Below are 115,343 nucleotides of genomic sequence, written 5' to 3'. Positions count from 1 at the left end.
ACGCTGGAAATTACAATCGTCTATATCTACTAAAAAGTTAGCAGGACCTGTTACAGGTTGTCCACAACCGTTAAGACCTGCAATACTTGGGTCATTAGATATTACATTACTGTTTAGAATACCCTGGTAAGTAGCATAAGCACTGTTCTGAATTATATTAGAACACGCATCCTTAAGATCGTTACAACTTTCTGCTACCCTAACCCTAAGTCTTATTTCATAAGCAGGATCATCTTCTTCTACAAGTCCGTCAGGAATTGTAAAAGTTACCTGTTCTGTTCCCGGGTTGTAAACATAAGTTACTCCGGGTGCACCGGAAATATCAACCTGATTAAAATAAGTATTATCAGGTAAAAGGTCAGTAATTGTAAATGAAGTAGCATCATCATTACCTATGTTCTGAAAACTTATAACATATTCCAGATAGTCTCCTAAGTTAACATCTGCTCCTCCAATGTCATTACCGGCTAAATCTTCAACTGTTTTTATAAGCTGAATTTCCGGTTCAATAATATCAACCGCAAGTGAGTTAAAGAATAAATAATAAGTATCCTGAGTGGATGTAATTCTTAAGGTTGCCCCTGTAGAACTGTTAGCAATTAATCCCTGATTGATATTTATAATGTCGGCATCATACCCTAATGTGTTAGAACTGTTAGGTACCCTGTTGGTAAAAGACTGTTCTACGTTACCTGCATCCAGATAAGTAATACTACCATTAAAAAAGTTGGTAGCCGGATTTAAACTGTTTGAAAGTTGGGTAAATGTTGCTACAGAAGCATCTTTAAGTAATAACTGGTCTCCCTGAATACCTTTATCTCCTTCCAGTGCACAAGCCATAAGCTTTGCCCTTACCGGAAGTGGAGCCGGTACTGTAGTAAAACCTGTATAGTTTACGTCAATAGAACCCAAACTCGATTTTACACCCGCAAAACCATCATATGAGGTAACATATTTACCCGGCATATTGGGGTTTTCATAAACAATAAAAATCGTCCATCCTCCGGATACACCACCACTAATATTGTCAGCTTCCGAAGCTCGTATGTTTGCAGCGGTATAGGTACCATTAGGGTTTGCCAATCCTGCAACGAGCGATGTAATATCTGCATAACATACATAAGGGCTGTTACTGTTAAAATCAGTAGTACCAAAACCGTCAAAAATAGTAGTACCGTTTATATCTGTATAAGTTGTTGACCCGGGTAGCTTTAATTTTATCTGATTAAAATCGGTCGCCCTGCCACTACTACTGTTACCTGTATTGTATTTATAAATAGCGGACCAATATAAACCTGCATATACTACTCTACTACAACTTACATCTGTTATAGCCGATAAGGTAGCGCTGCTCGAACTAAAAGTAGTCGCATCACTATCAATATCAATGTAGCGCATATTAAGATCATCGTTTGCACTATCACCTCCATACGGGTCTTCAGGGTCTCTGTTATTACTATCCCTGTTAACAATACCATTGGAGATTTGAGTTATATCTCCCTTAATATTATCCTGATACCTTATCGTAAAAGGTACAGCTACCTGTGCCTGCATGGCAAAACACGCCAGTAAAAATCCAAACAGGATCTTTATCCTTAAATTGTGTATTCGTATATGCATTTGTGTTTGTATTGGTGTTTTTTAGTTGGTTTTATTGTAATTAGTCAGTTGGTTTATCGGTTTAGTTCACATTGATGCTCATTAGCCATACTGTATCAAAGTAGGTATTATTAACATTTGAATAGTATGAGATGAGTGCATCTCTCCAGCTTGTGTGTTTTTTAAGATATACATATCTGAAATTGTTTTGAGGGTTTAGGAAAAAGTCTGCTTTTATTCCCCTATCCTTTAATTTATTAATAAACTTATCAGTATTTTCCTGTTCACTAAACACGTTTGCTATTACATAATAGCCCGGCTCAACATCTTTAATCATGAGGACATCGCCTCTTTTTGGTGCCTGTCTTACTAAATCAGTTTTGGCAGCATAATAATCCTTTATTTCCTGCTCTGTAGTAAGATCTTCTTCCTTTCTTATGTATTGTGCTGAAGGAGGTTTAGATCCTGTTTTCGCTTCCCGCGTTGCGTTTGGTACCTGTTCATTTGCTTTTGTTTTAGTATTATTAGTTAGTTGGTTATTATCCTTATTTGAACCGCTATTATTTGCATTGCTTACAGCTCCTGCTTGTGTAGGCCTGCCCGCTGTTGCGTTATTACTTTGCGGCAATACCTCTGCATTATTAGCTTTTACAATTTCATTTGCCATTTCGCTTTCCATAACACTCCCCTCTTCATTATTTCCATCTGTGCTGTTGGCATTTCCGCTGTTACCACTCTTTGCTGCAACCACTGCTCCTTCTGTTATTACAGCAGCGGGGCTCACTATATTCCCACCTCCTGAGCTATTACCTGATGAGCTGCCAGATCTTGACGCTGTTGGGTTACTGCCTCCTTGTTTTGGCTGGCTTGCTGTCGAGCTTTTTTGACCTCCTTTACCAGAACTTCTGCCCGAAACGCCATTTTCTCTTTCCCTTCTTCTTATGTTCTCTTCTTCTGCATCAGAGCTGTCTTCCACATGAATCAGGTAAGGGTTTTTTTCAATTTTCTCTTCCTTCTTCTTTTCTAAGGCCAGTGCTGCCTCAGTAAAATTGTCATAGCGTTCTATTATTACTTCGTCTTCGCTTTTAGCATTAGGAGGTGTTGACACCACATAATATCCGCTTCTTGCTTTTTTAAGATCTTCCACCGTTTGAGGCTCAATTGCTTCTTCTCCCGGGTCTTTCCTCTTCATGTTAAGCATTTCGGTTTTTGCCCTCTCCAGTTTTACTGCCTGTTCCCTTTTTGCATAGTCCTTAAGATTTTTAACCTTGTTATCAAACTCTGCCTTATTTATTTTGTTTATGGAGTCTTCTCTAATTAAGGCATCAAGTAAATACTGACTATCCTCATCAAGTTCCATTCTCAGTTTTTCAAGGTCGGCTCCTTTCTCTAAATATTCCTCTTCCTCCCCCTCATCTTCTGCAACCTCATCTTCCTTAAGTTTCTCCTCCAGTTGAGCCAGCGTATCGCCAGCCTTTTTATTTTGTTGCCTTATACTAAGTTTATCTTTTAGCTTAAACGACATGATAATTTCATGCGAGGGGCCCAGGTTTACTAATCCATCCTTCACAGTCCTCTCATAGGTATAACCTAAGGAAAGCCTTTTGGTTAAGTGGAAACCTGCACCTATTCCAACCCCATAATAATTATCTACCGAGGTTTGCAGCCATCCTAACCTTGGAAAGTTTACCAGTAAAAAACCATTAAGGCTAAAACCGTATAACTCGCTCATCTTACCTCGCAGGCCAAGATTAAAATCGCTATCCTTAAAAAGGTCTTTCATGGCAACCATCTTATGAGTATACATAAGGTGCATGGAATATGTTTTGTCAGTATACTTTTCTGACATCTCATCCGATTTAAAATCGTAATCCACAACATTCTCTGCATACACTCCCAGGTCAAAATCTTTATAATTAAAGTTTATCCCTGGCTTGATACTAACCAATGAGTTATTTCTAAGCTCCATTATCAGCGGGTCCGGCTCACCTGTTACAGTCCTTATTTTATTAACCCCGCTATTATAATAAGCGATGTTAAAACCAAGAGTAAGGTTCATTCTTTCCTGAAGCCTTATGTTGTAAGAGTAGTTTGCTACTCCCCCAAAACTGGTTATCACCCCAACGTTTTGCTGATAAAGACCAAAACCAAGTCCAGACTTATCTGAAAATCGTCCGGTATACGTTAGCATATATACCTTTGGCGAATCGTCAAACTGTACCCACTGGTTACGGTGATATAGCGAAACGTATGTGTTATCTTCCCTAACAAAAGAGAAAGCCGGATTGTATAAGAACCTGTTAAACTTTAAATTGTTCTGGTACGGAATATTAAAAGTAACTACAGGTGCATCCTGAGCACTTACCTTTGTAAAAGCGGCTATAAAAACTAATATGAAAAATAAGGAGTGGTAGTTTTTTATCATCCGTTATTCAACAATAGTTATAGAGCCTCTCTTTGTAATCTCATTATCTTCCATAATGGTGTAATAGTACACCAGACTTTTTGTGGAATATGTAAAATCACTCTCCGGCCAGTTATTCATATAATTTGAAGCCCTGAATACAATTGTACCACTTGGGGCATATATCACAATTTCTACATTGTCCTTGTTTACATATTTTGCAGGCAATGCCCACTTATCGTTTTTACCGTCGTTGTTTGGTGTGATTGTATTAGGTATGGCTATAACATTGTTTTCTACTACGCTTACCATTACTTCTCTTGTTTCTTCACATTCTCCAACAGTTGCCACTACGGTATATAAACCACCTTGTGAAACCTCAACACTTGGAGAATTTGAAACAACCACCCCGTTTAAATACCATGCGTAGCTTTCGGCTCCACTTGCAGTAATTGTTGATGTTGTTCCTTCCGGAAGATCAAATGTAGGTCCGGTACTTATCGCTACCTGAGACATATCATATGGTATTACTTCCAGTACATTAGAAGAAATGGTACAGTTCTCATAGCTTACCTCCATAAAATAGCTTCCGCCTTCGGTAACCGTAATAGAGTTACTGTTACCTATCACTGTGCTGCTTCCCACTTTATACCATCTGTAGGTATAAGCACTATCATTAACATTAGAAGTTATATTTATCGTGGTACCATCTGCACAAAATACATCGTTTGTAGCTATGGTAACATTATCAATAAATCCAAGATTTACAGTTATTGTATTTGAAGGAATAGGACCAAAATCAGGTATTGTAACCTCAAGGTAATATTCGCCGCTTTCGTTTACGGCAATACTTGTTCCTGTTGCTCCCGGTATAGGAGTACCATTGTTATACCACTGGTATCCGTAACCGTAGTTATTATCCAGTATATCTATGGTGCCACCCATAGGGCTCAAGGCATCAAATACAACTATATTTAGTGATGTGGCTGTATCGGCACATTCCACAAAATCCCCATCGGGAGCAATTTGTATATCAAATCCTAACGGATAAGTAAGTATAAAGGTAAGTTCCTTTACAATACTACAATCCTGTGTTTGCTTAACTTCTACTTTATATTCACCCTCTGTACTTACATAAATTGAAGATGTAGTCTCGGCTGGTATAAGAACACCATCTTTATACCATGTGAATATTGGTGATAAAGCATCTGTAGTAACAGACAGTAACTTATTCTCTCCCGGTATAATAACATCTTCCAGAGGAGTGTCCGGAGTTAAACTGAAATCACTCAATACCAAGTCAAGGATATTAGAAACAAATGAGCAGCTAGGAGTTGTTATTACCACATAATACTCACCTTCTGCTGTAGCTGTATATACAGGGTTATTACCTGTAGCAACAGAAACACCGTCTTTAAACCACTCATAACCATAAGAAGGAATAGTTACACTTGAAGTAAGATCTACCTGCGGATCATCCGGACAAAGCAAGCCACTTTGCGATATATCTACAGTACCTATACTCAATGTTATTGATACTGTGTTAGACAGTAAGGCAGAGAAACCAGGCATAATAACCTGTAGCCTGTAATTACCATTTTGACTGGCATCGTTTACAGTATAAGACGGTGATGTAGCTCCCGGTATGGCAACACCGTTAAGGAACCACTGGTATGCATATCCTAAATCAGTCATTGGGATATTACCTTCAGAAGTTATAGCAATAAAACTCGATATATCTAAATCTACCGATGTACTCGCACAAGGTGAATAAGATGTATCCGGAGCTATAGCTATTGTAAAGCCTGTAGGATAACCCAAAACAAATGTCATTTGCGTAGTTGTAGTACAACCCATAGTTTGGGTTATGGTCACAACATACTGTCCATCCTGAGTTGCGGTTAAGGTACCTGTTGTTTCAGGTAAAGCAACTCCGTTTCTTGTCCATGAGTACTGAGGTCCCATAGCATCGGTAGTAACAGTAATAAGTTTATTTTGTCCCGGCAGTATTATATCTACTACGGGGTTAGTACTGTTTACCGAAATAGTTTCTAAAGTAACTGTAATAGTATTAGACTGCATATTACAGGTACCGTTACCTACCGTAATATAGTAATCACCTACTGCATTTGCAGAGTATGTTGCTGAGTTGGCTCCCGGTATTGCAACACCATCCTTATACCACTGGAAGCTATAAGTTGGTGCTGTTAAACTTGATGAAAGTAAAGTTGTGCTTCCCGGACAAATTGTAGCTGTACCGCTTATGGTTACTGTTTGTACCGCAAGGTTTATGTTTACCGTATTTGACACAACCGGTGCAAAATCAGGAAGTGTTATCTGTAAATAATAGTTACCGTTTTGTGCAGCACTTGTTATGGTTAAACTTGGCGTAGTAGCACCTGCCACGGCAACACCATCCTTAAACCACTGATATGCATAACCTAAATCGGTCATTGGCACATTTCCGGATGGTGTAATAGCGATAAAGTTTGTTATATCCAGCGTAGCACTTGTACTGGTACAGGCAATGTAACCTGCCTGAGCAGCTATAGTAACATTAAAGCCTGTTGGGTATTCAAGCACAAAAGTGTACTGTGCTGTTGCAGCACAGCCTACTGTTTGTGTTACCGTTACAACATACTCACCATCCTGGGTAGCGTTGATTGTTGAAGTAGTGCCCGCAATAGCAACGCCATCCCTGGTCCATGAGTACTGAGGCCCATTGGCATCTGTAGTAACAGTTAATGTTTTTGTTTGTCCCGGTAGTATTAAATCCAGTGTTGGAGTACTACTGTTTATATTTACAACCGCAGTTGTTATAGTTAAAGTATTAGACTGCATGTTACAGGTACCGTTACCTACTGTTATGTAGTAATCACCTTCAGCATTTGCAGAATAAGTTGAAGAAGTAGCACCCGGTATCGCAACACCATCCTTATACCACTGGAAGCTATAAGTTGGTGCTGTTAAACTTGATGAAAGCACAGTAGAGCTTCCTGAACAAATTGTAGTAGTACCGCTTATAGTTACCGTTTGTACCGCAAGGTTTATATTAACCGTATTCGATACAACAGGTGCAAAGTCCGGAAGCGTAACCTGCAAATAGTAGTTGCCGTTTTGTGCAGCACTTGTTATGGTTAAACTTGGCGTAGTAGCACCTGCCACGGCAACGCCATCCTTAAACCACTGATATGCATAACCTAAATCGGTCATTGGCACATTTCCGGATGGTGTAATAGCAATAAAGTTTGTTATATCCAGCGTAGCACTTGTACTGGTACACGCTAAATAACCTGCCTGAGGAGCTATAGTAACATCAAAGCCTGTTGGGTATTCAAGTACAAAAGTATATTGTGCTGTTGCAGCACAGCCTACTGTTTGTGTTACCGTTACAACATACTCACCATCCTGGGTAGCGTTGATTGTTGAAGTAGTGCCTGCAATAGCAACGCCATCCCTGGTCCATGAATACTGAGGCCCGTTGGCATCTGTAGTAACAGTTAATGGTTTTGTTTCTCCCGGCAGTATTAAATCCAGTGTTGGAGTACTACTGTTTATTGTTACTGTTTCGGTGGTAACAACTAAGGTGTTCGACTGCATGTTACAGGTACCATTACCTACTGTTATGTAGTAGTTACCATTTGCATTTGCCGAATAAGTTGATGAAGTTGCCCCAAGTATAGAAACTCCGTCTTTATACCACTGGAAGCTATAAGTTGGTGCCGTTAAGCTGGATGATAGCAAAGTGTTTCCTCCCGAACAAATTGTAGTATTACCACTTATAGTTACTGATTGAACCGCAAGATTTATATTTACTGTATTAGATACAACAGGCGCAAAATCAGGCATTGTAATCTGTAAGTAGTAATTACCATTTTCAGCCGCACTGGTTATATTAAGTGTTGGTGTGGTAGCACCTGCTACTGCAACACCATTCTTAAACCATTGGTATGTATAACCCAAATCAGTCATAGGTACATTTCCTAATGATGTTGTGGCTATAAAACTTGTTATTTCAAGTGTTGCACTTGTGCTCGTACAGGCAAGGTAGCCTGCCTGAGGCGCTATAGTTACGTTAAATCCTGTCGGATATTCAAGCACAAAAGTATACTGTGCCGTTTCCGGACAACCTGCTGTTTGTGTTACCGTTACTACATACTCACCATCCTGTGTAGCATTAAGGGTTGCAGTAGTACCCGCAACAGGAACGCCATCTCTGGTCCATGAATATTGAGGCCCATTGGCATCAGTAGTAATAGTTAGTGGTTTTGTTTGTCCCGGTAGTATTAAATCCAATGCAGGAGTGCTACTGCTTATTGTTATTTCATCCTGAACTACACTAATTGTGTTTGACTGCTGTGTACAAGCACCTGCAGTTACAGCCATGTAATAATCACCTTCCGCATTTACAGTATAGCTATATGTAGTTGCTCCCGGAATAATAACAGCGTCTTTATACCATTGGTAAGTATAATTAGGAGAAGTTACATTAGAAGTTAGTGTTACCGTACCACTGTCACATAAAATTGAACTTCCTGAAATTACAGGCGTAGGCGCACTTAAATTAATAGTAATAGCATTAGATACAATAACACCGTAACCCGGCATTGTTATCCTTAATTCATAACTACCATTTAAAGCAGGATTATTTAGTGTTAAACCAGTTCCTGTACCTCCTGAGACAGCAACCCCATCTTTATACCACTGATAGGCATAACCATAGGAATTGCCTATAAGACTTGTTACGCCGCTTAAAAGTGTTGCATCAAACTGAGAAATCGAAAGATCTACAGTTGTACTGCTGCATGACACATACGCAGGAGATGTTTGTATCTGTAAATTAAAGTTAGAAGGATATTCAATACTTACTGTCGCCTCTTTAACAATATTACAAGGGGTAGGCTGTGTAACTACTACTTTATAATCACCAGACTGAGTAACATTTAAAGTAAGTCCGTTAGCTCCCGAAATCAATACGTTATCCTTATACCAAGCTATTGTTGGCGAAATCGCATCTGTTATAGCTGTCAAGGTCAGCGTTTCCCCTGGTATAATTGAAGTAGAAACGGCAGGATCTATATCTAAAGTAAAATCGGTAGTATTCAGTGTAATGGAATTAGAATCGAAGCTACATCCGTTACTTGTTAATACTAAATGATAAACACCGCCTTGTGTGGCAGCGTATGTAGCAGAGGTTGCTCCGGGTATTAAAACATTGTCTTTGTACCATTTATATGTATAGCCCGATTGCTGGAGGACACTGGTGAGCAAAATGTTACTGGCGGGACAAATTGTTGTTTGATTCCCGGCCGATTGTATTGTAGGGTTGAGTATTGATTGTGCGTTGACCTGAATTATATTAGAGTAGGAATTCATGACACAAGGCCCATAATCTACAATGGCATAATAAGAACCCGCCTGAGAAACTGTAATACTACTACCTGTCTCTCCCGGTATTTCAACATAATCTTTATACCAGATATAAGTTAATTGCGGATAATACAAGGGTGAAGCAGGAGTACCTGTATTATCTATCTGTAATACCTGACTACCTCCTCCGCATAAATTTACTGTACTTACGTTACCATTTACAGAAAATGGCTGGTTATGTACCGCATAGTAAGCCGAAAAGGCCACACTTGGCGCACTAATCTTAACCGGATCGGTACTTCTTACCCTTATCCTGTAACCATCTCCGTAGGTATTAGGAGGAAATACAAAATTGCTTGATACCGGTGATGTTGTATTTGTTAATGTTTTTACTATGGTAGGTGAAGAAAAATCTCCTGTTGGACTTGATAACTCCACTATAAACTGGTTAGTAGGCCCAAGGTTAGCCGGAGGGAAAAACGAAAATGAGAAATTAAATGCACCTGAACTGGCTGATGCACAGGCCTGAGTAAAGCCTACACCCGGTGTAGAGATTGTTATTTGCGAGTAACCGCAAGTAACAAACCCTACACAAACTACTAAATAGTAGAATAATAGATATTTTCTAACAAAAAGGTTGTGCATCCTATAGTTGATGTTTTGGCGAATTTCAACTTTCAAGAATAAACCTATGTAAACAAATTCTTATCAAAAAAACAAATCGACAAAACACTCATTAAATACGACAAAAAACACCTTTTGGTTTTATATGTGTTTTTTATCGATAAAAAATGCATCTTTTTTTTGACACTCAAAAGGCTAAAAAATAATTACAAAAAGAATATTTTCAATTTATTTTTTAACTGTTTTAACATTTTAGCGTTAACAATATTGTTAACAAATTTTTAACAGGATAAATTTTATACCCTCTTAATTTATTTAAAAAATAAATAAAAAAGCAGTGTTATTTAGGTAACAACACTGCTCTTTATCCCTATTTTTTTTTTGACATTATTCGTCTATAACTTCAGCATCAGGCGCGTTTTTCTTAACAGATTCAATACCATTATCTCTTCCCGATGTGCTTTCATACATCTGGCTACTACCTATCACTTGTCCGTTTCCGGCTTTAAGATTAAAGTAATGCTTACCATTAGCAGCTGTTTCCTTGACATATTTTTCATCTTTTGGGGCGTTTTCCTTTACAGAAGAAATTCCGTTATCACATGACGCTTTGCTTTTATACATTTCACTTGTTAAGATAATTTCACCGTTTCCTGCTTTCAGATTAAAATAAAAATCTCCGTTTTTGGCTTTCTTTCTTACAAATTTTCCCATAGTTAAATTGATTTTTAGATTATTCTCAAATTTAACAATACATTACAAAATAAAACTTAAATTATTGTTAACAGAATTTATATAAAAAACGACAAAACAGCTAATTAACAATAAAATTCTCAACATAGAACTAATAACACGCACCCCAATTAGTTAAAATTTTAATTTATTTATAAAAATATTAAATAAAAGACTTACTATTTATTTAAATATTAAATAAATAGTAACTTTGTAAAGTTAAAACCCCACACCCCATGAAAAATTTAACTTTATCTTTACTGATAGGGCTAGTAGCCTTATTTGTAAGCTCTTGCGAGACTGACGACATTAACCAATCTTCAAACGAAACCGAAGCTTCAGTAGTAAATCAGGCAGTCCCAATTCAGTTAAAAGGAGAATATACTCTCCATACTGGCGAACCAACAACAGGCAAAGAGCAGGTTGTTATTACCATATCAGACAATAAGGTATGGATAAAGGATATGTATAACCTTGATCTTATAGATTACAGGGTATTTGTAAACGGAGACTGTTGGATGATAATTTACCTTTCTGATACTACCGAACTAAGGTTTAGCGACTATATGAAGGAACAAAACTTTATACACCTTACACTTTGGGAAAATGGCATAATGACTCAGGAACTAGGAGTTTATGACAAAACATTACCTTTACAACAATAAAAAAAGGAAGCCACTCAAATGAGTGGCTTTCTTTTTTATCAATTATAAACAAGTATAAACAAAAAAGGCTTCACATATGTGAAGCCTTTTTACTTAGTAGACTACTCTAAGAGAATATCGAACCTAAACAAAGATTTAGAAGCTCTTTTAGAGTTTAGCTTATCATTATAACTCACCATCAACACAGCTTAAATACGACCTTATAACAGGCAAAATCCTCTCTGGTATAAAATCCCATCAAAACCGTAATACTCCCTCACCAGTTAGTGCTTTTGGTTTAATTGGTACTATACTACAAATAACCATTGCTTTGGTTGTAATGGTTTTGGCTGGGGTTATATGGGTTTTGAAAATGGTCTTAAAATAATAAAGCAACCCGCAGGTTGCCTTACTTTTTATTAATCATGTAGATTTTATTAATTTTTATGTCTTAACACAAAATGTAGTCAACGCATCTAAAAGTACTTATTTCAACACTAGCTATCTTTTACTTATTTTTGACTCCAAGCAATATCTAGCAAAAAGTAAAAAATATACATATCAGTATCACTGAAACACTACTGGACTAAACTATCAATAATATTATCTCCTGTTCTATAAGTAATATTATCTATTTTTATAGCCTTTTCATTAATAAAAACTATTTTATGCTGATTATTTTTATAAATAACTTTCATTAAAAATTTTGGACGAAATTTTATTATTTCTCTCCTATTATTATTTATTTTCTTCAAAATTTCTTGAATACTATCCGAATCTCGTATAATCAAAGGATTATTATTTTCTTCCTTTTCATATATTTTTATACACTTTATTTCTTTATTAGTGATTATGTCTTGTTTTTTTTCACAGCTTGTAAAGAATAAGAATAGTGCTATTAATATGTATCTCATCGTTAATTAACTTTTTTTTCACCTGTTTTTTGTTTCGCACCGCCACCGCTTACACCTTCAATAAATTTTTTCTCAACTTTTGTACCAGGATCTTTGATTATAGTTGCATTTGGTAATGAAGCCGTTGCTTTATACAATTGATTAGGTGTGACTACATTAGAATATTTTCCAATATTTTCTCTATAATTTGTTAGTGGGCTACCTGCTGCTGCTGCCATTCCTATACCGTCAGCTGCATAGGTAGAGCAATTACAATTTATACCGTTATAAGAATTATTGTTGTTACGGAATGCTTGTAATGTTTGAGTAACTAAATCGTCTCCTGAAGGAGTATTTTCAAGTTGTATTATACCATCAGCTGGTCTACCTTCACTTCCAGTGACATCACTGTTTTTCAGTTCATCTAATGTAGTAACAGCCTCTCCATAGCTTGATTCAACATCTTTGTCAAAATTACTTTTATCTGCTCCACTTCCTCCTGGCCATAAATCATAATAAGTTACAGTGCCATCTTTTACTCGCTCAGTAACGGGCTTTCCATTTTTATCCAAAATATCATTTCCTTTTTTATCTTTTTTATTAACCGTTTTATAGTTATCAACAGCAATTCCAGCATGACCTATTTCTCCATCGCTAGTTCCCCATATAATTAAATAAACATCCGCGCCATTCGGATCAACATATCTTACAGGATTATTTAAGACATAGTTGTAAGGACTCCAACCCGTGTAAGCCTCTGCTTTAGGATCCACATTAAACCATCTACCCAGCGCAGGGTCATAATTCCTAGCTCCATAGTCGTACATGTTAAGCCCCAACTCGTCTTGCAGTTCCTTGCCGTTATACTTACACTTATAGGGTTCTGTAAAATATTCTATAAGGGACAACCCCGAGCAAAAAATCCCTTATATAAGAACGTCCGGCAACATTATTCATAATTACGAATGTAGGATTAGTTGGGCTATTTTCCTAATAATTATTAATGAATATCGACAAAAAAAGCTCCCATAAATGGGAGCTAATTTGTATTGGTACTTTTAAATATTAAAGATCAATTTGGATTTTTACTTTCCCCCCTAGTCCCTTTTCTACAATATCATACAGGGTTTTAAGGGTAAGGTTGTTCCCGTTGTTTTCAATCCTTGAGATATACTCACGCTTCTTGTCAACCATTTCGGCAAGTTGCTCTTGGGTAAGGTGTTTATCTTCCCTTGCTTTTTTAAGCATCAGGCCAATTTTGAAACTTTCAAAATCCCTTTCAAGTTCATCACGTCTTTCAGTACCTTCTGCACCGTAAACGTTATTTTTTATTTCTTTCCAGCTTTTAGTTTCCATTTTCATCTTCTTTAGTTTGATAATATTCAGCCATTAATCTCTTAGCTTTGTCAATTTCATTTTTTGGTGTTTTCTGAGTTTTCTTCTGAAAACCATTAAGCAGTATGACCAGCTTATCATTATCGAAAAAACAAAATACCCTCCAAATATCTGAACCCAATTTTATCCTTGCTTCATAGAGCCCAGCCACACCGACAATAGATTTGAGGTAATTCGATGGAACTCTTTCAAGGGTTTCTATTGCCTCGATGATTTTGAATATCTTATCCTGAACCTTACGGGGCTGGCCTTGTAAAAAGCTTTCAAAATAGTTTTTAAATGCTATAACTTCCCTGACCTTCATAATGCAAATGTAATATAAAAGTTACTATTATTTGTCATTCTCCCTGATTAAATTTAAATGCTCGGGAAATACCGGTTAATCATTTCCCTTTGTTGCAGGCTGTTCATTTTAAAATACTTCTCTGTAGTCCCCGGCCATTTATGCCCGGCAAGTTCCTGTACTTTCTCCAAAGGCAGTTTCTTTTCATTAAGCCAGTTACATATTACGCTCATGCGGATGGTCTGCGGGTTCAGCTTACGGTCTGTAAACAGGCTTTTCAGCGGCTCAATCATGGCATGTACACTGTCCACCGATATGGGCTTGCCCAGCTTGGTAATAATCAGTTTATCACTTTGGCAGCGCAATAGCTTTTCCCTTGTTTCATTGATGTACTTAAAGAACAATATCATCTGCCTTGGCACTAAATCCATTGTGCGCTTGTTCAGGTTGGTAGAGCCTTTAATATAAATTGTCCCGTGCTCCAAATCCACATCCCGCACGTTAAGCCGGATAATTTCATCACTGGTAAGCCCTTGAAAAATAAGCAAGGATAACAACACGTTGTTCCTGACATCCAAATACTGGTAACGGTTCTCCCGTTGCAAAAGCAGTTGCAGTTCTGCGCTGCTGAACAAATCCTGTACCTGTATGGTCTGGTTGCCCTTTATTTTTACGTTCAGCCGCTTGCAGGGATGGTCGGAGCGGTAACCGCTCATGACCAGGTAATCGTAATACTTTTTGATGGCCGATAAAATCCTGACACGGTATTGCACATTAGAATGCTTATTGCTGACCTGCTCCATATAGGCAATGATATTTTTATACTGGTAGCGTTTTGCCTTGGGATTGGTCGCCAGAAAATGGTTGATGGTATACAGGTAGCTTTGTGCTGTGCTTGCCGATACCACCTGCTTTAAATACTGTTCTAAGGTTAATTTTGCCATGGTTTAAAATGTTACTGTTGGTTTACGGCTCTTGTTCTTAATCGCATAGATGTAGGTGGTATTGATTTCCGAATGACCAAGGAAGCCCCTAATGAAGTCAATGCCTGCATTGTTCTCTGCCAAGTGGTGGGCGATACTGTGCCGCAGGCAGTGCAATGAAATCTCCTTCAGTATGAGTTCCTGCTTCTGTGTCTGTGCTATCATCCGTTTTAAGGTATCGTTCAGGTATTCACCTGAGCAGCGCAGGCCTTTGCTGTTGAGAAAAAAAGCATCCTCCAAAGCACTCCTGCCAACAAGCCTTTGGCTGCGCCCCTCCTGAATATACTTTCTGAGGTAACCGATAACTGTATCACTTAAGGGCACTTCACGCCTTTTGCTGTTCTTGCCGCTCCTGACCACCAGCATACCCCGGGCTAACTGTACATCCCGCACATCAAGGGCGGTAATCTCCGACCTGCGCAACCCGCAGCCGTAAGCGATGGACAACAAAGCCTGTTCAAATTCATTCCCGCAATGCTGGTAAATGGTTTTGATTTCGTCAACGCTTAAAATATTCCGTGGCTTGCCAATGCCGCCATCATAGTACGGTATATAGTAGGCGTTCTGTATTTCCTTATTCTCCATCAGGTTTAAAAGGAACAAGCCCTGTACCCAAAGGTGGAAGCGTATGGTTTTACCGGATAGTGTACCCTCGCCACGCTGCTTAGGCCGGGCAATGAGGTATTCAAAATACTGTACCGATTCTTTGGTGGTTACATCGGTAATCCTGTTGATGCCTGCCTGTTCCAGCCATACCAAAAATTCTGCGAGTGCATTTTGGTACATCCTGCTGTTACCTGTCTTATAGTTCCTGACTTTTATAAAGCTTTCAAAGCTGTAAAGCAGCCGTAAAAACTCCGGTGTCTGTATCTTATTTGCCATCGTTATATATGTTTTTCTGTGTTATTTTTTATTGATTTAAAACCCCTTGCTTGCGCACCTTGCGGAATGTGGAACGCCAGCGGCACTTTGCCAGTGTTTACTGGAACTTCCAAGCATTCTGGCGTTCCACTGGTGTTCCAAAATTGTTTTTTGCTTTAGTTGAAAGCCCTGTTATAAGGCTTCCAGTTGCCTGTGCAGTTCCTGCCGTATCTTCTTTTTTATTTTGTCCATATCATCCCAGTAGGCAATAATGTATTTAAAGCCCCTGTTTACCGAACCCTCCACCACCTGTATGTATTCCAGTTCCTGTAGGGACAGCATGTAGCGGAATGCCGATGTCTTGCTGATATTGAGCCTTTGGCGTATCTCCCTGCTGGTAAAGCGGTGGGTCGTGCCGTTCTTCTGAGTTTTGATGTAGGCTTTAAGCTTCTCAAAGAACTGCCGTGTGCTTTTATCCAGTTCATCTACCTTGATGATGATGGAACTAAAGAATATCTCCACCGCTGCCTTTATATCGTCCTTTGTAGCAATGAGCCTGTCTTTGCTGTCGGTTTTCCTTTGGTACTGGTGCAATATGGTAACCTGTGAAACAAAATTTTGAAACTGGCTGTTAAGCCTGCGCAGCATCTTAGCCTCCAAGGGCAACAGTATCTTATCGGCAAAGGGGTTCACTACTTCATGGCTTTTCAATACACGCACGGCATTGCGCAGCAACTGCCTTGCCTGTTCCTGCGCCTCATGGTTGGTCTTGCCTGCAATATGGCTGTTCTGTACCTGTATGATACGCAGGGTCTGCTCCGGGCTTTCATCCACGCCAAGGATTACCGAACGGCTCATGTTATCAAAATACACTTCTGTTTTTGTGGTGGTAGTAAGGCTTGAAAAATGCGCCTGTACCTGCTTCATCCGGCCACGGTTGTTGCCAAAGATGTCTTTCACTACGGTGGAGCTGGTCAGGAACTTGGCCGACTGCATTTCACGGAACGCATATTGCGCCCCTTCGTCCAAGCCGTCAAAGTCCTGTATTACGATAAGCTTATTGGTAAGTTCTTTGTCCCTGTAGTGGTACAGGGATTTACTGGTAATACGGGTCATATTCATTACATCCTCCTGCGGCATGCACTGGGCAATGCCGTTGATAAGGTGGCTCTTTCCCTCGCCACTGGCACCCTGTACCAATCCATGCATCAGGTAGGGCATCTTGTAGCTGGAGGCCAGTACAAAAAGCAGCAGCCTGTTTTCTTCCTCGCCAACAATGCCGTTTTGTGAAAGCAGTTTATTGATGTTTTCCAGAAGGCCGGGCTTTGAGAGAAAAGCGATGGCTTTCTCGTGCGCCTGCGGGGTAAGTTCCTTTTCGGAATAATGGTCGGTTACCGGGTTTATCTCGGCCTCGAAAAGGGCTTCACGGTGCTGTTCCAGCAGATCCGTTAAGTCTGAAAAATCGGTTTCCAGTTGTTCGTAATCAAACCCCTGTTTTTCGGAGAGTTCCGTGCATTGGTGCTGTACGCTCCCAAAATCAAAAAGGTCAACTTTAAGGCGGTGCTTCTTTTGGGTACTGTTCGCCACGATTTGCAGCGATACCCGCAGGTTACCCAAATCCATTGGCAGGTTGCCCACTATAAAGAATGTCCCTGTAGCTCCCTCATAGCTTATTTTATAGCCGTTGTGGATTTTTAGAGCCTTGCCTGTGCTTTGTGTTTTGCCTTCCTTAAAAAGCTTTAAAATCCCGTCCGTCCCGTAGTTGACCCAAACATCATTAAGGCTGTGGCCTTTTGGGAGTTCCACTTCCGAAATGGGTACTTCAGGGCGGAGCTGCTGCATTTGTAACCGTATCTTTTCCATATCCTACCGCTTTATGATTAATATTGCTTCAAGCCCGTGCAGTGCCTTTATGGCCTCAATATGCTGCGGCAGCAGTTCCCTGTTATGCAGGGCGATTACCGCCTCCCGCTGGTCAAGTGCCCTGCTTTGCAGCAGGGTGGCACAGTCAATTACCGATGGCACGATGTACAGGCGTTTGGTCAGCGGGTGCGGCCAGCCGGGGTAAATGCCCTGGCTGTTGAGGTAGTCCTCCCGTGGGGTGTCAAGGTCAAAGCGCAGGGCAAAGAAGTTCACTATGGAATTGTCCCTGCCCAGTAACGGGAATATCAGCCCGTAACGCCCGAACACCGTGTAGGCGGTCATACTTTCATCCCGCACAGCCGCTTCGCTTTTAGTAAGCAATCCCAAACGCTCATAGGCATCTTTCATCTGCTGCGGCTTGCGGTGGTGGAACTGCCCGGAGTTAAAGCCAATCCTAAGCTCACTGTAATCCAGCCCAAGGCTTTTCAGGTAAGCTGTCGGCTTCAGGGCTTTGGCACTGCGGATCCCGGTCTCAAAAGAGCGGAACAGGCTTTCTAAGCTTTCCATAATTCATTAGGGATTGTAGCCACCCCGCAGCAATGCCGCAGGGCAAAATAAAACGCTGTAAAACAGCGTTCCCCGTTAGTGGTACGGGCGGGGATTACTTGTCTTAGGGTGGCTTGGTTTTCAATACAATATTTAAAGTCAGGGTTAAAAAATCCAGAGCCTAATTTTCATTAATTGCTAAACGCATATAACCTCTTTTGCATTTTGCCCTTACAGCAGGGCATGGTTTTTAATTTCGATATTTTTTATCTTCAATTTACATTCTGCTACGCAGGCCTCAAATATCTCATATACCCTTACTGCGATCTGTCCGGCTTTAGCGGTAGCGAAAGCTATCATTTCTTCTTTGAAATTTTCTTTGTACTTTTTTTTGTAGCGTACTACCCGAAATGAAGCATCAAGTTGTTTAATAGCATTTGATTCTTCTTCATTCTCGCCATCGAAGAAACATCCAAAATCAGGATAGAATTCAGACAGGTATGTTTGGTGCTCCTGTAAACTCTGGGAGGCATAATACTCTCCCATGAGTACCAACTCCACTTTCTGGAAAGTATATTTCAGGGCTTGGTGAAGGTGTAATGTTGCCTGTAGGTAATTCCCTGAATCCAGATACCATTTTGAATAAGTAAAGCAGCACTCCGCATAGTTGGCAAGTAGCTGATATTCTTTTTCGGTGCGCCTGAGGCGTCTTTTTGCCGTCTTAGTTTTATTCAGCCTGAATGTTTTATTAGCTTCCTTTGATGTATAAGCCAGTGTGTTCCCGTTAGCATGGTTCATTAGGAAAAGGCTTCCTTCATCCCATAGGTCTGTTGCCCACCAATGCTCGAAAAGTGTGTAACTGAATTGCGGGTAATTTTTGAACAGCCTGCTTACTAAAGGTTTAAGTTCCATAGCATCAATCTCACATTTCTTAGATAGGATAAGGGTTATTATTGTTTTAGGGCTTACGCTGTTATTATTAAAAGAAAGGTATATTGAATGAAGCGGCAGGAAGTCCAGTAACGCTTTGGTAACTTTTTTTAATTCCTTGCGTTCCGGTTGGTTTTCAGGGATCATTATATTGTATTCCATTATTTTTAGATTAAATGTTATTGTAACGCTCTGTGTCACTATTATTTTTCGGTTCTGTTTGTTCCAACCGTTCCAGTTCCCTGCTGCCTTCCACCAGTATTGCATCATAAAACTCCCTGTACTTTTTATACAGTCTGTTACTGTCTTCAATAGTTTCCTGCCCGGGATTTTTATGTTTCAGCATGTCAATGTTAGCGGATAAGAGTTGCCTGAGCCTGCGGTCTTCTTCTGAATTGCTAAATAGCTTTGGCAGTCCCGGGATGCAATCCAACAGCCTCAAAAGGTAATTTGTAGAATATATATTTGGGTGGTAGCCCATAAAGAGGTCAAGTAACCCTACAGCCATCTGCTGCACGGCTTCTTGCAGCAGGGCATTTATGAGAAGCGGCAGTTCATTTGGGTATTCATCCTGTACAAGTGTCAGGAACCCCTCTGCTATACGCATACGGTCGTTCCAATAGTTTTTTCTGAATTCAATATCCCTGCCAGCTCCTACAGATATACAATAGAAGGGACTGTATGAACTGTTATAGACTTCCAGGCCATTTGTGGCTACGGCATTGATAAAGTGCTTTTGGTTAGTGGTTTGTTTGCGCAGGTATTGCGCCCTGTGTTGCAGGATGGTAACGGTATACCTGCCCGCAAACTGCTTCTTGATGAGTGCCTGTAATTCAGGGACGAGATTATGCCTGTGCTGGCTGTTGAGTACCAGCAGGTAAAAATGATAATCCGGCAGCTTCCTGCCGAATGGCTTTCTTTTTTTCGTATCATCTTCAATAAGGAAATACCCAAAACAATATACCGCACGGACTTTTACAAACCCCTGTATAACCTGTGAAATCTCCCCAAGCGCACGTTCGACGAAGTAATTTGAGGTTAGCCTTTCCGTAAGTATTGATGCGCCTCCATACAGCGACTGGTTAAATACTGCTAATTTTGACTTTGCATCTGCGAAAAATCTATAGTAATAGTTTTCCAGTTCCGCCAGTAAGTGTTGGCACTTTGCTTCGGCTGCTTCAAGGTCGGCTTTTTCAATAGCTGCGATAGGATGTTTTTGAAGTTTACAGGTATAGGCGGTATACAGGGGTGCTATAATATTCCGCCCGGCTTCGCTATCCTTATCAAGGATTTCTCTCAGTTCAGAGGCATACCTGTTGGTTATCTCATACACCTCATTAAACTCAGGGTATGAATAGTATTCCTCAAGGTATCCTGTAAAGAATGTAGCAAAGGAGGCGTAAATGCTCCATATCGCACTGTACAAATCAATGGCTGCTTCGGCAGTATTACCCTTGTCAATGTGCCCTAAATATTTAGCGTAATGCTCCCCTATACGGTTCAGGTCATCACTTGAACGGCTGTTTGCCTGTCTTAACAGCGCATCAATATCGAGTTGCTGGGGAAAGAACAGTTTATTTCCCGGTTCATAATGCACCAGTTCCTTTAGGGTACAATGAGCGACAAGGAAAGGGCTTCCTTCTTTAAAACCCCGTGTGACAATGGTTTCATCTATGAATCGGAAGATGATTTTAGGGGCTTCTTTGTCCAGCTTTTCAGAAAGCCGCTCTAACATTATCCCGCTTTGCCCGCAGTTCTTTTTGAGTATCATTGTTACTACGGTAGGCTGTCTTGGTGTATCGCTCACATATACACTGCCCGCATCAATAAAATGCAACAGCCCGTTTAGCAGCGTTTCCAGTTGCTCCCGCAGCGGATGGCTATCCTGTATCCTGATTGGGTAATCCATAAAACATAATTTTGTTGTGAAACATCAGTGAAAAAGCTTATTTTTGCTTATACACAGCAAGTAACACACGGATGGTACTGTACCGAACTAATGCGGCCAGTATCGTACCAATGGGTACTTGTATTTTACCAACGAATCAAATCCGGCAGGATAATTATTACTTTTGAATTATGAGCACACCGATAAAAAACCACATAGGAAGAAAGATAAGCCGCATCCGTGAACTGCGTGATATGAAGCAGGAAGCATTGGCGCAGGCTGTTGGCATGAGCCAGCAGGCGATATCGAATATTGAAAATAGTGAAACCGTAGAAGAAGCAAAATTGATTGAAATTGCAAAAGCCCTTGGGGTAAGTGTGGAAGCCATTAAGAACTTTTCTGAAGAGGCTGTAATAAACTATTTCAATAACATCTACGATAATGATTTTAGCAACAGTACTGGTGCTTTAGCTCAAAGCTGTACTTTTAATCCATTGGATAAAGTAGTAGTTTTATTTGAAGAGAAAGAAAAGCTTTATGAGAGGTTGTTACAAGCAGAAAAAGATAAGGTTGCCTATTTAGAAAAACTGCTTAACAAATAAAAAAATATACTCCATAACTAGTGGGCTGCTTTGAAAGCAGCCCACTTTTTTTTGCGGTTACTTATCTCCTATACCCGCGTTTTTTCTTTTTCGGGTCGGGTATCAGGTCGTCAGGGTTGTTGTACTGCACCTGCCCGCCATCGGGCAGCAGGCTGCCGGGATTTAGCAGTTCTAAAAGGCTTCGTTCTTTGTGGCTGTCAAATTCATAATTTAGGCTTTGCTCTTGTTGTTCCCTTGCATAGAGTTGCTGTTTTTCCTTTGCATTGCCGTTTTTCATGGTCAGGGCATATTCCATAGTGTCCTTTAATGCCCGGTCAAAGCTAAACATCTGGTCAAATAACGTTTCCCCGGACTGTTTGAACGCCCTGCGGTCAAACTGCCCAAGCTTGGCAGAATGCTCTGCATTCCTACCCCGTGAGTTGTTCATCGGGCTAAGCTTTACAGTATTTGTAATATCCTTTCGGCTCACAATGATTTGGATGTGCATCTGTTCCCCATCCTTCCGTTCACCACGTTGCCGCTGCCCTTGCTTTACCTCAAGGTCATTATGCCCGTAATAACGGAAGTTTTCCAGTTTGCCATACCATAAGAGACTGTTGTTATTTTCAATGCCTGGGCGTTTAAAGTTTGTTGCATACCCATCCATGACTTTTAGGGCAAAAGCTTTTAGCTGTTCTGCCATCCCTTGCTCTCCATAATTTTGTTTTAACCATCCTATTTCCTTTTGGCTGGGGCTGATATTGATAAGATAAAACTTTGCATCATTCCTGCCCAGCTTGGCAATATTGTTATCAATGGTTACCCGCACCTGTTGCGGGGTAATGGCATTATCTCTCCCGTTAAACCAGTGTTCGGGTTTTTGCTCTTTTTCAGGCAGGCGGTTTTCCTTTTCAAGGTACGTAACAAGGGCTGTGCTGCTGCCTTTGTTGTTGCCTATTTCGGAATCGGTTATATTGATGTACATGGCTTATAGGTTCTTTAATGATTGCCTGACGTGTTCAACCAGTTCTTCTTTTTTCACTGTGGTTTTCATCCAGCCCATTTCCTCACGCTGGGCAATGTAGTATTCCAGCAGTTCGCTAAAACGCTGTTTCAGGGTTTCTTTATCGGCCTGCCGTGATACCAAAAACTTAATACCTGACAATACTTTCGCATTGCGTTCCATCATGGCTTTGGTTTTCTCGGTCTCTTCCAGCAGTAGCCGGGCAATGGCTTCTAAAAATTCGGTATGCCTTGTGGCAGATGTTTTTAATGTGCCTGCATCGGTAAAGACGGGCAGTAAAAAATCTTTCTCCTGCTGGCGTATGAACGACAGGATACGGCTGATACCTGAAGAAAGTTCTTTTTTAAGGGCTTCGTCGCCCCAGTCCTCGGGGTCTTTCTTGCTTCGGTAGAAATAATCTACCATCTGACTAAACAGTTCTTTTTTACTTCTTTTAAAAAGCTGTGCCAGCTTGCTTAATTTTTCGTCCACCACTGCCGGGTAACGGATGCTGTTGGTATCTGCCTGTTTCATAATCTGTCTCCATTTAATCAACATTAAAATCCATTTTTAAAGACCGGTATACCGTGTGGTATACCAAAATAAACGCTGTGGGTGCGCCCACAGTCCATGGGTATACCCGGAGCATACCCCAACCCCCTGTAGCGCCAGCAAAGGGGCAAGCGAGTAGGGCTCTGCCCAACTCCGGCTTGCTTTTTTCAAAACATTATAAGATTGGCAAAAAGCCTTTTACAAAGTAAAGGCTACCAGTGAAAATAAGGGCAATGTGCACCATTGCCAAAACATACCGCAAAGTGCCATCAATTGCCACTGCGAAAATTTCTGTTTTCCTAAAGGCTTAATGAATTGGCTTGTCTGTGTATAAAAAATGGGACTTGATGGCAGCCCTGTAGGCTGCCCGCGATGCAAATTGCTTGTAAAAGTATAACAGCGCACAGGTTTAAACGTGGGCAGCCTGCACAGAAATAAACAGGTAGCCCGTGCCAACTTTGAAGAAATTTTGTTGTACACCGCTTTGCTTGGCAGCTCCCACAGGTTTGTAAATCCCTCCCAAATTTTATTCGGCAATGAGAGGAGGAGCTGTTTTATTTCATCCCATCCGGATACGACTATGGCAAATCATTTTGACATTTTTTTTATTCGTGTAAAGAGCCGGAGTATGCTGGTTTTATTTCGGGAGCAGCAAATCGAAGTGTTTAGGGCAGGCATGGCTTTTTTTAAAAAATACAACCCGAAAGGGTGGAGATTTTTTTAAAAACCTAAAAGGCCTTGGCCTTGCCGCACCGTTAAGAGCACGAAGATAGCTTTGCTCCTGAATAAAACTGTGCATCGGCATGTCGCAACCATAAAAAATGGGAGAAATAGTTTCAAAGAAATTTCAAGCTACCACCAAAACTAATAAAGCAACCCGAAGGTTGCTTTATGATATAAATCAAAAATTTCATCGCAGTGTAAAAAGAAAGAGTCAATCTCTGAAAATAACTGAAACAATATATTTGGAGACTATCAAAAACTGTATTTCCTTTAAATTTAAACTGGTACATTAAACCATTTTGTTTGTATAGTATTATTAATATTACAGAATTCTATTTATCCTGTTCCTTAATCCAAACTCCTGAAAGATTATTTGCTTTATAAAGTAATAAAGGAAAACCATCATCTTTAGTCCATATTATAAATTCTTTTCCGCTTTTAGATTGGATTCTAAAATCATCATTGCGACCACGGTAATTCCTTTCGATAGGTTTTAAATCAAAATGATAAAACTTACCAATCTGAATTTTAGCAGCACCTTTCTTATCAAGCGCGGAATTTCCCTCAATAATAATCGCTTTTAAAGAATCTTTTTCAATGTATACTATCGGAGTATCATCATCCAAATAGTTAATTTTAGTTACTTTATAGATATTCTTTCCCCTATCATTTTGCGTACTACCGCAAGAATATACTAGTGTTATTAGTAGCAGTAAATTTATGACTCTCTTCATATAATATTATTTATCAATATATAAAACCATACGTTGACGTTTGCTATTTTCAATATAACGAACATAACCACGTGTTTCCTTAACTTCAAAAGTGTTATAATTATCTGTATGGCGTGGATCCAAAGCTCTTGCCTGATTATGTGCTGCATTGTAATTTGCTTTCCTAGCAGCAACATCCTTCGGTGCTCTAGAATTCACATCAGTACCCGTTCCTGTTGCAACAGCTCTTTTTGCTTCTTGAATTGCTTCTAAAGTCTCGTGTACAACGCCAACTCCCTCTTGTCTTCCAACATGATTATCTACTCGCGCACCGAAGTCCGGATTAATAGTCTGATTGGCAGTTGCTGTTCCATCTGCATTTATTACGCTACCATCAAAACTTCCAAGACTAGTTAATAGTGCTCCAGAACCATCAGTAGAGGTATAACCATCAGTTGAATTTAGACTAACTGTATAACTGGAATCCGTTGTAGCAGCTAATATTTCAGCATCTGCTTTTGTTAATGTTTTATTTGGATCTTGAGTAGCCGTAACTTTCCCATTAGAATCCATAGAATATATTAAATCAGAACCTTTACGAAGCTGATCCAAAGTTTCTTGTTTTTTATTACCCGTAATTACTATATCTTCACTTTGCATTCCATCAGGGTCAATAAATCGAATAGGATTATTATAAGCATAATTATAAGGCGACCATCTTCTGCTATTTTCAGCCAACGGATCAATATTCATCCATCTACCCAGTGCAGGGTCATAATTCCTTGCACCATAGTCGTATAAGTTAAGCCCCAGCTCGTCTTGCAGCTCCTTACCGTTGTACTTATACTTTTGACCTAAATTGGTTGAAGTAACATTTGTATTATAACCTTTATGCTTTAAGCCGAAAGGATAATAATTACTCTCCTCAATTACATCCGCCCAACCATTATTATCTTGGTCGTTATATGTTAATCTTACATTACCCAAATGATCCTTATATTGGTAAATATAATCAAAATTATCCGGATTGTAGTTGTCTTTAATTATAGGTTTTACATATCCTTCCGGGTGTGGAAAAAATTCCAGGTACTCATTCCCTGATGTTTCCTTCTTATATACAAAGCCCGTATCGTAGTAAGTATAAGTAACCGCACTGTTCTCATAAACTTTTTTCTGTAGTTTGGTTCCCGTAGCATCATAAACATATTCCACAAAGCCATTGCTGTTACTAATTCTTGTTGGCAGATTGAGATGGTTATATGCTATGTTCCCTGAACTTATCCCCTTGTTCATATCCATGATAAGATTGCCATTTCCGTCATAAGCATAATCATTACCGGTATTTACGCCATCAATAAAACCTGAAGTGTCTACCGCATCATCGCTAACTTTATTTAATTTATTACTAAAAGCGCCATAAATATAACTCAGCTGGTCAATTTTAGTCATGGTATTTGCCGCTTCATTCAGTCCGTAACGATCCAATTTTAATATATTCCCGTTTTTGTCATACTGAATATTACCTTCAGTATAATTCTCCTTATAAGAAGGGTTACCTTGATAAGCCAAGGCGTTAGGAGGGTAAAAGCTTGCATTAGTTAATCGGTTTAAATCATCATATTCTAAAAGATAGGATCTTTGAGATGTGGATGTATTATTTGTCTGCCATGTAACTTTTGATATATTTCCATTATATAAAGGCGTCCCCACATATTCAGGCCCCTCATAATCCAATCTAAGAGCAAATAGCTTTTGATTGGCAACAGACCCTCCAAGATTTATTCCCATTAACCATCCTCTAATATTATAGATATAGTCGATTTCCTGTAATCTTTCTGGTAGCGTAGAGCGACCGCCAACGTGTTTTTCCATTAACTGCCCATATTCATCATAAATGTTTTTAAACAAATAATGGGAGTAGGAACCCGCTCCTGCACCTATAATTGGTGTCAAAGCCTGATGCTGTGCTTCTAACCTGTCAGCTTCATCATAATCAAAGGTGTTATAGATTGAAAGGGAAGGTTTGCCAGACTTTTCATGGGTAGTCTTTGACTGCCATACAAGTCCCTGAAAATCTACATCATTGTTTACAGTTGTAGCAGAGTTAAGGAATTGGTTATTGGTATACGACCAGATAACAGCCGCTTTATTATTATATCCTGTAAGGTTTGTGGTCCAGTAATCAGTACCCAAAGCTCTTATTTTGTTGCCGGTTGCCAAACCTTTTAAATTAAAACTAAGTGGCTCATTATAAATATCCGTTTGTGGTATCTGATTTACTACGATATCAAAACTATAATCGTCATAATAATGAATAGTGTGTAATATTTGGTTTTGATTGGGATAAGCATCATCTGTATAATAGACACCTTGCGGCCCATCATAAAAATTCACATTCTTGGTCCTTTCTTCCCACAATGGACCTGTATGATCATCAACTGCTACCTGCAGAGAGGCCCTGTCATTATAACTAACCCATTCCCCGGTGTAAACTATCCTGCCAAAAGCATCATATTTAGTAAACAACCACTGGTTTTTAGAGCGTAAGTTCTCATCCTGAGTCAATACAACCCTGTCAAGCTTATTATATATTATATCCTCCCAGCCTTTACCCGGTATTTTTTTCTCTACCACCCTGTTCCTTCCATCATAGTGATAAATATAACACAGCCCATCTAATGACTGCTGTCTTACTGTTTGTTTTGTACCTATAACTCCACTCCTTGTAAAACCAAGATGCCTGGTAAAGCCCGAGCCATAAATATAAAGGCTATTACCCTTCAAACTAAATTCATACTGGTACCCATTACCTTGTACCGACCCCAGAAGTGCATCTGGTAATGACCTGTATATTTCCAAAGGAATCACCATTCCGTTTTTAAGGTCAAAATCAACATCCGAATCTATATCAACCGACAACAAAAAGTTGTCATCTTCCTCGATACTGATTGAAACGCCTCCAATCGCTCCATAGGGATTAGAGGTATAGGTCGTTAAAATTTCATTATTATCCAAATAGGCTATATTATTCTCGTAATCACGTTTTACCTGCTCGCTCACGTTACAAACGGACGTCCACGGATAATTCTTACTATACTCCAAAGGTTCTCCGCTAAGGGTCGTATTTAAATATTGGGAAGGCACCTCGCCATAACCATCAATTACAAGTTGATTCCTGTTAATGGAAAAATAGTACTCAAAGTCAGTTCCCTGAATCTTTCCCATTTCCTTATCAGGAAAATTTCCTATTGCACTCAGGTCGTAAATCTCACCTGTACGCAGCCTCATTGGAACCGTGGTAGTCATACTAAGGGTCATTATCAACGAGCCGTTGGCATCCGGTGAAAAAGAAAATCCTCCCTGCCCCCCGTATTTATCAAGCAGGTCAATACCTAATATTTCGGAGTTATCATATTCAGCAAGCTCCCTTTCATACTCGTCTGCAAGGCTCTTATTAACAAGCGCTATACTAGTCCAGGGCAGATTGACTCCCTGAAACTCAAGCCCTATAAAAGAAGTAAGTATATTGTCCGATGCCAGGGGCGGTATAACATAAGTAAGATTAGAATACCTGTCATAAACATAGTAGGTGTCATGTGGCTGCCCATTATTGAATGCTCTCTTCAAAACCACCTTTCCTTCTTTATCCTTAAACTCCTCAGTGGTCTTATCCCTCCCATCACTTGTTGTCCAGTTTTCATCCTTAGTGATGGTCCTGTATAGTTCATTAGCAGAATAATAACCTTTATAATTAAGTTGAGTGTCTTCAGGGCTTCCCAAACTAATTTTTGGAAAACTGACACTGAATTTTTTTACCCTATCGGCTGTAGCTGTTGAACTGTTTAGCTGATAATCGTATTTAATTGTATGATCCTGGTTACTCCCTCCAACACCCTTCCATGGGGCACCGGGAGCTGCCTGCTTGATAACCCTCCCTAAGGGTGAGTTCTCATAGAATGTCCTGCTATATGGGTTAGGATCTGATGAAGACATCTGAAAACTGTAACGACTCGTATAATAACTGGTTAATGTATTGATAAGAGTTTCATTATCCCTATAATCTAATGATGGCATTAACTGATGAGGATCGGCATAAGGAAGATACTGAAGCACTGTACGCCCATACTCATCATAAACCACTGGCGTTATTATATCTTGTCCCTGATCACCTTTTGCTACATTTATAATCTGTTTCGGACGCCCTAAACCATCATAATACGTAACGGTCTCATGCTTATAGTCCTGAGGGGCATATTGAAGTCCTGACTCTCCTATTTCATTTCTGAAAACAGTTGTTCTTATATAATTCTCGGTTGGTGTCTGTGCCATTGCAGCAATCGGCAATAACATTATCAGACTTTTAAAAATATATCTTTTCATGGTGTGGTTTAGTTAGTTTTGAAATGATAAAAAGTTTCTGATATGATATAATCATCTGCATCCTTAACAAATCGAAGTCTTCCCTGTGCATCATAACTGTACGAGGTAGTATAACCCCTTGGATCTGTAATTGTTGAAACCCCTTTTAAAGGCTGATAAGTAAATGTTGTTACCATAGCATCAGGTAAAAGCGATCTAAGATTGGAAAGCTTATTTATTAATTCTTGCTGATCTCCCGAATTAGACTCTGTCTGAATATCAATAATTAATTGAGGGTTGATTTCTGAAAGGGAGGCATTTTCTATCTTAGCAACAGGTAATACCTGTTCATAACCCCATATATAACAGATTTTTATACCATTCTCCTGTTGAAGTTCAACAGGGTTGCCCTTACTATCATACTGAAGGAACCTTACTCTGGTCTCCAAATCATTATTCCCTTTTGCCAATTGGATTTCCTGAGGCATAATTATACCATTACCCCAATTATGATAGATAGTTTTCTGCTCATTAAGTTGCAGATTACCCCTAAAAGAACGCATTAAAAGCGGTTTATTGATTATATGTTTAAGGGTAAGATTAGCTATTTCCGGTTCGCTGGCTACCTCAGCATCTCCCGGATAATAAAAGTGCTGTGCTAAAGTCTCTCCTTTTGAATTAGTTGTCTTTTGGCTGCTAAGTTGCATATGTACAGGATTGTCATAATTAAACTCAGTATTGGTTACCAGAGTACCCGTAAGATTATTGGAATTATCATAAAAATACTCTGTTGTCGCTGTATTTTTTAAGTAATGCCATGGAATAGGCTGATTGTAAAAAGCGAATTCTACTGTTTCCCCAACATTATTTGGCATATTACAACCTTCTCCCTGCAACAATGCTACTTCTTGCGGAGCCTCAAGAGGATCTGTTGAAACCTCATGAATACCTGTATTGGTAAAACGAATCAGATCGAAACCTTCTATATAAGAAACCTTAGATACATCATCAAAATAGGTATTAGTCTCTTTTTGTAAAATGTAATCAATATTATTAACTGTTTTAAATACTTTTTTTTCCAAGAGTTCTCCTCTTTTTGAATTACTACCTATAAAGACTTGTGCATTGTAATACCAATCATTTTCAACATTGTACTTATAGAGGGTATATCCTAAAGGATTATCGAGCGAATCAACCTGCATTTCTCTTACATACTCGTATGCTACTGTATTGCCTTCGGTTCCAAATGTGGAATTAGAAGATATCGTATGGCTTCTTCGGGAATTAACACTTGGGAACGTGCCAGCTAATGAACCTGTATCACATGCTTGAACTTCAGAAATATTTACAACATCAGGAGAAACATACGATAATCCAAAATCGTTAATCTGTTTACCACTACTTTTGGCAGGATCAACAGGATCAGTATACTCATATTTCTTTTTGGTCACTAACGAACCGTCAAAATCATAATTTTCAATACTTGCTACACGTAAACCACCTCCTTTAACATTATCCGGACCTTGGATATATTCTGTAAAAGTAAGAGTTGCATGTGCTTCAATATCATTTCCCCAAGCTTCTATTATTAACTGGTGATTACCCGGTTGCAGACTGACTGAAACTTGTTCCTGCTTGTTTAAAACCCATAAAAAAGGATCACTTGAATCATAACCACCATAACCGTCAACCCTCACCCGACCGTATCGATGCTGATAAGGTTGAGATCCTACATAATTGTCGAAAATATCAACAGTAAGAGAAGCAGTAACTGGAACAGTAACTGTAAAAGGTATGGTATAATATTTAACACAAGTTTCATTTTCACTACATTGACTAACATACACAGCTTCTTCAGGAGCAACTATAGCATCTACATCGCCTATAACATTTAGCCCACCTGGACCAACTCCAGATATTGCCCCACTAAATATATGGCTTTGCCCAACTGTCCCCATTCCATTATAATATCTATTTGATTCATAATTAAACTTTGTCCAGCCTTTTGTAGGATAATGAATTTCTTTCAAAACACCTGCTTCAACCTTATCTTCACGTACACTCCTGTTAGCAGTACCAACATCCATCACATATGGAGTTGTAATATGATGCTTTGGAATTAGATCATAATTTGTATATCCGTTATAATATCCATAATAATCTTTTGAAAAAGAAGTTTTTTCCGGCAGTTCTATTTCGGAATATACAAAGTCATGAGCTTCATCTCCTAGCAAATCCTGTACCTGTAAAAGTTTTAACCTCTTATCCTGATAATTAGAAGAAGATGAATTAAAGTAATCGTATACGAAATCATAACCCTTAACCATTTCTCCTGCCGGGCCTTCAAACTCATTATCATTATCATTGTCTCTCCATATCTCTATACGATCCAGAAGACTGTTTGTAGCACCATTAACAAGATCCTGTCTTCCTAAAGATTTCACAAAAACGATTTTAGACCTTCCATTCTCAAAAGAGATTTCTTTTATTTTCTTTGATCGCGTTATGGTATTACCCGACCGGGTTATCATTCCGCCTACCCCTTTTGTTTGCATTGGAGGAGATTCTGTTCCTTCAGGACATCCACAATTTTCAGTATTATACCATACCTCTCTAGACTGCGTAATGTTATACTCAACTAAATCACCATCTGATTGGTAAGAAAAATTTATGGTTTGATTAGTAGGAGTAATAATTTGAGAAACATACCAAGCGCTATTATAGTAATCGTAATGAGTAAATTGCTTTACGCTTTTTTCAACATTGCCATTAACAGAAGAATTATCATTTCCGAATTTATAGATATTGCCTGAAGGATCAGTTATAATAAAGCTATAGAATTGTTCGCTGTTCATTTCTACTTTGAACGCATTAGGCGGAACAACAACAATTTCTCTTTCTCCATAATCGGAAACATAAAAGCTACCATTAGCCGTTGGTGATGAAAAATTATATATATCTTTTGCTCTTGATTTTTCAAGCTCCAGATTTAACAAAGGCCCTGAATTGAAAGCGTATGGATGATTCTGATAGTAAGTCGCCAGATTTTCTTCATTGGGCATCTCATCAATACGATTATTATTTTCATCTATATCACCCCTGGGACTTAAAATTATTTGTGCCCCGGCATTTAGGTTCCAACCAAGTCCAACCCATGTTGCCTCTTGGCTTACTTTAATACCTGATGCATGATAATCCAATGTTATAGGGAGGCTATAACCTGGTATTTGAATTGTATAAAGAGGAATTGAAATTGAAGGTAATCCTGTAGATAAATTTACCGGATACTCTCCATATTGTAAAAAAGCAGCCGCCTCCGGAGACTTTGGTGCATAATTAGGCGTTTCAAAACCTGCTTCTTGAGCAAGACCATATAAGCTCAATAAACTAAGTAAAAACAAAAACTTTGTTCTCATATCGGTGTGGTTTAATTAGTTATCATTTACAAATAACCCTATTTTGTTAAAATTATTTTGTTAAAAATTAGTTAAAAATGTTAAAACTATTAACAATTATTTATTTTTTGAATCATTATTTAAATTAGTACTTCGAATAAAATTGATTTCAAAACTAAACTGAATATATTTGCATCAAACCTTACGCTATGGAACTACAATTTAAAAAAGTAAAGTCTTTTAACCTACAGGAAATGCTGATCGTACTGGCTATCATCGGCATACTATTACTAATTGCCCTGCCTAACCTGATGCCGCTGATTGCTAAAGCAAAAAGTGTGGAGGCACAAACGCAACTTAAAGCCATATATAATGCTGAAAAACAGTACTTCTTTATGTATTCTAAATACAGTATGAACTTTAACGATATTGATTTTGAGGCACCGCAAACAGTGAAGGATAACGGTACCGCTAATTACACCTATGAAATTATTAAAGCTTCCAATGGTGACTTTACCGCCAGGGCTACAGCCATAACTGATTTTAACGGTGACGGGGTTTTTAATGTTTGGGAAATTGACCAGAATGGCAATCCCAAACAAATAACAAGTGATTGATGTTAGTCATAAAAATACTGCTGATTTTGACTTTCCTGTTTGTATTCTATCAGGATTGCAAAACAAGACTGGTGTATTGGTTTTTGTACCCACTTATAGGCATACTGGCTTTTATCGTGCAGGCATATTTCAACAACTTTATTGTAGCGATGGTGAATTCATTGTTTAATATGTTACTTGTAGCAACTGTTTTGATTGTTGTTGCTATTTATTCGAAAATGATTATGAAAAGGGATTTTATTAACGGAAGTATTGGAATTGGCGATCTGTTGCTTTTTCTCTTTTTGTGCTTTACCTTCTCAACCATAACTTTTACTATTCTTTTTTCATTTTCGCTACTGTTTTCCTTAATTCTTCATTTTATTTTAAACCATAAAAATAAGGATGCCACAGTACCCTTAGCAGGATACATGTCTTTATTCTTTGCAACAGTATATTTAACTTCTTTTTTCATTAATCCGGTTTATCTGTACTCCTATTAAAATGAATCACATCTTACCCATAGAACTGCAGCAGTTAATCAATGCCGAACAGGCCTACCATTACAGAATAGTCCCTTCTAAAAAAGAAGGCAAAAGGATTGTGTTTAAAACCGATAATGAAAATCCTGCTGTATTAAAGTCTGAACTATTTATATTGTTAGGATTAGATGTATATATTGAAAAGGAAACCCCGGAAAACATTAACCGTTACTTATCTACAAATTACAGGAAATTAAACTCCAATCGCACAACAGAAATCCATTATTCGAATGATTTTCTGGAAAAAATACTTCTTACGGCCAAGGAAACCGGAAGTAGCGACATTCATTTTGAGCCTTACGAAAACAGGGCAAGAGTACGTTTCAGGCTGGACGGAAAACTTAAGGAACAGTTTCTAATAAACACAGAAGAGTATCCTATTATCGTTAATAAGATTAAGATACGCTCACAACTGGACATTTCGGAAAAAAGATTACCTCAGGACGGTCGTATTACCGTATCCACCGAATATGAAGATTTTGACATCAGGGTGTCGGTTCTGCCTACCCTGCATGGAGAAAAAATCGTTTTAAGGATTTTAAGTAAGGACACCAGCCATATCGAACTGGAATCTGTAGGTTTTACAAAGAATGAGCTTAAGACCTATTTAGAAGGTATTAAAAAACCCAATGGTATTGTGCTAATATCAGGACCTACAGGGTCCGGCAAGACAACTACCTTGTACGCCACACTAAAAAAACTGAACGAGCCGAATACAAATATCCTGACCGTTGAGGACCCTATCGAGTATACACTGGAAGGAATCAATCAGGTCCAGCTCAAAGAGAATATAGGACTTGATTTTGCGGCTACGCTAAGGACTTTCCTAAGGCAGGATCCCGATATTATAATGGTAGGTGAGATTCGTGATGTTAACACCGCCAACATGGCCATAAGGGCAGCATTAACGGGTCATTTGGTATTATCTACCATTCATACCAACTCGGCGTGGGCTACAGTTTCCAGGCTTATTGATATGGGTATTCCTCCTTTCCTTATTGCCGGTACCTTAAACATCAGTTTAGCGCAGCGACTGGTGAGAAAGCTGTGTAATACCTGTAAAACCGAAAAGAGCATTGAAAAGGAATTGTTCCCTACCGGATTTGTTATTCCGGAATCACTAAGTCATCATTATGAGGCGACAGGCTGTGAAAGTTGCCATCATACCGGATATTTAGGAAGAAAAGCCATTTACGAAATCCTACCCATTGACAAGGAACTTACAGGTTTTATAAAGAACAATGCACTGGATATTGATGACTATATCGAAAGAAATAAAATACAGACATTACAAAAAAATGCTGTTGATCTTATAAAAGACGGAACCACATCGATAGAAGAAGTTTTTTCTTTATTGATGTTGTAAATAATTATATTTGGCAGCCAATGGCCCACACCAATTACCAGACACAAATGAAAAACATACTCCTTTGTTTAGCCCTAACCTTATCAGCAGTATTCTATGCGCAGGATAACAATCGTATCATGCAGTTGCAGAACAATATTGATATTATAATGGCTGATACTCCGGGATTGACCGAAAAGGTAGACATCAATATCAAAGAGGCTTCTCTGGCCGATTTCCTTATCGCCGTATCCGAAGTACACAAGGTTAATATCAGCGTTGCTCCTTCACTGAAACAGATTACTATAGTAAATAATTTTACGGATGTATCGGTGGCTAACCTTCTTGTCTTCCTTTGCAAGGAATACAACCTGACTATCGATTTTACGGGAAACATCTTATCGATAAAACCCTATGAACAGCCCAAAGAAATACCCGCTGAGAAGATAATTGATATCGCTTACGATCCTTCATCGCAGTTGATTTCACTTAACCTGAAGGACGATAAGCTCTATGATTCTTTTAAGATGATTACCGACATGACAGGTAAAAACTTGTTCTTCTCCCAAGGGATGGAAAACATTCCGCTAACCGTTTATGTAAAGGATATGCCATTTGAGGCAGCCATGAACAAACTGGCCTATTCCAATGACCTTATAGTATCTAAATCCAGAAATGATCATTCCTTTATTTTTGACAGGGCCGGTGGAAACACTACAGTTTCATCAGGCAGCACCTCTCAGTCGCAGACACGCCAGAGCAGGCCACAGCGACCAAGGATGTCAAATTTCTTTTTCAATGTCCTGGACAGGGAGAAACAACTATTGGAAGTGGATTTCGAAAATACACCGATTGCCAGTATAGTATATGATATTGGTAATGAACTGAACATCGATATGTTTATTGCCAGTCCTCTTGAGAATGCAGGAAATGCCACAGTAAAAGCCAAGAATATTTCCTTTGACGAGCTTCTTTTCAAAGTTTTTGAATCGGCTGCCTCCTCTCAAAACCAATCCGGGGCGCAACAAGGACAGCCACAACCGTCACAGCAATACGGTAATGGAATACAAACTGGTGCTATGCAGCAAAACGATTCCTATACCTTTATGAAGGAAAACGGTATCTATTACTTTGGCACCAAAAGCCAGCTAACCGTACGTGATGTTAAAACGGTATATATGATGCACCGTTCGGTGGAATTGTTGGGTGACCCTGAAATAACTGAACGTTCTGTAGGAAGGACACAAACCAATTTCACCAACTACAACGGCTTTAGTAATTCAGGCATGTCCGCAGTAGGACAATCCAATTCCTATCAGCAAAACAACAGCAGTAATAATAAAAACAGTGATCGCAAGCCTGCAGAATCGATACTTAGTATTATACCGGACGAAGTTAAAAAAGACCTGGATATAAAGATTGACAGTGAGCTGAACTGTTTTGTAATAAATGGTCCTGCGGATAACATACAACGCTTTGAATCATTTATCAAATATATCGATAAGCCGGTACCGGTTATCCTTATTGAGGTTATGATTCTTGAGGTAAGCAGAAGTGCAATTGTGGAAACAGGGATTAGTGCCGGAATCGGCGATAAGCCTGCAACGACAAGCGGAACCGTATTCCCTACAGCTGACATAACATTAGGGGCACAGACCATCAACAAGATTATTAACAACGCCAATGGATTTGGCTCATTGAATATTGGAAATGTAGTTCCGAACTTCTATGTTACACTAAAGGCGATGGAGGCAAACGGAGATTTAAAAATCCGTTCTTCCCCAAGGCTTTCTACTCTAAATGGACATAAGGCACACTTATCCATCGGAGAAACCACCTATTATGTGGTGACCAATCAGAATTTCTACGGCTCACAAATCCCGCAGACTTCAGAGATAAAAAATTATCAGCCTATCGATGCTGAACTGTCCATGACAATAAGGCCAATGGTTTCTGGCAACGGACAGATTACTATGGATATTAAAGTAATACAATCTAGTTTTAACGGGGAACGTATTGATGAGGATGCTCCTCCGGGTATCAACTCCAGGGAATTCACCTCGTCCATTCGCGTAAAAGATCAGGATATTATAGTACTGGGTGGTCTGGAAGAAAAAGTAAAAAATGATTCCGGATCAGGTGTGCCGATTTTGGGACGTATACCGGTAATTAAATGGTTCTTCAGTTCCCGAAAAAGGGAGGATTCACAAAAAAAACTGGCTGTACTTATAAAGCCAACGGTATTTATGGAATAATAAATGGCTGCTTTTTTAGAAAATATAATTCTTGGCAAAAAAAGGATGGGTATTGAGATATTTTCAATAGCCAATCAGGATTATTATGCTTTTATCCAGACCGAAGAAAAGAAAAAGGAGCTTGCAATAACCAAAAACGAAACAGCAACTACGATTGATTCATTTATAAAAGAAGCTGGTAAAAGTCCTGTTTCCTTGGTTATAAATAACAATCAGGTTTTACAAAAGCAGGTAGAAGGTAATGATGCCAATGACAAAAAGCTTTTGCACAAGGCTTTCCCTAACATCAATCTTGATGAGTTTTACTACGAGATAGTACGCTTAAAATATAATTCAATCATAGCAATTTGCCGAAAAAGCTACATAAACGAACTTCTGGATTCTTTTAAGGAACTTCGAATTTACAGTATCAGCCTTGGAATATGCCCAATAGGCACATTACTTCATTTTTCGTTACCTGAAACACTTTCAACAAATACGCAAACCCTTACCCTTGAAGGAGAATACAGTCCCAATACGGAATTAAATCGTGATTATGATATTAACGGTCTAAGAGTAAATAATAAATATCTTTTAGCCTTTAGCGGCATACTAAAACTTATCCTGAATCCTGCTGCAAATACCGGAAACTGCATTGCGTTAAGTAATGATATTGCTTTTGAAAACAGACAAAAAGCAATTTTTGAAAAAGGCATCAAAGGGGGCCTTATTACAATTTTGGGTGTACTACTCATCAATTTTTTTGCCTTTTCCTACTATTTTGATAAATCAAACAGCATCAAGGAAACCATTGCTCTGAATAAGGTAAGCATTGAAAATATTACAAAAGCCCGAGAAAGGGTTAAAAATAAAGAAGAGAAGGTAGAAGACATTACTTCACAATCACTTTCAAAAAGCTCCTATATTATTAATGAACTAACTAAAGATTTGCCGTCATCTATACTGCTTACCGAAATAAATTATGCTCCTTTGGAAAAAAAGATAAAGGATGAAGAGGCTGTAATAATCACTGACAACATTATACTGGTATCCGGGAATACCATAGACAATGAAGCTTTTACTTCATGGGTATCCTTAACCGAGAAAATGGATTGGGTAGAAAAGGCAACTATAGTATCTTTTGGAAAGAACAAGGAAAACAGAACAGAGTTTGAACTAAAGATAATCACTAAGCAATGAAACTAAGCAGAAAAAATAAGCTTCTCTTTTCGGGAATTTTTCTGGCACTTGTTGTCTGCTATAGGTTTGCCATATCCAACACACTTGATTATTACAGGGAGTACAGGGAACAAAAAGAACTTGTAAACAATAATTTAAGCAGTGCTGATTTACTGCAAAATCTTATTGAAAGAGAAAAACAGCTTAATACTGTTTTGGATAAGTATAATGCAGTATCTGATGATTCTTTCCAAAATAACCTGCTAAAAGAAATCACAGTATTGAGTGATCAGTATAAACTGAAAATAACCGATTTTAAAGAGCCTCATGCTTTCACTATGGAAGACACTTCGACAAAGAGCTATGTTTTTTCTGTAGAAGGTAGTTTTAACGGCACGCTGCTACTGATAAACAAGCTTGAGAACATTCCGTCTTTAGGCTTTATAAAACATATTAACTTTATTAAAAAAAGAAATTACAGAAATAATTCTTATTACCTTGTAACTGAAATTTTGCTGCAAAAAACAGAAACGGTAAAAAGTAATTAAACCAACCTTACCTATGAAACGATTGACAGTATTCCTTTTCGCAATATGCTTCGGCTGCCATACAGCAAAGATTACCAATGAAAAATACAGGGTTTCCGATTCTGTTACTGAATTAGGGAGCATAGGTATTGCCAACACAGGCCTTAACTTTGAAAACTCTTTTGCTACCCGTGCTTTCCCTAAGTTAGAAAACCCGGTACGCCTGGATGTAAAAACACTTCCTTTTAACAAGGACATCAACGATATTTATCTTTCTAAGGTAAACACCAGGCAGGAAGAGCCTAAGATTAAATATGTTGACAGCCTTCCAAACAAGCCTGTTTATGTAAGCCTTTCAATATTAGATGTACACAGCTATGTAAAAGAACTTAATTCGGAGTATAACAAAGAAACTGTCACGCTATTAAAAAACACTGCCCATGCCAGTGTAATAAACGGTTTGGCAATACTACTGCCCGAGGAAAGTTTAAATAAACTCAAGGAGGCAGATGCATACTATCTCATTAATAACCTTGACAACAAATATTCTGTTGCGCTGTATAAGAACGGTAACCGTCTTGATATAATAGATTTGAAACAGGGAACTACCCTGGCCTATAATCTCGGGAAATTTTGCTGGACAGAAAACGACAGGCATCAATGGTATATTGGTGATATTGTAAACGACAACACCAATTGTCTTGGCAACACTTCCGAAAAGATAAAAAAGAAAGAAGATGTAAACCTCTTTAAAATGTAGGATGATGAAAAAGATATTTTACCTTATAGCCCCCCTTTTCCTTCTTTGTTCATGCGAGGAAATACTAATGGAAGACGACATTAGCAACAAGACAGTTACTCTTGTGGCTCCTACAGACAATGCAGAATTCTTTTCAACCGGAATAACCTTTACATGGGAAGCTGTTGAATTTGTATCGGATTATCGTATTCAAATAGCCCGACCAAACTTTGAGGCACCTTTACAGATAATTACTGACATAGTAGTTGATACTACCTCATTTACCACTCAATTAAACATTGGTGAATACCAATGGAGGGTACAGGCAGTAAACAGTGCCTATTCCAGCCCTTTCTCAACACGTTCTTTTGTTATTTTAAGTAATGAGGATTTTCAGAATAATTCAGTAGCCTTAACTTCTCCTGCCAATAATCTGCTGACTAACACTTCCAGTCACAACCTTACGTGGGAATCGGTTATAGGAGCCAGTTCCTATCAGGTTGTTATTACCGACTCTCAAAACAACATCATATCCGATCAGGAAATTACTACTACAAATTTCAATTACAATTTTGATGACGGTAGTTACCAGTGGAAAGTCCGTGCAGGGAATGGGGAAGCTTATACACTCTATTCTTCACGATCACTTTTTATCGATACCACCGCACCCAATACTCCTGTTTTGGTTTTCCCTGCAAATGCAAGTTCCTCAACCGAGAATGATATAACTTTCCAATGGAACAGAACACCTATTGAAGGGAGCGCCGAAAAGGATAGTATTTATATTTTTAAGAATAGCGAACTGACTTTACTTGAGCATAAAGATGAGCAAACGAGCCCGTTTACAATGTCTTCTTTAAGCAACGGAACGTATTACTGGTATGTAAAATCATTTGACGAAGCCGGCAATAGCAGCCAGCAAAGCACTGTATTTAGTTTTACCCTGAATTGATCATGAAAAACAAAAAAAACATATATATACTCCTTCCCATAGTGCTGCTTATTTGGGGAATGGTTATATATAGGCTTTTTTCCTTTACTAACCCTGAAACAGATACAACTATAGCGAGCTCAACCGTTCGGCTTAAACCTCTGGATATAAAAGAAAGGGATACTTTTTCTATCGATGTGAATTATAGGGATCCGTTTTTAGGCAAGATGTACCGTCCTGAATCTCAAAAAACACTAAAAACTCATAGCGTTAAAACAATAAAGGAGCCTATTGTATGGCCGGCAGTTATATATAAGGGTATAGTTTCGGAAAGCAACGGAAAGAAAAAAGTATTTATGCTCTCCATAAACGGGAAAACCTATTTTATGACTGAAAAAACAACGGAAGAGGGAGTAACCCTGAAAAAAGGGAACCGCAGTACCATAGAGGTTATATATAAAGGGGAGAAAAACGAAATTCTTTTGCAGGAGTGAAATTAAAGTGGAAAAATAAAGTCTATTCCGGTGCGCTGCAATTCACCATTTTCATATCGGTAATTATTGCATTATTGCTTACCGGGGTTATAATCCTGATTTCTACCCACCGATATTTTATAGAACAATCCAGGGCTATTGTAGATAACATTCAGTTGGCTGACACAGGTATGCATTACCTGCAAAACCTGCAAAACTTAACTCAGGACACCATCTCTATTGATTTACATGAATCTAGAGAGGAACAGTCTGTTTATGTTCACCTTTCAAACTGGGGAATTTATGAAAAGGGATGTGTGAAGTCCGTACACAGGAAAAAGGAATTTGTTAAATGTGCGCTGTTAGGCACCGGAATAAAAGCGGTAAACAGGCCGGCATTATACCTGAAAGAAACGAACAAACCCTTAATGGTAGTTGGCAATACCCGAATAGAGGGCGATGCCTTCTTACCGGAACAGGGAGTACGCACAGGAAATATTACGGGACATAGTTATTACAACAACCAACTGATTTACGGAAACATTGAAAAAAGCAGTACTTCCCTCCCCCCTCTAAAATATGATTACAGGGAAATTGCAGATTTTTACATGAATCAGTATCAGCCTTCGGAAAGTGAAAACTTTATTGACCTTATACCAAACACTGTAAATGAACAGTCTTTTAGAAAGGATACAAAATGTTATTTATCGCCATCTGTAATTGTATTGGAAAACATCAGCATTAGAGGAAACATCGTTATCCGATCAGGTGAAAAAATAATTATCAGGAAGTCTGCCCTGTTAAATGATGTTATACTGGCAGCTCCTGTAATAGAAATAGAAGACAATACAGTAGGAAATTTTCAGGCTTTTGCAGATACTACTATTAAAATCGGTAAAAACTGTAAATTAAATTACCCGACAGCACTCGTCCTGACAGAAAAGAAAGCTGTAAATCCTCCTGCTTCTTTCAATCCATACCTGAATAAGATACATATTGATCAGGGTACAACCCTAAAAGGAACAATTTGTTATCTTAAGGAAGAAAGTGAAGAAACCGGATTTACACCCAGTATTTATATTGCCGAACAATGTGAAATTACCGGAGAGATCTATTGTGAAAAAAATTTAGAGTTAAGAGGAAATGTAAACGGGAGTGTTTTTACCTCTCAGTTTCTAACCTATGAAGGGGGTAATAATTTTATCAATCACCTTTATAATGTTACTATAGCAGGTAATAAATTACCGGAGACCTTTGGAGGTATCTTATTGGAAAACGAACAAAAAAAGGTTGCAAAATGGATCTATTAAAAAAAATACGCTCTGCAACCCTTATTGAGGCTTTGGTTGCTACTGTACTCATCATAATTGTATTTGTTGTTGCAAGTCTTGTACTTAATAATATATTATTCAATGCATTTTCACGCAATATGCAGCCTGCCGAAACCAGAATGAGTGAGCTGGAGTATCTCAGCCAGCACAATCAGATAAAACTGCCTTACAGGGAAGATTTTAAACACTGGAGTATCGAGCTGGATACTGAACGGATTAATGATAAAGTATGGCTAACAAGTAAGGCTGTGAATAAGAATAACTCAAAAACTATTTCTAAAACCAGATTGTATGCAGAACAATAAAGTGCAGTCATTTACCTTATCGGAACTTCTGGTGGTTGTGATAATCACTGTTATTGTCGTGGGACTGGCTTTCAGCGTACTTAACTTGGTACAGAAACAAATACACGGCATCAGAAAGAATTTTGACAAGACTACCGAACTTGCCCTTTTTGAACAACAACTTTATCAGGATTTCAACAACAGTAACAGTATTATTTATCAGGACAACAAAATACACATTACAGGTTTAGACACTGTTTATTATACTGTATATGGTGACTACAGCATAAGAAATAATGATACAATTCCTTTACGTTTGCAAATTATAAAAACCTACCTTTCGGGTAAGGAAGTGAAGAAAGGAAATATCGACGGGCTGTTATTATCGGCAGAACAGGAAATACCTGATTATTCTATTTTTGTTTCAGGTGAAAAGGATGCTTCAAATCTTATAAATCAGGATGGCTTTTAAGTTAGACAACATACAAAATACCGATTCCTCAAAGAGACCGGTAAGCGATATTGAAAAACTGCTTAAAAAAGAAATTGTTCTTTTTGGAGGAGGCTTTTCCAATAAAAAAAAGCAGGACTTATATATGGAACTTGCCGTGTTATTAAAGGCCGGTATCACCATAAAAGAAGCCTTGGCATTACTGACCGACTCTTATAAAAAGAAAGCCGATAAGGAGTTATTGGAAAATATCTCTGCCCAGGTTATAGAAGGTAAACCCTTTTCTGAAGCTGTATACACGTCCAAGCACTTTACCGAATATGAATATTTTTCCCTTAAAATTGGGGAAGAAACCGGGACCACTGCTCAGGTCTGCAAAGAGTTGGGAGCTTTTTTTGAACGTAAGAATGAACAAAAGCGCATTGTTATATCGGCCCTTACTTATCCTGGAATCGTATTATCAACGGCTGTACTGGTGGTGATATTTATGTTGAATTTTGTTGTCCCGATGTTTCAGGACATTTTTAAGCAAAATAAAATGGAACTGCCAATGCTCACAAGGATAATTATCAAAATGTCAAGTTTTACGCAATCCTTCGGATGGTTGTTCTTCTTTTTGATTATAGCACTAATTATTGGTAGCAGATTATTAAAAGACAATTACCAATACAGGAAAAACATTCATTATCTACTTCTGAAAATTCCGGTTTTCGGCTCTTTCATCAGTAAAGTATACCTGGCACAGTTTACACAGGCTGTAACATTATTGACTTCATCAAAAGTGCCTATACTGAACAGTATTCAGATGGTTAAGAAAATGATACGCTTTGTACCTCTGCAGGATGCGCTTGAAAAGGTAGAAGCCGGCATTATGAAAGGTCATACCCTTAGCGAAAGTCTTAAGGGAAATAAGCTGTTTGATAACCGTATAATATCGCTGGTTAAGGTAGCTGAAGAAACAAATCAAACCGAATATATCTTTAACCAGTTAAATACACAATACAGTCAGGAAGTAAATCAACAATCCAAAACCATGGCCACAGTACTGGAACCACTTATTATTGTTTTTGTAGGCGTTTTGGTTGCTGTGTTACTTGTAGCCATGTATTTACCTATGTTCCAGTTAAGCAGTGCTATTGGGTAATGCTTACTCAATTAATACGACTTTGTAACCAGCAAAATCCTCTCTGGTATTAAATCCCATCAAAACCGTACTACCTTCTCACCAGCTAGTGCTTTTGGTTTAACTGTTGCATTACTACAAATAATTATTGCTTTAGTGGTAATAATTGTGCCTGGTGTAATATGGATTTTGAGAATGGTCTTAAAATAATAAAGCAACCCGAGGGTTGCCTTACTTTTTAATTAATTATTTAAAATTTTGTTGACTTATAACGTGTTATGAATATTTAAATTCAAATCAACACATCTGAAACATTACCGAACGAAAAACAAAAAACCCATCAGAATATTTCCAATGGGTCTTACTTAGTAGCGGGAACAGGACTCGAACCTGTGACCTTCGGGTTATGAGCCCGACGAGCTGCCTACTGCTCTATCCCGCGCTGTTTCGGGTGCAAATATACAACATATTATTGAAATATCTTCCTTTATTAAATTAAATTACCTTTTATAATATTTCATTAAAGCTGGAAAACAAAAAAGGCTTCACAAATGTGAAGCCTTTACTTAGTAGCGGGAACAGGACTCGAACCTGTGACCTTCGGGTTATGAGCCCGACGAGCTGCCTACTGCTCTATCCCGCGTTGTTTCGAGTGCAAATATACAACCATTATACAGAACTACAAGAAAAACACACAAAAATCTTTTTATTTCTTCTATTGCCCTGATATGACTACCTTTGCAGCATAACTTTTTTTATATGTCACATAAAGCAGGCTTTGTAAATATTATAGGTAACCCAAATGTGGGCAAATCTACCTTAATGAACGCCTTTGTAGGCGAACGCCTTTCTATTATAACTTCTAAAGCACAAACCACAAGACACCGTATACTTGGTATTGTAAACGGTGAAGATTTTCAGGTAGTACTGTCAGATACCCCCGGTATCATAAAACCGGCCTATGAGTTACAAACATCTATGATGGATTTTGTAAAATCGGCCTTTGAAGATGCCGATGTACTTATATACATGGTAGAGATTGGGGAGAAAGAACTAAAGGATGAGGCTTTTTTCAACAAGATTATCCATGCTAAAATTCCGGTACTGCTTTTACTTAACAAAATAGACAAGTCATCTCAGGAACAACTGGAAGAGCAGGTAGCACTTTGGAAAGAAAAAGTCCCTAATGCCGAAATATATCCTATTTCAGCACTAAAGAACTTTAATGTTACCGAAGTCTTCAACCGTATTTTAGAGTTACTTCCGGAATCTCCTCCCTATTACCCTAAAGACGCTCTTACCGATAAACCGGAGCGCTTCTTTGTAAACGAGACCATCCGTGAAAAAATCCTGCTGAATTACGATAAGGAAATTCCGTATGCTGTAGAAATTGAAACAGAGGAGTTTTTAGAAGATGATGACATTATAAGAATAAAAGCCCTTATTATGGTGGAGCGCGATACTCAAAAAGGTATTATTATAGGGCATAAGGGAGCAGCCATTAAAAAAGTGGGCATTCAGGCAAGGGGAGACCTGGAAAAATTCTTTGGCAAGCAAATACACCTGGAGATGTTTGTAAAGGTCAACAAAAACTGGCGATCTAACACTTTCCAGCTAAGGCGTTTTGGCTATAACCAAAAATAATTAAAACAGTATACAGCATAAAAAGCGTTATAAAACTAAGTTGCTAATCTCCTTAGCAACTTTGCTGTTTTATACGTACTTTTGCAAAAAATTTAAAACAACGGGATGAATAATATCGTAGCTATAGTAGGAAGGCCAAATGTAGGTAAGTCTACTTTTTTTAACCGACTGATACAGCGCAGGGAAGCTATTGTAGACTCTGTGAGCGGCGTTACGCGCGACAGAAATTACGGAAAGAGCGAATGGAACGGAAAAGAGTTTTCTGTTATTGATACCGGTGGTTACATAAAAGGATCAGACGATATCTTTGAGGGCGAAATACGCCGTCAGGTAGAACTGGCTATTGATGAGGCCGATGTTATTATATTTGTTGTTGATGTTGAGGAAGGTATCACTCCAATGGACGAAGAGGTTGCAAAACTTCTTAGAAAAGTCACAAAACCTATACTTCTTGCCGTTAATAAAGTAGACAATGCCATGCGTGAAAAAGACGCTTATGAGTTTTACAACCTTGGCCTTGGCGAATACTATACTATAGCAGGTATGAGTGGTTCGGGGACAGGAGAGCTTTTAGATGCTCTTGCCGATATATTACCGGAGCCTGAAGAAAAACAGGAGGAAGAAGCTTTACCTCGTTTTGCTGTTGTAGGACGTCCTAACGCCGGTAAATCATCATTCATAAATGCACTTATTGGCGAAGACAGATACATAGTTACCGATATTGCAGGTACTACCCGCGATGCTATTGACACTAAATACAACCGTTTTGGTTTTGAATTTAACCTTGTAGACACAGCCGGTATACGACGTAAGGCTAAGGTTAAGGAAGACCTTGAGTTCTATTCGGTAATGCGTTCAGTTAGGGCTATTGAGCACAGTGACATCTGTATCCTTATGATTGATGCTACACGAGGTTTTGAAGGACAGGATCAGAGTATTTTCTGGCTTGCAGAGAAAAACCGTAAAGGAGTTGTAATACTTGTAAACAAATGGGATCTTGTAGAGAAGGACACTATGAGTACCCGTGATTATGAGAACAGGATACGCGAAGAGCTTCAACCATTCTCAGATGTGCCTATCCTTTTCGTTTCTGCACTAACAAAACAACGTCTGCTTAAGGCACTGGAAACATCAGTACACGTTTTTGAGAACAGAAAACAACGTATAGCTACTTCTAAACTTAACGATTTGATGCTGCCAATTATAGAAAACTATCCGCCACCGGCTTTAAAAGGTAAATATGTTAAGATTAAATTCTGCATGCAGTTACCTACACCTACGCCTCAGTTTGTGTTTTTCTGTAATTTACCGCAATATGTTAAGGAACCATATAAACGATACATAGAGAATAAGTTACGTGAGAATTTTGATTTTTCGGGTGTTCCGATAGATATTTATTTCCGCCAGAAATAAAGATTTTCTTGCATTTAACATACTAAAACAATTAATTAGCTGTTTATTAAGTCAAAAAACAACCTTACTAACCAGCTAATTTTTTTTATTGCTATGAAAAAGAGTTCCTTACTCCTCTTTTTATTTTTAATGTTCTCTACATTTTGTTTCAGTCAAAGTATAACCCTCAAAGGAGTTGTTACAGACAATACCGATTACCCCCTTGAATCGGCCACTGTATACCTTACCTCGGTTAAAGATTCCACTCTTGTTGACTATACAATTACAAACAAAAGTGGAAACTGGGAAATGAAAATCAGACAGGTAGATAATCCTGTCAATCTTAAAATCTCATTTGTTGGCCTGGCCAATTACTCAAAACAGTACGAATCCCTCACACAGGATATTGATTTCGGCAAAATCGTACTGGAAGACCAATCTACCGAACTTTCTGAAGTTATAATTGAGGGCGAAGTACCTCCTGTCAGAATCAAATCAGACACTCTTGAATTTAATGCTGCTTCTTTTAAAGTACGCCCCGACTCCAATGTTAAAACACTATTGGAACAGTTACCGGGAGTAGTTGTAGACTCAGACGGAAAAATAACCGTAAACGGTAAAGAAGTAAACCAAATCCTTGTAAACGGAAAACCTTTCTTTGATAAAAACGGACAAATAGCCCTGCAAAACCTCCCTGCAGATATGATTAATAAAGTTCAGGTTACCGATACCAAAACTAAAAAAGAAGAAATATCAGGTGAAAAAGCAAGTAGTGACAATGCCAGCATTAACCTTACCATAGACGAAGACAAGAACAAAGGCCTTTTTGGTAAATTTATGGGAGGCTATGGCACTAACGACCGTTATGAAACCAGCGCGATAGGCAACTACTTTAAAGACAAGTTTAGATTAAGCCTCCTCGCTTCCTCTAACAATATCAATTCCAGCGGATTTTCGATGGACGAGATATTTGACAATATGGGAGGAGGACGAAACACCAGCCTTTATGCAATGGACAACGGAGGCGTTTATATAAACGGAATGATGTTTGGCGGAGGTAGTGGTATAACAAAATCTGACATGATTGGAGTTAACTACTCTGACGAATGGGCGAAAGATTTTGACAATTCAACGAGTTATTTTTATAATAGTGCCAGCACAGAAAACAATAACAGGTCACACAGGGAAACTTTAATTACAAATGAAGCTCCTAACGACACAAACGACAGAAGGAATATTACCGAATCGGTATCCAGTAGCAAAAATGACCAATATGCACATAGTTTTCAAACTGAATTTGAATTTAAACCCGATTCAACCTCAACCGTTAGTTACGTTCCAAGATTTGTAAAGGCAAACTCTAAAAACAATAGTATCTCCAGTAGTACCACTACAAATCAGGACAACGAATTGCTAAACGAAAGTAATGGATCTTATTACAACGAAAGTGAAAATCAAAACTTTGAAAGCGGACTTGATTATTATAAGTCTTTAAGTAAAAACGGCAGAGGTTTAAATTTATCTTTATCTAACACAAACAACGTTAATAACAGCAGTAATTATAATAACTCTGCAACATATTTTTATACAGATTCTGATAACGACGGAAACCCTGACCCTGCCGACATAAGGAATCAGGTACGAATCAACAGGCAAACTCTTGACAGTTATTATGCCGAGCTAGCCTACACTGAACCGGTAACCGACTCTTTAAAGCTAAGCACAGGCTTTACTTACGAGACAGAACTTTCGGTTCAAAACAGAAAAGGTTTTGATTTTGATGATGCAACAGGTGAATATTCAATAGAAAATGATGAACTTACAAACTATATGTCTTCACGAACCAATACTGTTACGCCAGGCATATCCTTAAGACAAAATAAAAACAAATATTACTGGAGCATACAGGGAGGAACAGACATTACTCAATTCAAAAACTTTTCAAGCTATATGGGTAATGATTATTCTTTAGATAAGGATTATATGTTACCATCAGCCAATGCGAACTTCAGGTATAAGTTTACTAAATCAAAATCAATATCATTCTATTACAATTATGATGTAAGCTTTCCCCAAGCCAGCCAGATACTACCTGTAGAAGATTTAAGCAGTGCATTATACACAAGCATAGGTAATCCGGATCTTGACCCTAGTCAAAACAATCGTTTTTCTTTGAGCTTTAGAAATTACGATTACTCAACACGTTCCGGATACGGATTTTATTCAGGCATTACATTCAATAAAGATAATATAGTTCAATATACCGAAATTCAAAGCAGTGGTAAGCAACGAACCAGCTACACAAATATAAATGGCACATATAGCAGTTATTTTGGAGGGTATTTTAGTAAGCAATACAAAAAAGAAGAGCATACTTACAGACTTAACCTTAACATGTACCTTAACTATGATCTAAATAAAGGATATACAAATCAGAAACTTTATGAATCAAAAGAATTTTATTTTGGACCAAGAGTTAACTTTACCTACGAGTATGGAGACTTATTAACCGTTAGTCCTTCTTACACCTTTAGTTACAATCAAAAAGACTATACTAATTATTCAATAAGTCAGGCTTCTAATTTTGTACATGAGGTAAAGCTTCAAACTACAAGTTACTGGCCTAAACACATTGTTTTTGGTAACGATTTTGGGTACACCTACAATTCTCAGCTGGGTGATGGATTTAAAAAAGATTTCTTTTTATGGAACACCAGTTTAGGATATAACTTTTATAACGACAAGCTACTATTTAAGGTTAAGGTTTATGATATATTAAACCAAAATCTGGGAACATCAAGGTCTATAACAGACACGTCTATAAGCGATTCACAAAACACAGTTTTAAAACGTTATGCAATGTTCTCTCTAACCTATAAACTCACCAAGTTTGGCGCTAAGGAAAAGAAGGGCGGAAACCGTTTCTGGATGTTCTAAATAAAGATATAACTATAAAAAAGGCTGCATTTTGCAGCCTTTTTTAGCTTTTAATAAAGCCAATTTCTTTTTTTTGCTGCTCCGTGAGCCCCCACATGTCCTGCAAATCACAATTTAAAAGGTAGTATTTTACTTTAAAATCTCTTTCATTTTGCTTTAAAAGACTAACCCAAACAAATGCTTTTTCTTCATTCATTTTGCCTGCATATAGAGCCCAGTTAATTAAAACATAAGCATCATAGCCTTTCTCAATTACGGGATTACTTCCATTTGGCTTAACCAAAAAATCTGACATTTTAAAAACATTAAAAGAAATATCTTCTTGAAGACTATTAATAGCTTTTATATCAGTTATAAAACCACTTACCTTCGCATTACAGTCTTCAGGAGTTTTCTGGTAATTCACAAAATTACCCGCAGAATTAAAAAACATGGCATTTGGAATTTTCATCCCTTTTTTAACGGCTAACGCAAAAGCATTAAAGTTTTTAAACACCAAAACATCAGTAGTGTCCATATGCTTTTTTGTAAGATATTCTGTTATGGTTGTCTTGTTTTCAAACTCAGGATCTTTTATTCCATAAGACTTCACAAGCATAGATTTACAACCAAAAAGCAATCCCGAAGCTGTCAGGATAATAAGTATAGTCTTTTTCATTTAAGCAAGGTTAGTTAAACACCCTCAATCTATAATTTTATACTGACTCTTCAAAACAAAAAAGGCTGCAAATTGCAACCTTTTTTGTTGTTATCTATTTAAGTTTATTACCAGCTTCCTCCCGCACCGCCGCCATTAAAGCCGCCGCCGCCAAAACCGCCACCGAAGCCGCCACCAAAACCTCCTCCGGAACTTCCGCCGCCAAAACCGCCACCTCCGCCACGGCCAAGACTGCTTAGGATTATGATATCGGCTAGGCTTGGTCCGCCCATGCGATTACCGCGACCTCCACCGCCTCTTCTTGAAAGGATAGAGATTATTATTATAAAAAGGATAATAAAAAAGAAAACTACTCCGGCACCACTGCCTTCCTTTCCTCTTTTACGCTCTCCCTTATACTCCCCTTTCATTACCTGCATTATCGCAGTGGTCCCCTTATCTATACCGGCATAAAAATTACCTTTTTTAAACTCGGGCGTTATTTCATTATCTATAATAGTTTTTGTTACAGCATCCGTAAGCAAGTGCTGTGTACCCATACCGGTTTGAATGAACATATTTCTGTCATCTTTAGCGATAAGCAACAACACACCATTATCTTTACCTTTTTGACCAATACCCCATTTATCAGCTATATCAAAAGCATATTTCCATGGAGCTTCGCCACCTGTTGTATTAACAACCACTACAACTATTTGTGTAGAGGTAGTATCGGCATAGTTAATTAATTTCTGTTCTATAGCCTGTTTTTCAGACGCATTTAAAAGCTGAGTATTAAACTCATAATAACTGGTTTGAAAACTGGGCTTTTCAGGTATTGTAACTGTTTGCCCAAAAACAATACTACTTAAAAGCAGTAAGCTAAAGAGCATTGTATTTTTAATTAAATGTTTCATTTAGCTTTTTGAAATTTCGTTAGACAGTTCGTTTTCATCATCATCAGCATAAGGAAAATAGCTCTTTAAGCGTTCTCCTGCCTTTAATATTCCTTTTACCAAACCATCCTTATATCTTTTCTCTTTAAAGTTAGAAATAACTAAATCCTTGGTACTGTTCCAAAAATCATCCTCAACTACCTTATCAATACCCTCATCGCCTATTATGGCAAAGGTATGATCGCTAACCCCTACGTAAAACAAAACTCCGTTACGCGCAGCTGTAGCCTCCATGCCTAATTGATAAAAAACCTCCTGAGCTCTTTCGAGTGGAGGTTTTTCTGAATGATTTTCGATATGTACCCTTATTTCTCCTGAAGTATTCTTTTCTGCTAAAACAATTGCTTCAACAATTTCTTTTTCTTCTTCCGGAGTTAAAAATTCTTCGGTTACAGACATCTTTTATATTTTCTTATTTAAAGTTAAATTCAACATCCGGTGCTTTTTCAGCTCCTTCCTCTGATTTGAACCTTGGCATATCTTCAAAGCCAAACAGGTTTGCAAAAATCACAGTTGGAAATTTGTGTTTTTTAACATCATAGGTATTTACAGCCTCGTTGTATCTGTCTCTTGCTACATTAATTCTGTTTTCTGTACCTTCAAGCTGAGACTGTAAAGCAAGGAAATTTTGATTCGCTTTTAATTCAGGATAACGCTCAACAGAAACCAATAATCTTGATAAAGCTCCTGAAACTCCATTTTGAGCCTGTTGAAACTGCGCTAATTGTTCCGGTGTAATATTAGCAGGGTCTATAGTAACCGCTGTAGCTTTAGCACGTGCTTCAACTACTTCTGTTAATGTGCTTCTTTCAAAATCTGCTGCACCCTGTACTGTTTTAACAAGATTGCCAATAAGGTCATTTCTTCTTTGATAGCTACTCTCTACATTAGCCCATGCCGTTTTTGCGTTAGCTCTTACAGATACTAATCCATTATAAGATGAAGCAACCCAAATACCCAGAATTGCAAGTACCACAATAGCAATAATCCACTTTTTCATTTGTGTTTGTTTTTTAAAGTTCGTTTTTAATGTTTAATAAACTTGTTTTGATAGCCTCTAATTTACGAATTATCTCAAACTTATCCAGAGTTTTTTTCTGGCCTTCCTTTAAGTGCACTTTTGCACCCTCCAGGGTAAAGCCTCTCTCTTTTACCAAATGATAGATAAGTTGCAGGTTTTTAACATCCTCCGGAGTAAACATCCTGTTACCCTTTGCATTCTTTTTTGGCTTAAGGATATCAAATTCCTTATCCCAAAAACGAATTAGGGATGTATTTACATCAAAAGCTGTGGCAAGTTCGCCAATAGTATAATATCTTTTTTCAGGCAGGTCTAGATGCATTAGTCAAGCGATTGGTTTTCCTGATTAGCTAATTTAGAAATTAAAATGTACTCCTGTGCAGAAATGTTTCCGTAATAGAAGTTTATAGGATTAATAACCTCTCCTCCTTTATGCACCTCATAGTGAAGGTGTGGCGCTTCAGATCGGCCTGTGCTACCCACAAAGCCTATTACATCTCCCCTTTTTACCTTTTGCCCCACCTTTACATTGTATTTGCTTAGGTGTGCATAAAGGGTTTCATAGCCAAAGCCATGCTTAATTACAATATGGTTACCATAACCTGTAGCCCTGTTATCGGCACGTTGTACCACACCGTCTCCGGTAGCATAAATAGGGGTTCCGGTTTTTGCCGAAAAGTCCATGCCCGCATGAAACTTCCTGATTTTAGTAAACGGGTCGCTCCTGTAACCAAAACCAGATGCCATATGCCGCAAGTCTTCATTCTTTACAGGCTGTATTGCCGGGATTGCTGCCAGCAGTTGTTGTTTATCTTTAGCAAGTTTGGCAATCTCATCAAGCGATTTAGACTGCACAACAAGCTCTTTAGACAAAACATCCAGGCGTTCTGTAGTATTTCTTACCAGTTTAGTATTGTTAAACCCTTCCAGTTCCTTGTAGCGGTTTACACCCCCAAAGCCCGCTTTACGTTGCTCATCAGGAATTGGAGATGTATTAAAGTAAGCGCGGTACAGGTTATTATCCCTTTCCTCTATGGCAGCAAGAACCTCATTGGCTTCTTCCATCCGCTTATTTAAAATCTCGTAATTAACTTTAAGGTTTTCAATCTCCCTGGCCTGAAGCTTATCTTTAGGGGTTTCAAAAAAAGGTGTATTTAAAAGCACCACAAACGATAAAAAACCAAAAAGTGCAGACGACACCAGAAAAAGTGCCACTACACCCAGGCTTTTACCTTTTTTGGGCTTAATTTTACGATACGCCAGATTTTCTGTGTCGTAATAATATTTTACCTTCGCCATGTTCTAATTTATTCTATTTTTGCACCTTACAATAAAGGTTGTAAAATCGGTAATTTGATAAACGAACAAATTTAGCAAATGTTACGGTTTTGCAGTGGTTTTTTTAAGCCAACCATCCTTTTTTTTAATTATAAAAACATAAACATTTTCATAAAGGCATGAAATCTCAGGATATCAGGAAGCAATTTTTAGATTTTTTTAAAGACAGGGACCACCTAATAGTTCCTTCTGCACCTATCGTTACTAAAGACGACCCTACCCTAATGTTCAATAACTCGGGTATGGCACAGTTTAAGGAATTCTTTTTAGGTAACGGTACTCCAAAAAGCAAAAGGATAGCCGATACCCAAAAATGCCTTCGCGTTTCGGGCAAGCACAATGACCTTGAAGAAGTAGGTATAGATACTTACCACCATACCATGTTTGAAATGCTTGGTAACTGGAGCTTTGGCGATTACTTTAAAAAAGAAGCGATACACTGGGCCTGGGAATTGCTGACTGAAGTTTATAAAATAGACAAAGACATTCTTTATGTTACTGTATTTGAAGGTAATAAAGAAGACAATCTCCCAATGGATCAGGAGGCTTATGATATATGGAAAGAACTTATATCGGAAGACCGAATCCTTATGGGAAGTAAAAAAGACAACTTCTGGGAAATGGGTGATCAGGGTCCTTGCGGGCCTTGCAGCGAGATTCACGTTGACATCCGTTCTGCTGAAGAGAAAACACAAAAATCCGGCCGTGACCTTGTAAATGCAGACCACCCACAGGTTGTAGAGATATGGAATAACGTATTCATGGAGTTTAACCGCAAGGCAGACGGTTCACTTGAAAAACTACCTGCTCAACACGTTGATACGGGCATGGGGTTTGAGCGTCTTTGTATGGTTCTACAGGGGGTTCAGTCTAACTATGATACAGATGTGTTTACTCCGCTCATCCAAAAAATCGAAAGCCTTACAGGCAAAAAATATACTATAAAAGCTTCTAACGAAGAGGAAGATAAATTAAACATTGCCATTCGTGTTATTGCTGACCACGTTAGAGCCGTGGCATTTGCCATTGCCGACGGGCAGCTGCCATCTAACAATGGTGCAGGTTATGTTATCAGGAGGATATTAAGAAGGGCAATCCGTTACGGATTTACTTTCCTTGATAAGAAAGAGCCATTCATTTTTGAGCTTGTTGATACATTAAGCAGTCAAATGGGCGAATTCTTCCCTGAAATCAAAACTCAGAAAACACTGGTTCAAAATGTAATCCGTGAAGAAGAAACCTCTTTCCTTAGAACGCTTGACCAGGGATTACAGTTACTTGAAAACGTAATTGCCTCTACCGAAGGCAAAACGGTTTCAGGACAAAAAGCATTCGAGCTTTATGACACTTTTGGTTTCCCTATCGACTTAACTGCCCTTATCTTAAGGGAAAAAGGATACAATCTTGACGAAGCCGGTTTTGAAGCGGCTATGCAGGAACAAAAAGCAAGATCGAGAGCGGCATCGGAAGTTTCGACTGCCGACTGGACTATTCTTACCCAAGGTAACACCGAAACTTTTGTGGGGTATGACCAACTGGAAAATGAGGTAAAAATAACCCGTTACCGTAAAGTTGACTCTAAAAAAGACGGAATAATTTATCAGATTGTATTAAGTGACACCCCTTTCTATCCGGAAGGAGGTGGACAGGTAGGTGATAAAGGAAAGCTTGTTTCTGCAAACGAAACCATTGAGGTTATAGACACCAAAAAAGAAAACAACCTTATCCTTCATATTACTAAAAAACTACCTGAAAACGTAAACGGTACTTATACTGCCGTGGTAGATGAAAAGCTTAGAAACGATTCTGCTAGCAACCACTCCGCTACTCACCTGCTTCACCAGGCATTAAGAAGTGTATTGGGTACGCATGTTGAGCAGAAAGGATCGTTGGTAAGCCCTAACTACCTTCGTTTTGACTTTTCTCACTTCTCTAAAGTAACTGACGAAGAACTTAAAGAAGTAGAAGACTTTGTAAACGCAAGAATACAGGAACACCTTCCGTTAATTGAGAGAAGAAGCATACCGTTCCAACAGGCAATAGAAGAAGGCGCAATGGCATTATTCGGCGAAAAATACGGCGATAATGTACGTGCTATTAAATTTGGTGAAAGCATGGAGCTTTGTGGTGGTATACACGTAAAGAATACTGCCGATATATGGTACTTTAAAATTGTTAGCGAAAGCGCGGTTGCAGCAGGTATACGCCGTATTGAGGCTATTACTAACGAGGCAGTAAAAGAACATTTTGCTTCTCAGGAAAATGCGCTTAACGAAATTAAGGCCGCACTTAAAAATCCGCAGGACACCCTTAAGGCTGTAGCTTCATTACAAGACGAGAACACCAGGCTTAAAAAGCAGATTGAAGCCCTGTTGAAAGACAAAGCTAAAAATCTTAAAGGCGAACTTGCTACCGAGATACAGGAAATAAACGGGGTTAAGTTTTTAGCTAAACAGGTAGATCTTGATCCTGCAGGAGCTAAAGATCTTGTTTATGAATTAGGTAACCTTGGCACCAACCTGTTTATTGTACTTGCTACAGCACAGGACGACAAACCAATGTTAACCTGCTATATATCTAAAGAGCTTGTAGCAGAAAAAGGCCTTAACGCAGGGCAAGTAGTACGCGAACTGGGTAAACATATCCAGGGCGGCGGTGGCGGACAGCCGTTCTTTGCTACTGCAGGTGGTAAAAACGTAAACGGTATAAATGATGCCCTGGCAGCAGCAGCAGATTTTATAAAATAATAAAACATGCAATTCAGAACCCAAATACCTGTTTCAAAAAGTAACAATCCAATTAGTTATGATTCTGAGACAGTGTCTTTGGGTTCTTGCTTTGCAGTAAATATGGGAGAGAAATTTAATTACTTTAAATTTCAAAACACCATCAATCCTTTCGGCATACTGTTTCATCCTGTTGCCCTTAAAAAGTTTATTGACTATTCTTTATCAGCCAAAGAATTTACCGAAGCAGACATCTTTTATCACAACGAACGCTGGCATTGCTTTGACACTCATTCAGACCTTAGCAGCACAGATAAAGAAGAACTCCTAACAAATCTTAATAACGCGACTAAAAACACGCTCAGCAAGCTTAAAATAGCCTCTCATCTTATTATAACTTTAGGCACAGCATGGGTATATCGCTACAATCAAAAAAATGAGCTTGTTGCCAATTGCCATAAGGTTCCTCAAAAAGAATTTACAAAAGAGTTATTAGATATCACTTCAATTAAAGAAGCATTAAGAGGTATTGTCAATAGCGTGAAAAGTATTAACCCTTCTGTAAATATAATTTTTACAGTTTCCCCTGTAAGGCATATTAAAGATGGTTTTATTGAAAACCAATGGAGCAAATCAAACCTTATAAGTGCAGTACATGAGGCTATAACAGAAGTAAAAGAAAACCTTTCTTACTTCCCTTCTTATGAAATAATGATGGACGAACTAAGGGATTATCGCTTTTATGCAGAAGATATGATACATCCTAACCAGGTAGCTATAGACTATATATGGGAACGTTTTGCAGAAAGCCACATTAAACCGGAAGCATTTGCTACAATGAAAGAAGTGGACACGGTGCAAAAAGGAATACAGCACCGCTCATTTAATCCTGAATCGGAACAACACAAAAACTTTCTTTTAAAACTGGAACAAAAGGCAAAATCCTTAAAAGATAAGCATCCGCATATTACATTTAAATAAAAAGAGCGCTTAAAGCGCTCTTTTTATTGTTAGGATATTTTTTCTTTTTCAAATATAAGTTCAAGTCCGCCCTCAATTAAATGAGCTATTTCCGGACGTTTCTTTTTAACCTCATCAAGATGTAACAGCACTTCATTAAGTAACTCCTGTTGTTTGTTTTGGTTAAGGAGCTCAGTAATTTCTACCGATAATAACCAGTCGTTAGAATGGTTTTCCTTAAGCTTCTTAAATATATCTTCAATGCTAATAGTATTAGCAACACCATCTCTGATATTTCTTATATTTTGATACAGTCCTTCCAGTTCTTCCTTTTGGGCCGATTTTTTAGCTTTTATAGTTTTGCTTGAAGGAACGTGTGTTATAAGATCAAAACTGTTTACATCGGCCGGGCCTGAATAAGCAGAAACCACTTTTTTACCCACAGCCATATCATAAGTACCCCATTCCGGCTGGAATAACACTTTATCCCCATTGGTTACAGTACAATCTTTAAAGCTTATCAGTATAATTTTACCCTGTATGTTTCTCGTTCCGGTAATTATCTCTCCGCTAACGGTTATGTCTCCTTCAAATTCAAGGGTAACTCTTTCCCCTTCATATACACCATAAGCTTTAAGATCACGCGGACTCATATCCTCAATAGCAAGGTTAATACCCTTAAGCTTACCAATAGGGCTACCAAAACCTTCTGCATGGTAAGCTGTACCATGACCTACAAGTTCTTTCTCCCTATAAGCAAGAGCCGTACCTCCGGTTGCCTGGATATACACCGGCTTACCTTCACTTTCAATCACGTTTGTGAATACTCCTGATATTTGTACTCCTGTACTTAACTCTATAGTACCTAATGCATTTGAATTAATTAATTTTTGAATACCGGAAAGTCCTCCTGTACGTAATGCCATTTTATTGGCAAACTCTTCAAGTACTAAGCTAAGATGTGCAAAATCGGGTGTTACAAAAAGTTGTGGTTGCGGTTTAGTGATATCAAAGCTTTGGTAAGCCGCATTAATATCATATGGCAGTTTTTTTACATTATCGGTCATACACCAAGCACTCTCCCCAATTGAAGAAAGTAATCCGGCACCATATATCTTAGGATCTTCCACAGTACCTATAAGTCCGTACTCAACTGTCCACCAGTGAAGGTTTCTTATAAGTGCCATTTCGCTAAGTTCACCCATATCATTCTGCAATTCGTCAACCCTCTTCTCGGCAGCTTCAATTTCATCCTGAGGCGTACCTTCAGCTTCTTTTAATATAGAAAGCAAACGTATTGCCTCATATATTTCATAATCCCTGGCTGATGATATGGCTTTACAGCCAATTTCACCAAATCTTCTTAAATATTCTGCATATTCAGGGTTTGCAATAATAGGCGCATGACCGGCTCCTTCATGTATAATATCTGGCGCAGGGGTATATTCAATATGCTCTAACTGACGGATATCCGAAGCTATTACAAGTACATTATAAGCCTGGAATTCCATGAAGGCATTAGGCGGAATAAATCCGTCTACAGCAACAGCTGCCCATCCTATTTCCTTTAATATCCTGTTCATACCATACATGCTTGGTATGTTGTTTATCTCTATACCTGTTTTTTTAAGTCCTTCTAAATAAGAGCTATGTGCCACTTTACTAAGGTAATTTACATTTTTGCGCATAACATAGCGCCACACCGCCTGATTTATAGGTGTATATTCCTCATAATCCTGCGGCTTTATAAACTGTTTAAGGTGCTTAGGCAGCCTCTCTATCAACGGATTGCTTTCTATTGTAGCATTCATAGTTAAGTAGTCTTAGTAATTGAGGTAAAATTACGAAATTCTCAATTAATTTTAATCACACAAACAGAATCAATTGTTAAAGCCTGAAAATTAGCTCCCTTTTTAAAGGAATTCGAACAAAATTTAAATTTTAACACTACCCTTTTGCAATAAAGCCCTCTATTCTCAGTTTTATTTTTACTTTTACGACCCTTAACATTAATTAATTTTTAAATTTTCATTATGAAAAAACTTTTTTGCTTTTTAGCTGTAGCTGCAACTGCGGCTTTTACATCATGTAGCAGTGATGACGATTCAGGAAACAATGGTGAAAACCCAGGAACAGGAAACGAAGTAACAGCTATTACACTTTCTGCAAGTGCAACATCTGTTGATCTTGGTACTGCTGTTACTTTCACTGTAGTTGATCAGGATGGTGATGCTGTGACAAATGCTACTTTAACTGCTAATGGTAATGCTATAACTAGCCCATGGACTGCTGAAACTGCAGGTGAATATACTGTAGTTGCTACTTTAGGTGAGCTTACTTCATCTGTTACTGTTACTGTAACAGAAGAAGACACAACTCCTGTTGCTAGCGATTCATTTGTAATAGATGACACAAACTATGAAACTAACGTTGGTGCTTTTGCATACAGAGGTATATATGCTGCTGAAACAGAAGGGGAATATGTAATTGTATGGGACTTTAATCCTTATTTAGTTGTAGGAACAGGAGAAGAAGCAACTTTTCCAAACGACCTATACATTACTTTACAATTTCCAATTACACCAACTGGAGAAAACGAAGCTGGTGAGCCTACATTTACAATTACAAACCCAACTACTGGCGAGTTTACTTTAGACACTAACATATTAGACGCTTGGATTATTGCTAACTCTGAAGCATTATTACCTACTGACGCAACTGAAAGAGCTGCGGCTATCTCTGATATTACTCTAAACATAACAGCATTACAGTTTGCTGAAACTGAAGGAGGTTCTTCTAACCTTGAAGCTACTTACACAATCACGCTAACTAATGGCACTGTAATTAATGGTGAATATAGTGGTGAAACTGGCATGTATGATGGTACTAACCAAGGAAGAGGCATTAGCATTAAAAATACAACAGTTGCAAAATCTCAAAACTTAAGAAAATAATTTTTCTTATTTAATATAAAACCCGCCATTAGGCGGGTTTTTTTATTAGTAATAATCTAAAAATTTGGCACATAAATTGCTAAGGCATTTCTAAATTTTAACTAAATATTAATTATTGTTATGAAAAAAATTATTTACTTTTTAGCACTCGCTGCAACCGCAGCTTTTACATCGTGTAATAACGATGATGATTCAGGAAATAATTCAGAGAATCAGGTAACGGCTATTACTCTTACCTCCAGCACAGAGAGTATTATTATTGGAGAAGGCTCATTTACATTTACTGTAAAAGATCAAAACGGCAACACATTAACAGATGCCACACTTACAGCAAACCAAACTGCAATTACCAGTCCTTGGACACCTGATGCTACAGGTACTTACACAATTAAAGCCTCCTATGGACAATTAACTGATGAGTTAACAGTAACCGTTAATGAGGTTCCACAAACTGTAAATACTTTTGCTATTGATGGCACCGAATATGCTACTACTGATAACATCATGCTTTATTTAGGAACCGATACAGGAGTAAATTACTGGATATTGCTTGCTTACTCTGCCACCGGAGAAGGAGAGGAAATGGAAATAGTAAATGAGTCTGACATTATGTTTACTACTCTTCAAACCAGTGAAACCAATCTTGATTTCCCTACTCCTCAAACAATTACTTTTGGAGAGCAGAACCCAGGTACTAAAGATGCTTACATAGCCTTTAATACTGATAATGAAGTATACACAACAGATGCAATTACAAGCCTTGAGCTTACCATAAATAGCATCAATCTTGCTGAAACAGCTGATGAGCAGTTTATTAATTACAACTATACATTAGAATTAAATGACGGTACTGTGATAACAGGAACTTTTGATGGCAGTTGGGGCTTTTTAAATGCGTCCGGAAGACCAGGTAGAAGTAACAATCCGGCAAAACAAGTTATTAATGTATCTAAAGCAGAAATTTTACAGAAAGTAAAATCAAGATCTTACCTAAAATAACAAAACTAAAAAGCCGCTCAATGAGCGGCTTTTTTTTATTTCTTATCTTTTTGTGGCGGGAACTGTGCCAATATGTTTGAAACAAATTCCTTAATTCGTTCTTCTTTTTTGTCACGGTCAAGAGTTAAAACTCCTGTACCTACTCCCTGCCAAACCAGTTCTTTACTTTTACCGTCTACAAGGTCTATATAAAGCGTTCCTTCGGTAGAGGTACTAACAGAGGTATAATTACCTCCCCAATAACCAGGGTAACCCCAGCCATAATATCCTCCCCAGCCCCAGCCGTAACCCCAGCCTCCATTAAACTGGTTTACGTTTACTTCTTTACGGGCTTTAGTAAAAAAGTTTACAAGAACATCGGGGTTTTCGCTTTTAGTAAAACCTTTAGCAGCAAATTCCTCATCCAAAGCACGAAGAATCCTTTTCTTGTCTAAGTCTGATATATCAACCTTATCAATTCCAGGCTGAAAATAGGCATAAGTCCTGTAAGTTGTGAAATCGGTAGCATCATCATAATCAGCAGCCACCCTAACAGCATTACACGAACCCGCAAGGACTAAGACAAATAGTAACGATAGCAATTTTATTGTTTTCATAATCCAATGAGTTAAGAGTTCATTTAAAAGATAAACCAATAACCCAAAGGTTATTAGCTCAACAATGCGTCGTCTACCATATTTGGCAATGTAACTTTTAGTAATGGCTGTACTTCCATAGCTCTTTTTATTGCAAAAACAGCCTCTTCATTCCTTGCCCAGCTTCTGCGTGAAATACCATTATTAACATCCCAGAAAAGCATTGATTCTAAGCGTCTTGACGCATCTTTTGAACCATCAAGAACCATACCAAAGCCACCATTTATAACCTCGCCCCAGCCTACACCTCCACCATTGTGGATGCTTACCCAGGTAGCCCCCCTAAAACTGTCGCCTATTACATTGTGTATAGCCATATCAGCCGTAAAACGTGAACCGTCATAAATATTAGATGTTTCTCGGTAAGGAGAATCAGTACCCGATACATCGTGATGATCACGGCCAAGCACCACATAGCCTATCTCTCCCCTGGCAATTGCCTGGTTAAAAGCTTCTGCTATTTTAATCCTTCCTTCTGCATCAGCATAAAGAATACGCGCCTGAGAACCTACCACAAGCTTATTTTCCTGCGCTCCTTTTATCCATTTTATATTATCCTGCATCTGCTGTTTTATTTCAGACGGAGCAGTTTTAGACATTTCTTCTAACACATTAAGTGCAATCGCATCGGTCTTAGCAAGATCTTCAGGATTACCCGAAGCACATACCCAACGGAAAGGACCAAATCCGTAATCAAAACACATAGGCCCCATAATATCCTGAACGTAGCTAGGGTATCTAAAGTCTATACCGTTTGGAGCCATTATATCGGCTCCGGCACGCGATGCCTCTAAAAGGAAAGCGTTACCATAATCAAAGAAATAGGTTCCTTTTGCGGTATGCTTATTAACAGCAGCAGCATGTCTTCTTAATGTTTCCTGAACTTTTTGCTTGAAGGTTTCAGGCTCTTCAGCCATTAGCCTGTTAGATTCCTCAAAGCTTATTCCTGCCGGATAATAACCACCTGCCCACGGATTGTGAAGCGAAGTTTGATCACTACCTAAATCTATATAGATATTTGCTTCATCAAATTTCTCCCATACATCAACCACATTACCCTGATAAGCGATAGAAACAACTTCTTTATTAGCTTTAGCCTCTATAACTCTTTTTACAAGGGAATCTGTATCGGTAACAACTTCATCAACCCATCCCTGAGAGTGACGTGTATGTACCGCTTTAGGGTTAACCTCTGCACAAACTGTAATACAGCCTGCAATGTTACCTGCCTTTGGCTGAGCACCACTCATACCTCCAAGACCAGATGTTACAAACACTTTACCTTCAAGGCCTTCTCCGTTTTTAGATATTTTTCTTCCGCCGTTCATAACTGTAATGGTAGTACCATGTACAATTCCCTGCGGACCAATATACATATAGCTACCCGCTGTCATTTGCCCGTATTGGGTAACACCAAGTGCATTGAATTTTTCCCAATCATCCGGCTTAGAATAGTTAGGGATCATCATACCGTTTGTAACCACTACTCTTGGTGCCTCTTTATGAGACGGGAATAGCCCCATTGGGTGACCTGAATACATAACAAGAGTTTGCTCTTCGGTCATTTCACTAAGATACTTCATAGTTAACCTGTACTGCGCCCAGTTTTGGAAAACAGCACCATTACCACCATACGTAATCAATTCGTGCGGATGCTGCGCCACTGCATAGTCAAGGTTATTTTGTATCATCAGCATAATGGCTTTTGCCTGCTCTGATTTACCCGGATATTCTGATATTGGCCTTGCGTACATTTTATAGTCAGGACGCAGGCGATACATATATATACGTCCGTATTTTTCAAGCTCTTCCGTAAATTCTTTAATCAGTTCAGCATGATGCTGAGGCTCAAAATAACGAAGTGCATTACGTAATGCCAGCTTTTTTTCTTCCGCTGTTAGTATCTCTTTACGTTTTGGCGCATGATTTATAGATGGATCATAGGGCTTAGCCTGTGGTAAAACCGAAGGAATCCCTTCCTGTATCTGTTCCTTGAATGTCATCTTTATATATATTTATTACACCTGACGTTAACTCTCTGCTTAGACAGTTAAGGCCAACTATTTTTTAAATGTTCCTGTTTTTTTATCGTACCCATACGGGCAGTGGCGGCAACCGCTTTTACAGCAATATCCTCTCTTTAAATGAAATTTTTCTGTAAAAACCTTATAGCCTTCCGGCGAAAGATAATAATCTTCACCTTCTATTAATTTATTTTCAGAATTTTGCCAGCTCATGCGCGCAAATTTATGAACTTTACATTTAATGATAGTAATTGTATCTAATTATTTAATACGTAGGGGTTATACCGCAATGGCTTTATTCCCTTTTATAATACTCCGCAAAAAGGAGTATAAAGAGAATGCTGTGTTGCTTAATCATGAAAAAATTCATTTAAGACAACAGGCAGAACTTTTAATCCTGCCTTTTTACCTGTGGTATCTTATTGAATTTTTTATACGGTTAGCCTATTACAGAAATCATAAAACAGCCTATCGCAACATTAGTTTTGAACGGGAAGCCTACTGTAATGAAACCAATCCTAATTACCTAAGAAACAGAAAACTATTTAAATTCATTTCTTATTACTAAAAAGCAAAATTATTAACAAATTGACATTTTGTAACCCAATAAATTATACATTTACTACCACAAACACTAAAACAAATAATTATGAACTTTAACTGGCTTGCAATTTTAGTTGCTGCACTATCTACAATGGTAGTAGGCTTTATTTGGTACAATCCTAAAGTTTTTGGTACTGCCTGGATGAAAGAAACAGGTATGACCGAGGAAAAAGCAAAAGGAGCAAATATGTTTAAGATTTTCGGGATGGCTATTCTTTTTGCGTTCCTGATTTCATTTATTCTTCAGTTTCTTGTTATACATCAGTTTGGTCCTTCAGGAATGGTAGGCGGACCTGAGTTTTTTGAAACAGCTAAACCGTCTTACAAGGCATTTATGGCAGATTATGGTGATGCTTTCAGGACATTTAAACATGGGGCTCTTCATGGCTTTATGGCCGGACTTTTCCTTGCTCTTCCTGTTACGGGTACTAATGCCCTTTTTGAAAGAAAAAGTGTTAAATACATTCTTATTAACGGTGGTTACTGGATTGTTTGCTTTACCATTATGGGTGGCATACTATGTTCATGGCCTGCATAATTAAAAATATATAGCAATTAAAAATCTCCTTCGGGAGATTTTTCTTTTCTTTACCATTGCTTTGAGTCCTAAACTTTCTTATAAAATATTTACATCAGCTGCATCCCTTCCTCAGGAGTGGGACATTATTGCTGTTAAAAATATTTTCCTTTCCAAAAACTATATGCAGATACTGGAGAGCTCCTCTCCCGCTAATATGGAATGCCATTTTGTAGGTTTATATAAAAACAATATCCTAAACGGTATTGGCGTGATACAGTATATTAATCTAAGCCGTATAAATACTTTTGGAGAGGAAATAAAAAAGAAGTTTAGTCTTAAGGATTATATTTTTAAAAGGTTTTCATCCCATGCTCTTATTCTGGGTAATAATAAACTTACCGGACAAAACGCTTACCTGCTTGCCGATACTATTAATGAGAATGAGGCTCTGATACTTTTTAGAAAAGCGCTGAAGAAAATAAAGAAAGGATACCTTAAAAAATGCGTTCACATAAATCTGGTTTCTGTAAAAGACTTTAATGAAACTGAGTTCCCTAACTTTAAATCTGCAGGTTTTAAAAACTATTACAGGTTTTGTACCCAGCCCAATATGATTTTTGACATTCACCCTGAATGGAAAGATATTGAAGACTATCTCACAGCGCTTAACACTAAATACCGCACGCAGTACAACAGGGCGCGTAAAAAGGCTGAAGGCATAGAAAAAAGAAAACTGACAGAAGAAGACATCCTGAAGCATGAAGAGCGTATCCATGAACTTTATCTTACAGTAGCCTCAAATGCTCCTTTTAATACTTTCTTTTTACCCAAAGGCCATTTCCATACCTTAAAGCAACAGCTAAAAGAGAACTTCCGCTTTTACGGGTATTTTTTCAATAACCAATTAGTTGGCTTTAGTACTTTGGTTAAGAATAACAACGACATGGACACCTACTTTTTAGGTTATGACGAAAGCGTGCAAAAAGAAAAGATGCTATATCTTAACATGCTTTACGACATGGTAGCATATGCTATAAAAAAAGGGTTTAAGCATGTTATTTTCGCCCGTTCTGCCATGGAAATAAAAAGCTCTGTAGGTGCCAGGCCCGAAGAAGTATTCGGGATCATTAAGCACAGTAATGCCTTGGTAAATACTTTTATGAGCAGGCTCTTTCCTTATTTCGATCCAAAAATAGAATGGAAACAGCGTAATCCGTTTAAGTAGTTTTAGGAACGGCTATCTTCATCTGCTTGTGGAGTATCTTTATATCCAGTCGGTCAATTTCACCGCAAAACTCACCATCAATCTGGAAACACACAGGCACATCAGTTGTTATTAGGGCATCTTCTGTCGAAATAATTTCAACATCTTTATGGCTTTCAATAGGCATTTTCCCGGCAAGCACCTTAGTTATAAAAATAAGATCAAGGCTCTTTAGTATCACTATCTCAAATTTACCATCATCCATTTTGCCTATCGGGTTTATGGTAACTCCGGTACCATAACGTTTGGTGTTGGCTATTACAATCATCCTGGCCTCTGTTTCCAGTGTATTACCGTTTGCCTCAATTATAGCATGAAAGGGATCCTGAAGCTCAGTTAATGTATTAAAAGCCTGCAATACATAACCCAGTTTGCCCCTTATATTACTTCCTTCATAGTTCCTAATCAGTTCAGCATTAACCCCAATATCACTAAGATGAAGACTTTTCTTGCCGTTAATATTAACCATATCCATCTGCATAAAATCACCATGAAAAGCAATTTCAAGAATCTGTTTAACGTCGTTGGGAAGATTCAGGTCAACAGAAAGTCCGTTTGCAGAACCTGCCGGCAACACCCCTATAACCACATCTTCATGCCCAATGGCTTCGGCTATCATTTTTACAGATCCGTCGCCTCCCGCAACCAGTACCCTTTCAGGCTTATGTTTTGTATAAAGCTTTTTTATCTCTTCCTCATCATTCTCCCCTGTGGTTTCATATTCTATAAGCGATATGTTCTCTTTATCGGCATATTCACGCACAGCTTCTAAAAGATCTGTCTTATCATTACCGCCCGCAATTGGGTTTACTACAATCAAAAATTCCTTTTGACTACTCATGTTTCCTTTTTTCATTAAATTTAATTAAATTAGAACTATAAACCTTCTTACCAAAATCATAATTTTTAATGAAGCCAATATTAAGATTGTACAGAGGCTATGCCAATGAAGGAGAGCTTATAGTGTTTGGCCACGTATTTAAACCCAGTAGTGCCAACAATTATGAATTTGAAAAAAAACGTTTTAAGAATGCAAGATCTATCATTAAGATGTTTCGGGTAAAAACAATACCTAACACTGATGTATACCTTGAACATAACGGACGTAAAATACACACAAAAGCACTTGACGACGGTTATTTTAAATTTTGCATACCCTTACAGGAACAAACCGGTTATGGTTGGACCGATTATTATGTAAGCACCCGTTATAACGGAGAAGAAATAAAAGAAAAAGGCACTTTTATAAGGCCTTATGAAGGCAATTTGGGCTTTATATCGGATATTGACGATACTTTCCTTATTTCCCACACCCGAAACATGTTTAAAAAACTTTATATCCTTTTATGGAAAAACATTAATGACAGGAAGATATTTGAAGGAGTTGTTCCGCATTATCAGGCATTAAGTACAGCAGGTCGTAATAATAAGGGAGAAAAGAATGCTTTTTTTTATGTATCGAGCAGCGAATGGAACCTGTATAAGTTTATTGTAAAATTTACCGAGATACATGAACTGCCAAGGGGGGTGTTGCTTTTAAAGGACATTAAAACCAGCCTGATGGACTTTTTTGTTACCGGACGCGGTAACCACGGCCATAAATTTGACAAGATTAAGCATATACTTGAGTTTTATCCTCATTTGCAATATACCCTTTTAGGGGATGATTCACAGCACGACCCCTATCTCTATGAAAATGTATGCAAGATTTTCCCGGTAACTGTTAAGGCAGTTTATATAAGGCAAACATCGTCTCACAAAAAAGAAAAAACTATCAAAGTTCTAAAAAACATTGAGTCGTTCGGTATAGCTACATGTTACTTTAAAGACAGCCATGAGGCCATAGAACACTCTAAAAGCATAGGTCTTATTCAGTAAACTTTAAGTTTGCTTTACCTCTTTTTTAACACTTTAAACCTTACCTTTACTCTTTAACCTTTTTAAAACCTAAGTGATTATGAAAAGATTAATGATTACAGCAGGGGTTTTAGCAATGCTTTTAGCTGCCTCATGCAAAGACAAACAAGAAGCACCTCCAACTCCGGAACCGGTAGAAAATCCTGCACCACCGGCAACTCCAAGTCCAACCACAGCTGCTCCAGTTGAGGAAGATCCTGACGGAACTTCAATCAGCATAAGCAAAGATGGAGTGAACTATGAGAACAAAAATGGTGACAGCGAGAGTAAGGTGTCTGTTTCAGGTAAAGATTCTGAAGTTGAAATAAAAACCAAAGAATAACAAAAAAGCCCCTGCAAATACAGGGGCTTTTTTTATGAATTTTCTATTTCTTCCTGAACCAGTTCCCAGTCTGCCATTAAAGCATCCAGTTCTTTTTTCTTTTTCTCGTATGCCTCAAAAAATGAAGCATCTGCCATTAGCTTTTCATAATCCGTTTCCAGTCGCTTATCGTCTTTCTGAATATTAATTTCCAACTGCTGTATCTGACTTTCAATTTTACTCAGCTTATTTTGAAGTGACTTATTCTTCTTCTGATCTTCATAAGAAACCTGTTTATTCTCTTTTGGAGTAACGGTTTTCTTTACAACATCTTTCTTTTCCACCTCACGCATATTCTCCATATTACGCTGTTCAAGATAGAAGTTAATATCACCCAGATATTCTTTTATCTTTTGGTCTTTAAACTCATAAACGGTATTTGCCATCCCCTGCAGGAAATCCCTGTCGTGAGATACCAATAGTAAAGTACCCTCAAATTTTTGCAGAGCTGCCTTTAAAACGTTCTTAGACTTAATATCAAGGTGATTGGTAGGTTCGTCCATTACAAGCACGTTAATGGGCTGTAAAAGCATTTTACAAAGCGCAAGTCTGTTTCGTTCTCCTCCCGAAAGCACTTTTACTTTCTTCTCCACATCATCACCCCTGAATAAAAACGCGCCCAACATATCCCTAACCTTAGATCGGTTAGTATCTGTAGCTGCATTTTCCATAGTTTCAAGAAGAGTTATCTCACCATCCAGATATTCTGCCTGATTTTGCGCAAAGTAACCCAGTTGTACATTATGTCCTAACTTAATGGTACCACTATATTCAAACTCATTTACTATTGCCTTTATAAGAGTCGATTTACCCTGGCCGTTTTGCCCTACAAAAGCAATCTTACTTCCTCTTTCAATTAGCAGGTTTATATCTTTTAAAATGGTCTTTTCACCATATTTCTTGGTAACATCTTCTGCTTCCACTACAACACGTCCCGGAGTAACCGAGACAGGGAAAGATATGTTCATAACCGAGTTATCATCTTCATCCACCTCAATACGGTCAATCTTATCCAGTTTTTTTATTAAAGATTGCGCCATTGATGCTTTAGATGCCTTAGCTCTGAACTTCTCTATAAGCTTTTCGGTATTCTCAATCATTTTTTCCTGATTCTTTTGGGTAGCCAATTGCTTTTCCCTTATCTCTTCCCTAAGAGTCAGGTATTGTGTATAGGGTTTATTGAAATCGTAAATTTTACCAAGAGAAATTTCTATTGTCCTGTTAGTTACATTATCAAGGAACATTTTATCGTGCGACACTATTACCACTACCCCCGGATAATTCCTTAAAAACTGCTCCAGCCAAATGATACTCTCAATATCAAGGTGGTTGGTAGGCTCATCCAGAAGCAATACATCATTAGACTGCAGTAATAGCTTGGCAAGCTCTATCCTCATCCTCCATCCTCCTGAAAAGGTATCTGTAAGTTTATCGAAATCCTCCCTCTTAAAACCAAGTCCTAAAAGAATTTTCTCTGTTTCCCCTACATAATTATACCCACCAAGTATTTCATAATGATGAGTATGATCACTAAGGTCTTCTATAAGTTTAGAATACTCTTCGCTCTCATAATCTGTTCTGGTAGCCAACTGATGGTTAATTTCATCTATTTTAAACTCTACCCTCTTAATTTCTTCAAAAGCCTGATAAGCTTCATCAAGTACACTCCTTCCCTGCACAAAATCAATATCCTGTCTAAGAAAGCCTAACTTTACCTCCTTCTCTGTTGCTATAACGCCTGAATCAGGAGGTATATCCCCCGAAAGTATTTTAAGCATAGTCGATTTACCGGCACCGTTCTTACCCACAAGTCCCACTCTGTCTCCGGCACCCAACCTGAAGGTTACTTCTTCAAATAAATAAGTACCTCCAAAAGAAACCGACAAATTATGTATGTTAAGCATTATTCTGTTTTTATAAATTGTAAATTTGTGAAAATCAAATTTTTTGCAAATGTTAAAAAAAGGATCGAAACTATATAGCATTTTAACAGGAACCTGTCCTCGTTGTCAGGAAGAAAGCATGTATAAGGACAAAAACCCTTTCAATTTGCTTAATATTTATAAGATGAACGAGAAATGCAGCCACTGCGGATTACATTATAAAATAGAGCCTTCCTTTTTTTACGGAGCTATGTATGTTAGCTATGCCCTTGGCGTTGCCTTTAGTGTTGCTGCTTTTATTATCAGCTATGTATTTATAGGCTCAGAACTTAAAACAGCCTTTTTTGTTATAATCGCAACATTGGTTGTGTTTATGCCTATAATCATGCGTCTTTCACGAAACATCTGGATTAACTTTTTTATAAGCTATAAAAAGGACTGGCGTAATGACACTAACGCTTAAACCTATGTAAACTTACACTTTTATCAATAGCGACATTATTTTCTATTGAATCAAATAAAGCTTTTGCCATTGGTGGACCCAACATAACGCCACGTGTACCCAAACCATTTAAGAGATGTACTCTTTTATATATCTCATGCGTACCTATTAAAGGCTTTCTGTCCTTTACAGTAGGTCTTATTCCTGCCAAATGCTCGAGTATTTGATAATTACACGAAATAAGTTCATCCAGCTTTTCTATTAATTCCTTTCTGCCTGCTTCCGTAGGATTAGCAGTCTTATCATACCACTCATAAGTAGCACCAACCCTATATGTATCATTACCTATTGGTAAAATGAAAATACTGGCATTAATAGCCACGTCTAACTTTAAATCGGGAGCTTTAACAACCAAGAGTTCACCTTTAGTGCCATCCAAAGGTAAATTCATAAAATAGGGGTTAGCGTGAAGTCCAAATCCTTCACAAAAAACAATATGTCTTGCCTTTAATCCTTTATACTCTACAAAGTCAGTATTTATCTGTAAATCGGCATGATTAAATGTATCCTTTATCAAATGGTTATCAGAATCCAGGTACTTATGGTATGAATCTAAAAACACGTCTGTATCCACATACCCTGTATGCAACACTTTACCATAACCAAACGGAGAATCTATACCGAAATATTTAGTATGCACAACCGAAGTAGAAAGAAAAGCCGACAAAGCAGGTTTATCCGTTGCCTCAAACCAGTTATTCTGTTCTTCCGCCGATACAAACTTGCGATATATAGGCAGACTTATATCAAACTTTACATTAAGTCGTTCTTCAATATTTTTATAAAATGGTCTTATAAACTCAAGATGTTCTTTAGCATCTAAAGGCATGCTGAACCTTTTTAATATAACCGGATTATATAACCCCGCTGCAACATAACTCGAATTTTGCGACTTATCACTTATAACCGTAAACGATTTACCGTTTAAAAAGGCAGTTTCGGCAAAACTCACTCCGGCAATACCGGCACCAACTATTATATAATCTTTCATGATGTAAAAATAAAAAACTCTTACTTAAAAAAGTAAGAGTTTTTCATGTTGTATAGTGAACTATCTATTAGTAATTCCACATATCCTGCTCGAAGTTACGAATAACCTCTTTCAGTCTTTCAGCTTCAAGAAGCTGCATTTGTGAATTATCTTTTAAATAGTCTTCAATAAGTCTGTCACCATATTCGTTTTCAACTTTTACAATTGTAGCAGAGAAACGACGTGAGTTTAACAAGTGATCAAAAGTGATAGGCATTGCAGAGTTTCTTGGGTTGAATGCATCTTCTTTGTGCAGGATATCTCTTGCTGCAGGGAAGTATACCCAAAATAATTGAATTGGATCTGCAGTTTCACCCATCCTCATTTTAGTAAGAGCGTCAACCGCCATAGGACAAATACCTATTAATCTGTATTTCAACTCACCTTGCCTCTTGTCAAAGTACCAGTAACCTTCAATCATATATTTAGTTACATCGGCAGCAGTAACTTCAGACGTATCAAAATGCTCGGCAGTTAAAATACCTTTCGCTTTAAGTTCATCTTCTGTTTGCCCCATGTACTGGTTCATTGTTTCAATACCGAAACTATTAAGTTCTTTATAACTAAAAAGCTGTTCAAGATTTTCAGGAGTAATTTTATCTCTGAAATATGAATCACCATATACCTCTGTTAACTCTCCGTTTTTAATAGCCGTAGTTAAAACATGGAATAGTGATTTTCTATTGTCGCCCAGGTTATCTTCAATAGGGAAATATAACGGGAAATTGATTCTCTCATCAAGATCAATCACTTCCCAAACCCTTTTGCTGAATAAGATATCCCTATCACCTACGTAACCGTAAGGAAGTGGATTATCATTATCTGCAACCATTTCCGCTTCGGTTTTCTTACCTATCTCATCCGGAGTTTTTGCATTAAGTACGTTAGATTGAGCAAAAGCAGAACCTGTACCTAACATAAAAAGAGCCGCTAATAAAATTTTTTTACTATTCATATTTTAATTTTAAACTGTAAAAGAAAAACGTTCTTTTAAAAATATTATTGTACTTCCCAGTTAAATGCTGTAGAAGGCTTAGGAGTATAACCCGCAGCTCCAATAATATCATATTTTATATTAGTGATGATAACCTGATCACCTCTAGAAGATTTAGAAATAGCACTTAAAGCCTGAGCATTAAACTTGTTACCTTGACAAATGATTGCTGGGCTACCTGGCACATAAACCTCAAACTGCTTGATGTTAGTTTTAATATCAAACACGAAATCAGAGAAATCAATATCAATAGTAGAGTTAGAAAGGTCATTTTTATTACCTTTAGCTGAACCTACTTTACCTCTTAGTTTAGGACTTGGAGCAGGAATCTCTCTAATATTAAATTTCTTACTATCACTTACCACTTGTCCTCCAGGTAATTTACCACTAACCTTTACAGTAGCCTCTCTACCCGAAACACCGTTTAAACTCCAAACATACTTACCATTTCCAACTTTTTTAAGACCTGGTGCAGATGCAGTTACATCACTGTCAGGAATACCTGCAAATGAAATTGTCATTGGGTTTTCGACACCACGGTAAACAGAGTTCATTTTATCAGCAGAAATTGTAGCTGAGTTTGGTTTAGGAACCACTACATAATTACCTTTAATAGGAATTTCAACTGGCTTACCATTCTCAACAAATGTAAATTTACCGCCTATTTCATGTTCACCTATGTTACCTGCACCAAATTCAAAATTAACCTGACCACCTTTTAAAGCTTTATTTAAGTCAACCTGACTTCCATTAAGTTCTACAGATGTAGGAACAGTCGATTCGTCATAACGACCAAGCACTATAGTACCTTTAACTGGCTCACCAGCAAAGAAGGCTGATTTTTCAGTAACAACCATTGCCTGATAGTTATTCATCGATGCAATAGCAGCCGTAGTATTACCTACTAAAGCATTATAGATATCCTGCTCAGTTTTCTTAACATCATTCTGCATAGCAGTAAGCTTTGTTAAAGATGCAATTGCTGGGAAACCTTTATAATGATAATCAAGATATTTTTTCTTAACACCTTCACCATCTGTTACATCACCTAAATCAAATTTACGGTTGATATCCTGAACAATGATTTTATACTCAGTGCTTTTTCCTAAGATAGAAACAAGATCGCTTTTATATTTTTCAATTGTAGCAATAATTTCCTGTCCTTTTTTAGAATAACCGTCACCATCAAACCATTTCTCATCAATCATATCACCTTTATCCATTGCTTCATAAGGCAATTTACCATTCTCTCTTTCGAAAGAAGAAGTAACATCATTCTTAAGAGATTCGATGTAAGCATAAAAAGCATCCGTTACAGGCTTAACTTTTTTCGCTTTCTCAAAAGGCTCCGCATACTGAGATGCATTTTCTTTTGCTTTAGACTGTAAGTCAGCATAAAGTGTATTGTTATAATCTTTAGAGAACGCATTTACGTCCTCAAATTTTTCGTTCATCAAACCAAAAGCGGATAGTACCTCTTTTGACATGTTCAATGCCAACATAGCGATGAAAACCAGGTACATCAGGTTAATCATCTTCTGCCTTGGGGTTAATTTTCCTCCTGCCATTTTCTAATTAGTTTCTTGTTTTTTGGTTAAAAAATATTTAAATAAAACTAATCAGTCAATTAGCCTCTGTTACCCATAGCAGAAAGCATTCCGCCATAAACATTGTTTAATGAAGCAATGTTTTGAGTCATTGTCTGCATTTGTTGTTTTAGCTGAGCTGCGTTATCAGCAATCTCTTTGTTAGCTTCAGCGTTACGAGAAGCGCTCTCTAACTGAACTTTGTAAAGACTGTTTAAAGACTCCATTTGAGCTGCAGCCATAGACATTTCTTCGCTGTATTTCTTTTGAGAAGCAATTGAATCTACAGTTGGAGAAATTCCTTTAGCAGCTGATTCGAAGTTTCTGATGCTGTTACCTAAGCTAGACATTAACTCACCGTCAATTTTAGCTTCTTTTAATAGGTTATCAAGTTTTTGAGAAAGTAACCCCTGAGCTTCTTTCGGATCTTCTTTTTTGTCTTTTTTCTTAGCCTCTCCACCAGCTAATTCCGGGTATACTAAAGACCAGTCAAGTTCTTTATCTACTGGATCAAAAGCTGATAAACCAAAAATTAACGCCTCAGTACTTAAACCAACGATAAGCATCTCAGAAGCCCCTGGCCAGTGCATTAATTTGAAAAGTGCTCCGATGATTACAACTGCTGCCCCCATACCATAGGCGAAATTCATAACTTTTTTAGGTAGTGCCATAATAAAATAATTTTTAGTTTTTAGTTAAGTTAATCAATAAATATTCAAGTTATTAAAAATTGGTTCTTAGTTCATAGTATTAGATGTATTCTGAGTACCCATGTAATCCTGCACTGTTCTGAAACCGATAAAGCTTCTTGCAGAATCCGCATACTCATAATCTCTTGTACTAACCTGAAGGAAATAAGCAACATCCTTCCATGATCCTCCGCGGATTACTTTACGTTGGTTTTGGTGATCTGTTACGTTAGGGTTCATTGTAGACACATACTCATAAGATGAAGCATCGTAAGAAGAGTCAGTCCACTCTGAAACGTTACCAGCCATATTGTAAAGGTTATAATCGTTTGGATCATAAGATTCAGCTTCTACAGTGTATAGTGCACCGTCTGCAGCATAATCACCTCTGTTAGGCTTAAAGTTAGCAAGGAAACAACCTCTGTCACCCTTAGCATAAGGACCACCCCAAGGGAATGTAGCAGACTCAAGACCACCTCTTGCAGCATACTCCCATTCAGCCTCTGTAGGTAAACGGAAAGAGTTTACAAACTGTCTTCCTTTATCTTTTTGGTAAGCATTCTTGTTAAGCGTTCTCCAAGCACAAAATGCTTTAGCCTGTTCCCAGGTAACACCTACTACCGGATACTCTCCGTAAGCCTGATGCCAGAAATAGTCATTATGCATTGGCTCATTATAAGAATAAGCAAAGTCTTTAATCCATACTGTAGTATCTGGATAAACCTCTACCTTTTCTTTTATAAGGTATTTACTTCTTTTAGATCTTGTGTTTTTAGACTTATCTTTTGCTGCAGCCTGAATATCCATCCACGAATAAGCAAATACAAGCTTAGACACATCAATAGTCCTTAAACCATTGTATGATTCAGAAGCCGGCAAATACATTGAGTCCATAACCTCAACATAGTACTCATCCGGATATTTCTGCGGATCATCGATAAGCTTAACTTTATGGTTAAGTTTTCTACCAGCATAGATATCATCACCATCACCAATACTGTAATAGTTATCATACATATATTGATCGTAAGGAGATTTCTCCTCTGTAGACTGATCTAAAAACGCATACTCGCCAACACCACCACTACCAGGTGTCTGACCCATTTCATCCGCAAGGATTGCCAGTCTTGTTCTGATAGTAGAATCTTTAACCCATTCTACAAACTGACGGTATTCACTATTGGTAATCTCTGTTTCATCCATGTAAAACGAACGAACAGTTACAGTCTTAGTAGGAGCATCCTGTACATTAGCCAAATCGTCGTCCGATTTACCCATAATGTAAGCACCTCCAGGAACCAAAGTCATACCATAGGGCTTTTCAGGCCTCCACTTTTTTCCTCTAACACCTACTAGCTCTCCGCGGTCGCTGGAACCACAGCTAATTAAAAATGATAAAGTTGCTGTTAATGCAATGAACTTCTTCATATAAAATTGGGTTATTAATGTAATTCTATTTTTTAAGGGCGTAAACCTATTTATTTATTTTCAAAAAAACAATTTTTTTATTAAAAAAACCTAAACAAAAAGTAATCTACCGATAACTTTAAGAAAATATAGAGAATTCTCAGTTATTTTATAACATTACTGCTAAATAATGTTTTTTCTCTGAGCCTTCCACCACCTTTCAGGAATCTCATTGTTACACGCTCCCATATAATCTTCATGCGTACAAGGTAACAACGTATTTCTCTTTAATTTATTGTTAACATGAGACACATGCGGTATCTCAATCCACCACCTGTCTGTCCTGTCGCTTTTATAAAAAATCAACTCCTCGTCTTCAAGAGGAACTATATATTTAAGGTACTGCTCTTTACTACCAAAAGGATACTCATTAGATCTGTAGTGATACCCTTCAACAAAATACCAAAGTACCTGAGCTATTAAAACGGACTCCTGCCTGGAATTATTGTGATTAAATACTCCAAACGAAGTTACTTTGTCACTTATCCCTGCGTAGCGTGCTAAAATACAAATTTCTTTTCCATCAAAACCATTTGGGATAAATTTAACATAATTTCCCGAATCGCTTGATTTTACTGCCGTCATATCAACAGAAACTATATCTGCATCACGAAAAACAGGTTCGGCTATTGTAGAATTATTACAAATTTCACCTAATCTGTAAGCGTCAAAATACAATTTTTCAATCAAGTCTATTTCTTCCTGCGAATTATAATAGGTTTGATATCCAATATTACTAAAATTAAAAAGATTATTAGGTTCTTCTACGATTATTTTAGTCAAATAAGATGAGGCTGTTAAGCCTTCATTCTCAGCACCAAAATCAAATTTACTATCAATAGACACTAAATTCACCATCTGTTCAAGCTTGTCATAACCCCTGTATAAGGCATAAGTTAAGTCCTGAGACCCTCCTACAACAACAGGAACTATTCTTTTTTTCACAAGTTCGTCTACCAGATTTTTTACAACATAGTAAGTATCTTCAGGGGTATTACCTGCAGCAACATCACCCAAATCAACTATATTCATATCCCAGTTACCAGGAAAAAGGCTGTAAAACTGCCTTCTTACATGATCCAGAGACACATGTTCTTTTCTCTCATCTACCCCCCTGTTTTCTAAAACCCCTATAAACGCTATAGCCGCCTTATCAAGATCAGGAAAAACCTCAGACGTATGTATACTGATTTTCCTGCCCAGAGAATGTACAGGAAGCTCACTTACAAACTCCAGTAGTTCTATCTCTACAGGTTCTAAAAAATCAAATACCATACTTTATTTCTTTTTTGTTTTTGCTGTTGTTTTCTTTTTGGCTGCCGTTTTTTTAGCAGGAGCTTTTTCTTCAATCATTGTCTTAACCTGCTCAAGTGTAAGCTTAGAGGCATCTACATCCTTATTAAGCTCTATTTTGGTTTTTCCTTTAAGGATAACCGATCTTCCCCAACGGGCTTTCTCCACTTTTATCCCTTCCTCTTCCCAGTTATGTATAACCTTGTCTTTATCTTTTTGAAGCTTATCCTCAATTAACTCTGTTATATCTGCCTGAGAAAGGTTATCAAAATTATATTTTTTATTCACATTGATAAATATACCGTTCCATTTAATAAATGGCCCGAAACGGCCCACTCCTTTTTGAACCGGTTCGTTCTTATAAACACCTATAGGAGCATCCGCCTGTTCTTTTTCTGCTATCAGTTTTGCCGCGACATCAAAAGTGACATCCATAGGATCCATACCTTTTGGCAAAGAAATAAATGTTTTACCAAAACGAACGTAAGGACCAAAACGACCATTATTTACCTCAACCTCTTCACCTTTATATGTACCCAGCGATTTAGGCAGCATAAATAGACCTAAAGCTTCTTCAAGTGTAATATTACCAATGTTCTGTTCCGGTAAAAGGCTTGCAAACTGTTTCTCCTCATCGTCAGCATCGCCAATTTGAGCCATCGGACCAAATTTACCTAAACGTACACTTACCTGTTTACCCGATTCAGGATGAATCCCCAGAATACGCTCACCGGATTCCCTGTCCGCATTTTTCTCAACGTCCTTAACCGTTGGATGAAAATGACTATAAAAATCATTCATCATTTTGGTCCAGTCTTCATTACCCGAAGCAATTTCATCAAAATCCTGCTCTACTTTAGCTGTAAAGTTATAATCAAGAATGGTTTCGAAATGACTTACAAGGAAATCATTTACTATCATTCCTATATCGGTTGGCACTAACTTACCTTTATCCGAACCGAAATTTTCTTTAAGCTGCTGTTCTGCAACAGAACCTCCTTTTAGGGTAAGTTGTGCATATTTTCTTTCCTGCCCCTCAAAACTTCCTTTTTCAACATAATTTCTGCTGATAATGGTAGAAATAGTAGGAGCATAAGTTGATGGACGACCAATACCAAGTTCTTCGAGTTTTTTAACCAAAGCCGCTTCTGTATAGCGGGCAGGCGGTCTTGAAAAACGTTCGGTTGCCGTAATATAATTATTAGTAAGTTTTTCGTTTAATCGTAATGCAGGCAGCATACCTTCCTGCTCCACATCCTCATCATCATTTCCTTCAAGGTATACTTTTAAGAAACCTTCAAACAGCAACACCTCTCCTGATGCTGCAAAAACTTCTTTATGATTATTAGCCTCTATCCTAACATTGGTACGTTCAAGCTGTGCATCACTCATTTGAGAAGCCACGGTTCTTTTCCATATCAAATCATAAAGCCTTGCCTGATCCCTGTCTAAACTAACCGTATGACGGGTCATATCTGTAGGACGAATAGCCTCGTGCGCCTCCTGTGCTCCTTTACTTTTTGTAGCGTAATTTCTTGGCTTACTGAATTCCTTACCGTATGATTTTGTAATTTCTGCTTCGGCAGCCGCCATTGCCTCCTGAGAAAGGTTAACACTATCCGTTCTCATATAGGTAATAAGTCCGGCCTCATACAGGCGCTGCGCCAGCATCATAGTAACACCTACCGGAAAATACAGCTTTCTTGCTGCTTCCTGTTGTAGTGTAGATGTGGTAAATGGTGCAGCTGGTGATTTCTTTGCCGGTTTTGTTTCCAAATCCGACACCTTATATATAGAACCTATATTTTTATTAAGGAAATCCTGCGCTTCCTGTTTTGTATTAAAGTTTTTAGGTAGTCTTGCCTTAAATGCTTTTCCTGCCTCGTTTACAAACTCGGCAGTTATTGAGTAAGAACCTTCCGCTTTAAAGTTTTGTATCTCTCTTTCACGCTCTACAATTAGACGTACCGAAACCGACTGTACGCGACCTGCAGATAATCCGCTTTTTACTTTTTTCCAAAGTACCGGAGAAAGCTCATAACCTACTAATCGGTCAAGCACCCTTCTTGCCTGCTGTGCATTTACAAGGTCATAATTAATACTCCTTGGATTTTCGATAGCCTTTTGTATCGCTGTTTTGGTAATTTCATGAAAAACAATACGCTTGGTTTTGTTTTTGTCAAGTTTCAGTTCTTCCGCCAGGTGCCATGCAATAGCCTCCCCTTCGCGGTCCTCATCACTTGCCAGCCAAACTGTCTCCGCAGATTTAGAAAGATCTCTGAGTTTTTTTACCAAAGCCCTTTTGTCGGAAGAAACTTCATATTTTGGCTTAAAGCCATTCTCAACATCTACTCCTATCTCTTTAGATGGTAAATCGGCTATGTGTCCATAACTCGACTCCACCTGGTAGTCTTTCCCTAAAAATTTTTCAATGGTTTTTGCCTTTGCAGGCGACTCAACAATCACTAAATTCTTTGCCATATTTGCTCTCCTTTGTGTCGCAAAAGTATAGGATTTTTTTAAATATTGAATTTTGAAGGTTTCAAATTCACGTTTTTACATCCAAAAAATATCATAAAAGCAACATAATTGTTTCTAAAAAAAGCTGAAACACCTCATACTGCTGACCTCACAATATTTGAGTTGTTTAAAAAGCTTAACTTTATTATCTTTAAGTCTTTACACAAACAATATTCTAAAAAATAAGCTATGAGAAAACTCAACCTTAAACTTTTATTACCTTATAATTGGGCACATATAAGAAAAATTAAAGTTTATGATGATAAAAAGAGACTTCTTATTAAAATAATGCATGGTGAAGAGCCTGAAATTGAAATTCCTGACGACAGCAAACAGGTTATTATAAAACTTGATTTCTACAAATCGGTCATTACAATTCCACAAGGGGAGAATCTACACCTTATATTATTTATGGATTTTAGGGATCGCTTCCCTATTAAATATTTTGACACCCTTAAAAGAAAATGCCTCACCGGAAAATTTGTAACTCAGGAAGAGTTTGAAGATTTCAGTTCAAGTTTTTATGCGAATGCACATAAATGGATACATAAAACAGAAGTAGACAAGGGCTCTTTGTTTTTAGGATTCTTACTATCAGTAGGATTAACGGTTATGAGCGTAGTAGAACAAAACAATCCGTATCAGGATATTATTTTCATGATAGGCCTGGCCAGCTTCTTCTCCTTATTAGCAATACAGATTGAAAACCATAAAATCCTCCTTTATGATTACAAAAGCAGGATGATAGCCTCCGGCGCCGCTTTTATGCTGGGCAGTATCTTTTTACAATCATCATTCCCTTTAATTGTCTTATTTATACTGTTTAGCCTCACATTTTTATTAAAATCCATACATAGCATAGGCCAGTTATACCGCAAAGTAAATTTAGGCAAAGACTAATATGCCAACTTGTCATATTTTACAAATTAAATAGTATCTTTGCCAATTCAAAAAAGCACTACAGTAGCGAATTTATGGAAAAGATTATTGAAGAGAACAAACAGGGACAAAGCCTTGTTTTAAAGCAGAAAGACGGAAACAGCAAAAAACTCTTTATTGAAAGCTATGGCTGCCAGATGAATTTTTCTGACAGTGAGATTGTTGCATCTATTCTTGCCAATGAAGGTTATAATACCACCCAAAACCTTGAGGAGGCCGATTTGGTATTGGTTAATACCTGCTCCATTCGTGATAAGGCAGAGCAAACTGTACGTAAAAGACTTGATCAGTACAACGCTATAAAAAAAATAAACCCAGGGATGAAGGTAGGTGTTCTTGGCTGTATGGCCGAACGCCTTAAAAGCAAATTCCTGGAGGAAGAAAAAATTGTAGATATGGTTGTAGGCCCTGATGCCTATAAAGACCTGCCTAATCTTTTAAAAGAAGTTGACGAAGGTCGCGATGCCATAAACGTTATCCTTTCTAAAGAGGAAACCTATGGTGATATTGCACCTGTTCGCCTTAACAGTAATGGTGTAACTGCTTTTGTTTCCATAACACGCGGCTGTGATAATATGTGTACTTTTTGTGTAGTACCGTTTACACGTGGCCGCGAAAGAAGCCGTGATCCGCAAAGTATCATGGAAGAAATCACTTCGTTATATGAAAAAGGCTTTAAAGAAGTTACTCTTCTTGGGCAAAACGTAGATAGTTACTTATGGTATGGCGGTGGGCTTAAAAAAGATTTTGAAAAAGCAAGCGAAATGCAAAAGGCTACTGCGGTAGATTTTGCACAGCTTTTAGATATGGTTGCAAAAACCTTCCCTAAAATGCGTTTCCGTTTCAGTACTTCAAACCCACAGGATATGCACCTGGAGGTGATTGAAGTAATGGCTAAACATCATAATATATGTAAATACATTCACCTGCCTGTACAAAGTGGAAGCACACGTGTACTTGAAGCAATGAATCGTCAGCATACACGTGAGGAATACATGGAACTTGTAGATAATATATACCGCATTATACCTGAAATTTCACTTTCTCAGGATATGATTGCAGGTTTCCCAACAGAGACCGAAGAAGACCATCAGGACACTTTAAGTTTAATGGAGCACTGTAAGTATGACTTCGGGTTTATGTTTGCTTATTCTGAGCGTCCGGGAACATTAGCTGCAAGAAAACTGGAAGATGATATACCTGCAGAGGTTAAAAACCGCCGACTAACGGAAATTATTAACCTGCAGCAAAAAATGGCTCTTGAAAGAACACAGCGTTTTATAGGCCAAACAGTAGAAGTACTTATAGAAAAAGAATCTAAAAGATCTAACGAACACTGGAGCGGCCGTAATTCACAAAACACCATGGTTGTATTCCCTAAAGAAGGAAACTACAAGCCCGGTGATTTTGTAAACGTAAAAATTACAGACTGTACATCTGCCACATTAATTGGAGATGCAGTAGGTTACAGTGAAATGCAAACAGTTTAATAAACCAATTCAATCGGGTTAAGGTTAAAGCCTATGGAAAATGTACAAGCCATAAAACAACGATTTGAGATTATAGGGAACGACCCTAAGCTTAACCGCGCCATAGAAAAAGCAATACAGGTAGCCCCTACCGATATTTCGGTACTTATTACCGGTGAAAGTGGTGTTGGTAAAGAAAATATGCCAAGAATTATTCATGCCCTGTCTCACAGGAAGCATGGAAAATATATTGCCGTAAACTGCGGCGCAATACCTGAAGGAACCATAGACAGTGAGCTTTTTGGCCACGAGAAGGGTGCATTTACCGGAGCTACCTCAACCCGTGAGGGTTATTTTGAAGTAGCCGACGGAGGAACCATTTTTCTTGATGAAGTGGGCGAATTACCGCTTACCACACAGGTAAGATTACTTCGTGTACTGGAAAACGGTGAGTTTATAAAAGTGGGTTCCTCTCAGGTTCAAAAAACAAATGTGCGCATCGTGGCTGCAACAAACGTTAATATGTTTGAAGCCATTGAAAAAGGAAAATTCAGGGAAGATCTTTACTATCGCCTAAGCACGGTAGAAATTATGCTTCCTCCCCTACGTGAACGTAAGGATGACATTCACCTGCTGTTCAGGAAATTTTCTTCTGATTTTGCACACAAATACAAAATGCCTCCTATAAAGCTTGATGATGATGCGGTACAGTTATTGTTACGATATCGCTGGAGCGGAAACATCAGGCAACTTAGAAACATCGCTGAACAAATATCGGTACTGGAAACAACCAGGGAAATATCGCTAGCCACGCTTCGCTCTTATTTACCGGAAGAAGGTACAAACCTGCCGGCCGTAGTGCGTGATAAAAAACCTGAAAGCGACTTTAGTAACGAAAGGGAAATTTTGTACAAAGTGCTTTTTGATATGAAAAGCGACCTTAACGATCTAAAAAAACTTACCATGGAGCTTATGCAAAACGGCAACACAAGTAAGGTTCAGGAATCGAATAAAGGATTAATACAAAGAATATACGGAAACCCTGCAGAGGAAAACGGACACAGTTTTGAAGAAAGGCCTTCAGCCGGGGTTATGCCGAGTCCGAAAATCACTCATGCAGAACCGGTTATTGAGCATCACCTTGATGATGATGACGATGATGATGACAACTACCTTTTTGCCGAAACTGTTGAAGAGGAAGAAACCTTAAGGTTAGATGAAAAAGAAATCGAATTGATTAAAAAAGCCCTGGAACGCAATAAAGGTAAACGCAAGGCCGCAGCCGATGAACTTGGTATATCCGAAAGGACACTTTACAGAAAAATTAAACAATACGACCTTTAGTCATAAAAGAACAATGAGATATTTTAAATTATTATTGGTTTTTATTTTAGCCCTAACCCTGCATGGTTGCAAATATTACAACTTTACGGGAACAGGACAAATTAACGCCAAGACCTTTCAGGTGAATTATTTTCAGAATAATGCCGAAGTAGTAGAACCCGGTATAGAGCGTACTTTTACATTACGCCTGCAGGACCTGATACAAAACCAGACTAACCTTACACTAACAAATACAGGCGGCGACCTTGTTTATGAGGGTGAGATTACACAATATCGCATATCACCCATGACAGCTACTGCTGATCAGCGTGCAGCTCAAAACAGATTAAGCATTACTGTAAATGTAAGATTCACAAATAAGAATAACGAAGACGACGATTTTGAAAAGCCTTTCAGTTTTTTCTATGATTATAGTGGTGACGCCCTTCCTACAGGATCGGTATTAAATGCTGCCTTAGATGAAATTTTTGAAAGGATAACCCAGGACATCTTTAATGAGTCGCTGGCTAAATGGTAATTTGAGAACAGAGTAAAACAAAATTGAACACAAAAGACTATACATACCTGCTAAATAAGCCTTATACCATAACCGACAGGCAAACTATGGAACTGGAAAGCATTTTATATGAATTTCCGTTCCTGCAAAGTGCGCGTGCCATTCACTTAAAAGGGCTTTACAACCAGGATAGTTTTCGTTATAATATGGAGCTCAAAAAAACTGCAGCTCATACAAATGACCGTTCCGTTCTATTTGACTTTATAACTTCAGAAAATTTCCACAGCATTCAGAAAGATTATCTACAGGAAAAAGAAAAGGCTATTGAGGAAATAACCGTTAAGGAAACCGAAACGGTTACTCCTAAACCGGAACAACCTGTAATTTCTCCTGCTGACAGACTGGAACGTTCTATAAAACAAACTATAGAAGAGGCGGAAGAAAGCCATAAGGAAAAAGAACAATTTAAGGAAGCAGAAGAAACGCCTGTAATTGTTGCTTCTCCAGTTTTTACTCCTTCAGAAAAAGAAGTCCCTTTTACTGAACCTGTAAGAAACGAAACCGAAGAGAAACTCGAAATCGGTAAACCTCTTGAATTTGATAATTCTGAAAAACACTCTTTCCAGGAATGGTTACAGCTTTCTAAATTGACTCCTATAAAAAGGGAAGAAACACAGGAAGCAGAAAATGAATCTGAAATTGAGCCGAGCGAGAATAAAACTGAGATTGAAAAAGAGGAAATCAAAGAGGAAACAACAGATAATAATGACGATTCCTTAAGCAAAAAACTGGAACTTATTGATAAGTTTATTGAGTCTAGTCCAAAGATAATTCCAACTAAAGGCATAGCTCCACCCCCTGCAAATATTGAAAGAAGCAGCCGTGACAGCTCATTACTTATGACGGAAACACTTGCACGTGTATACCTTGAACAGAAAAAATATCAGAAAGCAATTCAGGCTTATGAAATTTTAATTTTGAAATATCCGGAAAAAAGTGTTTTCTTTGCAGACCGTATATCGGATATAAAGATTTTACAACAAAATAATAATACTAATAACAATGTTTGATTTTTCAATTTTCCTGGTACTTATAGTAATAGTAAGTTTCCTTTTGGTTGTGGTAATTATGGTACAAAATCCTAAAGGAGGAGGATTATCATCTTCACTTGGAGGAACTCAAATGATGGGTGGTGTACAAAAGACAACAGATTTTCTTGATAAAAGTACATGGACACTTGCTACTGCTCTTGTTATATTAATTTTATTATCAACATTAAGCTTTGGCAGCAACTCAGCAACTCAGGACAGTCTTATAGACGAGTCTACTTTACCTGCACCGGCAGCTACTACAGTTCCGGCAACAGAAAATGCAACTCCTGAAGCTCCTGCCAATTCGGCAACTCCTGCTCCTGCAGAAGAAGGCGCTCAACAATAATAATATTATAATATTCTATAAAAAATGCCAGCCTGTCAGTGCTGGCATTTTTTATTGGTAAAAATTTGTCAGTTTCATGTATTGGCACAATTTCTGAAAAAATCAATACGTCGAATTTTTAAACATTAATAACAAATATTAAATCATATGGCTTTAAACATTAAACCACTTTCAGATCGAGTTCTTATTGAGCCTGTGGCTGCAGAAACTCAAACAGCTTCGGGAATCTTTATCCCTGACACTGCTAAAGAAAAACCTCAAAAAGGTATTGTAGTAGCCGTAGGTAACGGAACTAAAGACCACGACATGACAGTAAAAGTTGGAGATACTGTTTTATATGGTAAATATGCCGGTACAGAATTGAAATTTGAAGGTAAGGATTACCTTATCATGAAAGAAGAGGAAATTTTTGCAGTAATCTAATTCAGTTTAATATTTAAAAAAACATATAACGAAATACAACCATGGCAAAAGAGATAAAATTTGATATAGAGGCACGCGACGGTTTAAAACGTGGTGTGGATGCATTAGCAAACGCAGTAAAGGTAACATTAGGCCCTAAAGGACGTAATGTAATTATAAGCAAATCATTTGGCGGACCTACAGTAACTAAAGATGGTGTATCTGTAGCTAAAGAAGTAGAGCTTGAAGATCCACTTGAAAACATGGGTGCACAAATGGTTAAGGAAGTAGCTTCTAAAACTAACGACTTGGCTGGTGACGGAACTACAACTGCAACTGTACTTGCTCAGGCTATCGTGAAAGAAGGCCTTAAAAACGTAGCTGCAGGTGCTAACCCTATGGATCTTAAAAGAGGTATAGACAAAGCCGTTGAAGCTATTGTAAACAACCTTGCAGAACAAACTAAAGAAGTAGGAACTGCTACAGAAAAAATCAAACAGGTAGCTTCAATATCTGCAAACAATGATGATGCAATTGGTGAACTTATTGCTACTGCTTTTGGTAAAGTAGGTAAAGAAGGTGTTATTACTGTAGAGGAAGCTAAAGGTACTGATACTTATGTAGACGTAGTAGAAGGCATGCAGTTTGACAGAGGTTACCTTTCTGCTTACTTTGTAACAAATTCTGAAAAAATGGAGGCTGAACTTGAAAGGCCATACATTTTACTATATGACAAAAAAGTTTCTTCAATGAAAGATTTACTTCCTGTACTTGAGCCGGTGGCACAATCAGGAAAGCCTCTTCTTATCATTGCTGAAGATGTAGATGGCGAAGCACTTGCTACCCTTGTAGTAAACAAACTTAGAGGTGCCCTTAAAATTGCTGCTGTTAAAGCTCCGGGCTTTGGTGACAGAAGAAAAGCACTTCTTGAAGATATCGCTATCTTAACAGGTGGTACCGTAATTGCTGAAGAGAGAGGTTATACGCTTGAAAATGCTACTCTTGATATGCTTGGTACTTGTGAAAAAGTAACTATAGACAAAGACAATACTACTATCGTAAATGGTGCAGGTGAAGCGGAAAACATTAAAAACCGTGTTAACCAGATTAAAGCACAAATGGAGTCTACAACTTCAGATTATGACAGAGAGAAACTTCAGGAACGTCTTGCTAAATTAGCAGGTGGTGTCGCAGTACTTTATGTAGGTGCGGCATCTGAAGTGGAAATGAAAGAGAAAAAAGACAGAGTTGATGATGCATTACATGCAACAAGAGCTGCTGTTGAAGAAGGTATTGTAGCAGGTGGTGGTGTAGCTTTACTAAGAGCTAAAAAAGTACTTGCCGATATTAAAGCTGAAAACGGAGACGAGGCAACAGGTATACAAATTGTTTCCCGTGCTGTAGAGGCTCCTCTTAGAACAATTGTTGAAAACGCAGGTCTTGAAGGATCAGTAGTGGTTGCTAAAGTTGCCGAAGGTAATAACGACTTTGGTTACAATGCTAAAACAGACGAGTATGTAGACATGCTTTCTGCAGGTATTATAGACCCTAAAAAAGTAACACGTGTTGCTCTTGAAAATGCAGCATCAGTAGCTGGTATGATTCTTACAACAGAGTGTGCTTTAATAGATATTAAAGAAGAAAATGCCGGAGGCGGAATGCCAATGGGAGGCGGAATGCCAGGTATGATGTAATAACATCTTAACCATAACGTTATAAAAAGGAGCTCAAAAGAGCTCCTTTTTAGCTTTAATGCTTTTTAAAACTTTTTAAAAAAGTATATATTCGCAAAAAAAAACAATCTAAACCATACACACCTTGCTATGAAAACAACGACAAAAATTATCTTAACCGTCTTTTTGCTGGCTTTTAGCCTTGTAGCTTTTGCCCAACAGGAAAAAAAGGAAAAAATAAGCAAAGCCATTGAAAATTATTTTTTCATGGAACGTGAAAACATTCACGTACATTTTGATAAAAATGTATTTCTTTCTAACGAAAAAATATGGTTTAAAGGATATGTATACCACAAAAAACTTGGCATTCCCTTCTATTCCTGCGTTAATATTTTTGCCAATCTTATAGATTCTGATGGAAATATTCTTGAGAGCAAACTTTTATGTGGTAATCTTGGAAATTTCTCAGGAAGTTTCAAGCTAAACAGCGATTATAAATCAGGTAAATATTATGTTCAGCTCTACACTAACTGGATGAATAACTTTACCGAAGATGAATCCTCCGTATACGACGTAACCATAATTAACCCAAGTACAGGAATACCTAGATCATTAAGCAAAAATGCTGAAGCAGAAGTCACAATAGAACTTAAACCTGAAAGCGGCGTTTTTCTTAACGATTGCCATAATACCATAGGCGTACACATAACTGGATGTGACAACACTCCCCTTAACGTAAAAGAGGCTTCTGTTGTAAATGAAAAAGGCGAAATCATTAAAAAGATTGTATTAAATGATCTTGGATATGGCAAATTTGATATTGTTGCCAGTAATAAAAATAACCTTAAAGTAGTTGCATCCATAAACGGAACCAATCATGAACAGGTATTGCCTCCACTTCAGGCAGAAGGTATAACCATGGAGGCTAATAGCTACACAATGGCCGACAAAACCTTTATTAAACTGAGAACAAACAGCTTTACTTACAAAAAAATTGAGAACAAGCCATTATACCTAACTGTTCAAAAAGATGACAAAACCTACATAATGGAACTTGTTTTTAACGACAATAAGCTGGAACTAACTACACAATTGGAAAACAAAGAGCTGTTTACAGGGGTTAACACAGTACGACTTATTGATGATAATTTAAATCAGATAGCTGAACGCTTACTATACATTTACCCTGACAGTGTTGTAAGTTCACAACTTAACAAGATAAGTGATGACAACGGAACCGTAGAGTTTAAAGGTAAAGTTAACAATCCGTATATGAACCTTAGTATTTCCGTTTTACCGGCAGATACAAAAAGTATTACAGCTAAAGAGGATATTTATGGCGACTTACTGCTTTCACCATATATAGAAGGACACCCTAAAACAATAGCCAGAGAGTACCTTAATGACATATCAAGATCTAATAAGTTTGAAATGGATCTTTACCTTATAAGTAAAAAAAGTAAATATCTATGGAACAATATACTTAACAATCCTCCAAAAGAAAATTACACTTTTGACATAGGTCTTGCGGTAAAAGGAACGGTAAACCAAAAATTAAAAGGGAAAGGCTACAGGCTAAAAATAAGTTCTTACACAGGCATGCTCGACGAAAGGGTGGCTCTGAATGAAAAAAATGAATTTTATTTAAAACATCTTGTTGTACCTGATTCCTGTAAGCTTAGATTCACTTTACTCAAAAGAGGTGAACAACCAAAAGATATTTCTCTAAACCCTGAAATATTAAATAATAATAGAAAATTCAACAAACCGTTTACACCATCTAAAATCTCATGTATAGATTATTCAGGAGACAATACAGATCTTGCCGATTTTGAACTACCAAAATACATAACAAAAACCGTTATGCTTGAAGAGGTTAAGATTGAAGGAAAATCTAACAAGTTGAAATACGGAACTGTGGCCGGAAACGGACTTTTAAGAGGATATAAAATAACAGAAGGAGATACTAAAAGTTATTTTTATATACTGGATATGATTCGTTATCATGGTTTTGATGTGTCTAATAAAAATGGGGAGGTTAGTATAACAGGACGTACGGTAACAACCATAAACGGTCAAAAAACCAAGCCAAGGGTTTATTTAGACAATATGTATTTAATGTCTTTTGATGTTCTTGACATGGTTTATACCGAAGATGTAGACGAATTTTACATAAATCCGCATGCACCTGTTCCAGGAGTGGATAATGAAATGGGTATCATCAAAATCTATTTGAAAAAAGATTTTTCATACAGAAACAAACCCACTGCCGATTTAAGCTTCCTGCTAAAAGATGGTTTTGATAAAGTTGAGCCTTTCAGAAACTCCGATTACACCTCAACTTATGACGACAAAGGTTTTGAAAACTTTGGTATTATAGACTGGCACCCTAATATCATGACAGACGAAAGTGGCGAGTTTAGATTCAGCATCCCGAAACTTTATTTCGGACAGGTTAAAGTACTAATTGAAGGGTTTGGAGCAAACGGAAAAGTAATATCAGAAGTAAAAACTATTAATTTATAACAAAAAAGGCGGGACATATGCCCCGCCTTTTTTTATTAGTTAAACAAAACCTGCAACTGCCCTATAACACCGCCTTCAGAGCCTGTTTTATTACCATCCGTATTATATACCGGCCAGTTTTGGTAAGCAACCGTAAGTTTTGCCACATTACCCTCTAAAAGCCAGTTGACACCGGCATCAAAAAAGTTCATGGCATTATTAAGCCTGTCATAATCGGCGTGCTGTAAGGACACATAAGGCATAAGAGTAGTTTTACCAATAAGATTATCCTTAAACTTATATCCGGCCTGAGCATATACTACAGTACCTGTACCATACATTGGGAAGCTATTCCCTCCCCCGTTAAGCATCGCGGGGTTATTGGTTCCGTTTGTAGGATTCATAGGACCTCCGTTGCGGGTATAATTCCTCCCGAAGTCATAACTGGTTACATTACCATAAAAACTTACTGCCTGGCCATTGGCTCCTATGGGTGCATCATAAAACACATCTCCGGCAAAATGTACCATATTGCTTTTCTCTATATCGTCTGTATCTGTAAGCATCCACATAGCATCTTTTTGATAGATAAACCCGGCACCTATATTAAATACCCTTTTCTTTCCCTGATAAGTTCCTACCATATAAGGCGTCATATTAGACTCCTGATCCAGAAACTGGTACTGAAAATATCCGTTCCACTGCATTTCAGAAGGATCCATAGAAAAGGTAGTCCTGTTTTGAACAGCCGGTGAGTTGGTTACCTCCAATGGGTCGGCCATTTGTAAACGATAATCAAGCTTACCTATTTTACCTTTGGCAAACACCGAAAGTTTTCTTAAAAACTGGTCGTTTACATCATTAGTAGTCTGTAAAAATAAAGGAGCATCTATTCCTAATATCGAACCTACTGAAGGTGATGAGAAACGTGATAATCCACTCCACCCTGAAAGCCCCACACCTAATGACAATGCTTTTTTATCTATCGCATATTCACCATAAGCATCATGAACAAAAAAGCCCAGTTTCCTTTCAGAAATTGTATTAAAGTTATTTTCACCAAACTGACTGTAAGCAAATACCCTGTCTGTTAACTGGCCGTACATCTGGATACGATAACGGCGAATACCTATATCAGTACCTTTATCTTTCTGGACACCGTTTATGGTACTTCCGGGATTATAATCTATCGATCTTAACCAGGCTTGGGTCATAAAGGTAAACTTCACATAATTACTGCCGTCTTCATTAAGATATAGCTTCCTGTCTTTAAAAAAGTCCTGTGCCTGTAAATGCTGAGGCACAATAATAGCTGTTAGCCCTAAAAAGGCCAATGCGTATTTAAGCTTTTTCATTTGGTGATTTTTTGGTTAAATAAGTTATCTGCAAATTACACAATGTTGCCGTATACAGCAATAAAAAGAAACATACATGTAAAAAAAATCCCGAATTACTTCGGGATTTTGTCATTTATAATCTTTCATACATGCAGCACGTATGGAGTTTATTATAATCTTCTTCTGTAGCCTTAACCTTTTCGGTATCATGACCCGCTTTTGCTACTGCCTTACAAACATCATCTACAGAGCATTTGTTCTCATCCAGAATAAGATGAAGGTCCTGATGGTCTGCACTCCATTCTGCCGACTTAACACCTTTAACGCTAAATGCAGCTTTTTCAATACGTTTTTTGCACATATCACAATTACCGTTTACGGCAACTTCATAAGTAGCATTTTTACTCTTTTTAACTTCTTTATCCTGTGCCTGTACTGCCATCCCGAAAAAGGTAACAAGCAATACCATAATTAGTTTTTTCATCTTTTTATTCTTTTGAATTTTAAATATATACAATTTTGTTATTTAATTTTAAATCGAAGCCCAGCATAATACATCTGGCCAAAAACAGGAGCATATACAATAGATGTATCAAAATACTGGCCAAAAGGATCATCTGCCCCTATAATAGCTTTATTTTGCCTGTAATTACCTATATTCTCTCCTCCTACATATACCTCAAATACACTTGAAAAAGTTCTTGTTACCTGAGCGTTCATTAAAGAGAATGAAGGCGAATAATCTCCCATTTGATATTCCGCAGGGTTACTGCCCGTATATGGCAAACGTTGTTTACCCATCCAGTTGTATGTAAAGTCAAACTTCCATTGCTTACCACCTTCGCCAATATGGGTTTCATAGGCTAAGTTGGCAAAAAATCTGTGTTTTGCCTGTAAAGGCTTATCCTCAGTACCCGAAAGATAATCTGTTTTGATGTCGTAGTATTTATAAGCCGTACGCACATTAAAATGGCGGGTTATCTCATAATTAAGTTCTACCTGAAGACTGTTGGCATAAGACTTTCCGTCAAGGTTATAAAACAGTACCTGCTGCGGACTTGCAAAAAGATCTACAACTGCCTGGTTTTGGAAATCAGTCCTGTAGAAATCCAATACAAACTCGGCGTTTCTGTTAAACAAAGAAAACCCCTGTACAAAGCTTGCACCATAGTTCCATGCAATTTCAGGATCAAGTCCGTAAATTTTACCACCGCTGTTTAAAATACTCATTACCCTCGAGCTGCCAAATAATGCCTGATTCTCTGCAAAAATGTTTGCAGCCCTCTTACCACGACCAAATGAAGCCCTTACAGTAGCCTTTTCCCAAGGGTTGTATTTAAGGTGCATTCTTGGCGTAAGAAAAACACCTAAACGGTTATGAGCATCTACACGTCCTCCGGCCACAAGACTAAAGTTTCGGGTATTGTCATAAGTATATTCAAAAAAAGCACCTACACTGTTATCAATCCTGCTGTAATCTATGGTATTTACAAACTCTCCGTAATTATCATAGGTAAAGTTAAGCCCTGTAGAGAACTTATTAAGAGTATTGCTTATAATAGAACTGAATATAAGATTAGAATAGAAACTCTTTTGGTCGATATCATATTGATTAAAACCAAAATAAGAATCCTGGTTGTGCCAGTTAAAGGCAGTTTGTAAACCTATACTCTGGTAAGGCATATCAGGGAATACATACCCTAGTTTGGTAGAGACATCCAGCTTATCAGTATTAATTTCAGAACCCCAGTGATTTGTAGTAAACTTATCAGTATCCGGATCAAAATCAATTTCTCCGGTTTGCTTTTCATCCCTCATATATCGAAGATTGATAAAGCTAACCCATCCTGTTTCCGGATTATTATACTGCCAACGGTTCATCACGTTTATCTGTTTAGCCAGCGGATTATCTAAAAAACCATCATCATTCATGTCATTTTTAGACACCCTTGTATTACCGTGAACAAAAAGGCTGGTACTCCATCTGTCAGATACTTTTTTATTAAAGTGGGTATTAAGTTCGAAGCGGCCACCCTGAGAGCCGTAAGCATTTAAAAAGAAAGGAATATCCGTTGCGGGTTTTAGAAGCTCGTAGTTTATCTGTCCCGATATACTTTCATAACCATTTATAACCGGACCTGCACCCTTTGTTATCTGAATACTCTCAACCCATGTCCCCGGAATAAACGAAAGTCCGTAAGCTTGAGATGCTCCCCTTACAGAAGGTATATTCTCTTCAGAAATCAACAGATAAGGACTTGTAAGTCCCAGCATTTTTATCTGCCTGTTACCGGTTAAGGCATCAGAAAAGTTTACATCTATAGATGGATTCGTTTCAAAGCTCTCGGCAATATTACAGCAGGCAGCTTTTAAAAGCTCTGCAGACCCCATATTAACCACATTGGCCGCCTCGGCGTTAGACCTTTTAAGGCTTCTTCGGGTTTTATCAATAACCACATTATCAAGCTTATCCCCTCCTGAAAGCTTTAAGGAATGAGTTATAAATTTTGGAGAATCTACAGCAATAGTATCTGTAGTATAACCTATAAAGCTTATTACAAGCTTTTTATAATCGGGCTCATATGGAAGTTCAAAAGTACCATCTGTTTGTGAAGACGCACCTATGGTTGTGTTTAGCCAGTAAACACTCGCCCCGGGAAGCGGCTGCTTATTCTCATCCAGAACCTTACCGCTTAATTTGTCCTGTGCCTGTGCAGTATAGGCACCTATCATTATCATGAAAAATAATATATAACGCATAAAAAAATTTTAATGTTAATAGCTATCTGTTTCCCATAAGGGAAATGAATAAAAACATTAAAATCAGGCGTATAAAATATATTGACAGTATAACTTAAAGAGTGGAGGCGCATTCGCCTCACAATAAAATGAAGAGTTTACCTCCTGTACCTGAGGTTCATTATAAATATACTGTACAGGTTGCCACTGTTCTGCAACATAAAAAGTACTTAAATCAAGCTGAAGTGACTTTACAAGTATATTATCGCTTTTATCCTGAATTTTAACCAGGTCGTTCTTGCAGCATTTTTTTGCCGGCTCGGCTTTCATGGCACAACAACCCTTATCCTGCTTTTTGGTCATGGCCATACAGGAGTCATCAACCTTATAAGCTATGGAAACCGAAGCAATTTCACCATGGCAATAATGTACATTAAGGGCAAACCCCATGTTAGCTACTAACAGGAGCGATGCCAAAAGTATACTTATGTGCCTTTTAAAATTCATGATGCCACAAATTTATACATTTTATTTTTAGGGAATTTGTTTCTACACTACTAAAACGCAAAATGTGGGAATTTTATATTTTTTAACACAAAAAAACATAAGTCAAAATGCTTTAATAGATAATTTTGTACAAAAGATTATACACTATGACATTTGAAGAATTAAAACCTAAGGTTATTGACATATTACATCATGACTATACATTAAGGGATGAAAAGCTGTTACAGATTTGCCATCTTTTAAAAGATAATATAGATTATTACGACTGGGTTGGCTTTTACTTTAGAAACGGAGATAAGGAAGAACTTTTATTAGGCCCTTATGCCGGAGAACCTACCGATCATACGGTTATTCCGTTTGGAAAAGGTATATGCGGACAGGTGGCAGTATCTAATAAAAACTTTGTGGTTCCCGATGTAACCGCACAGGACAATTATATTGCCTGCAGCATTACCGTAAAATCGGAAGTGGTTGTACCGCTTTTTGTTGACGGAAAGAATATAGGCCAGATAGATATAGACTCTAACGTGCTGGATGCTTTTAGCGAGATGGATGAGCGTTTCCTTGAATTTGTAAACGAGCAGGTAGCTAAACTTTTTTAAGTCACTTAGGCATAGCACACAAGCACGTTAGAAACTTATATAACAAAGCCTTGCGGGAAAAAAAATATTGATTACCTTTGCAGCCAATCGGGAAAGACCCGTTACATAAAAATTATTTAAACAATATTGGCATGTACTTGACTAAAGAAGTAAAAGAGCAAATCTTTACAAAACACGGCAAATCTGCTACTGATACAGGAACTGCAGAAGGACAAATCGCGTTATTCACTTTTAGAATTAACCACTTAACTGAGCACTTAAAAAAGAATCGTCACGATTACAATACAGAGCGTTCTCTAGTTAAGCTGGTAGGTAAAAGAAGAAGTCTTCTTGACTACCTTAAGAAAAAAGAGATTAACAGATATCGTGAGATTATCAAAGAATTAAACATCAGAAAATAATCGAGATGAAAAGAGGTGCCTGCGCGCCTCTTTTTGTTTTACATATTTTGCATAAAAAAAGTTTTGGTTTTTCATTGGGTTTTAGACAACTACACACAACAACTACACAGCTAAACAACACCCATTGTTTAATCAAAGAAATGGATTTATGATTCCAAACGTAACAAGAGAAATTATCGATCTGGGAGATGGAAGAAGCATCTCGATCGAAACAGGAAAACTTGCAAAACAGGCAGACGGCTCTGTAGTCGTACAAATGGGTAACGCCATGCTGCTTGCTACTGTGGTTTCCGCAAAGACTGCCGCTCCGGGCATCGATTTTTTACCACTTACGGTAGATTACCGTGAAAAATTTGCGGCCGCGGGCCGTTTTCCGGGCGGATTTTTTAAACGTGAAGCAAGACCAAGTGATGCAGAGGTATTAACCATGAGGTTAGTAGACCGCGTACTTCGTCCGCTTTTCCCTGATGATTACCATGCAGAAACGCAGGTAATGATCCAACTTATGTCTCACGACGAAAACGTAATGCCTGATGCACTTGCAGGTTTAGCAGCTTCAGCTGCTCTTGCAGTTTCAGACGTACCTTTCCACACACTTATTTCTGAAGTACGTGTTGCACGTGTAGACGGCAAATTCATCATTAACCCAAGCAAAGAGCAGTTAACACAGTCTGACATCGATATGATGATTGGTGCTTCAAGCGACTCTATCGCTATGGTTGAAGGTGAAATGAAAGAGATATCTGAAAAAGAAATGGTTGAGGCAATCAAATTCGCTCACGATGCCATTAAACTTCAGATTGCTGCTCAGGAAAAAATGAGAGCTGCGATAGGTAAAGAAATCAGAGAATATGAAGGTGAGGCTAATGATGCTGATATCGAGAAAAAAGTATACGACCTTTCATACGATAAGTATTTTGCTGTGGCTAAAGAAAGTTCTGCTAAGCATGAGCGTTCTGAGAAATTCTCAGTAATTAAAGAAGAAATCCTTGCTGCCTTTACAGAGGAGGAACTTGTTGAGCACGCTGACATGATTAGCAAATACATCTACAAGTCACAAAAAGAAGCCGTAAGAAACGTTATCCTTGATTTAGGACTACGCCTTGACGGAAGAAAAACAAACGAAATACGCCCTATTTGGTGTGAGGTTGATTATCTTCCTTCAGTTCACGGTTCTTCAATATTCACAAGAGGTGAGACTCAGGCACTGGCAACAGTTACCTTAGGTACATCTCGTGAAGCCAATGTTATAGACTTACCGTCTGAACAAGGTGAAGAAAGATTCTACCTTCACTACAACTTCCCTCCTTTCTCTACAGGTGAAGCTAAACCACTAAGAGGAACTTCAAGAAGAGAGGTTGGTCACGGTAATCTTGCACAACGTGCACTTAAAAACATGATTCCTGCCGAAAACCCATATACAGTACGTGTAGTATCTGAAGTATTAGAATCTAACGGTTCATCTTCTATGGCTACAGTATGTGCAGGTACTCTTGCGCTTATGGATGCAGGTGTACAGATTAAAAAACCGGTTTCAGGTATTGCAATGGGATTAATCTCAGACGACAAAACAGGAAGATGGGCTGTATTATCTGATATCCTTGGTGACGAAGATCATTTAGGTGATATGGACTTTAAAGTTACCGGTACTGCAGATGGTATTACTGCCTGCCAGATGGACATCAAGATTGAAGGTCTTAACTACGAAATCATGGAGCAGGCTCTTGAGCAGGCTCGTGAAGGCCGTCTACATATCCTTGGTAAACTTATTGAAGTTATTGAGCAACCAAGAGAAACCGTTAAGAAACACGCTCCTAAAATCGTTAAGGTTACTATACCTGGCGCATTTATTGGTGCTCTTATCGGTCCAGGTGGAAAAGTTATTCAGGAACTTCAAAAAGCTACAGGTACAACTATCGTTATTAACGAGGTTGACGAGCAGGGTGAAGTTGAAATTCTTGGTACTGATCCGGACGGAATGCAGGCTGTACTTAACAAAATTGACTCTATCATATTCAAACCACAGGTTGGTGAAACATATGAAGTAAAAGTTGTTAAGATGCTTGACTTTGGTGCTGTAGTAGAATATACTCAGGCTCCGGGTAACGAGGTACTTCTACACGTATCTGAGCTTGCTTGGGAGCGTACAGAAAACGTATCTGACGTTGTAAATATGGGCGACGTGTTTGAGGTGAAATACATCGGCATCGACCCTAAAACAAGAAAAGAGAAAGTTTCAAGAAAAGCTTTATTACCAAGACCTCCAAGAGATGAGAACCGTCCTCCAAGAGACGAAAACCGTCCACCGAGAGACAACAGAGGACCTCGCCCTAACAGGGATAATAAAGGACCTAGAAATAATGATAACGGCGGTAATAAAGAAGCTTAATTTTCATATAAGGTTAATTCATAAAAACCCTGCTTTAAAGCAGGGTTTTTTATTTAACTTAGCATTTTAATTTTAACTATGTCATCTAAAAAAGCAGCAGCCACAAGGCTTAACATACTACAAAAAGCTTTTGAACTGGTTTACAAAAACGGTTACCGCACTACCAGCGTAGATGAGATTATTGCCACAACACAGGTAACTAAAGGTGCTTTTTTCTATCATTTTAAAAATAAGGATGAAATGGGCTTAGCCATGATTAGTGAGGTAATGCAGCCCGGTATGCACAAAGCACTCATCGAAGCCCTGCCAAACAAAGGCAATCCGCTTGAGGAAATTTACGGCATGATGGAATCCCTACTACTTAAAGATCCTTTTTTTATAATTAAATACGGGTGTCCTGCCATTAATATGGTCGAGGAAATGGCATCGCAAAACGAAGACTTCAACAAGGCACTCTCAAAACTGGTTACCCAATGGGCAGAAGCCATAACAGCCACTTTAGAAAAAGGCAAAGAGACCAGAAAAATAAATAAGGACATCAATACTAAGGAAACCGCAATTTACATCGTTTCAGGTTACGGAGGAATAAGAAACATGGGGAAAATATATGGCAGAGACTGCTATATCAGCTATTTGGCCCAGTTTAAAAACTACCTCAACACTTTGAAATAATTTTTTTATTCAAAAACATACTAATTAGTATGTTTTTATTATTTTTGCCCTATCAATCATTAATCAAAAAACGTCAGTTATGTATTCATTTTTACTTCCCGTCCATTCGGTCTTCCGGTGGGTGGTAATTATCAGCCTGGCTTATGCCATTTATATTTCGGCAAGAGGCTATCTAAAAAAACTTAGTTTTACCAAATCCTGTAACGCAGTAAGGCACTGGACAGCAACCATAGCGCATATCCAACTTATTACAGGGATACTGCTATATACGAAAAGCCCTTTTATAAAACAGTTTTTTGTCACCAACAGCAATTCGGGAGAAACATTATTCTTTGGCATAATACACATTGTGCTAATGCTTTTAGCAATCATTTCTATAACAATCGGATCAGCAAAAGCAAAAAGACAGGAAACTGACCTTGCAAAATTCAAAATCATGCTAATATGGTTTTCCCTTGGAGCAGTGCTAATATTATTAGCAATACCATGGCCATTCTCTCCCCTAGCTAACCGACCCTTAATCCGTTTTTAATCATGAAGAACTTATTTAAAACTAACATAGGCCGTTTAAGGCTAATCGGCTTTTTGGAAGGCACATCATTACTCTTACTTCTTTTTATTGCCGTACCACTAAAATACTTTTATAATTACCCCCACCTTTCCAGCCTGTTAGGAACCATTCACGGAGCATTGTTCCTTTTATTTGTGTTTAACACACTAAGTGTTGGTGTAGAACAAAAATGGAAGTTTAAAGTTACCACGTGGAAAGTACTTCTTGCCTGTATAATTCCGTTTGGCACATTTTATATTGATAAAACAATCCTCAAAAAAATACAATCGTAATCAAAAAAAAGTCCGGCAAATTGCCGGACTCATATTTTTAAACTGAGCCAGTAAATTACTCTTGCAAGAAAATAACAGGCATCAAGATAAAACAGGGAATGTTGCCAAAGCCTGCATAATAAAACAAGCATATTACTACCCGTTAAAAAGTCTGTTTCTTTTAATATTTTTCCCTTTTCTTATTAGCCATGCATGATAACAGCTGGGTACATCGTGCGTCCATTGCGGTAAAAACAGGATAATAAGATAAACATCCAAATGGGATATCAGAGCAAAAGCTATAGCAAGAGTAAATGTCCAGCCTGCAAAGCCGAAACCAATTATACCTACAAAAGCAATAAACAGTGTTATGCCCCATAATTTGGAAAGAAAAGCATGAGTACAGGTCTCTTTCCCAAATTTCAGGATACTGAATACATAGGTAAGCCCCTCCATAACAAATATCATAATTATGGCATATTTATTATGCTGTACAATTACCGGATTAAGCACCCAGGCACACCATCCGGCAGAAAGCCAGAAAAGCAAATCGGTCTGGCTGTCCATTCTTCTCAATTTCTCGGTTGAGACACCTGTACTTCTCGCTATTATTCCGTCAAGTATATCCGACAGTATCCCTAACAGCAACAAAATAACTATAGAAAGCCTTGCTTCATCTCCGTAAGCGTAAGCCAATACAATCATTACAGGAGCAAGCAGAAACCGAAATCCAATTAATAAAAATGGTACATTTTTCATAGTAAGCTGATTTAAAGTTCAAATCAAAACTATTGTGTATATTGCAATTTAGTTTGCAGTAATAAATTAAAAATTAAATCGTTTTTGCGATTTTCACAAAATGAATAATCAGGAAAAGCTCTTAAAAACCATACGAAAACAAAGTAAATCTTCGTCTCTGATAGATGAAGTTGCTGGTATTTTAAACATCAGCTACGATGCTGCACACAGAAGGATATCCCAAAAGAGCAAATTTACTATAGAGGAAACCATAGCCCTATGCCATCACTATTCTCTTTCTATGGACCTGCTTTTTGGAGGTTCGGATAAAGTAATAGTTGAAAAGACTTCCGAAATAAAAACAATGGAAGAACTTACAGGTTATTTTCGGGAATCAGCACAAAAACTTGAAGTCTACAAAAAACTTCCTGACACTATAATGTATTATTCAGCAAAAGATATCCCCCTTTTCCATACCATTAGCGGAACAGTATTATCCAAATTCAAACTGTATGTCTGGCTAAACCTTCTTAATGGCAAGCAACATGAAAGTTTTGAAAACTTCACGGTAAGCAGCTCACTCCTTGAACATAGCAATAAACTCAATGAGGTATATAAGAGCGTTCAGGTAAATGAGATATGGAATGACACAACCATTAACAGCACCATACAACAGATTTTTTATTTTTTTCAGTCAGGACTGCTTTCCCTGTCCAGCGCAGCATTGATATGTGAAGACCTGAAAGCCATACTTACTGAAGCAGAACAAAAATGTTCCAAAAACGATTCGGGATATCACCTATATTATAATGAGTTGTTATTACTAAACAACAATGTGCTGTTATCGTCAGTAAAACAAAAATCTCTTTTTGTACCTTACACCATGCTAGGCTATTTTATAACGGTAGATCCGGACACATGCCGTAATGCGGAAGAGTATTTCAGTCATCAGATAAGAAACTCAAAATCACTTAATCAGTCGGGTACAAGGGACAGGAAACTGTTCTTTAACCGTATGCATCAAAAAATAGATTTCTATCTGCAAAAAATGAACAGTGAACTGGATTTTAATTTCTAATTAAAAAGATTATGCAATCGGAAATACTATTCAGAGAGGCCCTGGTATCAGACATACCTCAAATACAGGTTGTAAGACACGCCGTAAAGGAAAATACACTATCAGACCCGTCGCTTGTACCCGACAGCGATGTGGAAGATTATATAATTAACCGCGGTAAAGGCTGGGTTAGCGAAGTTAACGGCTCCATAACCGGCTTCGCCATTGCCAGTATAAGGGATAATAATATATGGGCGCTTTTCCTCTTGCCTGAATATGAAAACAAAGGAATTGGCAAACAGCTTCATAACCTTATGATGGACTGGTATTTTTCTCAAACCCACGAAACAGTTTGGCTAAGCACAGGAATTGCGACCCGTGCCGAAAAATTCTATAAACTACAGGGATGGGAAGAAGCTGGCCCTTATGGCAATAAGGAAACCAAGTTTATCATGACTTGTGAAAAATGGAAATCCCTTAGAGAGTCATTATAATTTAAAGCATCTGGTATTGCCAGATAAAAATTAATACCCGAAATTAGGATTCGCAAATACAAACTAATACCAATGGCAGATACAGCTCAATTTCTGGACACCATAATAAAAGGATATACTACTAAAGGAGACAAAATAACACTGGGCACAGCGATGCTTAATGGCGAACCTGTAGAAGGTGCTTACGTTAACGTTCCGCTTAAAACCTTAAACAGGCATGGCCTGATTGCAGGCGCTACAGGTACGGGAAAAACAAAAACGCTGCAAATACTGGCAGAACATCTTTCAGACAACGGTATTCCGGTATTGATGATGGATATAAAAGGTGACCTTAGCGGTATTGCCAAACCGGGTGAAGAAAAAAGCTTCATTACCGAGAGACATGCTAAAATAGGCCTACCCTATGAAGCCAAAGGCTTTCCTGTAGAACTTATGAGCCTTTCTAAACAAGATGGAGTAAGACTTCGCTCTACGGTATCAGAATTTGGCCCCGTGTTATTCTCAAGGGTATTAGATCTTAACGATACACAAACAGGCATTATGAGCGTAATATTTAAATATTGCGACGATAACAACATGCCACTGCTGGACCTTAAAGACATAAAAAAGGTTTTACAGTATATAACTGATGAAGGTAAGGATGAAATAGAAAAAGAATACGGCAGGATATCTACTTCCTCTACCGGAGCTATGCTACGCAGGATAATAGAACTGGAACAGCAGGATGCCAACCTGTTTTTTGGCGAACTCTCTTTTGAGATAGACGACCTTATGCGTATTAACGACGAAGGAAAGGGCTATGTAAACATTATGAGGCTTACCGATATTCAGGACAAGCCAAAACTGTTCTCTACCTTTATGCTGTCGTTACTGGCTGAGATTTACAACCAGATGCCGGAAAAAGGAGATGCCGACAGGCCCGAACTGGTTATCTTTATAGATGAGGCACATCTTATTTTTGACGAGGCGAGCAAAACACTATTAGACCAGATTGAAACCATAGTAAAACTGATACGCTCTAAAGGAGTGGGTCTGTTTTTTGTAACCCAAAACCCTACCGATGTACCAAACGGTGTATTGAGTCAGTTAGGTTTAAAAGTACAGCATGCACTGCGCGCCTTTACCGCTACCGACCGAAAAGCTATAAAACTAACTGCAGAGAATTACCCTATATCTGAATTCTATAAAACTGATGAAGTAATTACCCAACTGGGCACGGGTGAAGCTTTGATTACTGCACTTAATGAAAAGGGTATCCCTACACCGCTTGCAGCAACCATGCTTCGTGCCCCTATGAGCCGTATGGATATTTTAACCGAAAACGAAATAAGCGAAATAAACAACAGCTCTAAACTGGTTAAAAAATATGCTCAGGAAATAGACCGCGAAAGCGCCTGTGAGATACTTACCAAAAAGATTGAGGGAATAACTACCCGACAACAGCAGGAAGCAGAACATAAAGCCGAAGAAAAAGCCGGCAGCAAAAAAAACACAACACGAACATCATCTACAGGAAGCACTATCGAAAAACAGATTATAAAAACGGTTACCAGCGCTACTTTTATAAGAGGCGTTTTTGGGGTATTGAATAAAATGTTCAGGTAATTTTTAGGCATGGATTTTGTGATTAGGTTGAAAATTAAAAACCATACCTATGAAAAAATTTACCTTATTATTTTCTGTATTATGTTTAGTCGCCTGTAACAGTGATGATAATAATGAAACTCCTAGCAACGAACTAAGTTTAATTAAAACAGTTACATTCACACCTTCTGAAGCAGCATACAATAACCAGACTGAAGGCAGCCGGAAAAACGTGAAATATTATGAAAACAATCATGTTGTAGCAGACACAACCTACTATGAAAACCAAACTGTCTATAGTATAATTAACCACCAATACACCAATAATACATATAAGACTACAGTATATTTCGATCAGAGTACAATACCTTTTTCAGCAACTGAAAGAACTTACGACAACCAGAACCGACTGATTCAATTGAAAAATACTTACTTTAACCCTGACGGATCAGAGCAAACCCCGGGAGGAGGAATAATATTTACCTATACTCCTCAAAGTATAATAAGAGAGTCCATTGACCCTGACACTAATTTAGTTATGCCTCAATATACTATTGAAAATTTCACAAATTCAAACGGCCTGATAAACTACACGCCTTATAATGGGGGAGCTTCTACAAGTTTAGAGTTTGATTACGATAAATTATATCAAGCTATTGATAATAACGGAGGAGGATCAATCGGGACAAAAGCTGCAACCTATTACAGTCAACCCGTACCGGTAAATCAAATAAAAACAATTGCAGAATTGAATAACATTATGCTGGAATCAAGATACGAAGAAGTTTTTCTATATGGCAACTATTATTGCATGACTCTAACAGGAACTAACACAAATATTTCTTTGGAATCAACCTTTAACGAATCAGGCTACATAACATATTCTAAGCAAACAGAAAGTTTTGTAGAGGATTACCCTGCCGGAGAAACATATTATTACTACAATTAAACTACTGATTAACAAGCCTATTTAATTTTACATTAATTTTTTTTCAATCTCCTGTAACTTTTTTGCAACTCGTTACGTATAACTATCTGAACATATAACTCAGAGGAAGATTTTAGATGAGACAGCTTAAAATTACCAAGCAGGTTACCAACAGGGAAACTGCTTCATTAGACAAGTACCTTCAGGAGATTGGAAAAGTAGATTTGATTACTGCGGATGAGGAGGTAGAGTTAGCACAACGAATTAAAGCCGGAGACCAGAGAGCCCTTGAAAAACTTACCAAGGCCAACCTGCGTTTCGTTGTATCGGTAGCAAAACAATATCAAAACCAGGGATTAACACTTCCCGATCTGATTAACGAAGGAAATTTAGGACTTATTAAGGCTGCGCAGCGTTTTGACGAAACACGTGGTTTTAAATTCATTTCCTATGCCGTATGGTGGATTCGTCAGTCTATTCTTCAGGCACTGGCAGAACAGTCTCGTATTGTTCGTTTACCACTAAACAAGATTGGTTCCATAAATAAGATTAACAAAATGTATGCTTTGCTTGAGCAGAGCAACGAGCGTGCCCCTTCTGCAGAAGAAATTGCAAAAGAGCTTGACATGACTGTTAACGACGTTAAAGAGAGTATGAAAAACTCAGGACGTCACTTATCAATGGATGCACCGCTTGTTGAAGGTGAAGACTCTAACCTATACGACGTACTTCGTTCGGGAGAGTCTCCAAATCCTGACCGTGAGCTTATCCACGAATCACTTCGCACAGAGATTGAAAGGGCTCTTGAAACCCTTACTCCGCGTGAAGCTGATGTGGTACGCCTTTACTTTGGTTTGGGTGATCAGCACCCTATGACACTTGAAGAAATAGGTGAAACTTTTGACCTTACCCGTGAGCGTGTACGCCAGATTAAGGAAAAAGCAATCCGAAGATTAAAACATACTTCAAGAAGTAAAATTCTTAAGACTTACTTAGGATAAATCGCAAAAGCCAAAAAAGAACTTCCAAAATTCGCTTTTTTAGATTAAATTTGTATTTTGGCAGTCCAAATAAGAAACATTGCGACATAAAAATATTTAAGACACTTACAGTTCAATAACTGTTCGTTTTTTGATTGATGATTGAACTCCGGCTGATTACCGGAGTTTTTTTTATTTATGCCTTTAACTTAAATCGTTGTAAATTTGATAAAAGTTCACAATAACACGGCTTTACGAGGGTTAACATTCCCGTAATTAAAACTTTGCACTTATCTTTGCAAAAATTCATACACAAACAATAATGAAAAATACATTAATTGCACCATCTGTGCTTTCGGCAGATTTTGCCAACCTGCAACGTGACATCGAGATGATCAATAATAGTGAGGCCGATTGGTTCCACATTGATATTATGGACGGCGTATTTGTACCTAACATCTCTTTTGGTATGCCGGTTTTAGAGGCTATTACACGCCACGCAAAAAAAACCATAGATGTGCACCTTATGATTGTAAACCCTGATCAGTACATTAAAACTTTTGCTGCACTGGGCGCTACAAACCTTACCGTTCATTATGAAGCATGTACACACCTGCACCGTACCCTGCAGGCTATAAAAGCGGAAGGAATGAAAGCCGGTATTGCCGTTAACCCTCACACCAACGTTGCTCTGTTAGAAGACGTAATAAAAGATACCGACGTTGTTTGTATGATGAGTGTTAACCCTGGTTTTGGCGGACAATCTTTCATAGAAAATACATACAGCAAGATAAAACAGCTTAAAGAGATTATAATTAAACACAATGCCCCTACCCTTATTGAAGTAGACGGTGGTGTTAATGATAAAAACGCTAAGCTTCTTGTTGAGGCAGGTGCCGATGTACTTGTTGCCGGAAACTTTGTATTTAAGTCGGATAGTCCTACGCAAACTATCGCCGACCTAAAAAAGTTTACATCTTTTTAATTTAATACACTAATCTCAAAACCGCATCTATGAGAAAGTATCTATTAACCGTCCTGATGGTATCGGGAGTAGCAGCGTTTGCTCAAAACAAACCCTATACTACTACAGGAAAAAAAGTAACGGTTTATAATACCGTTAAAGAAACAAACCAAAGGATAACTCCGGCTAACGGCACTCTTTCTTTTACAGAAAAGAAACAGCCGCTTGAAACGGAAGTATCGGTATTTGTAGACCCTACCCACACTTTTCAAAGTGTAATGGGGTTTGGAGGAGCTATTACAGACGCTTCTGCCGAGGTATTTGCAAAACTGCCAAAAGACAGGCAAAAACAGTTTCTTGAAGCCTACTACGACAAAGAAAAAGGTATTGGGTATAACCTTGCCCGTACTACCATTCACAGTTGTGACTTTGCAAGCGAAAGCTATACCTATGTAAAGGAAGGCGACAAAGAACTAAAGTCTTTTGACATTAGCCACGATAAAAAGTACCGCATTCCGCTTATTAAAAAAGCAATTGAGGCTGCAGGTGGCGAGCTTACACTTTATGCATCGCCTTGGAGTCCTCCTGCTTTCATGAAAAGCAACGGAAGTATGCTAAAGGGTGGTAAATTACTACCTGAATTCTACCAGAGCTGGGCTACTTACTACACCAAGTTCATTGCTGCTTACGAGAAAGAAGGTATTCCTGTTTGGGGTATTACCATTCAAAATGAGCCAATGGCAACACAAAAATGGGAGTCGTGTATTTACACAGGTGAAGAGGAGCGTGATTTCCTTAAAAATTATTTAGGCCCTACAATGCACAAAGCCGGTTATGCCGACAAAAAAATCATTGCATGGGATCATAACCGTGATATGTTATTCCAAAGAGCTGCAACGGTTCTTAACGACCCTGAAGCTGCAAAATACCTTTGGGGTATAGGTTACCACTGGTACGAAACATGGAATGGTGGTTCTCAAATGTTCAACAACCTGAAACTGGCACACGAAACCTTCCCTAACACTAATCTTATCTTTACAGAAGGTTGTAAAGAACAGTTTAAACTGGAGAACGTTTATGACTGGAAACTGGGTGAGTTATACGGCCACAACCTTATCAACGACTTTAACAGCGGTACAACAGCATGGACTGACTGGAATATTCTTCTTGATGAGACAGGTGGCCCTAACCACGTTATGAACCTTTGTTTTGCGCCTATACATGCCAATACTAAAACAGGTGAACTTATGTTTACCAATGAGTATTACTACATAGGTCATTTCTCAAAGTTCGTTCAAAAAGGAGCTAAAAGAATTGCCTGCTCAACAAGCCGCAGTGCTCTTGAGTCTACTGCTTTCCTTAACCCAGACGGAAAAACTGTGGTAATAGTAATGAATCGTGGTGAAGAAAAAGTAAACTACTTTGTTTGGATAAACGGCCAGGCAGTAGAAGTAGAAAGTGCATCACACTCTATACAGACACTTGTTTTCTAAACTGAAATCTTTCTATAAAAAAAGCCTCCCAATGGGAGGCTTTTTTATTACACCATCTGTCCGCTAAATTTATCCCGGTACATTTTTGGTGTCATGCCCACCGTCTTTTTAAACAGCGATCGGAATGTTTTAAGGTCATTATAGCCTGACTCATACATCACTTCTACAATACTTTGTCTTGATTGCTCCAATAACTGCTTGGCGGCTTCAATACGTGTTTTTTGAAGGTATTCTATAGGAGTAATACCCGTTACCTGCTTAAAGCGTCTCACAAGGTTTCTCCTGCTTGCAGGAACATCCGTAATAATCTCTTCTATTGTATTTCCTTTACTAAAGTTCTTTCTTATCTCTTCCTGAGCCAGTTTAACCAAATCGTCGCCATGATCTTCAGCAGGCGAGAATGTCCCGAAATAGGTCTGTCTGTTACGATCCATATCTACCGAGAATACTTTGGCTGCCTTCACTGCCATTTTACGGCTGCAATATACTTCAAGAAGCAACATCATTAAATGAAAACTGTTTGTAGCTCCTCCGCTGGTATATACCCTGTCCTTTTCGGTAACCACCGCTTCAGTTTGTAAAACGACTTTAGGAAATGCCCTTGCAAAAGCCCCTCCGGCATTTATATGGGTTGTGGCCGGCTTATTATCCAGCAATCCTGTTGATGCCAGTAAAAAAGCTCCCGTACAAAAACTGGCTACTGCTGCCCCCTCCCTATACTGATGCTGCAACCACGGAATCCAGCTAAAGTTTGGGTCGGGTGAATTAGGCATCCATCCCTGCCTGAAAGAAGGAATAAGTATAATATCATAATACGTTTCATGATCTGTCGCTTTTGTAACATATCCGGGATATTGTGTTTCATGCCCCGGCATATACAGTAGCTCTATAGTAAACGGTTCTTTTTTATTTTCTTCAGTATAAAAGCGGTTTACCGATTCAAATACATCCAGTATTGCCGCAACACTTAAAAGTCTGTGGTCTTTTGTTAGTAAAATACCTAATTGCATAATCTAAAAATCATATATAACAGTAAATATACCTTTTTTGTCCTAAATGCCCCCTCTTAATGACTTCTTAGCGTTCCATACCCAAAGAAACCATCACTTAACTTTGTATTGAACAATGAAAGGGAACAATATTCATCAAAAATAGCACAAACTATTATAACGTTTTCGTAAAACACAAAAAACTAATATTCATATATTTATGATATTAATCCATAAAACCAATTAAGATGAAAGATCTAATTAAAGTGCAACCGCTAAACACTGATTTAGCTACCCTTTTGCTAAGGTTAATCTTTGGCGGTATGTTCGTTTATTACGGCTTCATGAAAGCTGCAAACTACGAAGCCATCGCCCCATTGTTTCAGGACATAATAGGCATTGGTGCAAAACTGTCTTTTAACCTTGTAATTTTTGCCGAACTGGTGTGTGGTTTCCTTGTGCTTATAGGGCTGCTTACTCGTTTTGCCATAATCCCTGTATTTATAACCATGATAGTCGCTTACTTTATAGCTCACGCCAACGACAGTTTTGATGTTAAGGCTATCGCGTTTGTATACATGCTGCTGTGTCTTGTAATTTTTATTCTGGGAAGCGGTAAATACTCGGCGGATGCAGTACTTTTTGGTAAATCATCAGACAAAAGAGAAGAATAACAATATCAATCATCAATCAAATTAAAATCAAAAAAAATTGCTATGAGAAAATTAAAATTACAGGTACAAATGTCTGTAGACGGATACATTGCAGGCCCTAACGGAGAAATGGACTGGATGGTTTGGGACTGGGATGAAGAAATTAAAAACTATGTTACCAATCTTACCGAATCGGTAGACTGTATTGTATTAGGAAGAAAACTTGCCGAGGGCTTTATAGGCTACTGGGAAGGCCAGTACAACGACCCGGCTACTATAGAAGATGCAAGAAAACTGCATGAAACCCCTAAGGTGGTTTTTACCAATACTATTAAAGAAAACCCTTGGAATAATACTTCTTTAGCCCATAATCTTATAACCGACATTAAAAAACTAAAGGAAGTAAATGGCAAAGACATTATAGCATATGGAGGGGGTACTTTTGTCTCATCCCTTATAAAAGAAGGTCTTATAGATGAATTTTACCTTTTTGTAAACCCTACAATATTAGGTAAAGGAATGCCCATTTTTGAAGAACTCGACAACAGGCTAAGCCTCAAACTACATGAATCAAAATCTTTTGCCTGCGGTATAACAGTATTGCATTATACAAAGTAAACAAACAATTAAACCAAATATCTGAACTATGAAAATCCTAAAAAGAATCATCATCATTATTCTGGTGCTGATAGCCATTCCGTTTATCATGGCAATTTTTATCAAAAAAGATTACAGTGTTGAGAAACAGGTTACCATTAACAAGCCTGAACCGGAGGTGTTTGATTATATCAAACATCTTAAAAATCAAAACGACTACAATGCCTGGTGTCTGGCAGATCCAAACCTGAAAAACGAATATACCGGAACCGATGCCACCGAAGGTTTTATATATGGCTGGAGCGGTAATGAACATGTAGGGAAAGGCGAAATTGAGATAACCAAAATAAACGAAAATGAACGTCTCGACATGAACCTTCATTTTATTGAACCATTTGAAGGAGAGGCTAAAGCCTATATGACTACCACTCCTGTGGGCGACAATGCCACCACGGTAACATGGGTAATGTCGGGACATAGTAACTACCCCATGAATTTCATGAATCTGTTTACTGAAAGTACAGTAGGCAATAATCTTCAGACAAGTTTGGAGAACATGAAATCGAATTTAGAAAAATAAGATTATGCTAAATACTATCCTGATCATAATAACAATACTGTTCGTTCTTCCGTTCATAATGGCTCTTTTTGTCAAAAAGGCTTATCACATAGAACGTGAGGTAATAATAAACAGGCCCAAGCACGAGGTGTTTAATTATCTTAAGTATATAAAAAACCAGGATAATTATAATAAATGGACCATGGTTGACCCTGACATGACGAAAGATTTCAGGGGAACCGACGGGAATTTAGGTTTTATATATGCATGGGACGGTAATAAAAATGCAGGAGCGGGTGAACAGGAAATAACAGGTATTACCGACGGCGAACGCATTACAATGGAACTTCGTTTTATAAGGCCTTTTACATCAACCGGTCATGCTTATATGAGTACAGAAGCAGAATCTGAACACAGCACAAAAGTAAAATGGGGCATGTATGGCAAAACTTCTTACCCAAGAAACATAATAAACCTGGTTATGGGTGGTGTTCTTGGTAAAAACATACAGGAAAGCCTTAATCTTTTAAAAGGAATTCTGGAAAAATAAATCACAATCAAATCACTAACTTATTTAATTATGAAAGCAGTTAACCCCTATTTAAATTTTAACGGCAATACCGAAGAGGCTTTTAACTTCTATAAATCGGTATTTGGCGGAGAGTTTGCCACAATCATGCGTTTTGGCGATACTCCCGGATGCGAGAATATGCCCGAAACAGAAAAAAACGGTATTATGCATGTTGCTCTGCCTATGGGCAGCAGTATTCTTATGGGTACCGATGTTCCTAAATCTATGGAACAGGTAAAGTTTGGTACAAACAGTTCAATCACCATTGATGCGGAAAGCCGTGAAGAAGCTAAAAGACTTTTTGACGGACTTGCAGCGGGCGGTAAAATAGGAATGCCTATGGACGATATGTTTTGGGGTGCCTACTACGGTATGCTAACTGATAAATTTGGTGTACAGTGGATGATAAACTTTGACACAAGAAATTCTTAATAATTAAAGTCGGATAATGTTTATCCGACTTTTTAAATTTAATAAACTATGTTTAAAGACACCAGAGCATTTAGCGGCTATTCGGTAAACGACATATCTAAAGCCAAATTATTTTACAGCGAGACATTAGGTCTCGATGCCCGCGACGGAGTAATGGGACTTTTGGAACTTCATATTAAAGGTAATAATCCTATTATCCTTTATCCAAAGCCCAATCATGAACCTGCTACGTTTACAGTTCTTAATTTCCCTGTAAAGGATGTTGAAGCAACAGTAAAAGAACTAAAAAACAAAGGAGTAAAATTTGAAAGCTACGACTTTGAAAATTTTAAAACCGACGAGGATAACATTTTTAGAGGTGGAGGTCCATATATAGCCTGGTTTAAAGACCCGGCGGGAAATATATTATCAGTATTACAGGAATAAAAAAAATAAATTATGAAAACAGAAATCATCAATCAGTTAGAAAACATACTTAACGAAACAACTCAATTATTGGATTCATTCAGCCAGACTGACATCAACACCGTTCCTTTTAAAGACAGTTGGACAGCGGCACAGGTAGGCTGTCATTTACTGAAATCGGAAACAGGAATAGACGGACTGTTTTACACTCCTACTAAAAAAGCAGACAGAAAACCGGATGAGAATATAGACGAACTCAAAAAGATATTTCTTGACTATTCCCTTAAATTTAAATCACCTGATTTTATCTTACCGGAAGATAAAATTTATGATAAGGAAGAGCTTATTGACTCATTAAAAGAAGTGAAAACAAAAATCACAGAAGCAGCAAAAAATGTAGATCTTGATGAAATAGCACCTTTACCACAAGGGCATCCCTTTGAAGGTTATACAAAACTTGAAATGGTACATTTTTTAGCTTACCATACAACCCGTCATAATCATCAGATACAGAATATCAAAAAAATGGTTTAATCCTGCTTAAAGTTGATCATTTTCTCAACCATGAAATATAACTCAGGAAGCTTTTGCCTAAACACCATAGGTGTCTCAAAAAAGTATTCTAAAATTACTGCTATAAACTCATATTGATTAGTATAAGCATATAATCTGAAATACTCGGCTTTCATTAATTTTTCCCTGTTTTGAGGTTTAGCTATATACTCCATTATCTTGTCAAACATATCGGTGTATATAACAGATGAAGACCCAATTCTTCTTCTTTTCAGGGAGTCCAGATGTAATACATGAGCAAATTCATGAAGGCCAAGATTCAGGTTATCATTATCATACTCTATCCCTTCTATAAAATGTTTCCAAGAAAACACCACTACTCCTGCCGCAGGATTAAATTCTCCTTTATGATATTCATCTGATGACGGTGATAAAAAAATATCCGGATAAATAAGTATGGTTTCAAAAAGGTCAGACAGGTAGTTGCGCATCCCGAAAGTAAGCATTACCGAGGTTGCCGCAATTTTCACTTTCATTTCTTCAGTAACCGCGAGTCCCTCCCTTCCTACAAACTGGTAGTTTTCCATAAAAGACTGTACACGATGCCTGAAGTATTTTCTTTTAGCTAAAGGAAGATTCCTATAAAAACGAAACTCTCTTTCCAATACAGATTTGTATCGTGGGCTTATTTCTTTAGGGAACATATATAAATGCACATATATAGGCTTATTAAAAACCATTATATATGTAGGTTCTATAATTATTCTAAAAACAAAAAGAATTAAAAATGTAAGGCTAAAAAGCAGGATAATTATTTCCAAAGGTGTAGGTTTATAAGTTGCCGCAAAATAAGATATTTTTAATTCAAATAGCCATAAAAAAACTGCTATCCTACGAAGGGCACAATAAAGGCCAACGAGGATAGCAGGGCTCAAACATAAACAATATTATTTATGCTTTATAAATCTTGATATTAAATTTTATCATTTACAATAAGGAACTCAGAGCGTCTGTTCTTAGCGTGCTCTTCCTCTGTACATTTGTCTTTACAGTCAACAAGCGGCTGGCTCTCACCATAACCCTGTCCTGAGATGCGCTCCTTGGCAATGCCTTTGGAGATTACATACTGAACAGTAGATTTTGCCCTCCTGTTCGAAAGGTTCATGTTGTACTGGTCACTACCGCGGTTATCGGTGTGTGCCTTAACCATGATTACCATTTCCGGCTTTTTGTTCATCAGCTCAACTAACTTGTCAAGCTCAAAGGCAGCCTCCTTGGTAATGTTGCTCTTATCAAACTCAAAGAAGATATCTTTAAGTTCCACTACATCTATCGGTGCGATTACCTCAATCGGTCTCAGGTCAGCCATAACATTCACCTCACCGCCATGGGTTTTGGCAATCGGGAAGCTGTTCTGCTCATAACCGGTCATGCTTGCCTGAATGGTATAGGTCCTGTCACAATCCACATTGTAAACCACCTTACCGTTAGCGTCAGCCGTTCTTGTCTCAATAACATTGTTCCTCTCATCAAGGATAGCTACCCTGGCACTGGCCAGTGGTTTGCCCGTGTTGGCATCCCTTACCATTACAATAGCCTCAACGCCACAGATAGGCGTTGCGCTGTACAGCTGGTCAACACCTGTCCTGTTACTGGAGAAGAAACCGATGTTCTTCTGGTCATTGAAACTGAAGGCAAAGTCAT

103 protein-coding genes and 2 tRNA genes (1 of these 105 running past the window's edge) are annotated in these 115,343 nt (G+C 38.0%); 57 read left to right on the top strand and 48 right to left on the bottom strand.

Going from position 1 to position 115,343, the window contains the following annotated elements:
- The 4 genes from NU09_RS12200 to NU09_RS12185 form a co-directional block, all read right to left on the bottom strand.
- Positions 1-1,620 carry the beginning of a T9SS type B sorting domain-containing protein gene (locus tag NU09_RS12200; RefSeq protein WP_129751575.1) on the bottom strand. It extends 18,594 nt beyond the left edge of the window, so the window shows 1,620 of its 20,214 coding nt (coding positions 1-1,620); its start codon is at positions 1,618-1,620; its stop codon lies off the left edge, out of view.
- Positions 1,621-1,681: 61 nt separating this feature from the next.
- Entirely contained in the window at positions 1,682-4,024 is a 2,343-nt protein-coding gene (locus NU09_RS12195) for a type IX secretion system membrane protein PorP/SprF (RefSeq protein ID WP_129751574.1), read from the bottom strand.
- A 3-nt stretch (positions 4,025-4,027) separates the two neighbouring features.
- Positions 4,028-10,054, bottom strand: coding sequence for a gliding motility-associated C-terminal domain-containing protein (locus NU09_RS12190; protein ID WP_129751573.1), 6,027 nt, complete (start codon positions 10,052-10,054; stop codon positions 4,028-4,030).
- Positions 10,055-10,384: 330 nt separating this feature from the next.
- Positions 10,385-10,711 carry a YegP family protein gene (locus NU09_RS12185; RefSeq protein WP_129751572.1) on the bottom strand — a complete coding sequence of 109 codons (327 nt, stop codon included), beginning with the start codon at positions 10,709-10,711 and terminating at the stop codon, positions 10,385-10,387.
- Between the two features lie 254 nt (positions 10,712-10,965).
- On the opposite strand from NU09_RS12185, the gene NU09_RS12180 reads away from it, so the two are divergent.
- Complete coding sequence (locus NU09_RS12180) at positions 10,966-11,394, top strand: hypothetical protein (protein WP_129751571.1); 429 nt, start codon at positions 10,966-10,968, stop codon at positions 11,392-11,394.
- A 557-nt stretch (positions 11,395-11,951) separates the two neighbouring features.
- Here NU09_RS12180 and NU09_RS12175 read toward each other — a convergent pair.
- From NU09_RS12175 to NU09_RS12130, 10 genes are all read right to left on the bottom strand, one after another.
- Complete coding sequence (locus tag NU09_RS12175; RefSeq protein ID WP_129751570.1) at positions 11,952-12,287, bottom strand: hypothetical protein; 336 nt, start codon at positions 12,285-12,287, stop codon at positions 11,952-11,954.
- Between the two features lie 2 nt (positions 12,288-12,289).
- Positions 12,290-13,174, bottom strand: a complete 885-nt coding sequence (locus tag NU09_RS12170) for an RHS repeat-associated core domain-containing protein (protein ID WP_262708028.1) — start codon at positions 13,172-13,174, stop codon at positions 12,290-12,292.
- A 157-nt stretch (positions 13,175-13,331) separates the two neighbouring features.
- The gene (locus tag NU09_RS12165) at positions 13,332-13,622 is read right to left on the bottom strand and encodes a helix-turn-helix domain-containing protein (protein WP_129751568.1); all 291 of its coding nucleotides are present in this window, start codon (positions 13,620-13,622) and stop codon (positions 13,332-13,334) included.
- Entirely contained in the window at positions 13,612-13,965 is a 354-nt protein-coding gene (locus NU09_RS12160) for a type II toxin-antitoxin system RelE/ParE family toxin (RefSeq protein ID WP_129751567.1), read from the bottom strand. Before NU09_RS12160 ends, NU09_RS12165 begins: the two co-directional genes overlap by 11 nt.
- Before the next feature lie 53 nt (positions 13,966-14,018).
- The gene (locus tag NU09_RS12155) at positions 14,019-14,888 is read right to left on the bottom strand and encodes a tyrosine-type recombinase/integrase (protein WP_129751566.1); all 870 of its coding nucleotides are present in this window, start codon (positions 14,886-14,888) and stop codon (positions 14,019-14,021) included.
- Positions 14,889-14,891: 3 nt separating this feature from the next.
- Entirely contained in the window at positions 14,892-15,809 is a 918-nt protein-coding gene (locus NU09_RS12150) for a tyrosine-type recombinase/integrase (protein WP_129751565.1), read from the bottom strand.
- A 171-nt stretch (positions 15,810-15,980) separates the two neighbouring features.
- Positions 15,981-17,651 (bottom strand): hypothetical protein, encoded by a 1,671-nt coding sequence (locus NU09_RS12145; protein WP_129751564.1) that lies wholly within the window; start codon positions 17,649-17,651, stop codon positions 15,981-15,983.
- 3 nt (positions 17,652-17,654) lie between these two features.
- Positions 17,655-18,218: a hypothetical protein gene (locus tag NU09_RS12140; protein ID WP_129751563.1), complete on the bottom strand. Its 564-nt coding sequence runs from the start codon at positions 18,216-18,218 to the stop codon at positions 17,655-17,657.
- Positions 18,219-18,428: 210 nt separating this feature from the next.
- Positions 18,429-19,289: a hypothetical protein gene (locus NU09_RS12135; RefSeq protein WP_129751562.1), complete on the bottom strand. Its 861-nt coding sequence runs from the start codon at positions 19,287-19,289 to the stop codon at positions 18,429-18,431.
- 10 nt (positions 19,290-19,299) lie between these two features.
- Entirely contained in the window at positions 19,300-21,036 is a 1,737-nt protein-coding gene (locus NU09_RS12130) for a hypothetical protein (protein ID WP_129751561.1), read from the bottom strand.
- Between the two features lie 170 nt (positions 21,037-21,206).
- On the opposite strand from NU09_RS12130, the gene NU09_RS12125 reads away from it, so the two are divergent.
- The gene (locus NU09_RS12125; RefSeq protein WP_129751560.1) at positions 21,207-21,617 is read left to right on the top strand and encodes a helix-turn-helix domain-containing protein; all 411 of its coding nucleotides are present in this window, start codon (positions 21,207-21,209) and stop codon (positions 21,615-21,617) included.
- 61 nt (positions 21,618-21,678) lie between these two features.
- Here NU09_RS12125 and NU09_RS12120 read toward each other — a convergent pair whose 3' ends face one another.
- From NU09_RS12120 to NU09_RS12100, 5 genes are all read right to left on the bottom strand, one after another.
- Positions 21,679-22,581: a DUF5712 family protein gene (locus tag NU09_RS12120; protein WP_129751559.1), complete on the bottom strand. Its 903-nt coding sequence runs from the start codon at positions 22,579-22,581 to the stop codon at positions 21,679-21,681.
- Positions 22,582-22,584: 3 nt separating this feature from the next.
- The gene (locus NU09_RS12115) at positions 22,585-23,157 is read right to left on the bottom strand and encodes a BfmA/BtgA family mobilization protein (protein WP_242501873.1); all 573 of its coding nucleotides are present in this window, start codon (positions 23,155-23,157) and stop codon (positions 22,585-22,587) included.
- Between the two features lie 1,049 nt (positions 23,158-24,206).
- A complete protein-coding gene (locus NU09_RS12110; RefSeq protein WP_129751558.1) occupies positions 24,207-24,608 on the bottom strand; it encodes a hypothetical protein in 402 nt (133 codons plus the stop codon).
- Between the two features lie 6 nt (positions 24,609-24,614).
- Positions 24,615-28,967: a DUF6443 domain-containing protein gene (locus tag NU09_RS12105; RefSeq protein ID WP_129751557.1), complete on the bottom strand. Its 4,353-nt coding sequence runs from the start codon at positions 28,965-28,967 to the stop codon at positions 24,615-24,617.
- A gap of 8 nt (positions 28,968-28,975) precedes the next feature.
- Positions 28,976-32,362, bottom strand: coding sequence for an RHS repeat domain-containing protein (locus NU09_RS12100; protein WP_129751556.1), 3,387 nt, complete (start codon positions 32,360-32,362; stop codon positions 28,976-28,978).
- Between the two features lie 188 nt (positions 32,363-32,550).
- On the opposite strand from NU09_RS12100, the gene NU09_RS12095 reads away from it, so the two are divergent.
- Genes NU09_RS12095 through NU09_RS12035 form a run of 13 tightly spaced genes read left to right on the top strand, consistent with a single transcriptional unit; the run spans position 32,551 to position 44,117 of the window.
- The gene (locus tag NU09_RS12095) at positions 32,551-32,958 is read left to right on the top strand and encodes a prepilin-type N-terminal cleavage/methylation domain-containing protein (RefSeq protein ID WP_129751555.1); all 408 of its coding nucleotides are present in this window, start codon (positions 32,551-32,553) and stop codon (positions 32,956-32,958) included.
- Positions 32,958-33,440: a general secretion pathway protein gene (locus NU09_RS12090; protein ID WP_129751554.1), complete on the top strand. Its 483-nt coding sequence runs from the start codon at positions 32,958-32,960 to the stop codon at positions 33,438-33,440. The genes NU09_RS12095 and NU09_RS12090 overlap by 1 nt, the downstream gene beginning before the upstream one ends.
- Position 33,441: 1 nt before the next feature.
- Complete coding sequence (locus NU09_RS12085) at positions 33,442-34,845, top strand: GspE/PulE family protein (RefSeq protein WP_129751553.1); 1,404 nt, start codon at positions 33,442-33,444, stop codon at positions 34,843-34,845.
- 47 nt (positions 34,846-34,892) lie between these two features.
- Positions 34,893-37,079 (top strand): type II secretion system protein GspD, encoded by a 2,187-nt coding sequence (locus tag NU09_RS12080; protein WP_129751552.1) that lies wholly within the window; start codon positions 34,893-34,895, stop codon positions 37,077-37,079.
- Positions 37,080-37,082: 3 nt separating this feature from the next.
- Positions 37,083-38,258 (top strand): general secretion pathway protein, encoded by a 1,176-nt coding sequence (locus NU09_RS12075; RefSeq protein WP_129751551.1) that lies wholly within the window; start codon positions 37,083-37,085, stop codon positions 38,256-38,258.
- Positions 38,255-38,785, top strand: a complete 531-nt coding sequence (locus NU09_RS12070) for a general secretion pathway protein (RefSeq protein ID WP_129751550.1) — start codon at positions 38,255-38,257, stop codon at positions 38,783-38,785. The genes NU09_RS12075 and NU09_RS12070 overlap by 4 nt, the downstream gene beginning before the upstream one ends.
- 13 nt (positions 38,786-38,798) lie before the next feature.
- Positions 38,799-39,524: a hypothetical protein gene (locus tag NU09_RS12065; RefSeq protein ID WP_129751549.1), complete on the top strand. Its 726-nt coding sequence runs from the start codon at positions 38,799-38,801 to the stop codon at positions 39,522-39,524.
- 4 nt (positions 39,525-39,528) lie between these two features.
- Positions 39,529-40,455: a fibronectin type III domain-containing protein gene (locus NU09_RS12060; RefSeq protein WP_242501872.1), complete on the top strand. Its 927-nt coding sequence runs from the start codon at positions 39,529-39,531 to the stop codon at positions 40,453-40,455.
- A gap of 2 nt (positions 40,456-40,457) precedes the next feature.
- A complete protein-coding gene (locus NU09_RS12055) occupies positions 40,458-40,928 on the top strand; it encodes a hypothetical protein (protein ID WP_129751547.1) in 471 nt (156 codons plus the stop codon).
- Positions 40,925-42,217, top strand: a complete 1,293-nt coding sequence (locus tag NU09_RS12050; protein ID WP_129751546.1) for a hypothetical protein — start codon at positions 40,925-40,927, stop codon at positions 42,215-42,217. The genes NU09_RS12055 and NU09_RS12050 overlap by 4 nt, the downstream gene beginning before the upstream one ends.
- Positions 42,205-42,543 (top strand): hypothetical protein, encoded by a 339-nt coding sequence (locus NU09_RS12045; RefSeq protein ID WP_129751545.1) that lies wholly within the window; start codon positions 42,205-42,207, stop codon positions 42,541-42,543. Before NU09_RS12050 ends, NU09_RS12045 begins: the two co-directional genes overlap by 13 nt.
- Positions 42,530-42,994: a prepilin-type N-terminal cleavage/methylation domain-containing protein gene (locus tag NU09_RS12040; protein WP_129751544.1), complete on the top strand. Its 465-nt coding sequence runs from the start codon at positions 42,530-42,532 to the stop codon at positions 42,992-42,994. The genes NU09_RS12045 and NU09_RS12040 overlap by 14 nt, the downstream gene beginning before the upstream one ends.
- Complete coding sequence (locus tag NU09_RS12035; protein WP_129751543.1) at positions 42,984-44,117, top strand: type II secretion system F family protein; 1,134 nt, start codon at positions 42,984-42,986, stop codon at positions 44,115-44,117. The genes NU09_RS12040 and NU09_RS12035 overlap by 11 nt, the downstream gene beginning before the upstream one ends.
- Before the next feature lie 348 nt (positions 44,118-44,465).
- On the opposite strand, the gene NU09_RS12030 is transcribed toward NU09_RS12035, so the two are convergent.
- Both NU09_RS12030 and NU09_RS12025 read right to left on the bottom strand, forming a co-directional pair.
- Positions 44,466-44,538, bottom strand: a tRNA-Met gene (locus NU09_RS12030).
- Between the two features lie 128 nt (positions 44,539-44,666).
- Positions 44,667-44,739 (bottom strand) — tRNA-Met (locus tag NU09_RS12025).
- A gap of 116 nt (positions 44,740-44,855) precedes the next feature.
- Between NU09_RS12025 and era the strand changes: the two genes are divergently transcribed.
- From era to NU09_RS12010, 3 genes are all read left to right on the top strand, one after another.
- Positions 44,856-45,740 (top strand): GTPase Era, encoded by an 885-nt coding sequence (era, locus tag NU09_RS12020; protein ID WP_129751542.1) that lies wholly within the window; start codon positions 44,856-44,858, stop codon positions 45,738-45,740.
- Between the two features lie 105 nt (positions 45,741-45,845).
- The gene (gene der / locus NU09_RS12015; protein ID WP_129751541.1) at positions 45,846-47,153 is read left to right on the top strand and encodes a ribosome biogenesis GTPase Der; all 1,308 of its coding nucleotides are present in this window, start codon (positions 45,846-45,848) and stop codon (positions 47,151-47,153) included.
- A 93-nt stretch (positions 47,154-47,246) separates the two neighbouring features.
- Positions 47,247-50,069 carry an outer membrane beta-barrel protein gene (locus tag NU09_RS12010; RefSeq protein WP_129751540.1) on the top strand — a complete coding sequence of 941 codons (2,823 nt, stop codon included), beginning with the start codon at positions 47,247-47,249 and terminating at the stop codon, positions 50,067-50,069.
- Between the two features lie 43 nt (positions 50,070-50,112).
- Here NU09_RS12010 and NU09_RS12005 read toward each other — a convergent pair whose 3' ends face one another.
- The 6 genes from NU09_RS12005 to NU09_RS11980 form a co-directional block, all read right to left on the bottom strand.
- Positions 50,113-50,727 (bottom strand): hypothetical protein, encoded by a 615-nt coding sequence (locus NU09_RS12005; RefSeq protein WP_129751539.1) that lies wholly within the window; start codon positions 50,725-50,727, stop codon positions 50,113-50,115.
- Positions 50,728-50,834: 107 nt separating this feature from the next.
- Positions 50,835-51,623 (bottom strand): TPM domain-containing protein, encoded by a 789-nt coding sequence (locus tag NU09_RS12000; RefSeq protein WP_129751538.1) that lies wholly within the window; start codon positions 51,621-51,623, stop codon positions 50,835-50,837.
- Positions 51,624-52,061, bottom strand: coding sequence for a TPM domain-containing protein (locus tag NU09_RS11995; protein WP_129751537.1), 438 nt, complete (start codon positions 52,059-52,061; stop codon positions 51,624-51,626). It lies immediately after the preceding gene.
- Positions 52,062-52,074: 13 nt separating this feature from the next.
- Positions 52,075-52,662 (bottom strand): LemA family protein, encoded by a 588-nt coding sequence (locus NU09_RS11990; RefSeq protein ID WP_129751536.1) that lies wholly within the window; start codon positions 52,660-52,662, stop codon positions 52,075-52,077.
- Positions 52,663-52,675: 13 nt separating this feature from the next.
- Positions 52,676-53,005 carry a MerR family transcriptional regulator gene (locus NU09_RS11985; protein ID WP_129751535.1) on the bottom strand — a complete coding sequence of 110 codons (330 nt, stop codon included), beginning with the start codon at positions 53,003-53,005 and terminating at the stop codon, positions 52,676-52,678.
- Positions 53,005-53,982, bottom strand: a complete 978-nt coding sequence (locus tag NU09_RS11980) for a peptidoglycan DD-metalloendopeptidase family protein (RefSeq protein ID WP_129751534.1) — start codon at positions 53,980-53,982, stop codon at positions 53,005-53,007. Before NU09_RS11980 ends, NU09_RS11985 begins: the two co-directional genes overlap by 1 nt.
- A gap of 158 nt (positions 53,983-54,140) precedes the next feature.
- Between NU09_RS11980 and alaS the strand changes: the two genes are divergently transcribed.
- Positions 54,141-56,768: an alanine--tRNA ligase gene (alaS, locus tag NU09_RS11975; RefSeq protein WP_129751533.1), complete on the top strand. Its 2,628-nt coding sequence runs from the start codon at positions 54,141-54,143 to the stop codon at positions 56,766-56,768.
- A gap of 6 nt (positions 56,769-56,774) precedes the next feature.
- Complete coding sequence (locus tag NU09_RS11970) at positions 56,775-57,728, top strand: GSCFA domain-containing protein (protein ID WP_129751532.1); 954 nt, start codon at positions 56,775-56,777, stop codon at positions 57,726-57,728.
- A gap of 29 nt (positions 57,729-57,757) precedes the next feature.
- Here the strand turns inward: NU09_RS11970 and NU09_RS11965 are convergent, their stop codons facing one another.
- The gene (locus tag NU09_RS11965; protein WP_129751531.1) at positions 57,758-59,518 is read right to left on the bottom strand and encodes an aromatic amino acid hydroxylase; all 1,761 of its coding nucleotides are present in this window, start codon (positions 59,516-59,518) and stop codon (positions 57,758-57,760) included.
- A gap of 222 nt (positions 59,519-59,740) precedes the next feature.
- On the opposite strand from NU09_RS11965, the gene NU09_RS11960 reads away from it, so the two are divergent.
- Positions 59,741-60,661: a hypothetical protein gene (locus NU09_RS11960; RefSeq protein WP_129751530.1), complete on the top strand. Its 921-nt coding sequence runs from the start codon at positions 59,741-59,743 to the stop codon at positions 60,659-60,661.
- Between the two features lie 120 nt (positions 60,662-60,781).
- Positions 60,782-61,660 carry a hypothetical protein gene (locus NU09_RS11955; protein WP_129751529.1) on the top strand — a complete coding sequence of 293 codons (879 nt, stop codon included), beginning with the start codon at positions 60,782-60,784 and terminating at the stop codon, positions 61,658-61,660.
- Positions 61,661-61,695: 35 nt separating this feature from the next.
- Here NU09_RS11955 and NU09_RS11950 read toward each other — a convergent pair whose 3' ends face one another.
- From NU09_RS11950 to NU09_RS17090, 3 genes are read right to left on the bottom strand one after another with little or no spacing between them, the layout of a single operon-like run.
- Positions 61,696-62,256 carry a DUF4136 domain-containing protein gene (locus NU09_RS11950; RefSeq protein ID WP_129751528.1) on the bottom strand — a complete coding sequence of 187 codons (561 nt, stop codon included), beginning with the start codon at positions 62,254-62,256 and terminating at the stop codon, positions 61,696-61,698.
- A 53-nt stretch (positions 62,257-62,309) separates the two neighbouring features.
- Positions 62,310-64,298, bottom strand: coding sequence for a urocanate hydratase (locus NU09_RS11945; protein ID WP_129751527.1), 1,989 nt, complete (start codon positions 64,296-64,298; stop codon positions 62,310-62,312).
- A gap of 57 nt (positions 64,299-64,355) precedes the next feature.
- Positions 64,356-64,532 (bottom strand): DUF5522 domain-containing protein, encoded by a 177-nt coding sequence (locus NU09_RS17090; RefSeq protein ID WP_165357690.1) that lies wholly within the window; start codon positions 64,530-64,532, stop codon positions 64,356-64,358.
- Between the two features lie 31 nt (positions 64,533-64,563).
- Here NU09_RS17090 and NU09_RS11940 point away from each other — a divergent pair, with 31 nt between their 5' ends.
- From NU09_RS11940 to NU09_RS11930, 3 genes are all read left to right on the top strand, one after another.
- On the top strand, positions 64,564-64,887 hold the full coding sequence (locus NU09_RS11940; protein WP_129751675.1) for a hypothetical protein: 324 nt from the start codon (positions 64,564-64,566) through the stop codon (positions 64,885-64,887).
- A gap of 81 nt (positions 64,888-64,968) precedes the next feature.
- Positions 64,969-65,460: a DUF1761 domain-containing protein gene (locus tag NU09_RS11935; RefSeq protein ID WP_129751526.1), complete on the top strand. Its 492-nt coding sequence runs from the start codon at positions 64,969-64,971 to the stop codon at positions 65,458-65,460.
- A gap of 61 nt (positions 65,461-65,521) precedes the next feature.
- Positions 65,522-66,667 carry a GNAT family N-acetyltransferase gene (locus tag NU09_RS11930; protein WP_129751525.1) on the top strand — a complete coding sequence of 382 codons (1,146 nt, stop codon included), beginning with the start codon at positions 65,522-65,524 and terminating at the stop codon, positions 66,665-66,667.
- Here the strand turns inward: NU09_RS11930 and NU09_RS11925 are convergent.
- Entirely contained in the window at positions 66,660-67,562 is a 903-nt protein-coding gene (locus NU09_RS11925; protein ID WP_242501871.1) for a diacylglycerol/lipid kinase family protein, read from the bottom strand. The genes NU09_RS11930 and NU09_RS11925 overlap by 8 nt on opposite strands.
- A 53-nt stretch (positions 67,563-67,615) precedes the next feature.
- On the opposite strand from NU09_RS11925, the gene NU09_RS11920 reads away from it, so the two are divergent.
- On the top strand, positions 67,616-68,584 hold the full coding sequence (locus tag NU09_RS11920; RefSeq protein WP_129751524.1) for an App1 family protein: 969 nt from the start codon (positions 67,616-67,618) through the stop codon (positions 68,582-68,584).
- Positions 68,585-68,663: 79 nt separating this feature from the next.
- The gene (locus tag NU09_RS11915; protein WP_129751523.1) at positions 68,664-68,945 is read left to right on the top strand and encodes a hypothetical protein; all 282 of its coding nucleotides are present in this window, start codon (positions 68,664-68,666) and stop codon (positions 68,943-68,945) included.
- A gap of 32 nt (positions 68,946-68,977) precedes the next feature.
- Here the strand turns inward: NU09_RS11915 and NU09_RS11910 are convergent, their stop codons facing one another.
- Positions 68,978-70,888 (bottom strand): ABC-F family ATP-binding cassette domain-containing protein, encoded by a 1,911-nt coding sequence (locus NU09_RS11910; RefSeq protein WP_129751522.1) that lies wholly within the window; start codon positions 70,886-70,888, stop codon positions 68,978-68,980.
- A 49-nt stretch (positions 70,889-70,937) separates the two neighbouring features.
- Between NU09_RS11910 and NU09_RS11905 the strand changes: the two genes are divergently transcribed.
- Entirely contained in the window at positions 70,938-71,330 is a 393-nt protein-coding gene (locus NU09_RS11905) for a DUF983 domain-containing protein (protein ID WP_129751521.1), read from the top strand.
- Here NU09_RS11905 and NU09_RS11900 read toward each other — a convergent pair.
- The 7 genes from NU09_RS11900 to topA form a co-directional block, all read right to left on the bottom strand.
- Positions 71,320-72,360 carry an NAD(P)/FAD-dependent oxidoreductase gene (locus NU09_RS11900; protein WP_129751520.1) on the bottom strand — a complete coding sequence of 347 codons (1,041 nt, stop codon included), beginning with the start codon at positions 72,358-72,360 and terminating at the stop codon, positions 71,320-71,322. The two genes, NU09_RS11905 and NU09_RS11900, sit on opposite strands and share 11 nt — an antisense overlap.
- Positions 72,361-72,427: 67 nt before the next feature.
- Positions 72,428-73,354: a gliding motility protein GldN gene (gene gldN, locus NU09_RS11895; RefSeq protein ID WP_129751519.1), complete on the bottom strand. Its 927-nt coding sequence runs from the start codon at positions 73,352-73,354 to the stop codon at positions 72,428-72,430.
- Positions 73,355-73,398: 44 nt separating this feature from the next.
- Entirely contained in the window at positions 73,399-74,961 is a 1,563-nt protein-coding gene (gldM, locus tag NU09_RS11890; RefSeq protein WP_129751518.1) for a gliding motility protein GldM, read from the bottom strand.
- 59 nt (positions 74,962-75,020) lie between these two features.
- Entirely contained in the window at positions 75,021-75,653 is a 633-nt protein-coding gene (gldL, locus tag NU09_RS11885) for a gliding motility protein GldL (protein ID WP_129751517.1), read from the bottom strand.
- Positions 75,654-75,716: 63 nt separating this feature from the next.
- The gene (gene gldK / locus NU09_RS11880; RefSeq protein WP_129751516.1) at positions 75,717-77,096 is read right to left on the bottom strand and encodes a gliding motility lipoprotein GldK; all 1,380 of its coding nucleotides are present in this window, start codon (positions 77,094-77,096) and stop codon (positions 75,717-75,719) included.
- Positions 77,097-77,258: 162 nt separating this feature from the next.
- On the bottom strand, positions 77,259-78,410 hold the full coding sequence (locus NU09_RS11875; RefSeq protein WP_129751515.1) for a formimidoylglutamase: 1,152 nt from the start codon (positions 78,408-78,410) through the stop codon (positions 77,259-77,261).
- 3 nt (positions 78,411-78,413) lie between these two features.
- Entirely contained in the window at positions 78,414-80,909 is a 2,496-nt protein-coding gene (topA, locus tag NU09_RS11870; protein ID WP_129751514.1) for a type I DNA topoisomerase, read from the bottom strand.
- A 228-nt stretch (positions 80,910-81,137) separates the two neighbouring features.
- Here topA and NU09_RS11865 point away from each other — a divergent pair, with 228 nt between their 5' ends.
- The 9 genes from NU09_RS11865 (at position 81,138) to NU09_RS11825 (ending at position 91,234) form a co-directional block, all read left to right on the top strand.
- Positions 81,138-81,848: a hypothetical protein gene (locus tag NU09_RS11865; protein WP_129751513.1), complete on the top strand. Its 711-nt coding sequence runs from the start codon at positions 81,138-81,140 to the stop codon at positions 81,846-81,848.
- A 74-nt stretch (positions 81,849-81,922) separates the two neighbouring features.
- On the top strand, positions 81,923-83,377 hold the full coding sequence (gene miaB, locus NU09_RS11860) for a tRNA (N6-isopentenyl adenosine(37)-C2)-methylthiotransferase MiaB (RefSeq protein WP_129751512.1): 1,455 nt from the start codon (positions 81,923-81,925) through the stop codon (positions 83,375-83,377).
- 33 nt (positions 83,378-83,410) lie between these two features.
- On the top strand, positions 83,411-84,700 hold the full coding sequence (locus tag NU09_RS11855; RefSeq protein ID WP_129751511.1) for a sigma-54 interaction domain-containing protein: 1,290 nt from the start codon (positions 83,411-83,413) through the stop codon (positions 84,698-84,700).
- Positions 84,701-84,713: 13 nt separating this feature from the next.
- Entirely contained in the window at positions 84,714-85,217 is a 504-nt protein-coding gene (locus NU09_RS11850; RefSeq protein WP_129751510.1) for an LptE family protein, read from the top strand.
- 23 nt (positions 85,218-85,240) lie between these two features.
- Entirely contained in the window at positions 85,241-86,266 is a 1,026-nt protein-coding gene (locus tag NU09_RS11845; RefSeq protein WP_129751509.1) for a tetratricopeptide repeat protein, read from the top strand.
- Positions 86,259-86,633: a preprotein translocase subunit SecG gene (secG, locus tag NU09_RS11840; RefSeq protein ID WP_129751508.1), complete on the top strand. Its 375-nt coding sequence runs from the start codon at positions 86,259-86,261 to the stop codon at positions 86,631-86,633. Before NU09_RS11845 ends, secG begins: the two co-directional genes overlap by 8 nt.
- 147 nt (positions 86,634-86,780) lie before the next feature.
- Positions 86,781-87,056 (top strand): co-chaperone GroES, encoded by a 276-nt coding sequence (groES, locus tag NU09_RS11835; RefSeq protein WP_035135923.1) that lies wholly within the window; start codon positions 86,781-86,783, stop codon positions 87,054-87,056.
- A 41-nt stretch (positions 87,057-87,097) separates the two neighbouring features.
- The gene (gene groL, locus NU09_RS11830) at positions 87,098-88,729 is read left to right on the top strand and encodes a chaperonin GroEL (protein ID WP_129751507.1); all 1,632 of its coding nucleotides are present in this window, start codon (positions 87,098-87,100) and stop codon (positions 88,727-88,729) included.
- A 129-nt stretch (positions 88,730-88,858) separates the two neighbouring features.
- Positions 88,859-91,234, top strand: coding sequence for a hypothetical protein (locus NU09_RS11825; RefSeq protein ID WP_129751506.1), 2,376 nt, complete (start codon positions 88,859-88,861; stop codon positions 91,232-91,234).
- Between the two features lie 35 nt (positions 91,235-91,269).
- On the opposite strand, the gene NU09_RS11820 is transcribed toward NU09_RS11825, so the two are convergent.
- The 4 genes from NU09_RS11820 to NU09_RS11805 form a co-directional block, all read right to left on the bottom strand.
- Positions 91,270-92,568: a hypothetical protein gene (locus NU09_RS11820; protein WP_129751505.1), complete on the bottom strand. Its 1,299-nt coding sequence runs from the start codon at positions 92,566-92,568 to the stop codon at positions 91,270-91,272.
- A gap of 115 nt (positions 92,569-92,683) precedes the next feature.
- Complete coding sequence (locus NU09_RS11815; RefSeq protein WP_129751504.1) at positions 92,684-93,034, bottom strand: heavy-metal-associated domain-containing protein; 351 nt, start codon at positions 93,032-93,034, stop codon at positions 92,684-92,686.
- Between the two features lie 38 nt (positions 93,035-93,072).
- On the bottom strand, positions 93,073-95,310 hold the full coding sequence (locus NU09_RS11810; protein ID WP_129751503.1) for a TonB-dependent receptor: 2,238 nt from the start codon (positions 95,308-95,310) through the stop codon (positions 93,073-93,075).
- 63 nt (positions 95,311-95,373) lie between these two features.
- The gene (locus tag NU09_RS11805; RefSeq protein WP_129751502.1) at positions 95,374-95,796 is read right to left on the bottom strand and encodes an HYC_CC_PP family protein; all 423 of its coding nucleotides are present in this window, start codon (positions 95,794-95,796) and stop codon (positions 95,374-95,376) included.
- A 146-nt stretch (positions 95,797-95,942) separates the two neighbouring features.
- Here NU09_RS11805 and NU09_RS11800 point away from each other — a divergent pair, with 146 nt between their 5' ends.
- The 6 genes from NU09_RS11800 to NU09_RS11775 all read left to right on the top strand — a co-directional run bounded on the left by NU09_RS11800 (position 95,943) and on the right by NU09_RS11775 (position 100,703).
- On the top strand, positions 95,943-96,398 hold the full coding sequence (locus NU09_RS11800) for a GAF domain-containing protein (protein WP_129751501.1): 456 nt from the start codon (positions 95,943-95,945) through the stop codon (positions 96,396-96,398).
- Positions 96,399-96,529: 131 nt separating this feature from the next.
- Positions 96,530-96,799 (top strand): 30S ribosomal protein S15, encoded by a 270-nt coding sequence (gene rpsO, locus NU09_RS11795; RefSeq protein WP_129751500.1) that lies wholly within the window; start codon positions 96,530-96,532, stop codon positions 96,797-96,799.
- 148 nt (positions 96,800-96,947) lie between these two features.
- Positions 96,948-99,188, top strand: a complete 2,241-nt coding sequence (locus NU09_RS11790; RefSeq protein WP_129751499.1) for a polyribonucleotide nucleotidyltransferase — start codon at positions 96,948-96,950, stop codon at positions 99,186-99,188.
- Between the two features lie 78 nt (positions 99,189-99,266).
- The gene (locus NU09_RS11785; protein WP_129751498.1) at positions 99,267-99,860 is read left to right on the top strand and encodes a TetR/AcrR family transcriptional regulator; all 594 of its coding nucleotides are present in this window, start codon (positions 99,267-99,269) and stop codon (positions 99,858-99,860) included.
- Positions 99,861-99,939: 79 nt separating this feature from the next.
- Positions 99,940-100,392, top strand: coding sequence for a hypothetical protein (locus NU09_RS11780; protein ID WP_129751497.1), 453 nt, complete (start codon positions 99,940-99,942; stop codon positions 100,390-100,392).
- A 2-nt stretch (positions 100,393-100,394) separates the two neighbouring features.
- Positions 100,395-100,703 carry a DUF3817 domain-containing protein gene (locus NU09_RS11775; RefSeq protein ID WP_129751496.1) on the top strand — a complete coding sequence of 103 codons (309 nt, stop codon included), beginning with the start codon at positions 100,395-100,397 and terminating at the stop codon, positions 100,701-100,703.
- 135 nt (positions 100,704-100,838) lie between these two features.
- Here the strand turns inward: NU09_RS11775 and NU09_RS11770 are convergent, their stop codons facing one another.
- Entirely contained in the window at positions 100,839-101,441 is a 603-nt protein-coding gene (locus NU09_RS11770; RefSeq protein WP_129751495.1) for a CDP-alcohol phosphatidyltransferase family protein, read from the bottom strand.
- Positions 101,442-101,541: 100 nt separating this feature from the next.
- Between NU09_RS11770 and NU09_RS11765 the strand changes: the two genes are divergently transcribed.
- The 7 genes from NU09_RS11765 (at position 101,542) to NU09_RS11735 (ending at position 108,920) form a co-directional block, all read left to right on the top strand.
- Complete coding sequence (locus tag NU09_RS11765; RefSeq protein ID WP_129751494.1) at positions 101,542-102,498, top strand: hypothetical protein; 957 nt, start codon at positions 101,542-101,544, stop codon at positions 102,496-102,498.
- Between the two features lie 11 nt (positions 102,499-102,509).
- On the top strand, positions 102,510-102,971 hold the full coding sequence (locus NU09_RS11760; protein WP_242501870.1) for a GNAT family N-acetyltransferase: 462 nt from the start codon (positions 102,510-102,512) through the stop codon (positions 102,969-102,971).
- 72 nt (positions 102,972-103,043) lie between these two features.
- Positions 103,044-104,576, top strand: coding sequence for a helicase HerA-like domain-containing protein (locus NU09_RS11755; protein WP_129751493.1), 1,533 nt, complete (start codon positions 103,044-103,046; stop codon positions 104,574-104,576).
- A 49-nt stretch (positions 104,577-104,625) separates the two neighbouring features.
- Positions 104,626-105,504, top strand: coding sequence for a hypothetical protein (locus tag NU09_RS11750; RefSeq protein WP_129751492.1), 879 nt, complete (start codon positions 104,626-104,628; stop codon positions 105,502-105,504).
- 116 nt (positions 105,505-105,620) lie between these two features.
- A complete protein-coding gene (locus tag NU09_RS11745) occupies positions 105,621-106,484 on the top strand; it encodes an RNA polymerase sigma factor RpoD/SigA (RefSeq protein ID WP_020212501.1) in 864 nt (287 codons plus the stop codon).
- Positions 106,485-106,785: 301 nt separating this feature from the next.
- The gene (gene rpe, locus NU09_RS11740; protein ID WP_129751491.1) at positions 106,786-107,448 is read left to right on the top strand and encodes a ribulose-phosphate 3-epimerase; all 663 of its coding nucleotides are present in this window, start codon (positions 106,786-106,788) and stop codon (positions 107,446-107,448) included.
- 29 nt (positions 107,449-107,477) lie between these two features.
- Positions 107,478-108,920, top strand: a complete 1,443-nt coding sequence (locus tag NU09_RS11735; protein WP_129751490.1) for a glycoside hydrolase family 30 protein — start codon at positions 107,478-107,480, stop codon at positions 108,918-108,920.
- A 47-nt stretch (positions 108,921-108,967) separates the two neighbouring features.
- On the opposite strand, the gene NU09_RS11730 is transcribed toward NU09_RS11735, so the two are convergent.
- Complete coding sequence (locus NU09_RS11730; RefSeq protein ID WP_129751489.1) at positions 108,968-109,930, bottom strand: GlxA family transcriptional regulator; 963 nt, start codon at positions 109,928-109,930, stop codon at positions 108,968-108,970.
- Between the two features lie 227 nt (positions 109,931-110,157).
- On the opposite strand from NU09_RS11730, the gene NU09_RS11725 reads away from it, so the two are divergent.
- The 7 genes from NU09_RS11725 to NU09_RS11695 are packed head-to-tail and all read left to right on the top strand — an operon-like array spanning position 110,158 to position 113,660.
- The gene (locus NU09_RS11725; RefSeq protein ID WP_129751488.1) at positions 110,158-110,583 is read left to right on the top strand and encodes a DoxX family protein; all 426 of its coding nucleotides are present in this window, start codon (positions 110,158-110,160) and stop codon (positions 110,581-110,583) included.
- A 42-nt stretch (positions 110,584-110,625) separates the two neighbouring features.
- Complete coding sequence (locus NU09_RS11720) at positions 110,626-111,180, top strand: dihydrofolate reductase family protein (RefSeq protein ID WP_129751487.1); 555 nt, start codon at positions 110,626-110,628, stop codon at positions 111,178-111,180.
- Positions 111,181-111,208: 28 nt separating this feature from the next.
- The gene (locus NU09_RS11715) at positions 111,209-111,739 is read left to right on the top strand and encodes an SRPBCC family protein (protein ID WP_129751486.1); all 531 of its coding nucleotides are present in this window, start codon (positions 111,209-111,211) and stop codon (positions 111,737-111,739) included.
- A 4-nt stretch (positions 111,740-111,743) separates the two neighbouring features.
- Positions 111,744-112,268: an SRPBCC family protein gene (locus tag NU09_RS11710; protein ID WP_129751485.1), complete on the top strand. Its 525-nt coding sequence runs from the start codon at positions 111,744-111,746 to the stop codon at positions 112,266-112,268.
- A gap of 30 nt (positions 112,269-112,298) precedes the next feature.
- On the top strand, positions 112,299-112,721 hold the full coding sequence (locus NU09_RS11705; RefSeq protein ID WP_129751484.1) for a VOC family protein: 423 nt from the start codon (positions 112,299-112,301) through the stop codon (positions 112,719-112,721).
- Between the two features lie 48 nt (positions 112,722-112,769).
- Positions 112,770-113,147, top strand: a complete 378-nt coding sequence (locus NU09_RS11700) for a VOC family protein (protein WP_129751483.1) — start codon at positions 112,770-112,772, stop codon at positions 113,145-113,147.
- Positions 113,148-113,159: 12 nt separating this feature from the next.
- Positions 113,160-113,660: a DinB family protein gene (locus NU09_RS11695; RefSeq protein ID WP_129751482.1), complete on the top strand. Its 501-nt coding sequence runs from the start codon at positions 113,160-113,162 to the stop codon at positions 113,658-113,660.
- On the opposite strand, the gene NU09_RS11690 is transcribed toward NU09_RS11695, so the two are convergent.
- Both NU09_RS11690 and NU09_RS11685 read right to left on the bottom strand, forming a co-directional pair.
- Positions 113,657-114,460, bottom strand: coding sequence for a zinc-dependent peptidase (locus tag NU09_RS11690; protein WP_129751481.1), 804 nt, complete (start codon positions 114,458-114,460; stop codon positions 113,657-113,659). The two genes, NU09_RS11695 and NU09_RS11690, sit on opposite strands and share 4 nt — an antisense overlap.
- A gap of 152 nt (positions 114,461-114,612) precedes the next feature.
- A partial coding sequence (locus NU09_RS11685) for an OmpA family protein (RefSeq protein ID WP_165357689.1) occupies positions 114,613-115,343 on the bottom strand: 731 nt, incomplete at its 5' end.

This window comes from Flavobacterium beibuense (assembly GCF_004151245.1).
Lineage (GTDB): Bacteria > Bacteroidota > Bacteroidia > Flavobacteriales > Flavobacteriaceae > Flavobacterium > Flavobacterium beibuense_A.
This window is presented reverse-complemented; position numbering and strand designations above follow the sequence as displayed.

Bases quoted from the DNA above. Each gene is read 5' to 3' on its own strand.
- NU09_RS12195 (WP_129751574.1), bottom strand. From the start codon at position 4,024: ATGATAAAAAACTACCACTCCTTATTTTTCATATTAGTTTTTATAGCC.
- NU09_RS12185 (WP_129751572.1), bottom strand. From the start codon at position 10,711: ATGGGAAAATTTGTAAGAAAGAAAGCCAAAAACGGAGATTTTTATTTT.
- NU09_RS12180 (WP_129751571.1), top strand. From the start codon at position 10,966: ATGAAAAATTTAACTTTATCTTTACTGATAGGGCTAGTAGCCTTATTT.
- NU09_RS12175 (WP_129751570.1), bottom strand. From the start codon at position 12,287: ATGAGATACATATTAATAGCACTATTCTTATTCTTTACAAGCTGTGAA.
- NU09_RS12165 (WP_129751568.1), bottom strand. From the start codon at position 13,622: ATGGAAACTAAAAGCTGGAAAGAAATAAAAAATAACGTTTACGGTGCA.
- NU09_RS12160 (WP_129751567.1), bottom strand. From the start codon at position 13,965: ATGAAGGTCAGGGAAGTTATAGCATTTAAAAACTATTTTGAAAGCTTT.
- NU09_RS12155 (WP_129751566.1), bottom strand. From the start codon at position 14,888: ATGGCAAAATTAACCTTAGAACAGTATTTAAAGCAGGTGGTATCGGCA.
- NU09_RS12150 (WP_129751565.1), bottom strand. From the start codon at position 15,809: ATGGCAAATAAGATACAGACACCGGAGTTTTTACGGCTGCTTTACAGC.
- NU09_RS12145 (WP_129751564.1), bottom strand. From the start codon at position 17,651: ATGGAAAAGATACGGTTACAAATGCAGCAGCTCCGCCCTGAAGTACCC.
- NU09_RS12140 (WP_129751563.1), bottom strand. From the start codon at position 18,218: ATGGAAAGCTTAGAAAGCCTGTTCCGCTCTTTTGAGACCGGGATCCGC.
- NU09_RS12135 (WP_129751562.1), bottom strand. From the start codon at position 19,289: ATGGAATACAATATAATGATCCCTGAAAACCAACCGGAACGCAAGGAA.
- NU09_RS12130 (WP_129751561.1), bottom strand. From the start codon at position 21,036: ATGGATTACCCAATCAGGATACAGGATAGCCATCCGCTGCGGGAGCAA.
- NU09_RS12125 (WP_129751560.1), top strand. From the start codon at position 21,207: ATGAGCACACCGATAAAAAACCACATAGGAAGAAAGATAAGCCGCATC.
- NU09_RS12120 (WP_129751559.1), bottom strand. From the start codon at position 22,581: ATGTACATCAATATAACCGATTCCGAAATAGGCAACAACAAAGGCAGC.
- NU09_RS12115 (WP_242501873.1), bottom strand. From the start codon at position 23,157: ATGTTGATTAAATGGAGACAGATTATGAAACAGGCAGATACCAACAGC.
- NU09_RS12110 (WP_129751558.1), bottom strand. From the start codon at position 24,608: ATGAAGAGAGTCATAAATTTACTGCTACTAATAACACTAGTATATTCT.
- NU09_RS12105 (WP_129751557.1), bottom strand. From the start codon at position 28,967: ATGAAAAGATATATTTTTAAAAGTCTGATAATGTTATTGCCGATTGCT.
- NU09_RS12100 (WP_129751556.1), bottom strand. From the start codon at position 32,362: ATGAGAACAAAGTTTTTGTTTTTACTTAGTTTATTGAGCTTATATGGT.
- NU09_RS12095 (WP_129751555.1), top strand. From the start codon at position 32,551: ATGGAACTACAATTTAAAAAAGTAAAGTCTTTTAACCTACAGGAAATG.
- NU09_RS12090 (WP_129751554.1), top strand. From the start codon at position 32,958: ATGTTAGTCATAAAAATACTGCTGATTTTGACTTTCCTGTTTGTATTC.
- NU09_RS12085 (WP_129751553.1), top strand. From the start codon at position 33,442: ATGAATCACATCTTACCCATAGAACTGCAGCAGTTAATCAATGCCGAA.
- NU09_RS12080 (WP_129751552.1), top strand. From the start codon at position 34,893: ATGAAAAACATACTCCTTTGTTTAGCCCTAACCTTATCAGCAGTATTC.
- NU09_RS12075 (WP_129751551.1), top strand. From the start codon at position 37,083: ATGGCTGCTTTTTTAGAAAATATAATTCTTGGCAAAAAAAGGATGGGT.
- NU09_RS12070 (WP_129751550.1), top strand. From the start codon at position 38,255: ATGAAACTAAGCAGAAAAAATAAGCTTCTCTTTTCGGGAATTTTTCTG.
- NU09_RS12065 (WP_129751549.1), top strand. From the start codon at position 38,799: ATGAAACGATTGACAGTATTCCTTTTCGCAATATGCTTCGGCTGCCAT.
- NU09_RS12060 (WP_242501872.1), top strand. From the start codon at position 39,529: ATGAAAAAGATATTTTACCTTATAGCCCCCCTTTTCCTTCTTTGTTCA.
- NU09_RS12055 (WP_129751547.1), top strand. From the start codon at position 40,458: ATGAAAAACAAAAAAAACATATATATACTCCTTCCCATAGTGCTGCTT.
- NU09_RS12045 (WP_129751545.1), top strand. From the start codon at position 42,205: ATGGATCTATTAAAAAAAATACGCTCTGCAACCCTTATTGAGGCTTTG.
- NU09_RS12040 (WP_129751544.1), top strand. From the start codon at position 42,530: ATGCAGAACAATAAAGTGCAGTCATTTACCTTATCGGAACTTCTGGTG.
- NU09_RS12035 (WP_129751543.1), top strand. From the start codon at position 42,984: ATGGCTTTTAAGTTAGACAACATACAAAATACCGATTCCTCAAAGAGA.
- era (WP_129751542.1), top strand. From the start codon at position 44,856: ATGTCACATAAAGCAGGCTTTGTAAATATTATAGGTAACCCAAATGTG.
- der (WP_129751541.1), top strand. From the start codon at position 45,846: ATGAATAATATCGTAGCTATAGTAGGAAGGCCAAATGTAGGTAAGTCT.
- NU09_RS12010 (WP_129751540.1), top strand. From the start codon at position 47,247: ATGAAAAAGAGTTCCTTACTCCTCTTTTTATTTTTAATGTTCTCTACA.
- NU09_RS12005 (WP_129751539.1), bottom strand. From the start codon at position 50,727: ATGAAAAAGACTATACTTATTATCCTGACAGCTTCGGGATTGCTTTTT.
- NU09_RS12000 (WP_129751538.1), bottom strand. From the start codon at position 51,623: ATGAAACATTTAATTAAAAATACAATGCTCTTTAGCTTACTGCTTTTA.
- NU09_RS11995 (WP_129751537.1), bottom strand. From the start codon at position 52,061: ATGTCTGTAACCGAAGAATTTTTAACTCCGGAAGAAGAAAAAGAAATT.
- NU09_RS11990 (WP_129751536.1), bottom strand. From the start codon at position 52,662: ATGAAAAAGTGGATTATTGCTATTGTGGTACTTGCAATTCTGGGTATT.
- NU09_RS11985 (WP_129751535.1), bottom strand. From the start codon at position 53,005: ATGCATCTAGACCTGCCTGAAAAAAGATATTATACTATTGGCGAACTT.
- NU09_RS11980 (WP_129751534.1), bottom strand. From the start codon at position 53,982: ATGGCGAAGGTAAAATATTATTACGACACAGAAAATCTGGCGTATCGT.
- alaS (WP_129751533.1), top strand. From the start codon at position 54,141: ATGAAATCTCAGGATATCAGGAAGCAATTTTTAGATTTTTTTAAAGAC.
- NU09_RS11970 (WP_129751532.1), top strand. From the start codon at position 56,775: ATGCAATTCAGAACCCAAATACCTGTTTCAAAAAGTAACAATCCAATT.
- NU09_RS11965 (WP_129751531.1), bottom strand. From the start codon at position 59,518: ATGAATGCTACAATAGAAAGCAATCCGTTGATAGAGAGGCTGCCTAAG.
- NU09_RS11960 (WP_129751530.1), top strand. From the start codon at position 59,741: ATGAAAAAACTTTTTTGCTTTTTAGCTGTAGCTGCAACTGCGGCTTTT.
- NU09_RS11955 (WP_129751529.1), top strand. From the start codon at position 60,782: ATGAAAAAAATTATTTACTTTTTAGCACTCGCTGCAACCGCAGCTTTT.
- NU09_RS11950 (WP_129751528.1), bottom strand. From the start codon at position 62,256: ATGAAAACAATAAAATTGCTATCGTTACTATTTGTCTTAGTCCTTGCG.
- NU09_RS11945 (WP_129751527.1), bottom strand. From the start codon at position 64,298: ATGACATTCAAGGAACAGATACAGGAAGGGATTCCTTCGGTTTTACCA.
- NU09_RS17090 (WP_165357690.1), bottom strand. From the start codon at position 64,532: ATGAGCTGGCAAAATTCTGAAAATAAATTAATAGAAGGTGAAGATTAT.
- NU09_RS11935 (WP_129751526.1), top strand. From the start codon at position 64,969: ATGAACTTTAACTGGCTTGCAATTTTAGTTGCTGCACTATCTACAATG.
- NU09_RS11925 (WP_242501871.1), bottom strand. From the start codon at position 67,562: ATGAAAAAAGGAAACATGAGTAGTCAAAAGGAATTTTTGATTGTAGTA.
- NU09_RS11920 (WP_129751524.1), top strand. From the start codon at position 67,616: ATGAAGCCAATATTAAGATTGTACAGAGGCTATGCCAATGAAGGAGAG.
- NU09_RS11915 (WP_129751523.1), top strand. From the start codon at position 68,664: ATGAAAAGATTAATGATTACAGCAGGGGTTTTAGCAATGCTTTTAGCT.
- NU09_RS11910 (WP_129751522.1), bottom strand. From the start codon at position 70,888: ATGCTTAACATACATAATTTGTCGGTTTCTTTTGGAGGTACTTATTTA.
- NU09_RS11905 (WP_129751521.1), top strand. From the start codon at position 70,938: ATGTTAAAAAAAGGATCGAAACTATATAGCATTTTAACAGGAACCTGT.
- NU09_RS11900 (WP_129751520.1), bottom strand. From the start codon at position 72,360: ATGAAAGATTATATAATAGTTGGTGCCGGTATTGCCGGAGTGAGTTTT.
- gldN (WP_129751519.1), bottom strand. From the start codon at position 73,354: ATGAATAGTAAAAAAATTTTATTAGCGGCTCTTTTTATGTTAGGTACA.
- gldM (WP_129751518.1), bottom strand. From the start codon at position 74,961: ATGGCAGGAGGAAAATTAACCCCAAGGCAGAAGATGATTAACCTGATG.
- gldK (WP_129751516.1), bottom strand. From the start codon at position 77,096: ATGAAGAAGTTCATTGCATTAACAGCAACTTTATCATTTTTAATTAGC.
- NU09_RS11875 (WP_129751515.1), bottom strand. From the start codon at position 78,410: ATGGTATTTGATTTTTTAGAACCTGTAGAGATAGAACTACTGGAGTTT.
- topA (WP_129751514.1), bottom strand. From the start codon at position 80,909: ATGGCAAAGAATTTAGTGATTGTTGAGTCGCCTGCAAAGGCAAAAACC.
- NU09_RS11865 (WP_129751513.1), top strand. From the start codon at position 81,138: ATGAGAAAACTCAACCTTAAACTTTTATTACCTTATAATTGGGCACAT.
- miaB (WP_129751512.1), top strand. From the start codon at position 81,923: ATGGAAAAGATTATTGAAGAGAACAAACAGGGACAAAGCCTTGTTTTA.
- NU09_RS11855 (WP_129751511.1), top strand. From the start codon at position 83,411: ATGGAAAATGTACAAGCCATAAAACAACGATTTGAGATTATAGGGAAC.
- NU09_RS11850 (WP_129751510.1), top strand. From the start codon at position 84,714: ATGAGATATTTTAAATTATTATTGGTTTTTATTTTAGCCCTAACCCTG.
- secG (WP_129751508.1), top strand. From the start codon at position 86,259: ATGTTTGATTTTTCAATTTTCCTGGTACTTATAGTAATAGTAAGTTTC.
- groES (WP_035135923.1), top strand. From the start codon at position 86,781: ATGGCTTTAAACATTAAACCACTTTCAGATCGAGTTCTTATTGAGCCT.
- groL (WP_129751507.1), top strand. From the start codon at position 87,098: ATGGCAAAAGAGATAAAATTTGATATAGAGGCACGCGACGGTTTAAAA.
- NU09_RS11825 (WP_129751506.1), top strand. From the start codon at position 88,859: ATGAAAACAACGACAAAAATTATCTTAACCGTCTTTTTGCTGGCTTTT.
- NU09_RS11820 (WP_129751505.1), bottom strand. From the start codon at position 92,568: ATGAAAAAGCTTAAATACGCATTGGCCTTTTTAGGGCTAACAGCTATT.
- NU09_RS11815 (WP_129751504.1), bottom strand. From the start codon at position 93,034: ATGAAAAAACTAATTATGGTATTGCTTGTTACCTTTTTCGGGATGGCA.
- NU09_RS11810 (WP_129751503.1), bottom strand. From the start codon at position 95,310: ATGCGTTATATATTATTTTTCATGATAATGATAGGTGCCTATACTGCA.
- NU09_RS11805 (WP_129751502.1), bottom strand. From the start codon at position 95,796: ATGAATTTTAAAAGGCACATAAGTATACTTTTGGCATCGCTCCTGTTA.
- NU09_RS11800 (WP_129751501.1), top strand. From the start codon at position 95,943: ATGACATTTGAAGAATTAAAACCTAAGGTTATTGACATATTACATCAT.
- rpsO (WP_129751500.1), top strand. From the start codon at position 96,530: ATGTACTTGACTAAAGAAGTAAAAGAGCAAATCTTTACAAAACACGGC.
- NU09_RS11790 (WP_129751499.1), top strand. From the start codon at position 96,948: ATGATTCCAAACGTAACAAGAGAAATTATCGATCTGGGAGATGGAAGA.
- NU09_RS11785 (WP_129751498.1), top strand. From the start codon at position 99,267: ATGTCATCTAAAAAAGCAGCAGCCACAAGGCTTAACATACTACAAAAA.
- NU09_RS11780 (WP_129751497.1), top strand. From the start codon at position 99,940: ATGTATTCATTTTTACTTCCCGTCCATTCGGTCTTCCGGTGGGTGGTA.
- NU09_RS11775 (WP_129751496.1), top strand. From the start codon at position 100,395: ATGAAGAACTTATTTAAAACTAACATAGGCCGTTTAAGGCTAATCGGC.
- NU09_RS11770 (WP_129751495.1), bottom strand. From the start codon at position 101,441: ATGAAAAATGTACCATTTTTATTAATTGGATTTCGGTTTCTGCTTGCT.
- NU09_RS11765 (WP_129751494.1), top strand. From the start codon at position 101,542: ATGAATAATCAGGAAAAGCTCTTAAAAACCATACGAAAACAAAGTAAA.
- NU09_RS11760 (WP_242501870.1), top strand. From the start codon at position 102,510: ATGCAATCGGAAATACTATTCAGAGAGGCCCTGGTATCAGACATACCT.
- NU09_RS11755 (WP_129751493.1), top strand. From the start codon at position 103,044: ATGGCAGATACAGCTCAATTTCTGGACACCATAATAAAAGGATATACT.
- NU09_RS11750 (WP_129751492.1), top strand. From the start codon at position 104,626: ATGAAAAAATTTACCTTATTATTTTCTGTATTATGTTTAGTCGCCTGT.
- NU09_RS11745 (WP_020212501.1), top strand. From the start codon at position 105,621: ATGAGACAGCTTAAAATTACCAAGCAGGTTACCAACAGGGAAACTGCT.
- rpe (WP_129751491.1), top strand. From the start codon at position 106,786: ATGAAAAATACATTAATTGCACCATCTGTGCTTTCGGCAGATTTTGCC.
- NU09_RS11735 (WP_129751490.1), top strand. From the start codon at position 107,478: ATGAGAAAGTATCTATTAACCGTCCTGATGGTATCGGGAGTAGCAGCG.
- NU09_RS11730 (WP_129751489.1), bottom strand. From the start codon at position 109,930: ATGCAATTAGGTATTTTACTAACAAAAGACCACAGACTTTTAAGTGTT.
- NU09_RS11725 (WP_129751488.1), top strand. From the start codon at position 110,158: ATGAAAGATCTAATTAAAGTGCAACCGCTAAACACTGATTTAGCTACC.
- NU09_RS11720 (WP_129751487.1), top strand. From the start codon at position 110,626: ATGAGAAAATTAAAATTACAGGTACAAATGTCTGTAGACGGATACATT.
- NU09_RS11715 (WP_129751486.1), top strand. From the start codon at position 111,209: ATGAAAATCCTAAAAAGAATCATCATCATTATTCTGGTGCTGATAGCC.
- NU09_RS11710 (WP_129751485.1), top strand. From the start codon at position 111,744: ATGCTAAATACTATCCTGATCATAATAACAATACTGTTCGTTCTTCCG.
- NU09_RS11705 (WP_129751484.1), top strand. From the start codon at position 112,299: ATGAAAGCAGTTAACCCCTATTTAAATTTTAACGGCAATACCGAAGAG.
- NU09_RS11700 (WP_129751483.1), top strand. From the start codon at position 112,770: ATGTTTAAAGACACCAGAGCATTTAGCGGCTATTCGGTAAACGACATA.
- NU09_RS11695 (WP_129751482.1), top strand. From the start codon at position 113,160: ATGAAAACAGAAATCATCAATCAGTTAGAAAACATACTTAACGAAACA.